Source organism: Kaistella sp. CFF1-2 (assembly GCF_059509915.1).
The window spans coordinates 1-115,343 of record NZ_JCAKLF010000003.1; the positions used below are offsets into that span (position 1 = coordinate 1).

General features: G+C 36.1%; 109 protein-coding genes and 1 tRNA gene (1 of these 110 running past the window's edge). 58 read left to right on the forward strand and 52 right to left on the reverse strand.

What is annotated here, in order from left to right; all coding sequences use genetic code 11:
• Nucleotides 1–218 precede the first annotated feature (218 nt).
• From AC5XHR_RS09265 to AC5XHR_RS09290, 6 genes are all read right to left on the reverse strand, one after another.
• Nucleotides 219–2,657, reverse strand: coding sequence for a T9SS type B sorting domain-containing protein (locus AC5XHR_RS09265; protein ID WP_495950507.1), 2,439 nt, complete (start codon nucleotides 2,655–2,657; stop codon nucleotides 219–221).
• 75 nt (nucleotides 2,658–2,732) lie between these two features.
• Entirely contained in the window at nucleotides 2,733–3,965 is a 1,233-nt protein-coding gene (locus AC5XHR_RS09270) for a DUF4252 domain-containing protein (RefSeq protein ID WP_495950508.1), read from the reverse strand.
• Nucleotides 3,966–3,983: 18 nt separating this feature from the next.
• On the reverse strand, nucleotides 3,984–4,730 hold the full coding sequence (locus AC5XHR_RS09275; protein WP_495950509.1) for a hypothetical protein: 747 nt from the start codon (nucleotides 4,728–4,730) through the stop codon (nucleotides 3,984–3,986).
• Nucleotides 4,711–5,214, reverse strand: a complete 504-nt coding sequence (locus tag AC5XHR_RS09280) for a GFO_1088 family ECF-type sigma factor (RefSeq protein WP_495950510.1) — start codon at nucleotides 5,212–5,214, stop codon at nucleotides 4,711–4,713. Before AC5XHR_RS09280 ends, AC5XHR_RS09275 begins: the two co-directional genes overlap by 20 nt.
• A gap of 111 nt (nucleotides 5,215–5,325) precedes the next feature.
• Entirely contained in the window at nucleotides 5,326–6,486 is a 1,161-nt protein-coding gene (locus AC5XHR_RS09285) for a GlmU family protein (protein WP_495950511.1), read from the reverse strand.
• 90 nt (nucleotides 6,487–6,576) lie between these two features.
• Complete coding sequence (locus tag AC5XHR_RS09290; protein WP_495950512.1) at nucleotides 6,577–6,828, reverse strand: type B 50S ribosomal protein L31; 252 nt, start codon at nucleotides 6,826–6,828, stop codon at nucleotides 6,577–6,579.
• Nucleotides 6,829–7,022: 194 nt separating this feature from the next.
• Between AC5XHR_RS09290 and AC5XHR_RS09295 the strand changes: the two genes are divergently transcribed.
• From AC5XHR_RS09295 to guaB, 7 genes are all read left to right on the forward strand, one after another.
• Nucleotides 7,023–8,423 carry a hypothetical protein gene (locus AC5XHR_RS09295; RefSeq protein WP_495950513.1) on the forward strand — a complete coding sequence of 467 codons (1,401 nt, stop codon included), beginning with the start codon at nucleotides 7,023–7,025 and terminating at the stop codon, nucleotides 8,421–8,423.
• Between the two features lie 27 nt (nucleotides 8,424–8,450).
• A complete protein-coding gene (locus AC5XHR_RS09300) occupies nucleotides 8,451–8,783 on the forward strand; it encodes a nucleotide pyrophosphohydrolase (RefSeq protein ID WP_495950514.1) in 333 nt (110 codons plus the stop codon).
• Nucleotides 8,784–8,803: 20 nt separating this feature from the next.
• Nucleotides 8,804–10,045: a 3-phosphoshikimate 1-carboxyvinyltransferase gene (locus AC5XHR_RS09305; RefSeq protein WP_495950515.1), complete on the forward strand. Its 1,242-nt coding sequence runs from the start codon at nucleotides 8,804–8,806 to the stop codon at nucleotides 10,043–10,045.
• Complete coding sequence (locus tag AC5XHR_RS09310) at nucleotides 10,035–10,832, forward strand: SDR family NAD(P)-dependent oxidoreductase (RefSeq protein ID WP_495950516.1); 798 nt, start codon at nucleotides 10,035–10,037, stop codon at nucleotides 10,830–10,832. The genes AC5XHR_RS09305 and AC5XHR_RS09310 overlap by 11 nt, the downstream gene beginning before the upstream one ends.
• A gap of 4 nt (nucleotides 10,833–10,836) precedes the next feature.
• The gene (locus AC5XHR_RS09315; RefSeq protein WP_495950517.1) at nucleotides 10,837–11,355 is read left to right on the forward strand and encodes a hypothetical protein; all 519 of its coding nucleotides are present in this window, start codon (nucleotides 10,837–10,839) and stop codon (nucleotides 11,353–11,355) included.
• A 107-nt stretch (nucleotides 11,356–11,462) separates the two neighbouring features.
• Nucleotides 11,463–13,037, forward strand: coding sequence for a BamA/TamA family outer membrane protein (locus tag AC5XHR_RS09320; RefSeq protein ID WP_495950518.1), 1,575 nt, complete (start codon nucleotides 11,463–11,465; stop codon nucleotides 13,035–13,037).
• Between the two features lie 142 nt (nucleotides 13,038–13,179).
• A complete protein-coding gene (gene guaB, locus AC5XHR_RS09325) occupies nucleotides 13,180–14,640 on the forward strand; it encodes an IMP dehydrogenase (protein WP_495950519.1) in 1,461 nt (486 codons plus the stop codon).
• A 31-nt stretch (nucleotides 14,641–14,671) separates the two neighbouring features.
• On the opposite strand, the gene AC5XHR_RS09330 is transcribed toward guaB, so the two are convergent.
• Together AC5XHR_RS09330 and AC5XHR_RS09335 are read right to left on the reverse strand one after the other, a co-directional pair.
• Nucleotides 14,672–15,892 (reverse strand): MFS transporter, encoded by a 1,221-nt coding sequence (locus tag AC5XHR_RS09330; RefSeq protein ID WP_495950520.1) that lies wholly within the window; start codon nucleotides 15,890–15,892, stop codon nucleotides 14,672–14,674.
• A 111-nt stretch (nucleotides 15,893–16,003) separates the two neighbouring features.
• Nucleotides 16,004–17,074 carry a DUF4407 domain-containing protein gene (locus AC5XHR_RS09335; protein ID WP_495950521.1) on the reverse strand — a complete coding sequence of 357 codons (1,071 nt, stop codon included), beginning with the start codon at nucleotides 17,072–17,074 and terminating at the stop codon, nucleotides 16,004–16,006.
• 185 nt (nucleotides 17,075–17,259) lie between these two features.
• On the opposite strand from AC5XHR_RS09335, the gene AC5XHR_RS09340 reads away from it, so the two are divergent.
• Nucleotides 17,260–17,670: a DUF8479 domain-containing protein gene (locus AC5XHR_RS09340; protein WP_495950522.1), complete on the forward strand. Its 411-nt coding sequence runs from the start codon at nucleotides 17,260–17,262 to the stop codon at nucleotides 17,668–17,670.
• A gap of 5 nt (nucleotides 17,671–17,675) precedes the next feature.
• Here AC5XHR_RS09340 and ruvC read toward each other — a convergent pair whose 3' ends face one another.
• The gene (gene ruvC / locus AC5XHR_RS09345; RefSeq protein ID WP_495950523.1) at nucleotides 17,676–18,230 is read right to left on the reverse strand and encodes a crossover junction endodeoxyribonuclease RuvC; all 555 of its coding nucleotides are present in this window, start codon (nucleotides 18,228–18,230) and stop codon (nucleotides 17,676–17,678) included.
• 94 nt (nucleotides 18,231–18,324) lie between these two features.
• Between ruvC and AC5XHR_RS09350 the strand changes: the two genes are divergently transcribed.
• The 3 genes from AC5XHR_RS09350 (at nucleotide 18,325) to AC5XHR_RS09360 (ending at nucleotide 20,137) form a co-directional block, all read left to right on the forward strand.
• Nucleotides 18,325–18,651 (forward strand): PadR family transcriptional regulator, encoded by a 327-nt coding sequence (locus AC5XHR_RS09350; RefSeq protein WP_495950524.1) that lies wholly within the window; start codon nucleotides 18,325–18,327, stop codon nucleotides 18,649–18,651.
• A gap of 9 nt (nucleotides 18,652–18,660) precedes the next feature.
• Nucleotides 18,661–19,410, forward strand: coding sequence for a hypothetical protein (locus tag AC5XHR_RS09355; RefSeq protein WP_495950525.1), 750 nt, complete (start codon nucleotides 18,661–18,663; stop codon nucleotides 19,408–19,410).
• Between the two features lie 244 nt (nucleotides 19,411–19,654).
• Nucleotides 19,655–20,137, forward strand: a complete 483-nt coding sequence (locus tag AC5XHR_RS09360) for a hypothetical protein (protein ID WP_495950526.1) — start codon at nucleotides 19,655–19,657, stop codon at nucleotides 20,135–20,137.
• Here AC5XHR_RS09360 and AC5XHR_RS09365 read toward each other — a convergent pair.
• From AC5XHR_RS09365 to AC5XHR_RS09380, 4 genes are all read right to left on the reverse strand, one after another.
• Nucleotides 20,134–21,240 (reverse strand): serine hydrolase domain-containing protein, encoded by a 1,107-nt coding sequence (locus AC5XHR_RS09365; RefSeq protein ID WP_495950527.1) that lies wholly within the window; start codon nucleotides 21,238–21,240, stop codon nucleotides 20,134–20,136. The genes AC5XHR_RS09360 and AC5XHR_RS09365 overlap by 4 nt on opposite strands.
• Nucleotides 21,241–21,290: 50 nt before the next feature.
• Entirely contained in the window at nucleotides 21,291–22,346 is a 1,056-nt protein-coding gene (locus AC5XHR_RS09370; RefSeq protein WP_495950528.1) for a hypothetical protein, read from the reverse strand.
• 64 nt (nucleotides 22,347–22,410) lie between these two features.
• On the reverse strand, nucleotides 22,411–22,875 hold the full coding sequence (locus AC5XHR_RS09375) for a hypothetical protein (RefSeq protein ID WP_495950529.1): 465 nt from the start codon (nucleotides 22,873–22,875) through the stop codon (nucleotides 22,411–22,413).
• A gap of 169 nt (nucleotides 22,876–23,044) precedes the next feature.
• Nucleotides 23,045–26,392 carry a methylmalonyl-CoA mutase family protein gene (locus AC5XHR_RS09380; protein ID WP_495950530.1) on the reverse strand — a complete coding sequence of 1,116 codons (3,348 nt, stop codon included), beginning with the start codon at nucleotides 26,390–26,392 and terminating at the stop codon, nucleotides 23,045–23,047.
• 125 nt (nucleotides 26,393–26,517) lie between these two features.
• On the opposite strand from AC5XHR_RS09380, the gene AC5XHR_RS09385 reads away from it, so the two are divergent.
• Nucleotides 26,518–26,850, forward strand: coding sequence for a hypothetical protein (locus AC5XHR_RS09385; protein WP_495950531.1), 333 nt, complete (start codon nucleotides 26,518–26,520; stop codon nucleotides 26,848–26,850).
• A gap of 59 nt (nucleotides 26,851–26,909) precedes the next feature.
• Here the strand turns inward: AC5XHR_RS09385 and AC5XHR_RS09390 are convergent, their stop codons facing one another.
• The gene (locus AC5XHR_RS09390) at nucleotides 26,910–28,013 is read right to left on the reverse strand and encodes a DUF3667 domain-containing protein (protein WP_495950532.1); all 1,104 of its coding nucleotides are present in this window, start codon (nucleotides 28,011–28,013) and stop codon (nucleotides 26,910–26,912) included.
• Nucleotides 28,014–28,342: 329 nt separating this feature from the next.
• Here AC5XHR_RS09390 and rplM point away from each other — a divergent pair, with 329 nt between their 5' ends.
• From rplM to rpsB, 3 genes are all read left to right on the forward strand, one after another.
• A complete protein-coding gene (gene rplM / locus AC5XHR_RS09395) occupies nucleotides 28,343–28,798 on the forward strand; it encodes a 50S ribosomal protein L13 (RefSeq protein ID WP_495950533.1) in 456 nt (151 codons plus the stop codon).
• Nucleotide 28,799: 1 nt separating this feature from the next.
• Nucleotides 28,800–29,186: a 30S ribosomal protein S9 gene (gene rpsI / locus AC5XHR_RS09400; protein WP_495950534.1), complete on the forward strand. Its 387-nt coding sequence runs from the start codon at nucleotides 28,800–28,802 to the stop codon at nucleotides 29,184–29,186.
• Nucleotides 29,187–29,371: 185 nt separating this feature from the next.
• Nucleotides 29,372–30,133: a 30S ribosomal protein S2 gene (gene rpsB / locus AC5XHR_RS09405; protein WP_495950535.1), complete on the forward strand. Its 762-nt coding sequence runs from the start codon at nucleotides 29,372–29,374 to the stop codon at nucleotides 30,131–30,133.
• An 87-nt stretch (nucleotides 30,134–30,220) separates the two neighbouring features.
• On the opposite strand, the gene AC5XHR_RS09410 is transcribed toward rpsB, so the two are convergent.
• The 6 genes from AC5XHR_RS09410 to tsf all read right to left on the reverse strand — a co-directional run bounded on the left by AC5XHR_RS09410 (nucleotide 30,221) and on the right by tsf (nucleotide 37,839).
• On the reverse strand, nucleotides 30,221–30,985 hold the full coding sequence (locus AC5XHR_RS09410; RefSeq protein ID WP_495950536.1) for a DUF6759 domain-containing protein: 765 nt from the start codon (nucleotides 30,983–30,985) through the stop codon (nucleotides 30,221–30,223).
• A complete protein-coding gene (gene trmB, locus AC5XHR_RS09415) occupies nucleotides 30,985–31,662 on the reverse strand; it encodes a tRNA (guanosine(46)-N7)-methyltransferase TrmB (protein ID WP_495950537.1) in 678 nt (225 codons plus the stop codon). The genes AC5XHR_RS09410 and trmB overlap by 1 nt, the downstream gene beginning before the upstream one ends.
• 63 nt (nucleotides 31,663–31,725) lie before the next feature.
• Nucleotides 31,726–32,547 (reverse strand): DUF6759 domain-containing protein, encoded by an 822-nt coding sequence (locus tag AC5XHR_RS09420; RefSeq protein WP_495950538.1) that lies wholly within the window; start codon nucleotides 32,545–32,547, stop codon nucleotides 31,726–31,728.
• Between the two features lie 106 nt (nucleotides 32,548–32,653).
• Nucleotides 32,654–33,442 (reverse strand): hypothetical protein, encoded by a 789-nt coding sequence (locus AC5XHR_RS09425; RefSeq protein WP_495950539.1) that lies wholly within the window; start codon nucleotides 33,440–33,442, stop codon nucleotides 32,654–32,656.
• Between the two features lie 95 nt (nucleotides 33,443–33,537).
• Nucleotides 33,538–36,900: an FIDD domain-containing protein gene (locus tag AC5XHR_RS09430; protein ID WP_495950540.1), complete on the reverse strand. Its 3,363-nt coding sequence runs from the start codon at nucleotides 36,898–36,900 to the stop codon at nucleotides 33,538–33,540.
• A 114-nt stretch (nucleotides 36,901–37,014) separates the two neighbouring features.
• Nucleotides 37,015–37,839 carry a translation elongation factor Ts gene (gene tsf / locus AC5XHR_RS09435; RefSeq protein WP_495950541.1) on the reverse strand — a complete coding sequence of 275 codons (825 nt, stop codon included), beginning with the start codon at nucleotides 37,837–37,839 and terminating at the stop codon, nucleotides 37,015–37,017.
• Nucleotides 37,840–37,984: 145 nt separating this feature from the next.
• On the opposite strand from tsf, the gene AC5XHR_RS09440 reads away from it, so the two are divergent.
• A complete protein-coding gene (locus AC5XHR_RS09440; protein ID WP_495950542.1) occupies nucleotides 37,985–38,551 on the forward strand; it encodes a DUF6759 domain-containing protein in 567 nt (188 codons plus the stop codon).
• Between the two features lie 53 nt (nucleotides 38,552–38,604).
• On the opposite strand, the gene AC5XHR_RS09445 is transcribed toward AC5XHR_RS09440, so the two are convergent.
• From AC5XHR_RS09445 to pdxA, 8 genes are all read right to left on the reverse strand, one after another.
• Nucleotides 38,605–39,561, reverse strand: a complete 957-nt coding sequence (locus tag AC5XHR_RS09445; RefSeq protein WP_495950543.1) for an acetyl-CoA carboxylase carboxyltransferase subunit alpha — start codon at nucleotides 39,559–39,561, stop codon at nucleotides 38,605–38,607.
• A gap of 49 nt (nucleotides 39,562–39,610) precedes the next feature.
• Nucleotides 39,611–41,122: a glutamate--tRNA ligase gene (gene gltX / locus AC5XHR_RS09450; protein WP_495950544.1), complete on the reverse strand. Its 1,512-nt coding sequence runs from the start codon at nucleotides 41,120–41,122 to the stop codon at nucleotides 39,611–39,613.
• Nucleotides 41,123–41,237: 115 nt separating this feature from the next.
• On the reverse strand, nucleotides 41,238–42,476 hold the full coding sequence (rocD, locus tag AC5XHR_RS09455) for an ornithine--oxo-acid transaminase (RefSeq protein WP_495950545.1): 1,239 nt from the start codon (nucleotides 42,474–42,476) through the stop codon (nucleotides 41,238–41,240).
• 78 nt (nucleotides 42,477–42,554) lie between these two features.
• Entirely contained in the window at nucleotides 42,555–43,910 is a 1,356-nt protein-coding gene (gene accC, locus AC5XHR_RS09460; RefSeq protein WP_495950546.1) for an acetyl-CoA carboxylase biotin carboxylase subunit, read from the reverse strand.
• 96 nt (nucleotides 43,911–44,006) lie between these two features.
• Nucleotides 44,007–44,489: an acetyl-CoA carboxylase biotin carboxyl carrier protein gene (gene accB / locus AC5XHR_RS09465; protein WP_495950547.1), complete on the reverse strand. Its 483-nt coding sequence runs from the start codon at nucleotides 44,487–44,489 to the stop codon at nucleotides 44,007–44,009.
• Between the two features lie 113 nt (nucleotides 44,490–44,602).
• Nucleotides 44,603–44,806, reverse strand: a complete 204-nt coding sequence (gene rpmF, locus AC5XHR_RS09470) for a 50S ribosomal protein L32 (RefSeq protein ID WP_495950548.1) — start codon at nucleotides 44,804–44,806, stop codon at nucleotides 44,603–44,605.
• Nucleotides 44,807–44,871: 65 nt separating this feature from the next.
• Nucleotides 44,872–45,405, reverse strand: a complete 534-nt coding sequence (locus AC5XHR_RS09475) for a YceD family protein (RefSeq protein WP_495950549.1) — start codon at nucleotides 45,403–45,405, stop codon at nucleotides 44,872–44,874.
• A gap of 85 nt (nucleotides 45,406–45,490) precedes the next feature.
• Complete coding sequence (gene pdxA, locus AC5XHR_RS09480; protein WP_495950550.1) at nucleotides 45,491–46,576, reverse strand: 4-hydroxythreonine-4-phosphate dehydrogenase PdxA; 1,086 nt, start codon at nucleotides 46,574–46,576, stop codon at nucleotides 45,491–45,493.
• A gap of 50 nt (nucleotides 46,577–46,626) precedes the next feature.
• On the opposite strand from pdxA, the gene AC5XHR_RS09485 reads away from it, so the two are divergent.
• From AC5XHR_RS09485 to AC5XHR_RS09495, 3 genes are read left to right on the forward strand one after another with little or no spacing between them, the layout of a single operon-like run.
• Nucleotides 46,627–47,226 carry a riboflavin synthase gene (locus AC5XHR_RS09485; RefSeq protein ID WP_495950551.1) on the forward strand — a complete coding sequence of 200 codons (600 nt, stop codon included), beginning with the start codon at nucleotides 46,627–46,629 and terminating at the stop codon, nucleotides 47,224–47,226.
• Nucleotides 47,213–48,667 (forward strand): sensor histidine kinase, encoded by a 1,455-nt coding sequence (locus tag AC5XHR_RS09490; RefSeq protein ID WP_495950552.1) that lies wholly within the window; start codon nucleotides 47,213–47,215, stop codon nucleotides 48,665–48,667. The genes AC5XHR_RS09485 and AC5XHR_RS09490 overlap by 14 nt, the downstream gene beginning before the upstream one ends.
• Nucleotides 48,667–49,359, forward strand: coding sequence for a tRNA1(Val) (adenine(37)-N6)-methyltransferase (locus AC5XHR_RS09495; protein ID WP_495950553.1), 693 nt, complete (start codon nucleotides 48,667–48,669; stop codon nucleotides 49,357–49,359). Before AC5XHR_RS09490 ends, AC5XHR_RS09495 begins: the two co-directional genes overlap by 1 nt.
• Nucleotides 49,360–49,372: 13 nt before the next feature.
• On the opposite strand, the gene AC5XHR_RS09500 is transcribed toward AC5XHR_RS09495, so the two are convergent.
• Nucleotides 49,373–50,083, reverse strand: coding sequence for a cell division ATP-binding protein FtsE (locus AC5XHR_RS09500; RefSeq protein ID WP_495950554.1), 711 nt, complete (start codon nucleotides 50,081–50,083; stop codon nucleotides 49,373–49,375).
• A gap of 149 nt (nucleotides 50,084–50,232) precedes the next feature.
• Nucleotides 50,233–50,391 carry a 50S ribosomal protein L34 gene (rpmH, locus tag AC5XHR_RS09505; protein ID WP_034746626.1) on the reverse strand — a complete coding sequence of 53 codons (159 nt, stop codon included), beginning with the start codon at nucleotides 50,389–50,391 and terminating at the stop codon, nucleotides 50,233–50,235.
• A gap of 275 nt (nucleotides 50,392–50,666) precedes the next feature.
• On the opposite strand from rpmH, the gene AC5XHR_RS09510 reads away from it, so the two are divergent.
• The gene (locus AC5XHR_RS09510) at nucleotides 50,667–51,689 is read left to right on the forward strand and encodes a DHH family phosphoesterase (protein ID WP_495950555.1); all 1,023 of its coding nucleotides are present in this window, start codon (nucleotides 50,667–50,669) and stop codon (nucleotides 51,687–51,689) included.
• Nucleotides 51,690–51,740: 51 nt separating this feature from the next.
• Here the strand turns inward: AC5XHR_RS09510 and AC5XHR_RS09515 are convergent, their stop codons facing one another.
• The 4 genes from AC5XHR_RS09515 to tilS form a co-directional block, all read right to left on the reverse strand.
• On the reverse strand, nucleotides 51,741–52,496 hold the full coding sequence (locus AC5XHR_RS09515) for an alpha/beta fold hydrolase (protein WP_495950556.1): 756 nt from the start codon (nucleotides 52,494–52,496) through the stop codon (nucleotides 51,741–51,743).
• Nucleotides 52,497–52,593: 97 nt separating this feature from the next.
• Nucleotides 52,594–53,112 carry an ExbD/TolR family protein gene (locus AC5XHR_RS09520; protein ID WP_495950557.1) on the reverse strand — a complete coding sequence of 173 codons (519 nt, stop codon included), beginning with the start codon at nucleotides 53,110–53,112 and terminating at the stop codon, nucleotides 52,594–52,596.
• Nucleotides 53,113–53,312: 200 nt separating this feature from the next.
• Nucleotides 53,313–55,385, reverse strand: coding sequence for a protein-disulfide reductase DsbD family protein (locus AC5XHR_RS09525; protein ID WP_495950558.1), 2,073 nt, complete (start codon nucleotides 55,383–55,385; stop codon nucleotides 53,313–53,315).
• 46 nt (nucleotides 55,386–55,431) lie between these two features.
• On the reverse strand, nucleotides 55,432–56,736 hold the full coding sequence (gene tilS, locus AC5XHR_RS09530; protein WP_495950559.1) for a tRNA lysidine(34) synthetase TilS: 1,305 nt from the start codon (nucleotides 56,734–56,736) through the stop codon (nucleotides 55,432–55,434).
• Nucleotides 56,737–56,873: 137 nt separating this feature from the next.
• Here tilS and AC5XHR_RS09535 point away from each other — a divergent pair, with 137 nt between their 5' ends.
• The 4 genes from AC5XHR_RS09535 to AC5XHR_RS09550 all read left to right on the forward strand — a co-directional run bounded on the left by AC5XHR_RS09535 (nucleotide 56,874) and on the right by AC5XHR_RS09550 (nucleotide 60,445).
• On the forward strand, nucleotides 56,874–57,710 hold the full coding sequence (locus AC5XHR_RS09535) for an OmpA family protein (RefSeq protein WP_495950560.1): 837 nt from the start codon (nucleotides 56,874–56,876) through the stop codon (nucleotides 57,708–57,710).
• A gap of 90 nt (nucleotides 57,711–57,800) precedes the next feature.
• Entirely contained in the window at nucleotides 57,801–58,448 is a 648-nt protein-coding gene (locus AC5XHR_RS09540; protein ID WP_495950561.1) for an O-methyltransferase, read from the forward strand.
• Nucleotides 58,449–58,468: 20 nt separating this feature from the next.
• Nucleotides 58,469–59,191: a C40 family peptidase gene (locus AC5XHR_RS09545; protein ID WP_495950562.1), complete on the forward strand. Its 723-nt coding sequence runs from the start codon at nucleotides 58,469–58,471 to the stop codon at nucleotides 59,189–59,191.
• A 9-nt stretch (nucleotides 59,192–59,200) separates the two neighbouring features.
• Nucleotides 59,201–60,445: a 3-deoxy-D-manno-octulosonic acid transferase gene (locus tag AC5XHR_RS09550; protein WP_495950563.1), complete on the forward strand. Its 1,245-nt coding sequence runs from the start codon at nucleotides 59,201–59,203 to the stop codon at nucleotides 60,443–60,445.
• On the opposite strand, the gene AC5XHR_RS09555 is transcribed toward AC5XHR_RS09550, so the two are convergent.
• Together AC5XHR_RS09555 and AC5XHR_RS09560 are read right to left on the reverse strand one after the other, a co-directional pair.
• The gene (locus AC5XHR_RS09555) at nucleotides 60,437–61,063 is read right to left on the reverse strand and encodes a deoxyuridine 5'-triphosphate nucleotidohydrolase (RefSeq protein ID WP_495950564.1); all 627 of its coding nucleotides are present in this window, start codon (nucleotides 61,061–61,063) and stop codon (nucleotides 60,437–60,439) included. The genes AC5XHR_RS09550 and AC5XHR_RS09555 overlap by 9 nt on opposite strands.
• Complete coding sequence (locus AC5XHR_RS09560; protein ID WP_495950565.1) at nucleotides 61,063–61,815, reverse strand: glycosyltransferase family 2 protein; 753 nt, start codon at nucleotides 61,813–61,815, stop codon at nucleotides 61,063–61,065. The genes AC5XHR_RS09555 and AC5XHR_RS09560 overlap by 1 nt, the downstream gene beginning before the upstream one ends.
• 123 nt (nucleotides 61,816–61,938) lie before the next feature.
• Here AC5XHR_RS09560 and leuS point away from each other — a divergent pair, with 123 nt between their 5' ends.
• The 11 genes from leuS to AC5XHR_RS09615 all read left to right on the forward strand — a co-directional run bounded on the left by leuS (nucleotide 61,939) and on the right by AC5XHR_RS09615 (nucleotide 72,594).
• Entirely contained in the window at nucleotides 61,939–64,752 is a 2,814-nt protein-coding gene (gene leuS, locus AC5XHR_RS09565; protein WP_495950566.1) for a leucine--tRNA ligase, read from the forward strand.
• 252 nt (nucleotides 64,753–65,004) lie between these two features.
• Entirely contained in the window at nucleotides 65,005–65,871 is an 867-nt protein-coding gene (locus AC5XHR_RS09570; RefSeq protein WP_495950567.1) for a MotA/TolQ/ExbB proton channel family protein, read from the forward strand.
• Between the two features lie 57 nt (nucleotides 65,872–65,928).
• The gene (locus AC5XHR_RS09575) at nucleotides 65,929–66,534 is read left to right on the forward strand and encodes an ExbD/TolR family protein (RefSeq protein ID WP_495950568.1); all 606 of its coding nucleotides are present in this window, start codon (nucleotides 65,929–65,931) and stop codon (nucleotides 66,532–66,534) included.
• A gap of 5 nt (nucleotides 66,535–66,539) precedes the next feature.
• Entirely contained in the window at nucleotides 66,540–67,109 is a 570-nt protein-coding gene (locus AC5XHR_RS09580) for an ExbD/TolR family protein (protein WP_495950569.1), read from the forward strand.
• 28 nt (nucleotides 67,110–67,137) lie between these two features.
• Nucleotides 67,138–67,980: an energy transducer TonB gene (locus tag AC5XHR_RS09585; protein ID WP_495950570.1), complete on the forward strand. Its 843-nt coding sequence runs from the start codon at nucleotides 67,138–67,140 to the stop codon at nucleotides 67,978–67,980.
• A 65-nt stretch (nucleotides 67,981–68,045) separates the two neighbouring features.
• The gene (locus AC5XHR_RS09590) at nucleotides 68,046–68,249 is read left to right on the forward strand and encodes a C4-dicarboxylate ABC transporter (protein ID WP_495950571.1); all 204 of its coding nucleotides are present in this window, start codon (nucleotides 68,046–68,048) and stop codon (nucleotides 68,247–68,249) included.
• The gene (locus AC5XHR_RS09595; RefSeq protein WP_495950572.1) at nucleotides 68,233–69,108 is read left to right on the forward strand and encodes a PstS family phosphate ABC transporter substrate-binding protein; all 876 of its coding nucleotides are present in this window, start codon (nucleotides 68,233–68,235) and stop codon (nucleotides 69,106–69,108) included. Before AC5XHR_RS09590 ends, AC5XHR_RS09595 begins: the two co-directional genes overlap by 17 nt.
• A gap of 74 nt (nucleotides 69,109–69,182) precedes the next feature.
• Nucleotides 69,183–70,823: a tetratricopeptide repeat protein gene (locus AC5XHR_RS09600; RefSeq protein WP_495950573.1), complete on the forward strand. Its 1,641-nt coding sequence runs from the start codon at nucleotides 69,183–69,185 to the stop codon at nucleotides 70,821–70,823.
• 65 nt (nucleotides 70,824–70,888) lie between these two features.
• Nucleotides 70,889–71,608 (forward strand): bacillithiol biosynthesis deacetylase BshB1, encoded by a 720-nt coding sequence (gene bshB1 / locus AC5XHR_RS09605; protein ID WP_495950574.1) that lies wholly within the window; start codon nucleotides 70,889–70,891, stop codon nucleotides 71,606–71,608.
• Nucleotides 71,609–71,643: 35 nt separating this feature from the next.
• Nucleotides 71,644–71,719 (forward strand) — tRNA-His (locus AC5XHR_RS09610).
• 101 nt (nucleotides 71,720–71,820) lie between these two features.
• Nucleotides 71,821–72,594, forward strand: coding sequence for a copper resistance protein NlpE N-terminal domain-containing protein (locus AC5XHR_RS09615; RefSeq protein ID WP_495950575.1), 774 nt, complete (start codon nucleotides 71,821–71,823; stop codon nucleotides 72,592–72,594).
• Nucleotides 72,595–72,644: 50 nt separating this feature from the next.
• On the opposite strand, the gene yajC is transcribed toward AC5XHR_RS09615, so the two are convergent.
• Genes yajC through nusB form a run of 3 tightly spaced genes read right to left on the reverse strand, consistent with a single transcriptional unit; the run spans nucleotide 72,645 to nucleotide 74,412 of the window.
• Nucleotides 72,645–72,980, reverse strand: a complete 336-nt coding sequence (yajC, locus tag AC5XHR_RS09620) for a preprotein translocase subunit YajC (protein ID WP_495950576.1) — start codon at nucleotides 72,978–72,980, stop codon at nucleotides 72,645–72,647.
• Nucleotides 72,981–72,989: 9 nt separating this feature from the next.
• Nucleotides 72,990–73,505 (reverse strand): DUF1573 domain-containing protein, encoded by a 516-nt coding sequence (locus AC5XHR_RS09625; protein ID WP_495950577.1) that lies wholly within the window; start codon nucleotides 73,503–73,505, stop codon nucleotides 72,990–72,992.
• Nucleotide 73,506: 1 nt separating this feature from the next.
• Nucleotides 73,507–74,412, reverse strand: a complete 906-nt coding sequence (gene nusB, locus AC5XHR_RS09630) for a transcription antitermination factor NusB (protein ID WP_495950578.1) — start codon at nucleotides 74,410–74,412, stop codon at nucleotides 73,507–73,509.
• Between the two features lie 125 nt (nucleotides 74,413–74,537).
• Here nusB and AC5XHR_RS09635 point away from each other — a divergent pair, with 125 nt between their 5' ends.
• The gene (locus AC5XHR_RS09635) at nucleotides 74,538–76,175 is read left to right on the forward strand and encodes an ABC transporter ATP-binding protein (RefSeq protein WP_495950579.1); all 1,638 of its coding nucleotides are present in this window, start codon (nucleotides 74,538–74,540) and stop codon (nucleotides 76,173–76,175) included.
• A gap of 141 nt (nucleotides 76,176–76,316) precedes the next feature.
• Nucleotides 76,317–76,652: a DUF3276 family protein gene (locus AC5XHR_RS09640; RefSeq protein WP_495950580.1), complete on the forward strand. Its 336-nt coding sequence runs from the start codon at nucleotides 76,317–76,319 to the stop codon at nucleotides 76,650–76,652.
• A 53-nt stretch (nucleotides 76,653–76,705) separates the two neighbouring features.
• On the opposite strand, the gene AC5XHR_RS09645 is transcribed toward AC5XHR_RS09640, so the two are convergent.
• A complete protein-coding gene (locus tag AC5XHR_RS09645; RefSeq protein WP_495950581.1) occupies nucleotides 76,706–78,394 on the reverse strand; it encodes a putative transporter in 1,689 nt (562 codons plus the stop codon).
• 132 nt (nucleotides 78,395–78,526) lie between these two features.
• On the opposite strand from AC5XHR_RS09645, the gene AC5XHR_RS09650 reads away from it, so the two are divergent.
• On the forward strand, nucleotides 78,527–79,261 hold the full coding sequence (locus tag AC5XHR_RS09650; RefSeq protein ID WP_495950582.1) for an SDR family NAD(P)-dependent oxidoreductase: 735 nt from the start codon (nucleotides 78,527–78,529) through the stop codon (nucleotides 79,259–79,261).
• 32 nt (nucleotides 79,262–79,293) lie between these two features.
• Nucleotides 79,294–80,868 (forward strand): GMC family oxidoreductase N-terminal domain-containing protein, encoded by a 1,575-nt coding sequence (locus AC5XHR_RS09655; RefSeq protein ID WP_495950583.1) that lies wholly within the window; start codon nucleotides 79,294–79,296, stop codon nucleotides 80,866–80,868.
• A gap of 55 nt (nucleotides 80,869–80,923) precedes the next feature.
• On the opposite strand, the gene aspS is transcribed toward AC5XHR_RS09655, so the two are convergent.
• Both aspS and AC5XHR_RS09665 read right to left on the reverse strand, forming a co-directional pair.
• Complete coding sequence (gene aspS, locus AC5XHR_RS09660) at nucleotides 80,924–82,678, reverse strand: aspartate--tRNA ligase (protein ID WP_495950584.1); 1,755 nt, start codon at nucleotides 82,676–82,678, stop codon at nucleotides 80,924–80,926.
• A gap of 126 nt (nucleotides 82,679–82,804) precedes the next feature.
• A complete protein-coding gene (locus tag AC5XHR_RS09665) occupies nucleotides 82,805–83,155 on the reverse strand; it encodes a DUF8817 family protein (RefSeq protein ID WP_495950585.1) in 351 nt (116 codons plus the stop codon).
• Nucleotides 83,156–83,235: 80 nt separating this feature from the next.
• On the opposite strand from AC5XHR_RS09665, the gene AC5XHR_RS09670 reads away from it, so the two are divergent.
• Together AC5XHR_RS09670 and AC5XHR_RS09675 are read left to right on the forward strand one after the other, a co-directional pair.
• Nucleotides 83,236–84,219, forward strand: coding sequence for a glycosyltransferase family protein (locus tag AC5XHR_RS09670; protein ID WP_495950586.1), 984 nt, complete (start codon nucleotides 83,236–83,238; stop codon nucleotides 84,217–84,219).
• An 81-nt stretch (nucleotides 84,220–84,300) separates the two neighbouring features.
• The gene (locus AC5XHR_RS09675; RefSeq protein ID WP_495950587.1) at nucleotides 84,301–84,543 is read left to right on the forward strand and encodes a 30S ribosomal protein THX; all 243 of its coding nucleotides are present in this window, start codon (nucleotides 84,301–84,303) and stop codon (nucleotides 84,541–84,543) included.
• Between the two features lie 31 nt (nucleotides 84,544–84,574).
• On the opposite strand, the gene AC5XHR_RS09680 is transcribed toward AC5XHR_RS09675, so the two are convergent.
• Together AC5XHR_RS09680 and AC5XHR_RS09685 are read right to left on the reverse strand one after the other, a co-directional pair.
• The gene (locus tag AC5XHR_RS09680) at nucleotides 84,575–85,231 is read right to left on the reverse strand and encodes a DUF937 domain-containing protein (RefSeq protein WP_495950588.1); all 657 of its coding nucleotides are present in this window, start codon (nucleotides 85,229–85,231) and stop codon (nucleotides 84,575–84,577) included.
• A 77-nt stretch (nucleotides 85,232–85,308) separates the two neighbouring features.
• Entirely contained in the window at nucleotides 85,309–85,818 is a 510-nt protein-coding gene (locus tag AC5XHR_RS09685) for a DUF2480 family protein (RefSeq protein ID WP_495950589.1), read from the reverse strand.
• A 79-nt stretch (nucleotides 85,819–85,897) separates the two neighbouring features.
• Here AC5XHR_RS09685 and lpxB point away from each other — a divergent pair, with 79 nt between their 5' ends.
• The 10 genes from lpxB to AC5XHR_RS09735 all read left to right on the forward strand — a co-directional run bounded on the left by lpxB (nucleotide 85,898) and on the right by AC5XHR_RS09735 (nucleotide 99,146).
• Nucleotides 85,898–87,001 carry a lipid-A-disaccharide synthase gene (gene lpxB, locus AC5XHR_RS09690; RefSeq protein WP_495950590.1) on the forward strand — a complete coding sequence of 368 codons (1,104 nt, stop codon included), beginning with the start codon at nucleotides 85,898–85,900 and terminating at the stop codon, nucleotides 86,999–87,001.
• Between the two features lie 52 nt (nucleotides 87,002–87,053).
• Nucleotides 87,054–88,817 (forward strand): ComEC/Rec2 family competence protein, encoded by a 1,764-nt coding sequence (locus AC5XHR_RS09695; RefSeq protein ID WP_495950591.1) that lies wholly within the window; start codon nucleotides 87,054–87,056, stop codon nucleotides 88,815–88,817.
• Nucleotides 88,818–88,960: 143 nt separating this feature from the next.
• A complete protein-coding gene (locus AC5XHR_RS09700; RefSeq protein WP_495950592.1) occupies nucleotides 88,961–89,629 on the forward strand; it encodes a succinate dehydrogenase cytochrome b subunit in 669 nt (222 codons plus the stop codon).
• A 13-nt stretch (nucleotides 89,630–89,642) separates the two neighbouring features.
• Entirely contained in the window at nucleotides 89,643–91,655 is a 2,013-nt protein-coding gene (locus tag AC5XHR_RS09705; RefSeq protein WP_495950593.1) for a fumarate reductase/succinate dehydrogenase flavoprotein subunit, read from the forward strand.
• Between the two features lie 22 nt (nucleotides 91,656–91,677).
• Complete coding sequence (locus AC5XHR_RS09710; RefSeq protein ID WP_495950594.1) at nucleotides 91,678–92,445, forward strand: succinate dehydrogenase/fumarate reductase iron-sulfur subunit; 768 nt, start codon at nucleotides 91,678–91,680, stop codon at nucleotides 92,443–92,445.
• A gap of 132 nt (nucleotides 92,446–92,577) precedes the next feature.
• Nucleotides 92,578–94,086: a TlpA family protein disulfide reductase gene (locus tag AC5XHR_RS09715; RefSeq protein ID WP_495950595.1), complete on the forward strand. Its 1,509-nt coding sequence runs from the start codon at nucleotides 92,578–92,580 to the stop codon at nucleotides 94,084–94,086.
• Nucleotides 94,087–94,147: 61 nt separating this feature from the next.
• On the forward strand, nucleotides 94,148–95,548 hold the full coding sequence (gene rlmD / locus AC5XHR_RS09720) for a 23S rRNA (uracil(1939)-C(5))-methyltransferase RlmD (protein ID WP_495950596.1): 1,401 nt from the start codon (nucleotides 94,148–94,150) through the stop codon (nucleotides 95,546–95,548).
• A 39-nt stretch (nucleotides 95,549–95,587) separates the two neighbouring features.
• Nucleotides 95,588–98,062 carry a zinc-dependent metalloprotease gene (locus AC5XHR_RS09725; protein ID WP_495950597.1) on the forward strand — a complete coding sequence of 825 codons (2,475 nt, stop codon included), beginning with the start codon at nucleotides 95,588–95,590 and terminating at the stop codon, nucleotides 98,060–98,062.
• Nucleotides 98,063–98,068: 6 nt separating this feature from the next.
• On the forward strand, nucleotides 98,069–98,545 hold the full coding sequence (locus AC5XHR_RS09730) for a DUF6452 family protein (RefSeq protein ID WP_495950598.1): 477 nt from the start codon (nucleotides 98,069–98,071) through the stop codon (nucleotides 98,543–98,545).
• Nucleotides 98,502–99,146, forward strand: coding sequence for a DUF6048 family protein (locus tag AC5XHR_RS09735; protein WP_495950599.1), 645 nt, complete (start codon nucleotides 98,502–98,504; stop codon nucleotides 99,144–99,146). Before AC5XHR_RS09730 ends, AC5XHR_RS09735 begins: the two co-directional genes overlap by 44 nt.
• A gap of 73 nt (nucleotides 99,147–99,219) precedes the next feature.
• Here AC5XHR_RS09735 and coaE read toward each other — a convergent pair whose 3' ends face one another.
• From coaE to ruvB, 3 genes are all read right to left on the reverse strand, one after another.
• Nucleotides 99,220–99,846: a dephospho-CoA kinase gene (gene coaE, locus AC5XHR_RS09740; RefSeq protein ID WP_495950600.1), complete on the reverse strand. Its 627-nt coding sequence runs from the start codon at nucleotides 99,844–99,846 to the stop codon at nucleotides 99,220–99,222.
• A 15-nt stretch (nucleotides 99,847–99,861) separates the two neighbouring features.
• The gene (locus tag AC5XHR_RS09745) at nucleotides 99,862–100,728 is read right to left on the reverse strand and encodes an MBL fold metallo-hydrolase (RefSeq protein WP_495950601.1); all 867 of its coding nucleotides are present in this window, start codon (nucleotides 100,726–100,728) and stop codon (nucleotides 99,862–99,864) included.
• Between the two features lie 82 nt (nucleotides 100,729–100,810).
• Nucleotides 100,811–101,833, reverse strand: coding sequence for a Holliday junction branch migration DNA helicase RuvB (gene ruvB / locus AC5XHR_RS09750; protein WP_495950602.1), 1,023 nt, complete (start codon nucleotides 101,831–101,833; stop codon nucleotides 100,811–100,813).
• A gap of 115 nt (nucleotides 101,834–101,948) precedes the next feature.
• On the opposite strand from ruvB, the gene hutI reads away from it, so the two are divergent.
• The 3 genes from hutI (at nucleotide 101,949) to AC5XHR_RS09765 (ending at nucleotide 105,464) form a co-directional block, all read left to right on the forward strand.
• Nucleotides 101,949–103,178, forward strand: coding sequence for an imidazolonepropionase (hutI, locus tag AC5XHR_RS09755; protein ID WP_495950603.1), 1,230 nt, complete (start codon nucleotides 101,949–101,951; stop codon nucleotides 103,176–103,178).
• Complete coding sequence (hutG, locus tag AC5XHR_RS09760; protein ID WP_495950604.1) at nucleotides 103,175–104,083, forward strand: formimidoylglutamase; 909 nt, start codon at nucleotides 103,175–103,177, stop codon at nucleotides 104,081–104,083. The genes hutI and hutG overlap by 4 nt, the downstream gene beginning before the upstream one ends.
• A gap of 85 nt (nucleotides 104,084–104,168) precedes the next feature.
• The gene (locus AC5XHR_RS09765; RefSeq protein WP_495950605.1) at nucleotides 104,169–105,464 is read left to right on the forward strand and encodes an aldehyde dehydrogenase family protein; all 1,296 of its coding nucleotides are present in this window, start codon (nucleotides 104,169–104,171) and stop codon (nucleotides 105,462–105,464) included.
• 37 nt (nucleotides 105,465–105,501) lie between these two features.
• Here the strand turns inward: AC5XHR_RS09765 and pyk are convergent, their stop codons facing one another.
• Genes pyk through AC5XHR_RS09790 form a run of 5 tightly spaced genes read right to left on the reverse strand, consistent with a single transcriptional unit; the run spans nucleotide 105,502 to nucleotide 109,680 of the window.
• Complete coding sequence (pyk, locus tag AC5XHR_RS09770) at nucleotides 105,502–106,947, reverse strand: pyruvate kinase (protein WP_495950606.1); 1,446 nt, start codon at nucleotides 106,945–106,947, stop codon at nucleotides 105,502–105,504.
• The gene (locus AC5XHR_RS09775; protein ID WP_495950607.1) at nucleotides 106,940–107,410 is read right to left on the reverse strand and encodes an IPExxxVDY family protein; all 471 of its coding nucleotides are present in this window, start codon (nucleotides 107,408–107,410) and stop codon (nucleotides 106,940–106,942) included. Before AC5XHR_RS09775 ends, pyk begins: the two co-directional genes overlap by 8 nt.
• Nucleotides 107,385–108,152: a ribonuclease III family protein gene (locus AC5XHR_RS09780; RefSeq protein ID WP_495950608.1), complete on the reverse strand. Its 768-nt coding sequence runs from the start codon at nucleotides 108,150–108,152 to the stop codon at nucleotides 107,385–107,387. Before AC5XHR_RS09780 ends, AC5XHR_RS09775 begins: the two co-directional genes overlap by 26 nt.
• A 16-nt stretch (nucleotides 108,153–108,168) precedes the next feature.
• Nucleotides 108,169–109,416, reverse strand: a complete 1,248-nt coding sequence (fabF, locus tag AC5XHR_RS09785; RefSeq protein WP_495950609.1) for a beta-ketoacyl-ACP synthase II — start codon at nucleotides 109,414–109,416, stop codon at nucleotides 108,169–108,171.
• A 24-nt stretch (nucleotides 109,417–109,440) separates the two neighbouring features.
• The gene (locus tag AC5XHR_RS09790; protein ID WP_002976354.1) at nucleotides 109,441–109,680 is read right to left on the reverse strand and encodes an acyl carrier protein; all 240 of its coding nucleotides are present in this window, start codon (nucleotides 109,678–109,680) and stop codon (nucleotides 109,441–109,443) included.
• A 182-nt stretch (nucleotides 109,681–109,862) separates the two neighbouring features.
• Here AC5XHR_RS09790 and folE point away from each other — a divergent pair, with 182 nt between their 5' ends.
• The 4 genes from folE to AC5XHR_RS09810 form a co-directional block, all read left to right on the forward strand.
• On the forward strand, nucleotides 109,863–110,528 hold the full coding sequence (gene folE / locus AC5XHR_RS09795; protein WP_495950610.1) for a GTP cyclohydrolase I FolE: 666 nt from the start codon (nucleotides 109,863–109,865) through the stop codon (nucleotides 110,526–110,528).
• 149 nt (nucleotides 110,529–110,677) lie between these two features.
• Complete coding sequence (gene cysS / locus AC5XHR_RS09800) at nucleotides 110,678–112,138, forward strand: cysteine--tRNA ligase (protein WP_495950611.1); 1,461 nt, start codon at nucleotides 110,678–110,680, stop codon at nucleotides 112,136–112,138.
• A 283-nt stretch (nucleotides 112,139–112,421) separates the two neighbouring features.
• Nucleotides 112,422–115,073 carry a 4-alpha-glucanotransferase gene (locus AC5XHR_RS09805; RefSeq protein ID WP_495950612.1) on the forward strand — a complete coding sequence of 884 codons (2,652 nt, stop codon included), beginning with the start codon at nucleotides 112,422–112,424 and terminating at the stop codon, nucleotides 115,071–115,073.
• Nucleotides 115,074–115,195: 122 nt separating this feature from the next.
• Nucleotides 115,196–115,343, forward strand: partial view of a hypothetical protein gene (locus tag AC5XHR_RS09810; protein WP_495950613.1) — the beginning only. It continues 854 nt past the right edge of the window; 148 of the gene's 1,002 nt are visible here — the first part of the coding sequence; it begins with the start codon at nucleotides 115,196–115,198; its stop codon lies off the right edge, out of view.

Here is a 115,343-nt window from a genome sequence, read left to right on the forward strand (position 1 = left end):
TATGCACAAAAGTCACGAAAACCAAAGCATGAAAGATTGCTACAACACTACAACAAGTACTAATCAAGAATAAGACAACAAATACACATCCAATAACCAAACGAAGAACCTTCAAGGTTCAACGTTTAACGTTTGGAGTCTGAATATAGTTTAAGGTTAAAACGTTGAATTCTAAGCTTATGTACGCATTAATTCAAGCAATATATTGTTAACATAGATTATCTATTCTTTAGATATATCCACTGTTGTTTTGTAACCTTTACTTCATTTTCTTCATATTCTGCGATAAACCAATAGGTATTTGTCGGCAATGAAGCTCCATTTTTCGTCTTACCATTCCAAAATAATTCCGTGTTTATCTTTGGATAGATATAGATTGGTTTTCCAAAACGATCCAAAATGTAAATTTTTAAATTTTGTTTTTTGGCTAGTATTTGAAAATCTAGAACGTCATTTACACCATCACCATTGGGAGAAAAGAAATTAGGTAGCGTAACACTATGATCTAGTATTGGTTTTATTAATTCAATTTTAGAAATCTTTGAGCAGCCATTTGCTATATTGCTTACTGCATAAATGAATTGTTGGTTAGATTGAAACTTATCTGGATTTTGTATTTTATTAGTTCTATTCTCAGCATTTTCTTGAGTTTGGTAAAACTTTATATATTCATTAGCTGAGTTTTCAATGGAGAAATTCAAATCATAATAATAGTCTCCATTTTCATTAATTGCTTCGATTGATTTTTTAAAGCTTGCTTTAGAATTTGATAATAATTCAAAATTTAGTTTTTGTATCTCATAAAAGCCTGTAGTAGACGTTATTTTTATCACTACTCTATCTACTCCATAATAATCATTGTATGATCCTAACAGTAAATCTTGGCCTATTGCATTCGCTTTTGCGTATTGAGGATTAGTTACAATTTCCCAATTTTTTACTGTCAGATTTTCGTTAGGTGCCGAAAATTTGAGTTGATACTTTAAAGTACTGCATGTTGTTCCCAAATTAAGCTCTGTTACGCTATAAGGGCAGTTAATAATCCTCACTTCCGGTGTTGTATAAAAATATCCACTATAACCTATTTTGCATGTGTAATTACCGCTTAAAATGGGCTGAAATGTAAATTCAGTCGCATTCATGATGTCGACACCATTTAGTTGCCATTGAAAAGTTTCAAAATCGGTATTCGTTAAGGATAAGGTGATGCCCTCTTCGATACAATTTCCATTGATTTTTATTTTGGGATCGTTACTAAAACCCTTATAAAATCCTGCAAACGAACCATTTTTCGAGGATGTCAAATCTTCGGTTCCTCCAATTACTCCAAGTATGATTGAACCATCTGATTGGAGGCTTACATCTTTATTGGTATTGCGTATTTGATATAATTGCCAATTCGTGGTTCCGATTGGTTCTGGACCGTCATTTGAAGGTGTTGTTGAATTGTTTACAAATAATTGATTACCATTCGTTAAAACATGAAGTCGAGTATCCAAAGAATAAGAGTTAATCGAACCCACATCATTAATGAAGTCTATTCCATTCGGTAAATTTGTATCCAGCGGAAGTACAAGTGCCATTGCTGGAGTATTGAAAGCATATATTTCTAGCCGACCACTTCCGTTATTCCCACCAATAAATTGGTTAAAATATACGGGTTTATCAGCTTCGATTAACATTCCATTATTTTCAAAATAGGAATCGGTGAGAAGTTTAAATTCACCTTTTTGTAAGAGAATGCTTTTTTTCCCGTTAACCGTAATCTTCGTATTATTTTCTGTTGCTACTACTAATCCCGCTTCAACTTGTTTATCTAAATCTGTAAACCCTTTTTTTATATAGTAGCTTTTTCCAATATTTTTTACTGGAAGCGTTTGATCTAACATGATTTTACCGTAACCTTCCAAGAAATGATTTCCATTAAAACCACCGTTAGACACAACTATGGGATAATTACTCGTAATTTCGGAGCCAATAAAGGTGTCAAAATATTCGTATTCATATTGTGGTATATCTGCAGGTTTATCATTTTTTCGAGCGACAAAAGCATAAGATTCGCCTTTGTTTAGATTAATTTCAATCCCATTAGGATATTGCTTACCGTCACTAAATATAATTCTTGAATCGTAGCCTGAAATTTTAATTTTTGTATGATCTTTTGTTGCAACAAAGGATGTTTGATGATTAATTAGATTATTTTTTGTATTCGATTGATACGGTGGGTTTGAAGAAAAAAAATGAGTTCCCAATGCAGTTTTTCCTTTTGAAGTTATCAGCTCTGTGTCCCGTCCACGGTTAAAATTAACCCGAAAGCTAGAATAAAAACTATTCTCACCAACAAGATGTAATCCTTTGGTATTGACTTGCATACCTGAATATTTACTTATCAAAATCTCACTTGGTGGAATTGCAACTCTTAATGGTTGCGATTTTGAGAGCATTTCATGGAAGATTTCTTGATGTTGTCCGTTAACTATTTTTACGGCAAAAGGAGTTTCATGAGGTGTGGAGAGATATACATCTAAAGTTGTTATTTCGGCAACCGACTCAACATAAATAGGAGCAAACCAATGTTCCAAATCCAGTTGGGCAGCCGCTTTATTTGGAAAAAGTAACATCAAAATGAGCACACACCAAAATCTCATTAACTTCATCTAATAAAAATACAAAAAAAACTACTCCCAAATGAGAGTAGTTTTCCGTTTTAAAAGTTTGCTATGAATGTTTCTTTATTTCATGTTTTTAACTGATCCACTGCTAGAAACATCGACATTCGTGTTTTTAGGATTTCCAAAATAACGAATCGTTGCACTTGAAGACGCTTTTGCACCTAATGTCTCGCTTACACTTACTTTGGCCGTAGATGCCGAACTTGATTTAATAGTTAGTTTAGCTAAACTCAAGTTCTCAGCGTTTAAACTTGTTGCACTCGAAGTTTCCATGTCTGCGTTGGTTACTTTTCCGATAAGTGTTACGGTTGATGCACTGCTACCATCGTAATTTAAGTATGGACTTTGAACATCAATTTTCGATGTAGAACCTGAAGTAGCTTTTATAGTTACTGATTTTTGTGCTGAAAGTTCAGCAAATAAGGAAGCTCCTGAGGTTACTTCTACATCAATTTTATCGGATGATACTCTATTTAAAGTTGAGAAATTAGAACCCGAAGTTGCTGTTATTGAATTTAATGTGGGTGCATCGACGGTTACTAATATCTTATTTAAATTCAAATTACGTTCGCCTAGATTATCAATGGAAATATTTAAAATTCCGTTTTCAATGTTTGTTTTAATGTGTTTTAGTTTTCCAGGATCTGTTTCTACAGTAATTCTTTGTGTTGGTGTTTGCGTGAAGTTTACTTTGATTCCACTCGCTACTCGAATCCCGCTAAATTTTCCAATTTTTCTTTCCTCCTTGTTTGATCTATTCCCTGGTTCGTATTTTGAACTTTTCGACGAAGAGTTTAGTTGAGCTTCGTTTGCTAGATTATTTACATCTTCCATAGAAAGATTTCCATCAAGCATCATCAAAATACTTCCTCCGGAACTTCCCGTAATATTCATAAGAAGATTGTCAATCATTCCGTCTTTTGCATCTGCTGCAAGAAACTTCATTTTTGCATTTTGATTATTAACAGTCATCAATTCTTGATAGTTCAATTTGTTTACTGCATTTAGGATGCTTGAACTTACTCCTTTTAAACTAGGATTTTTCCCTTCATCCTCGATGATGATAATTTTCAAACTATTTAATTTTGATAAAACAGGTTTAATTTGGCTTATCTCGGAATCTTCTATATCTAAAGCTTTTAAAAAGCCAAACATCGGCTTGGTAATGTTAATCGAAGTGACTCCTTCGGTTTTTTCATATTGCTGGAAGATGTTTTCCAGTTCTTTCTTTTGCGCTTTTAGTCCTAAAATAGGCACAAAAAGTAAGGCGAAAAGTATAATCGTGTTTTTCATTGTTGTTGGTTTCTTAAGTTAGTCTATTGAGTTTTCTTGGATGCGCGCCGTCGCGATGCTTTTTGACATTTTATCTGCTAAAAGCTGCACAGAGTATTTCGTAATGTCAATCGCTTCTTGCTCGTCTTTTATTTTTTGGCCATTTACGGTTACGTAACTTTCTTGATATTGATTTTGTTGCATTTTGTTTGATGTTTTTACAGGTTCATTTTCTGAATAACGCTCACGTGTAATTTTTTTAATTCTTCCCTTTTTAGGTAGGATTTGGTCCATCAATTTCTTTTCATCTATAGAATTAGTTGAAGCAGGATTTTCTGCCTGAACGCTGTCTTTAGAAGCAGTTACGCTATCTGGAGACTTTGTATTCGCAGCAACACTTGTTTCTGCAAGGAAATCATTTTTTTGTTTTTGAACTTCTTGCGCTAATTGAGCATCATCTACTTCTAATCTTGTATTTTGATTGAAAGCGATATACAATCCAACTAAAAGAATAACACTTGCAGCAGCCAGCCAAACGTAATTAGATTTTTTCTTTTGTCCTATTCTTGGTGCTGAAATGGGGATAATCTTTTCATCTTCACTTTCTTGAGCATTCGCTTTTTCTAGGAAGCTATCAAAATCCCAATCCATTTTTTCTTGCTTTTCTTCTTTGAAAAACTCGAAAATAGAATCTGTACTTTCATTTTTCAGAAGTTGTTCTTCTTCAGTCGAAGTTTCTCCTTGAAAGTATTTTTCTTTTAATTTTTTATAATGATCTGCTTTCATAAGCCATCAGTTGCTTTATTTGTTCTTTAACTTTTTGTCTCGCTCGCATGAGGTTGGCTCGCACCGCATTTTCTTCCATCTCCATTACTTCAGCGATTTCCGAGACTTCATATTCTTCAACATCTTTTAAGTGAATTACCATTTTCTGTTTTTCAGGCAAGTGGCTAATAAACTTTAAAATGTGGTCTTTCAAATTGTTGACATCATTCTTATAATAATCAACATTAGATATTTGTACGGATGCAAAATTCATTTTTACTTCATGATGTTTGAGTCGGTTCAAGCATTCGTTTTTTACGCAACGTAAGGCAAATGCTCGCACATTTTCATACTGAGCCAGCTCTTCACGTTTTTGCCAGAACTTCATCATAAGATCTTGTACAACGTCTTCTGCTTCATCTACACTAGACACAAACCGTTTCGCAAAACGATACATTTCATCTTTCAATGAAAATATGTTTTTTTTGAATGTTTCTTGGTCCATGTGCTCGTTTGTAAGTAAGACAACCTTGTCTTCGGTTTTATTACATTAAAAGTAAAAAAACTTCAGCTTTTTTTGCTGAAGTTTTGTAAATTATTGATATTCAAATAAATATTAATATACATTGTAGATGTATTCTAGTATTTTTTTGTCTGCTGATGTTAACTCAATTTTCCGTCTTTCCATTGCTTTTTCGGCAACTTCATACGCTTTTTCGAGTTTAAACTTTTCATCGTCCTTCATTCCGCCCCAAGAGAAATTCGAAATTAAATTTGGAGGAAATCCAGATTTGAAAATATTTGCGGCAACGCCAACAACGGTTCCGGTATTCAATTGGGTGTTGATTGCGGTTTTTGAATGATCGCCCATAATTAAACCCGCAAATTGCAATCCTGAATCTAAGAAACGTTTTTTCTTATAGTTCCAAAGTTTTACAGATGCATAGTTGTTTTTTAGATTGGAAGAATTAGTATCCGCGCCCAGATTACACCATTCGCCAATCACGGAATTTCCTACAAAACCGTCATGTCCTTTATTGGAATATCCGAAAATGATGATGTTATTTACTTCACCACCAACTTTACAATGCGGACCAATGGTCGTTGCACCATAAATTTTTGCTCCCAAATTGAATTTAGAATCTTCACAAAGTGCAATCGGGCCACGAAGATGGCAACCTTCCATGACTTCGGCATTTTTTCCGATATAAATTTTTCCTGTTTTCGTATTTAATGTTGAAAATTCAATCTGTGCACCTTCTTCAATAAATAAGTCGTCCGCGTTCCCCAAAAAACCATTGGTTTCTGATAAAGGTTGAGATGTTCTCCCTTTAGTTAATAAATCAAAATCAAAATCAATTGCTTTTTGATTGTGCGAAAACAAATCTGTCGGTTGTTTGAAAAAGTGTAAATCTTCTTCAATATCCGTCATTTTTTCGATTTGATTCAAGCTAAAATTTTTCATGTTGATTCTCGCTGCGATCAATTCATTTTCATAAACCAAAGCTTCACCAAATTTCAAATCTTGAATTTGTTTCAAAATAGATTCGGATGGGAGAAAGTGAGGTACTAAAAACAAACTTTCCTCTTCTTGTGGTCTTGGGAACTTATCTTCTAAAAATGCTTCCGTGATGTACGCGAAGTTTTCAATATCTAATAATTTCTTCCAACGTTCTGTAAACGTTAGAATTCCGCAACGCATTTCAGCGATTGGACGAGTAAAAGTTAGTGGGAGAAAATCTTCCCAAAATTGGGCATCGGAAAATACTATTTGCATATGATTTTTCTATATTGTCAGAACAAAAATACAATAAAAAAAGTCTTTCAGAATCCTGAAAGACTTTAATTATAATGTAAAATACAAAAATTACTTAGCGAATTTTTTGTATTTATTCATGAACTTGTCAACTCTACCCGCTGTATCTACAAGTTTTACTTTTCCTGTGTAGAATGGGTGAGATGTAGAAGAGATTTCCATTTTGATTAATGGATATTCTTGTCCTTCATACTCAATTGTATCTTTTGTGTCAGCAGTTGATTTGCAAATGAAAACTTCATCGTTACTCATGTCTTTGAAAGCAACTAATCTATAATTTTCAGGGTGAATTCCTTTTTTCATGATATGCTAAAAATTACTTTATTACGTATTTATTTTAAATTGGATAAAAGTAGTAATGGATTTTTTATCCGTTATTTTAGGTGGCAAAAATAGTACTTTTTTTTGAACTTGCAAAACTTATTAAGAATAATATTTTGATGATAAAAGAGTTCAGTAAAAATAAGTACCTTTGAACTACGAATATTCATAGATTGATGAAACTCAGATTTTTATTTATTGCAGCCTTCTGGGCGCTTCTTTTAACAACGGCTTGTAAGAAGGATGAGATTTCATTCGATCAACCATCCAAAGAATTACGATTTTCTAGAGACACGGTTTTTTGCGATACGATTTACAATCAAGTTCGGTCAGAAACCTACGCTTTTAAAGTTTATAACACCGAAAATAATGACGTCATCATTCCAAAAATTTCTTTGAAAGGAGGGACTTCGTCCCCATACCGTATTAATGTGGATGGAAAAGCTGGAACAGATTTTCAAAATATTCCGCTTCGTAAAAAAGACAGTTTATACGTTTTTATCGAAATCGCACCGGTGTCTAATGCTAAAGAAGCGATCGCGGAAGATCAAGTGGTTTTTGAGGGTGGAAGTCTCAATCAACATGTGACGTTATTGTCTGTTGTTCAAGATGCTGAGTTTTTTATTGAAAGCAAGACCAATCCGAATATTCTTTCTCAAAATACGGTTTGGACAAACTCCAAAGCTAAAATCATTTACGGGGATTTGACTGTAGCCGAAGGAAAAGAACTTCAGATACAAAAAGGAACCAAAGTTTATTTCACTAAAAATAGTGGAATGAAAATTTCTAAAAACGCTAAATTGACTATCGAAGGAGCATTGAATGATGAAGTGGTGTTACGTGGTGATCGGAATGACCTTAAATACGATACCATTCCTTTAAATTGGAATGGTATCCGTTTTGAAGAAGGCTCGAAATTATCCATGAACTACGCTCGTGTTTTTGGAGGAACAACAGGTTTTACCTTAAATAAAGCCGAAGCAACAATTCAAAACTCGTTTATTCATACGTTTCAAAATTATGGTATCGAAGCCGTTCAATCTGTTGTTAAAGCGGAAAACTTGGTGATGAACAATTGTGGTAGCGCAAACGTTGGTTTGTTTGCAGGAAGTACAGCCGATTTTACGCATGTGACATTAGCTAATTATTGGCGTTTGAATTCCTCTTTACCGGGACTTTCTTTAGTGGCTTCCAATGAATGGAAAAATACTTCTGGAACAACGTTGAATGGTGATATTAAATTAAATCTTAAGAACTCAATTGTTTATGGAGTTAACTCAAATTCGATTCTTTTTAGTCCAAAATCAGGGCAGAATTTCACTTATACGATCACCAATTCTTTGCTGAAATATACAGATCAAGCAGGATTTGTTTTCGATGGAAATCCGAATGTTATTAATTCCTTGAAAAATGAAGATCCGAAATTCCTTTTTCCGTATATTTCAAAGATGAATATGCGTTTGGGAGAAGATTCTCCGGCTAAGAATAAAGGAAATGTAACAATTGCGAATATTGTTCCGAAAGATTTAGTTGGTGTTTCGAGAACGTCAAATCCTAGTTTAGGCGCTTATCAATAACATATAGTTTTAAAATTCGAAGAGGAAATGGAGATTACAAAGCTTCAACACGAAGTTGATGAATGGATAAAAACGATTGGCGTTCGCTATTTCAATGAGCTAACCAATATGGCGATGCTTACCGAAGAAGTAGGTGAAGTTGCCCGAATTATCGCAAGAAGATACGGCGAACAAAGTGAAAAGGAATCTGATAAAACAAAAGATTTAGGTGAGGAATTAGCCGATGTTTTGTTTGTGACTTTATGTTTGGCGAATCAGACAGGCGTTGATCTTCAAGCAGCTTTTGATGCGAAAATGAAAAAGAAAACCGAACGCGATTCCGACAGACATCAGAACAACGAAAAACTTCATAAAAAATAAAAAACGCAATACTTTTTTAAATGTATTTAAAAAAAGCACTACTCAAAGACCATCAAACCATACAAATTACCGGTTCGAAAAGTATTTCGAATCGTTTGTTGATTTTAAAGGAATTGTTTGGCAACATCTTGATTGGTAACCTTTCGAACTCTCAAGATTCTCAATTAATGCAAAAAGCATTAGCATCCGACGAAACCACGATTGACATTCACCACGCGGGAACCGCGATGCGTTTTTTGACGTCTTTTTTTGCGATTCAAGAAGGGCGAGAAGTTATTCTTACGGGTTCTGATCGTATGAAACAGCGACCAATTCAGTATTTGGTTGACGCATTACGAAAGTTAGGTGCCGATATTGAGTATTTGGAGAACGAAGGTTTTCCACCGTTGAAAATTGCAGGAAAGAAGCTTTCTAAAAGTCTAGTAAAGATTCCAGCCAATATTTCATCGCAATTTATCACGTCCTTATTATTGATTGGTGGGAAACTAGAAAATGGATTGGATCTTCAATTAGAAGGAAAAATCACCTCGCGACCATATTTGGAAATGACATTAAAAATTCTTTCCGAAGTTAGCATTAAAAGTGAATTTGAAGGAAATCGCATTCGTGTATTTCCATTCAAAAAAGAGCATACCATGTCTTCGCTGATTCATTATGAAGTAGAAAGCGATTGGAGTTCGGCGAGTTATTTTTACTCATTGGCTGCAATTGGAAGACAGCCGATTACGTTGAAAAGTTTCAAAACGTATTCATTACAAGGTGATTCGCGTTTGAAAGAAATTTATTGGGATTTCTTTGGTGTGAATTCGGTTACGGATGAAGCAGATTTCTCTTTGAGTTTATTTCCTGAAAATTATTTTCAAATGCCCGAAAAGGTTTCTTTGAATATGAATGACTGTCCCGATATTGCGCAAACGCTTTGTGTAACGGCAGTTGCTTTCAAAGTTCCGTTTGAAATTAATGGTTTAGAAACATTGAAAGTAAAGGAAACCGACCGATTGGTTGCGTTGCAAAATGAGCTTCGGAAACTCGGTTGTGAGACGGAAATAACGGATGCTAGTATTCGCTCTATTTCGTTTAGTAAACCTCAATTTCCGGTGAGTATTGCGACATATAACGATCATAGAATGGCGATGAGTTTTGCACCGATGTGCTTGCAAATTCCATTAACGATTGAGAATGACGATGTTGTAGAAAAATCGTATCCTGATTTTTGGAACAATCTAGAATGTATTATAGAAACGATAGCGGATGGAGAATAAAGTACTTGTGATAACCGGAACTTCCACAGGAATTGGTTTCGTTATGGCGGAATATTTTGGAAAAAAAGGAAATCAAGTTTTTGGTTTGAGCCGAAAAAATGTGGATTCACCATACTTTAAAACGATTCCGACAGATATTACAGATAAAGATCAAATTCAAAAGGCGATTGATGAAATTCTTTCGCAAACAAATCGAATTGATGTTTTGATAAACAACGCCGGAATGGGCATGGTTGGTGCAGTAGAAGATTCTACGAAAGAAGATATTACTAAGCTTTTTAACCTCAATTTGATTGGAGCGGTGCAAACCATGAGCGCGATTATGCCGTCGATGCGAAATCAAAAAAGAGGTCAAATTATCAATGTTTCCAGTATTGGATCGGAAATGGGTTTGCCGTTTCGTGGCTTCTATTCGGCTTCAAAATCGGCTTTAGATAAAGTGGTAGAAGCAATGCGTTACGAGGTTTATCCTTGGAATGTGGATGTTTGTTCCTTGCATTTAGGCGACATCAAAACCAATATTGCGGACCATCGTGTGAAAACTTCGGTTTCGGAGCCATATCAGAAAATATTTTCCAAAGTGCATAACTTGATGAATTCGCATGTGAATGATGGAACAGAACCTTTGGATGTTGCGGTTTATGTTGATAAATTGCTTCAAAAGAAATCTTGGAAAGCCCATTACTATTTTGGGAAAATGGGGCAGAAAATTGGTGTCCCTTTAAAGTGGATTCTTCCGCAAAAGGTGTACGAAAACTTAATGAAAAAATACAATCATCTAGATTAATAGCATGAAAGCACGTTTCTTTTTTATCGCTTTTACTTTTTCAGTTTTTGCATTTGCTCAAACGACAAATGCTAGTTTAAACAAGACGCTAAAGGAATATCGACAGAATTTGTTGGCCGGAAATTATGAGTCTTTGGTAGATTATATGTATCCAAAGGTTTTTGCTATGGTGGGTGGAAAACCCAACGTGGTCAAAATGCTGAAAATAGCAAGTCAGAAGACAAAAGAGGAAGGCGTTTCCATCAAAAGTATTTCGCATAAACACGGTGGGAAAATGGCTAAAAAAGATGACGAGATTCAAATTCCGATAATAGAAACTACGGTTTTGGAAGCTTCGAAAGACAAAAAACGTTTTTCAACGCAATTGATGTTAATTGCGATTTCCGAAGATCAAGGAAAATCGTGGACGTTGATTAACACGATGAATCAAAAGAAGGAACAAATACTAATGTTTTTCCCGAATTTGAGTTCCGATTTAGAAATTAAACAATTCGAAGCGCCTAAAATGAGCCCTTCAAAATAATATTCCGGACGCGATTCAGTTATTGGAATATGACCATCTCAAAGCAAAATAACCAATTCTTCGTTTCTTTTTACAAGGAAACCCGGTTTTGGATTTTTGTTTTTCTAATGGGAAGTTTTTGGTTACAAGCTCAAAAGAAAACCTTTCAACTAATTGATGTCGAGACGAAGATTTCGAAGCCAAAGAAAGATTCGCTTTCGGCGGCTCAGTTTTTAGATTCCCTTTCACAGTCGAATTATTTCTACACGAAAGTGGTTGATGTCAAGGAAACGCCGAATGAAATTCAAATTTTCTATGACAAAGGCGATAATTTTAACGTAGCAGATGTTCAATTGGAAGGAAGTCTAGCTGATGAATTGAAGAAATCAAAAACATTTTCTACGTCGAATTTAGATTCCATTCGCAAAACGATCAACCAGCATTTTGTAGCAAAAGGCTACGCATTTAATCGTGTAAAAACGGAATATCAAGGCTTAAAAAACAACCGTCCGCAAGTCAAACTTTCGGTTGATTTAGGACAAAAGCGTAAAATTGATGGTTTGGTTTTGAAAGGCTATGAAAAAGTTCCGAAGCGATTCAAAAAGAATTTAGAAAAGGATTTTGTAGGAAAAGATTATGAAGTTGGGCAGCTTGCAAAACTTCAACAAAGTCTTCAAAATCATCCCTTTGTTTTGTTGGAGCAACCACCGCAAACGTTGTTTACGAAAGATTCTACACAAGTTTTTTTACAATTCCAGAAAAAAAAGTCCAATACGTTTGATGGAATTATTGGTTTTGGAAACAACGAAAGCGATAAATTTTCCTTTAATGGAACGCTGAATATTGCTTTCCGAAATATGTTCAATGGTTTCGAAGATGTGAGTTTATATTGGCAACGAAATCCCAACAAAGGTCAAACTTTTGATTTGAAAACGAGTATTCCGTATTTGTTTAAATCCAATGTGGGTTTGGATGTTCAGATGAATATTTACCGCCAAGATTCCACGTTTGCTAATGTGAAAATGCATCCTGGACTGTTTTATCAAATGACGCAAAAACAAAGGATCGGTGTTCGCGGGAATTTTGAAGTGTCTTCTGTTTTGGATTCATTGTATACCGCAGCGAAAGAATTTAATCGAAGTGGAGCGGGTATTTGGTACGAGTTTCAAAAGCCAACGGATGTGGAACTTTTTGTTTTTGATTCTAGAATTCGAGCCGAATTGGATTTTCTTTCGACTCGTTATGATGCCGACCAATCCAAAGGCTCAGTGGTTCGCTATTATATTTTAGGGGAGAAGAATTTTCATTTAAAAGGTAGGCATTATCTCAACATCAAAGCGGAATCTGCCTTATTGAATTCTAAAAATGATTTAGCCGAAAATGAATTATTCCGAATTGGAGGCTGGAACTCGCTTCGAGGATTTAATGAAAACGCCATTCTCGCCAATTTTTATGCCTATGGTGGTGCTGAATATCGTTATTTGGTGAATCAACAAGCGTTTTTTGATGTGTTTGCCCAGTTTGGTCAAATTCAAAACAAAACCTTAGGAGCCGATCCTAAATTCTACAGTTTCGGTTTTGGATTCAATTTCTTCCTACCGATTGGACTCATGAGTTTCCAAATTTCAAACGGAAGTCAGGTCGGAAATCCTTTTAATTTCCGCGATACCAAAATCCACTGGGGAATCATTAGTCGTTTTTAGATTTAAGATTTTCTTTGTTTTTGCTGTAATAATTAGATTCATTTCGAGTATTGATATCGTCTATTGCATTAATTTTAATTTACATTCCTAGAAAAATTTTTCATTTTCATTAAAATAGACTAATTTTGCACAGAAAGTAAAGATGTCTATACATAACAAAATTGTAGAAGAAGCGATCACTTTCGACGACGTTCTTTTGATTCCTTCTTACTCGGAAGTTCTACCTTCACAGGTTTCTTTAAAATCAAGATTAACAGATAAAATTACCCTTAACGTTCCTATTGTTTCTGCGGCTATGGACACCGTAACCGAGGCGGATCTGGCTATTGCATTGGCTCGTGTTGGAGGTCTTGGTTTTATCCATAAAAACATGACTATTGCAGAGCAAGCAGCTCAAGTAAATAAAGTAAAACGTTCAGAAAACGGAATGATTTCGGATCCGGTAACACTTTCGAAAGACCATACTTTAGGTGAAGCGAAAGAATTAATGCAACGTTATAAAATCTCAGGTTTGCCAGTTGTTGATGTTGAAAATACATTAATCGGAATCATCACCAATCGTGATGTAAAATATCAAGAAAACCTTGCCATGAAAGTGGAGGAGTTGATGACGAAAGAAAACATCATCACTTCGGATAAAAATACAGACTTGGAGCAAGCGAAGAAAATTTTGCTTCAAAATCGTGTTGAAAAACTTCCTATCGTAGATGCAAACAATAAATTGGTTGGTTTAATTACAATTAAGGATATCGATAATCAAATGGAATATCCAAATGCAAACAAAGACCAAAACGGTAGGTTAATCGTTGGTGCTGGCGTTGGCGTTGGAGTGGATACGATGGAGCGCATTGAAGCATTAGTTGCTGCTGGAGTGGATATTGTAGCTATTGACTCAGCTCACGGACATTCGAAAGGAGTAATTGATAAAATTTCTGAAATTAAAGCAGCATTCCCGAATTTAGATATTGTTGGTGGAAATGTCGTAACGGCAGAAGCTGCGGAAGCATTAATTGATGCAGGAGCAAACGTAATTAAAGTAGGAGTTGGACCAGGTTCTATTTGTACAACGCGAGTTGTTGCGGGTGTTGGTGTTCCTCAACTTTCTGCAATTTACAATGTGTACGAATATGCAAAAACGAGAAATGTAAGTGTTATCGCTGATGGTGGTATTAAACTTTCGGGAGACATCGTTAAAGCTATTGCTTCCGGAGCGAACGCTGTTATGTTAGGATCTTTATTTGCAGGAACGGAAGAAGCGCCAGGTGAGGAAATTATTTTCCAAGGAAGAACTTTCAAATCCTATCAAGGTATGGGGAGTCTTTCAGCAATGAAGCGTGGTGGTAAAGAACGTTATTTCCAAAGTGAAGCGAAAAAATTTGTACCAGAAGGTATTGAAGGTCGTGTACCATACAAAGGAAAATTAGAAGATGTTGTTTTCCAATTGACAGGTGGTTTACGTGCTGGAATGGGATATTGCGGAACAAAAGATATTCCTTCACTTCAAAAAGATAGTAAAATGGTGAAAATTACGGGAAGTGGCTTGAAAGAATCACATCCACATGATGTCATCATTACCCAAGAAGCTCCAAATTATTCTTTGTAATAGGAGAGTTTAATAAATTAAAAGTCGCATTTTATGCGGCTTTTTTTATTTTGATACTTAAAGAAAGGATCAATCCAAGAAGCAACAAGCCTAAACCAATGTAATACGAAAATACACCCGCATTTTCTGGAAAGTGATCACTTAAATACGCGGTAACTTGTGGACCGATAATTCCGCCAAATCCCCAAGCAACCAAAACAATTCCGTAAAGTGAAGCCATAAGTTTTACTCCAAAACGTTCCTTAATTAGGGATGGAATCATTCCAAATCCGCCACCATAACAAAGTAATATCAAACAAACGACTGCAAAAAAGATCGTTGGATTTTGAGTGAAAATTAAAACGACAAAACAGAGGATTTCCAAAATCAGCATCCATCGAAAAGCCGTTATTTTTCCTATTTTATCGGAAAGACTTCCCCAAAAGAATCGTCCAATTCCATTAAATACTGCACTTACGGCAATTAGTGTTGCTCCTTTTTCACTTAATGTTAATGCATCGCTTATTCCATTTTTCATTAAAAGATTCTGTAGTAAAGGCGATTGAAAAGCAATAAAAATCATTCCTGCAACGATGTTAAAGAGAAAGATCAACCAAATAAATTGATAGTTTTTTGATTTTAAAATGGATGATATATTTTCATTTTTTTTCGTTGCCGCATTCACAACTTCAGGACTTGCTTTTAAAAAAGAAGCCGAAATTGGAAGTAAAATGAGTAGAATGCAACCGACGCCAAGAAAAGTATACGCGAGATTTCCATTAAATAAACTAAGTAAAAGTGGTGCTAAGACTTTAGACATAAGAAAAGCTCCCAAACCAAATCCCATAACCACCATTCCTGTTATGAACCCTGATTTTTTAGGAAACCATTCCGAGACAGCTGCAACGGGTGTTACGTATGCTATGCCTAAACCGATGCCACCAATAACTCCAAAACCTAGATAAAGTAAAGGAAGTAGGTGATAATGTAACGCAAAAAAGGAAATAAGGTAGCCCAAGGCATAGAGAAATCCACCGAGAACGGCTAATTTTTTCACTCCAATTTGGTGAATTCTACCTCCACACCAAGCTGCGGTAATTCCCAACATGAAAATCGAAATACTAAAAGCCCAAGCAGTTTCAGATTGAGTCCAACCAAAAGATTCTGTTATCGGTTTTTGGAAGAAACTCCACGCATAAACTGTTCCCAAAAGTAAATGGGTACAAGTAGCCATACTAGCTATAATCCAGCGATTGGTTTTCAACTTCGACATTACTCAAAGCTAGAGACATTCTGTTTGATGCTCAAAAATTTAAGGATGAGAAAATTCAGTTAATGAAAAAAGACCTCAATTGAGGTCTTTTTAAATTCTATTTTGATTGATTTATTCATCTAAATCTTGCTTGAATCGGTCGATTCGATGGTCGGTGAGATAGTTTCCTTTCTCAATTTTTTCTTTGGAATAGAGTCTGAAATCGTTTTCTGTTTTCTCAAGTAAGAAGTCGTATGGTCCGACACTTGAAATCAGTTTCACTAAAACGGGAGATATTTCGAGACAAATGAAAAGTCCCATGATAAATGCGGCTGCAAGAGCAATTATTTCAGAATTTTTACCAAGTTCGTCTAAGGCCTGAAGTCGAGCCGCAAATCCGTTAAATCGATCTTCAATTGTTTCAGTTTTCGTTCGCTCCGTTTGGAGATTGGTATAGACTTTTGAAATTTCTTTATCCAAATACTCCAATCGCGGCGTCATTTGTTTTTGATAATTTTCTAAATCGAGTTTACGTTGTTCCTTAAGTTCAGCTTTACGTTTGGCGTTAGATCCGTAACCTTCTTTACCACTTGTTAAACCTGTTTTTGTTCCTAGAATTTCTCTTTCCAATTCTACGGCTGCAGAGTCATACGAAGCTTGGTAAACAGCGATTTTTTCCGAGATTTGTTTCTTTTCTGTTTCAAATGGCGTTGATTGTTGAAGGATTCTTCCGTTCATTTCCCCTTCCAATTGTTTTTTATTTCGTTGAATGATGGTATTTAATTGCTTGTTAACCTCTTTTTCAAAGATTTTCAATTCTAAAGGTTTTGAAATGATAATTCCTAAAAACGTAGCCAAAATCAAACGTGGAATTACCATTAAAATCTGATTCCAAACTGTTCCTGTTTTTTTCATCGATGAAACGATGTAACGGTCAAGGTTGAAAATCATTAATCCCCAAACGATTCCGAATCCTACCGCAACCCAAATATTATCAAAGACCGTAAATAAAGCATATCCCGCAGAAAGCGTTGCAAAAACAGCGGTAAATAAGACAATACCACCAATTCCTGCAAATTTATTCCATTCACTTGGGGTTTTTTTTAGCAAATGAATATTGGCTCCCGAGCACAGCATCATAAACTTCTGAAAACCATTTATTTCATGATTTACGGGAGTGGGTTGAATTTTATTTGTTTTCATTATTTCTAAAATTAGTTCCTAATTAGTCTGCAATAATTATGACAATGTTACGGATAGTAGTAGGTTTTGCCTAGTAAATCAGTTATAAAATAATTTTACAAATAAAATTACTGAAAATCAACTAGATAAAAATTAAATTATTTTTTCGTATTTTTATTTTACAAACACCTAAAATCAAAATTCCGATGAAAGATGTAGTTTCCATTCTTTCCGTTTCGCTACTTACGCTTTTAGTCTCGTGTAAGAAAACGCCTTCCAATGAGATTGCTAATGAGTTAAAAGAGACGGCAGATTCTATCAATAAGGTTACGCCACAAGAAATTAGTGAAGGTGTGCGTCTGGATTTTGCGAGTGTCGATGACGAAAAAACTATGCATTATCACTACACGTTAACACTTGATGATCCAAAAAATATGGATGAAGCGTATTACGAAAACTCCAAACCTTTGCTAAAAAAGGAAATGATCGAGTTAATTAAAACGTCTCCCGACTTGGAGGATTTAAGAAAACAAAAAGTGACTTTCAAATATTCCTATCAAGATATAAACAAAAAACCTGTTCTGGAATTGGTGATTACACCAAAAGATTATCAATAGATTCATTATTTAATTCGATCTGGGTTTTGCTTTAGAAATGCATCCCAGCCGGAATACGATTTTTCATTGGTGATCCCACCCGAATTAAAATGATGACACACAGCTACTGCCAATCCATCGGATGCATCTAAATATTTGGTGGGGAATTCTTTCAGTTTCAAAAGGTTTTGAAGCATTCCTGCAACTTGTTCTTTACTGGCGTTTCCGTTTCCAGTAATGGCCATTTTTACTTTCTTGGGTGAATATTCGGTAATAGGAATGTTTCGGTATAAACTTGCAGCCATGGCAACGCCTTGTGCACGCCCTAGTTTCAACATGGATTGTACGTTTTTTCCAAAAAATGGTGCTTCTAGTGCAACTTCGTCTGGATGGAACTCGTCAATTAGAGCCAACGTTCGTTCAAAAATACACTTTAGCTTGGTTTCGTGGTTGGGATATTTTCGTAAAATAAGTTCGTGAATGGAAAGCATTTCCATTTTTCCTTTCTTGATTTTGATTAATCCATAACCCATAACCGTCGTTCCAGGGTCGATTCCTAAAATAATTTTTTCTACTTCCACAAAGCAAAGGTAAGGGTATTTCTAAAATATTATACATTTTGTTTGATACATAAGAAAATTATATATAGATTTGTTATGTATAAGAAAATTAGGTATGATAAAGAAGAATAATAAATTATACAAGGGAACCTTACAAAATATTATATTGAAGCTTCTCGCTCAGAATGTGAAAATGTATGGCTATCAAATGACGCAACGTGCGAAAGAACTCACCAAAGGTGAGTTGGAAATGACAGAAGGTGCGCTCTATCCGCTATTGCATAAATTGGAAGCGGATGGGTTGATCGTTTCGGAACTTCAGAATATTAATGGTCGTGACCGAAAATACTACTTACTAACGGAAAAAGGAAAACGGCAACAACTGCTTCATGAAGAGGAAATGAAAACCTTTATTCTGAATCTTAATTCTATTTTTAATTAACTATTTACGATGATTTCAAAAGAAGAAGATAAAATAATTATCAACTATTTGGTGAACAAAAAGCTTTCGTACGATCTGATGTCGGAAGTTTACGATCACATGACCACGCAGATTCATGAGTTGAAAACTAATGAAAATATGAGTTTCGAAGAAGCTTGGCAAAAAGTACAATTTACTTGGATTGACGAGCTTAAAATGACCTATGATGTTCGATTTAGTTTGGATGATATTTCTGTATTAAGTAAAAGAATTATGAGTCAAAGAAATCGACAATTGTGGCCAAAAGCTGTTGGGATCGGGATAAGCTTAGCATTTCTTTTAATGCTTTTATTTTCCTTTTCTTCAAATTCGTGGGTAGTTCCCATTCAAATTACGTTTTGTGTTTCTATGTTAACGATGGTCGTTTTCTTTTTGGTGAGACTAAATCAACTCAAGAGACAAAATGCAAAACTTTCTAAGGATTCCAATTTCTTAACGCAGTTTGAAGGGATTATGGCGATTCCAGCAAGTTTGGGCGGCTTTGTTGGTATTTTTGCTTCATCAGATCGTTGGATTGATATCCATAATCTATTGCAAACTGTCACAAGTAGTTTTTCATCGTTGACAGGCTCTGATTACGGATTGCTAGCACTTAGTTTTGTCGCACTTTCACTTTACTGTACGTTACTTGCGATGTCGTATCTTGGCTTTATCGGACATCGAAAATATTACCAACAAGCGCTTTCGTTCAAAAAGAAAGTAGAAGAAGTTTTAATTTAATTCAAATTCAATGATGATAACACAAGTTCAAAAACAAGAAGTTCACGATTTTTTACATTCAAGAAAAATCCCCGTGGATGTTTTAATTGAAATGGAAGATCATTTTGTTAGTCAAATTATAGACGTTCAAAACGAAAAATATATCGGTTTTAATGAAGCCTTCATCTATGTGAAAGATCTTTGGAAGGACGAGTTGAAAATGAAATACAGTTATTGGCTGAATTTACATGCGCCGAGTTTTCTTATGAAAATTATAAATCGAGAATTTTTTAAAACATTCAGAAAAGCTGCAGCTTTTTCAATATTCATAATCGCATTAACAATAGTATTTGCAAAAACACTATCAAATGAAATATTTGCAGAGGTTTACTTAGGAATTAATGTTGTGTTTTTTGCTATTCCTTTTTTGGTTTTGATTTTCTTTTTGCTTAGGGATTATAAGTATTTTAATACGAATAGGAAATCTTTGCAATATTCAGTTTATCAGAGAAGTGGCATTGTTGTTTTCTTAGCATTCTTTTTTCAATTTGGTAAATTTGGAGAACCAGAAAAATACGCAAATGTATTTTCAAATTATTTTTCTGGTCAAACAACCGCAATTAATTTTTACGTTATGATTTTCGCTGGGACTTTTTTGATGACTTATTCCATTTTTGGATTTTTAAATTTACTTCAACATCAAAAAATTGTGAGTAAACTGAAAAATCAACTTAAAAAAGCGAATTAATTTAAAGTTGCTGTTGGTGAAGCACTTTCAATGGCATCAGCAGCGGTTTTCAAATCTTTATGAGGCTGAAAAATAGCATTCTTTCCAATGCCTTCATTTGCAAAATTAGATAAGATAATTAAGGACGTTTTTGTTTTCGGATAATAGACATTCAACGAAGGTGCTCCTTTAATATACCCAGAATGGAAATAGGATAGAGGCTCCGTTTTACTCATCATAATACCATATCCATAGCCCATTTTCCCTAAAACTTGATGGTTTCGCTCGGCACTTTGAGTTTGAAACTTTTTCAAAAATTCGGCATTGAGAATTTTTCCACCGTACAATTTTTGATTCCATTGATGCAAATCATTTATGGATGAAAGGATACCACCCGCAGGAATAGAAATAGATTCGTCCGCCAAACGTTTAGGCATTCCCGGAACTGCTTGCGCTGTTTTTAATGTTCCGATATGAGCACTTGCAAAATTTGAACCTGTAAATTGATCTGCTGTATACGTAGAATTTAAGCCAAGTTGTTTAAATAATTCTTGAGCGTTTTGCGAGTAACTTTTTCCTGTTGCTTTTTCCAAAACGTCACCCAAATAAAGAAATCCTTTATTTGAATAATTAAATTCGGCTCCCGGTTTTGAAACCAAATTATTCGCAGCATCGCTAATTCCAGAAGTATGATTCATCAAGTGTTCGATGGTAATTTTGGCTTTATCGCCTTGGCTGAAACTTGGAAGATACTTCGCAACCGGATCCTGAACGTTTAACAAGCCTTCTTCCGCTTTTTTTAGAATTAAAACCGCCGTAAACTGCTTGCTAATCGATGCAATCGGAAAAATCGAAGCATCTGAAATTTGAGTTTGAGATTTGAAATTTTCAAATCCTTGATTTTTGCGATAGATTAGAACACTATCTTCAAAAACACCTACTGACGCATTGAAATCATACTTTTTAAAAGCACTATCGACGGCATTTTTATACAAATTGGTTTTGAACTGAAAAACGGCTTCTTGGGCAGTAAGTTCTTTGGCTTTTTCATCCGTTTTTTCTTGCTTGCAAGCTACAAATACGAAAGGTAGAGCTAGGAAAAAGCTCCAAAAGTGTCGTTTCATCAAGTTCATTTTGCGTAAAGGTACAAAAGCCTTTCAAAAAAAGGAAATCGCTATCTTTTTATATGCGAATGTTGGTAGTTTCGAATGACGAAATTAATTCCCGTTTCCAAGACTTCACCCATCGATTCACACTTTTTGAATTGCGAGTTGTATGTTAATTTCTGCAAGCCGCGTTTTAGTTCTTCGACTTTTTCGGGAGTAGAAATGGTATCCAATTTCAAAATATTTATTAGATCATGAAAACGACGGTTACTACTTAAAACACGTTTTGCAATAACAGAACGCACTTCCTTTCGGTATTGCTCGATGGAATTGGGTTTCAATTTGTCATAAACCAAATCAACCATCGCCGCATTTTCTTTAAAATATTGTGGGAGATATATTTTAAGATTCCCTTCAAAACACTGCTGATCAAAATCAATGGCTCGAATTCGATACACAACTTGATCAAAATCGTGCGTTGGAATCACCACGTAATTGTACGAGCGCATATCGCCCAAAAGTCCAATCATACACCGTTCGTTGAATTTGACAAACTCTTTTGCAATCTGAGATTTTTCATGATGGCTACACCCCTCTAAATGTTTATCAATAAAAACATCGCCCGGAATTCCTAAAATATGTTCTTCAATCAATGTGTCTTTATGAACCAAGAAATTCATTCGGTTTTGTGTAAGAATTTCCTCCAATTCCAATCCATAAATACGAGAAGCATCCGCTTTCTTAATGTAGAAATTAGTGTAATTATCGTTCAGAATATTTCGTACGCGAATCCGAAATGGTTTTGAATTTCCAAAGGTGCAAAAATGAATGGAATCTACCGTTAAATAAGGCAAAACGTCCTTGTCGCCATCCGAATGTAAGTAGGTGTAAATCTTATTGAGATTTTCCTCAATTTCCTTATGTTCCGACTCGGAATAATAGACGCTAAGCCACAAAGTGTCTTTTCCTTCCTTGTCTTCCACCGCCGTGTAGCCCGAAAAACGTAGAAGATCATCGTAGAAAAATCGAATTTCGGTCAACCGATTATGCGTGTCCAAATACGCTTCCAACTCTGGAATTACGGGATAAATGGGTTTTCTAAATTCAATTTTTACGTCTTTCATCGTTTAAAGTTACTAAAAAACCTCATCACTTGGATGAGGTTGTGTTATTCTATAACTAGCAAACTTAGTTTTTCGTTCCAACATATTGAACACCGCTAAGCGCTTCTTTTGTATTAACTTTAACCCCGTTTTTTCCAACGGAAACATCGCCATAATCCGACTGTGAAATCCCAAAACAGTTGGATTTATTATTCAAAGCAATGGCAACTTCATTTTCTTCCTTGTCAAAAACAACGCAGCCCAATTTAACCGCATAGCCACCAACGGTCTGTGCAGGAACATTGTAAACAGCCTTTCCCTCGTTGCTTGCATTGGCAATCGCGTAAAAAGTAGACTTTCCAATAAGATTTGAGATCCAAATTTTATTTTTCTGCGTTTTGTCTGGTGTAATTTTGACATTCGTTTGCGCTGCATCTCGAATTTGATCTGGAGCTATTAATGCCGATTGTGTGTATGAACCAATGACACTTTGCGCGAATGCTAACCCAAATGCTCCGAATAACGAAGCTGCTAAAAACACTTTTTTCATCTTTCTATTATTTTTTTGTGATATTAAATAGTACGAGGAAAAACCGTTTTTATTTGAGAACGAAAGTTAATTTTAGGTTAAATAAAAAAAAACCTCGCCGATTACGATGAGGTTTTTAATTATAAATAACTTTTACAGTTAGTAGTATTTATTGTCTGTGCGACACGCACTACATATTTCTTCTGTATTTACCGCCAACTTCGAAAAGTGCGTTGGTAATTTGACCAAGAGAACAGAATTTAACGGCATCCATCATCACTTCGAATAAGTTTTGTTGGTTGATAGCAGCGTACTGAAGCGTTTTAAGCGCTTCTGCAGATTTGTCGTCGTTGGCATTTTGGAAGTTGTGCAAATTCTCGATTTGAGCTTGCTTTTCTTCCTCTGTAGAACGGATAACCTCACCTGGGCGAACCGTTGGCGAACCATCTTTCCCAAGAAACGTATTAACACCGATAATTGGATATTCACCAGTATGTTTTAGCCATTCGTAATGCATCGATTCTTCTTGGATTTTCGAACGTTGATACATGGTTTCCATTGCACCAAGAACGCCACCTCTTTCCGTAATTCTGTCGAATTCTGCATAAACCGCTTCTTCAACCAAATCCGTCAATTCTTCAATAATGAAAGAACCTTGAAGTGGATTTTCGTTTTTCGCCAAACCTAATTCTTTGTTGATAATCAACTGAATCGCCATCGCACGTCTTACAGATTCTTCCGTTGGCGTGGTAATCGCCTCATCATAAGCATTCGTGTGAAGCGAGTTACAGTTATCATAAATCGCATACAAAGCTTGAAGCGTCGTTCTGATATCGTTAAAATCAATTTCTTGCGCGTGAAGCGAACGACCAGAAGTTTGGATGTGGTATTTCAACATCTGAGAACGCTCGTCAGCTCCGTATTTAAACTTCATGGCTTTTGCCCAAAGTCTTCTTGCCACACGACCAATCACCGAATATTCTGGATCGATACCATTGGAAAAGAAGAACGAAAGGTTAGGTGCAAAATCGTTGATGTCCATTCCGCGAGACAAATAATACTCAACATACGTGAAACCATTTGCCAATGTAAATGCCAACTGCGAGATAGGATTTGCGCCAGCTTCCGCAATGTGATAACCTGAAATTGAAACCGAATAGAAGTTTCTAACTTTATTTTTAATAAAATATTCCTGAACGTCGCCCATCAATCTCAAGGCAAATTCCGTTGAGAAAATACACGTATTTTGCGCTTGGTCTTCTTTCAAAATATCCGCTTGAACCGTTCCACGAACTGTAGCAATCGTTTCAGCTTTAATTTTCGCATAAACATCTGCAGGAACCACTTCATCTCCAGTTAAACCTAATAATTTCAGTCCAAGACCGTTGTGAGATGGTGGCAATTCGCCGTTGTATTCTGGACGTTTCAGACCTTTGGCATCGAATTTTGCTTTTAAAGCTTCTTCAATTTTACCTTCAAGACCGTTTTCTTCTAAATATTTTTCAACATTTTGGTCGATTGCAGCATTCATGAAGAACGCCAACAACATTGGTGCAGGACCATTAATCGTCATTGACACCGAAGTCAAAGCATTAATTAAATCAAATCCTGAATATAATTTTTTGGCATCATCCAAAGTTGCAATCGAAACTCCAGCGTTCCCAATTTTACCGTAAATATCTGGTGGTAAAGCAGGATCTTGACCATAAAGTGTCACCGAGTCAAACGCCGTTGACAAACGTTTTGCAGGCATTTCCGCAGAAACATAATGGAAACGTCTGTTGGTTCTTTCGGGGCCACCTTCACCCGCAAACATTCTCGTTGGATCTTCGCCCGTTCTTTTAAAAGGATAAATTCCCGCCGTGTAAGGGAAGCTTCCTGGAAGATTTTCTTGACCTTTCCAAGCAATTAAATCGCCCCAATCATGGTATTTTGGAAGTGCAATTTTCGGGATTTTAAGATGTGATAAAGATTCTGTTGAAGTTTCAACTTTAATTTCTTTTCCTCTTACGAAATACGAATAAAATTCCTCGTGGAAAGCTTTTTTAGTGTCATCCCAAGTTTTTAGAAAGTCGATATTTTCTTGTTGAAGTTCCTTTTCCGCTTTTACATATTCAGCATCTAAAACTTCATTTTGAATTAAATTTTTAACACCATCAATGTGGTACATTTTACGAGCCAAATCCGCTTGTTTCAAAACTTGTTGGTCGTATTGGGTGTTGTTTTCAACGATTTCAGAAAGATAACGAACTCTTTTTCCAGGAATAATCGTGGTATCGCTCGTAATCTCTTGTTCTAAAAACTCTTGAAGACCTGTTGAACTAAATTTTTCGTTTACTTTTTTAACTAAAGTATTGAATAATTCTGTTGTTCCATGATCGTTGAACTGAGATGCTTTTGTAGCAAAAACTGGCATTTCGTCCAATTGATTTTCCCAAAGCAAATGATTTCTTTGGAACTGCTTTCTCACCGCTTGCAAAGCATCCAAAGCGCCACGTTTATCGGATTTGTTTAAAGCAATTAAATCAGCATAATCCAACATGTCGATTTTTTCTAATTGCGTTGAAGCGCCATATTCAGGGGTCATCACGTACATAGAAACATCCGCAATATCCGAAACTTCAGAACCTGATTGGCCAATTCCCGAAGTTTCCAAAATAATAACATCAGGATGAGCTAATTTTAAAACATTCAAAGCGGTATGAACGAAAGGAGAAACCGAAACGTTGTTCTCACGCGTCGCCATCGAACGCATAAAAACGCGCGGATCGTTGATAGAATTCATACGAATTCTGTCGCCCAAAAGTGCTCCACCTGTTTTCTTTTTAGAAGGGTCGATTGAGATAATTGCAATTTTTTTATCAGGATTCGAACGCAAGAAACGTCTCACCAATTCGTCTGTTAATGAAGATTTACCAGCACCGCCAGTACCTGTAATCCCAACAATTGGAATATTTAAATCTTTTGCTTTTTCATTGATTGCGGCAACCAATTCTGGCTTTTCATCAGAGAAGTTTTCAACAGCAGAGATGATTTGCGCCAACTTTGCAGAATCTTCAAATTTTAAATCATTAACATCAGCAGCCGTAATTTTTTCACCTGTTGCGAAGTCTGATCTTTTCACCAAATCATCGATCATCCCTTGAAGTCCAAGCTCGCGACCATCGTCTGGAGAATAAATTCTGTCCACACCATAATCCATTAAATTCTTGATTTCTTCAGGCAGAATTACACCGCCACCACCACCAAAAATTTTGATTTGTGGTGAGTTTTTCTCTCTCAAAAGATCATAAATGTACTTGAAATACTCGTTGTGACCACCTTGATACGACGTCAATGCAATGGCGTTAGCATCTTCCTGAATCGCAGTGTTTACCACTTCCTCAGCAGATTTGTCGTGTCCGAGGTGGATCACTTCGCATCCCGAACCTTGGATCACACGACGCATAATATTAATTGCTGCGTCGTGCCCGTCGAAAAGAGCCGCCGCAGTTACAATTCTAACCTTATTGTTAGGGGTATATTTTTGGTTTTCCATATCTTAATAAGCAATCCTCCAAATATAAGGATATCCATGTAAATTTTAAAATCCCGATGTACAGGTTTTGTCGTGTTATTTTAGGGTGATTTTCTTTATCTTTGCAGCTTCAATTATTTGCAATTATGGGAAGAGCGTTGATGTATTTTGCGATAGGAACCCTGGCTAGTTTTCTTGGGAATTATTATTTTTTTGGAACAGGACAATGGAAATTAGATTTGTTTTATTCTGCTGCTTTTGGGCTAGGCTGGGGATTGGCCTATTTTGTTGATCATCCAGAATGGCCGCTGGCGAAGAAAATGATGATTTCCTTTATCGGTGTTGCAGTCATTTTAGCATTAGGATTTTTATTTTTCGACTTCATTATTGTGATTCCATCGATTATCCGCTTTTCAACAGTTTTTGTAGCCTATTATTTAATTGCAAGTTTTAAAGAAAGTAAATCACTTCGCTATTAAGATTTATAAGTTTAAATAAAAAAGAAGTCCACTCTGATTCGAGTGGACTTCTTTTTTATTTAATGCATCATTAATGCACTTATTAATATTAAAAATATTAGTAAAAATTCAAAAGTAATAAAGTTTATAACGAAAATGATACTTCCAATGACTACGCTATAAATTCGACTTGTTTTATAGACGCGATGGTGAGCCAAGTAAAAATAAAGGACGCTATAGCATAAAATGGCCAAATAAACTAAGTAGGATAGGACTTTGAAAAATATGTTTTCAGGTAAAAGATGAAACAGCTTATAACTAATCATGGTAAAGAAAACCATTAATAGTAGAAAGGAAAAATAGTGTAATGTGAATACACCATGATCAAAATACCACCATTTCTTTTTACTGTGGAATAACCATAAAATGAAAGCAAACAAAGGCATATAAATAAATAGTGCTTTCGGGATGGTGTGAAAAAAGGTCATCGTGAAATTATTGAGAATATCTGCTTTTGATATGCCTTGTTCTCTATATTCAAAATACTTTTTAGCAAATGGTCTTTCAATATTTCTTTGCAAAAACGAGTTGCTTTTGTAGATGGAATCGTACTCTTTCATGTTATCTGCACCTTTATACTTTGCGTCTTTGTCAAGCGGTTTTTTCATATCAAACATGCTAGGAATTTGGTCTTTAGAATTCTCATCTACTTTAAGTGTAGAAAATGTATTCATTATTAAAAGTGAATCCTCTTTAGACACAGGGCCTTTCTTCTTTTCTTCTTCAAGAATTTTGACTGGATCAAGTCGTTCAACGACTGCCGCAGTTTTGCTGTCTTTCTTGTATTTTAATAAATTATCTGCACGTAAATCACTAAACGCAATTACTAGGAAAGTGACAAAACTAATGAAGATATAGAGTTTTACAGGCGGTACATAAACCTGTCTTTTCCCTTTCAAATAGACGTTGGTTAATTTTCCTGGTTTGAAAAGTAAATTTTTAATTGTTCCCCAAAACTGTCCGTCGTAGTGCGTTAAGTCTTCAAAAAAGTGGGTAAATAAATAATGGAACGGCTTTCTCGGTTCGGTATTTTCTTGTCCGCAATGTGGGCAAAAGCGTTCTTCAACATGATGGCCGCAGTTTAAGCAGGTTTTGTTCGTTCTTAATTTTCCGTGATGACTCATTTAATCGTTTGCTTTGAGTTTTTTAATAATGCAAAATACTAAAAGAATGAGTACGATTACTATTTGGAATAAAAAAAAGAGACGAAATAAAATTTCGCCTCCCAAGTTAAAGTACTATTTCAACTTTGTGTTTTAGTACTCGTCCGAAATCAACAACTATGCCATGACAAAGAGTTTGTTTTTTCGCTTTTTAAATAAAGAAGATTTAGATACGGCTATTAAAAGGAAAATTCAGGATATTCCTAAAAATATTTTTTCCTTCCAAAAAAAATCTATACCTTTGCACACCCTTATTGGGAAAATTATGTTTAATCGTTAAACTTATAAGTGTGAATACATTAAGTTACAAAACTGTATCAGCGAACAAAGCTACTGCAAATAAAGAATGGGTTGTGGTAGACGCTGAAGGACAGCCGTTAGGAAGACTAGCTTCTGCGGTTGCAAAGATTTTGAGAGGTAAGCACAAAACAAACTTTACGCCTCACGTAGATTGTGGTGATAACGTTATTGTTTTGAATGCAGGAAAGATTAGTCTTTCAGGAAACAAGTGGGCAGACAAAACCTACATTTGGCATACAGGATATCCAGGTGGGCAAAAGTCTATTACTGCTGAAGATCTTGCTAAGAAGAATCCAATGAGACTTTTAGAAAAGTCTGTAAAAGGGATGCTTCCTAAAAACAAATTAGGATCTCAGTTGTATAAAAACCTTTATTTATATGAAGGGACTGAGCACAAACAAGAAGCTCAACAGCCTAAAGTTATTAACCTAAACGAATTTAAATAGTATGTCTACAGTTCACAAAATCGGAAGAAGAAAAACTTCTGTAGCGAGAGTGTACGTTAAACCAGGTAGCGGAAACGTTACTATTAACGGGAAAGATTCTAAAGTATACTTTTCTACAGACGTGTTAAACTACAAGGTTAACCAACCTTTTTTACTTACTGAAACAGCTGGACAGTACGATGTTACTGTAAATGTTTTCGGTGGAGGGATTACTGGTCAAGCAGAAGCTATCAGACTGGGTATTTCTAGAGCACTTTGCGATATTAACGCAGAGTTCCGTTTGGCACTTAAGCCAGAAGGTCTATTGACTAGAGATGCTAGAATGGTAGAAAGAAAGAAGCCAGGACAGAAAAAAGCGAGAAAAAAATTCCAATTCTCAAAACGTTAATTATCAAGATTCAAGCTATCAGATACAAGATTCAAGACCATTTTGGTTTTTCTTCAATCTCGATACTTGGTTCTATTTTGTAACAAAAATATTGCCCGTTACGTTTAGCATCCAAACGCTTCTCCCATCTAAAGAAGTTGTTGATTGTTTAAAAGACGGAAAGTAAACTAACAAAACAGGAAAACATGGCAAAAGTAAATGTAAAAGACCTTTTAGAGGCAGGTGTACACTTCGGTCACATGACTAGAAAGTGGAATCCGAATATGGCTCCATACATTTTCATGGAGAAAAATGGTATTCACATTATCGACCTACATAAAACAGCTGTAAAATTAGAAGATGCTTGTAGTGCATTAGAAAAAATTACTTCTGCAGGTAAAAAAGTTCTTTTCGTAGCAACTAAAAAGCAAGCGAAAGAAGTAGTTGCAAAGCACGCTGCTGAACTTAACATGCCTTATATTACAGAAAGATGGCCAGGAGGTATGCTTACTAACTTCGTAACGATCAGAAAAGCGGTTAAGAAAATGAACGCTATTGATAAAATGAAGAAGGACGGTACTTTCGAAACGCTTTCTAAGAAAGAAAGATTACAAGTTGACAGACAAAGAGCTAACCTTGAGAAGAACTTAGGTTCTATCGCTGACATGGTGCGTCTTCCATCTGCAATCTTCGTAGTTGATATCATGAGAGAGCACATCGCAGTTACGGAAGCTAAAAAATTGGGTATTCCAGTTTTCGCTATCGTAGATACCAACTCTGATCCTAGAAAAGTAGATTACGTAATTCCAGGAAACGACGATGCTTCTAAATCTGTAGATATGATCTTAACTATTGTAGCTGATGCTATCAAAGAAGGACAATCTCAAAGAAAAGCAGACAAAGAAAAGTCTAAAGAAGAAGGAGAAAAAGTAACTGCTGATGCAGATAAAGATTTTGAAGATCAATAAGATTTCAAAAACGCTAAAATAAAAAAGGTCTGAATTTATTCAGACCTTTTTTTTGTGCTTTATTTTTTAAGTGAAATGATATATATCTTAATTAGAAGCTCCTTTGCCATTCGGTTTTGATAATGTATTAACGGTTGTTGTCGTAGGTTGTGTTCTGTGATTTAAAGCAATAATAACGCTTTTGTTGAGGTTTTTTGTTGAAGTGTAGGGTACGTTACAAACAGAACTTTGAATGGTGTAATTGGCTTTCTTAACAACCACAAAGTTTTTAGCTCTACTAGGCACGGCAAGACTGTATTTTTCTGGGCCATTAATTCGCATAACCAAATTACAATCCGAATTATTTTCTACTAAAATTATCGCTTCTTTGGAGTTTTTCTTATCGCTGTCAAACATGGAGTTCAGTAATTGAACCGTTTTTGCTTGATGCTCTTTCGGTGTTAAAGACATGAGCCTTTCAAACTCTGCTTCCTCCGGATTTTTTATTAAAACGGTAATTTCTTTTTCGGGTTTAATGCCATTTGGAATCGATATCTCTGCTGTTTTCTCAACTGCAAAACTCGCTTTCATTGGGTTGACAGGAACTAAATTAGCAACCGTTTTAGGTGTGCTTACTTTCGTTGGTGTTTTTACTAGATGACCTTTAGACCACGTTTCATTCTTGATACGAACTAGTTTTTTTCGTAATAAATTTCTTCTTGGATCGTCAGGATGAGCACTCGCTAAGAACGTTTCAATTTCTTTAACGTTCGTCGAATTCATGATTTTGTCATTACCATTTTTTTGCCCATAAACATTCGTAGAAACACCTAAACCTAAAGCGAATACACCGCACAAAAACACTTTTCTCATTAATGTACGCGGAATTTGATATAGGTAATCGTTTTTCCTTTTGCCGAAAATAGCTCTTCGTAATAGGTTCTTACATCGCGCAATAGTGGAGTCCCTGGTTCGTATTCTGGAGCTCCGTAAATATCGTGGTGTGCCGTTAGGATTTCGTAACCTAAACCTTGCAAAAGTCCCAATGTATAGCCGTGCAAGAACTCGGAATCTGTTTTCAAATGGATGACACCACCAGGTTTTAGAATCTTTTTATACCGATCCAAGAAATCAGGATGGGTTAAACGATGTTTTGTACGCTTGTATTTGATTTGAGGATCGGGGAAAGTAATCCAAATTTCGTCAACTTCATTTTCACCAAAAAAGCAATCAACCAATTCAATTTGGGTTCGTAGAAAAGCAACATTGTTCATATTATCAACTGTGGCCTCTTTAGCACCAAACCAAAATCGAGCTCCTTTAATGTCAATTCCGACAAAGTTTTTCTCAGGAAATTTTTTAGCAAGACCAACGGTATATTCACCTTTTCCACAGCCTAATTCTAAAACAATAGGATTTTCGTTCTTAAAAAAATCACTTCTCCATTTTCCTTGCAAATGAAATCCAGCAAGTGCTTCGTCGCGAGTAGGCTGGATGACATTTTCCAAACGCTTGTTTTCTTCAAAACGAGCAATTTTATTCTTTCCCATGTATTATTCTTACATGCAATATTACAGAATTTCTGCGGATTATTACAGAATTTGCTTGAATTTTTACTTCGCTTTTTGGGCTAAAGCGGCAGGATTTCCTAAGGCAACCATTAATGCTTTTTGTACGGTTTTTTGAGAGGCATATTGTGCACCGCAAACGAGACTCGTAAATAAATAATCTCCTTTCGGAATTACAATGGAGTTTTCGGTATGCATGGGAATTGCTAAACGAAAATTCGAGGTTCCACGCCCTTCCATACGAACGATAATGTTGCAATCGGATTTGTTTTCGATCATCACAATAACGTCTTTGGCATTCGGGTCATTATCAAAAAGTGAATTCAGGAGTTGAACGGTTTTGTTTTTATGCTCAACAGGATTTACTTGCATCAGCATTTTAAACTCGTCTTCTTCGGTATTTACGAAAGCTGTTGGTGTTCCCGTGCTCGGTTCTTGATAGGTTGACGGCGAAGCTTTGTATGTGTAGCCATAGGGCGCAATAGGCGTGGCTTGTTGGGTGTTGATTTTCCCCATACGAGCTAGCTCGGCTTGCATTTTTTGAATTTGTTTTCGTTTGATGATTGCGTTCATTTCATCAAACGATATTTTTGTGGAAGGCCTACTTCTCAACAACGCAAGCATTTCCTGCATTTGCTTCACCTTTTGGTCGCCTTCTTTTGCCTCGCGAATGTATTCTTTCATCATTTTCATCACTTTCGGCTTCAGAACAGATCTTCTGGGATCGTCCGGATGCGCATCGCGTAAAAATGCGTTGATTTCGTAAATGTTGGTACTTCTAAGTATGTTAGAATAATCTTTCGTCTTCTTCTGGGAAAAGCTAAAACAGCTTACCAATAGGAATAAAAAGAGTATACATTTTTTCATCACAATTTGATTTTTGAATTCCTTTTTTGTGGAATGTTTCGGTATTTCTACTTAACAACGCAAAATACCAAAATTAATTGTAATTAGATTAGGAGAAAACCCCTTTCTAATCTTGTATTGACATCTTTTTAGAGGACTCTAATCGTTTAAGATAAATAGGTAGGTATTTTTCAATTGAAGTTCGAGTTCCTTCTAAATTTCCAGCGTCAAAATAATGCGAAATGTTATCTGAAGTGTAAACAAATTCTAAAAAATTATCAATAAGATTATTCGGGATTCGTAATTTTTGGAAATATTCCGCACCAAAATAGGCCTTCATGGCTGATACATTTTTAGCCATTTTTTCGTATTGATACAATCTGATTTTCTTTTTATGTTCTCCTGAAACCAAATCAAAAATCGTATCCACGCTAAATGTAAGACCTCCTCCAGCTAATGCCACTGGTGGGTTAACAGGAGATGTACCATCGCCTTTTGGCTCTGGTAAGCCAACAATTTTTGCAATTTCAAAAGACTTTTCACTTGATTTCAAAGCCATGACATCTTTTTTAAGATTTCCCGAAGGCTTAAAACGGATAACAACTTCCTGAATCTCATGGTACATCGGACTTAGCTGAATAAAATTATTGGAATTATTCAATAAATCTTGATTCAACGTATATTCTTTACGGTCGGTTAAAATGGATGTAAAACGCACAATGTCCCCCGGTTTTGCTTCAATGATAAAATGACCATTGTTTTTTGTAAGCACTGTTTTATGCGTCGTAATGTTCGTAACGTAAATATGATTTAGGAAAACGTACGAGTCTTCTTTCATATAAACTTGCCCCCGAAATTCTTGGGCTTGAAACCAACTGTAAATAAAAAGTAAACACCCGATAAATAGATTCTTCATTATGCTGCAAAAATATCGATAATCTTATGATTAGTCTTCTCTTTAGATGCTTTTTAAGGGTTAAAGTTATATTAAAGTTCTTCGAAAACTGTTAATTAATCGCGATTTTTCACCAAAATCCAATTGGAATAGGTTACTGGGAGGTTGGTATCTGGTTCTATCCATTGAATCGTGTACCAATAGGTTCCTGTTGCCAATGGTCGCCCATTTCTTTTTCCATCCCATATATAACTATCAGCTGGCGAATCATATTGAATCACTCCATAACGGTCAAAAACTCTGATATGAACATCTTTTTTAATCCTCAAATCGGAATAATCTAATACGTCATTTTTGCCGTCATCATTGGGTGTAATGATGTTGATTAGATTAATTATTAAAAATTCTTTACTTATTGGGCTACAATTGTCTTTCGATTTTACGTAAACAGTATGTATGCCTCTTTCAAGATTTGTAAAAGTAGGAGAAGTAAACCATTCTACTTTATCTAGTGAATATTGCAATGAAGGAGTGGCACCTTTAGTCACAATAGTTGCTGTATTGCCTTTTATTTCGATAGATTCTATGGTTGGAAGTTCAGCGGCAAATACACGAACTTCTTGTCTGTAAACACATCCATTTGCTGTCAAATCAACCCAATAATTTCCTGGAGCAACTTGAATTTGAGATAATGATGTTCCTTCTTCTCCCGTACTCCAATGATAATAATCGTAACCTGATCCTGCATCTAATACCGTTTTTGATTCTGGACAAATGGTTTGATCAACCAAAGTTTCTGATTTTCTCGAAGATTTCATCTGAATTTTAACGGCTGCAATATTTGCACAATTTATACCATCGGATACTCTTAGATAGTAGATTTCACCATCTTTAACCGTTGGATTTGAAATCGGATTTGTACTTTTCTGAGCTTCTAATTCTGTTTTAAAAATTGAAGAGCTAAGCGTAGGACTTGTCGTTAATAATGAAAGAGCAGATTTAAAATCGTAGGTTTCAGAACCATTTAGGTCAGAGTCACATACGGGTTGAATAATGGAATTTGATACTAACGACGTTCTCGACTTAAAATCAAAGTGAATTTCGCCAAAAGCAGGAGTACAATTTGCTCCCTTAGAATCAACGCGAACGTAAACCGTTGTAGGAGCTGTATAACTCCAATTTGTTGGAAGTGTTGAAGTATTTCCATTTTGCGCATCCGAACTACTTAAATAGTACTGAACATTAAAATAGTCCGATTGATTAACAATTTGTGAAGTAACCAAATTGAAATCAATATGTACTTTTTCATCAAAATCATCATCGCAATTTACAGGATTTAGTTTTGATGTATCTATATTCGGAGACGGAACTACCTCAAGATCAATTTTACTTGTTGCACTACATCCATAAATGGACGTTATTTTTGCATAAACGGTTGTTGTCAGGGAAGAATAAGCAGTGGGATTTGTTATTGGTAAATTAAAATCAGAATCTTGGAAATACGCAATTTTTGTATCTACTTCTTGAGTAACAACTGCTGATTCAAGATTAAAAATGCCTTTTCCTGTTGCGTCGGAACATGATTTTAAAGTTGCATTTTGAACTTTTAGAAAATTAATTTTTACATTGACTCTAAAATATTCAAAATCTGCCGGGTCTCCATTTCCTTCCACATAAAATACAAACATATCTTCTTCATCTTGAGTAAGATTAGAATTTACTTTATAGTTTACTAAACCAGTTGTGGGGTCAATTGTTACAGTTCCGAAAACTGGATTTACGATTATTCTCGAATTATTTGGAACCAAAGTCTGCGTAGAAGTTGTGAATTTTGGTTGTATGTTGATTTCTTCGCAACTACCAATCGAAAATGGAATGTTGGCTATGGGGGGACAAAGTGTATAGTCGTAGGGTTTTGTCGTTTCGGAACCGCATAAATTTTTTGAAATTTGACACGTATAAGCTCCTGAACCTAAAACTTCAGGATTGATAAAATAAGTTGTTGCACCTGGAATGGGAGCTCCATTAAAATACCATTGATACGTGTCGTAAGAATCATCAACTTGGAGGAGTGTTCCAGAAAAACAATCGCCTGTTTTTGTAATTGAAGGGATCGAAGAAAATCCTGCAAAATAACCACCATAGCCCACGGCGCCGTTTCCAGCAGCAATTCCAGCAGTAACTGATTTTGTTGAGTTTACGGTAATATTTCCTGATACATTAGGGACTGAATAAGTTTCCCAATCGGGATTTCCCGCTACTGGGAATGGTCCATTACTTGAATTTAATGAGCTACCATTAACGGTAATAACTCCGCCCTTTTGAGATAGAATATTTAGTTTAGTATTATAATATTCGTATCCTATTTCATTAATATAGCCTATTTCATCAACCTTACTTGGAAGGAAACAATTTAGAGGAGGAATATAATTGAATCCTCCAGTTGCATAGATGGAGCCGGAGCTCGTTCCACCAAGTAATTGATAAACATATAGGTTTTTACTCGTCTTTATACCAATATTATAGTTTCCCATACCATGAGATACATATTCAGTACTTTGGATTGTATAGTTTTCTCCTTTGTTTATTGTAATAATGGGAGTGGTAGCTCCATTTACAAAAACATCTGTATTGTCTTCAGTCGCAACGAGTAATACAGCTTCCATTCCAGAGGTTATATCTCCATTTCCTTTAATAATGGCAAAATCATTTCCTAATCGATTAACAGGAACTGCTTGGTCCATTAAAATGTCATTATTAGTGAAATTATTCCATGTATAAATTCCATTAAAATTACCATTCGTTACGGAAATAGGGTGATTTGAAACGATATGAGCTCCTATTAATCCAGCTTGATTTGCTTGTTCTCTTACAGAGTTAGCATCAATAATGTAAGATTGCCCCTTATTTAAAATGACTTTTAAGTCGTCATCGGTATTGCCGTTGGAAAAAACGACATCAGAGTCATAATTTGAAATGGAAACTTCAGTATTGTCCTCAGTTGCTAAAATTCCAATAGTTGCATTAACGTATTCTGCAGTTCCAGAAATGGGAGCCATCGCCGCATAAAATTCTGTCCCTATTCCTGCTAAGCCTTTGGACGTAATGATTTCCGCATGATTTAATACGGAAAATCGATAATTAGCAAAAAACTTTTTAGTTCCTTTTACGTATAGTCCTTTGGATGTAGGAGTTAGTATTTCAATTGGATTTACGGTGACCATAAATTCTTCAGGGATTTGTATTTTTTGGGGATTCCCTTTTACAAGCTGTACATTGGTGAAAAGTTTATTGCTATTGTAAACGTCCACTCGAAATGGAGTGGTTTCATTGGTAGATAAATATAGATAGGAGTTGAAATTCGTTAATGTTCGAGAATTGGCAGCGGCCATCGGTGCAAACCAATGGTCCGTGTCTAATTGAGCTTTTAAGGAAACGGCAGTAAATACAAATACTAAAAGGAATAGAAATTTCTTCATTCACGAAATGAGTTAAGAAATCAAAGTTACTACTAAATTGCTTTTATTGATTGACTTAAATAAAAAAAACTCTTCCTTTTGGAAGAGTTTTGATATTGTTTTGTGAGATTTTACTTATGATAAAGCAACTCTTACAAATCCTACAACTTTAAGATCAGCACCACCTGTTTTTACATACTCAGCAACAGAAACGTTTCCGTCTTTGATGAATGCTTGGTGTACCAATGTATTGTCTTTGTAGAATCTTTGCATTTTACCTTTCAAGATATTCTCGATGATGTTTTCAGGCTTACCTTCTTTAAGCAACAATTCTTTTTCAATTTCCAATTCTTTGTTGATGATCTCTTGAGAAACTTGAGTTTCATCTAAAGCGATTGGGTTCATAGCCGCAACTTGCATAGAAACAGCGTGAGCGATTTCAGAAGCGTTGTCTACTTTTGAAGAAAGAGCAGTAATTGCAGCAATCTTGTTACCCGCGTGGATGTATTCTTTCAAATAAGCACCTTGGATAGATTCGAAAGCACCGATTTCAATTTTTTCACCGATAACTCCAGTTTGCTCGATTAATTTATCAGCAACCGTAATTCCGTGGAAATCGGTAGCCAATAATTCTTCTTTAGATCCAGCAGTAAGAGCCATTTCTGCCAATTCGTAAGCTAATTCTACGAAAGCCTCATTTTTAGCAACGAAGTCAGTTTCACAGTTTAATGAAATGATTGCACCTAATGTGTTATCTTCATTAACTCTTGCGATTACAGCTCCTTCAGTAGATTCTCTATCGGCTCTGTTAGCAGCAACTTTTTGTCCTTTTTTTCTAAGGATTTCGATTGCTTTTTCAAAGTCTCCTTCAGCTTCTACTAATGCTTTTTTGCAGTCCATCATCCCTGCACCTGTCGTGTTTCTTAATTTAGCTACGTCTGCTGCTACTGGTGTATACATAATTATTGTTTATTTTTATTAAAATTTAGTTATCTTATGATTCCTTTTTTTGCCCTGCAAAGATAATGATTTTCAAATAAACTAAAAACAGACTTTTAACGTTATACTATTTTATTTATCTAAACTTTACAAAAATACAAATGCAATGAAAAGAGGTTTATTTCTTTTGTTTTTCTCATTCACTTTATTGGCGTTTTCACAGCAAGTTCAACGTATTGATGTTGTAGAAAAATCCAATGATGTAACGGTTATTGCAGCTTTTGTAAAAGCGAACCCAACGCATCCCAAAGTTCCGATGTTGAAGCGTAGAATGGCTACTTTAATGTCTCCAACCGGAGCAGGTGAGGCGAGTGCAAAGCCAATAGTGAAACCATTGAACACGGATAAAATGGCGAAAACAGTGAATAAAAATTCTGGAAGTGGACAGCCAAGTGCTCAAAATCAAAAAACAGCAGAGCTGCTGACGCATATTTTCAATAACGACCCGAATCGAAAAGAAGCCTATGTTCGAATTATTAATAAATCGAAATGCCGATTGGTGGTGAAATTAAGTGGTAAAAAGTTTTACAATCTCGATGTTCCTGCTAATAATGATAATTACATTTTGGTTCCCAAAGGAAAGTATGTAATTACAACTTCCGTTTGTGATGCCAAATACTCGTCATCGAAAGATATTAGTCAAGATGTGGAAATCACATTGAAAGGCAAATAAATAAAAACTCCACTTGAAAAAGTGGAGTTTTTATTTATTGTTTATGTTCACATTTAGCCTTTAAAACGACCCATTGCAATGAATTTTTCTTGTCTTTGAGTCATAATTTCCTCTTTAGAAAACTTCTTGAATGCATTAATGTTTTGTAGGATTGAAGCTTTTAAATTTTGATAAGCAACGCTAGGGTCGTAATGAGCGCCACCAAGAGGTTCCTCAATAATCCCGTCAATTAATTCGTTTTGCAACATATCATTTGGCGTTAGTTTTAACGCGTTTGCCGCATCTTCTTTGTGATCCCAGTTTCTCCACAAAATTGAAGAGCAACTTTCAGGAGCAATTACCGAATACCACGTGTATTGCAACATATAAACTTTGTTACCTACACCAATTCCTAAAGCACCACCACTAGCTCCTTCACCAATTACGTACGTTAAAATTGGAGTTTTTAGTTGTACCATTTCGAAAATATTTCTCGCAATAGCTTCGCCCTGTCCTCTTTCTTCCGCTTCAAGCCCTGGATAAGCTCCTGGTGTATCTAAAAATGTAATGACAGGAATATCAAATTTTTCCGCCAACTTCATTAATCGAAGCGCTTTTCTATACCCTTCAGGATTCGGCATTCCGAATCTTCTTTTTTGTCTTTCTTTTGTTGTACGACCTTTCTGCGTTCCGATAATCATTACTTTTTGACCGTCAATTGTTGCCATTCCACCAACCATCGCTGGGTCATCTGCAAAATTTCTGTCTCCATGCAATTCTAAAAAGCTTCCTTCATCAACAATTCCGTTGATGTAATCTAAGGTATAAGGACGATCTGGATGTCTTGAAAGTTGTACCGTTTGCCAAGGTGTCAGATTTCCGTAGATTTCTTTTTTAGCTGCGATAATTTTATCTTCGATTTGGCTGCACGCTAATTTCATGTCGATACCCGCGTCTTCACCAACGATAGAGCAGGTTCCTAATTGCTCAACTAAATCTTTTATAGGAAGTTCAAATTCTAAATATTCCATAGGGATACAATGATCTTTAAAAAATCAAATTTAAGAAATAATTAATAGACTAGGATAATTTGCTTAATGCATTTTGAATTCGGGCGATGGTTTCGTCTTTTCCAATGACCTCCATTATATCTGGTACGTCCGGTCCTTTTAGCTCTCCAACTAAAGCCAGACGTAACGGCATCATGATTTTACCCATTCCAACACCTTTATCTTCTGCAATTTGATGCATGGTTTCTTTCAAAGAAGCTGCTTCAAATGGGGTGTTTTCAATTTTTGAAATCAATTCAGTAAGCAATTCTCCCGCTTGATCATGCCACGCTTTTTTCGCTGCTTTATCTTCGTAAGAATTTGGTGCTTCAAAGAAGAATTTTCCATTTTCGTAAATGTCTTTCACGAAAGTGGCTCTTTCCTTCATCAACTCAACAATTTTTTCTAGCTTATCATTTGGAATTGATATATTTTGAAGCTCTGGAAGCGCTTTCAAAAGACTTGTCAATTCGGGAACGGATTTCATTTGCAAATACTGGTGATTAAACCATTCTGCTTTTTCTTTTGAAAACCGAGCTCCTGCTTTGTGAACTTTATGCAAATCAAATTCTTTTGCCATTTCATCTAAACTGATGATTTCTTTATCGTCCGCAGGACTCCATCCTAACAACGCAAGGAAGTTGATAAACGCTTCTGGGAAATATCCGTCTTCACGATAGCCTTTTGAAACAATTCCGGTTGCTGGATCTTTAAAATCAAGTGGGAAAACTGGAAATCCAAATTTATCACCATCTCTTTTGCTTAATTTTCCTTTGCCCTCTGGCTTCAAAATCAAAGATAAATGAGCGAATTCTGGAGCTTCCCAACCCATTGCTTCATACAAAAGAACGTGCAGTCCCATTGAAGGAAGCCATTCTTCCCCACGAATAACGTGCGAAATTTTCATTTCGTGGTCATCAATGATATTGGCAAAATGGTAGGTTGGCATGCCGTCATTTTTCACCAAAACTTTATCGTCTTGTATATTGGTGTTCACCGAGAATTTTCCTCTGATGATGTCTTCTAAATTCAAAACACGATCAAACGGCATTTTGAAACGAACGACATACGGAACATTTTGGCTTTTTAATGCATCAACTTCTTCTTTTGAAAGCGTTAAGCTATTTCTAAGACGTTCTCTCGTTTGATAATTGTACGCGAAAACGTCTCCTTTTTCTTCAAATTCTTTACGAATCGCATCCAATTCTTCGGGCGTGTCAAAAGCGATATATGCGTAATCTGTTTTTAAAATTTCTTCCGTGTATTTATCATAGATATCACGTCTTTCCGATTGTCTATAAGGTCCGTAAGGCCCACCATGTTTCGGACTTTCATCTGGAATAATACCGCACCATTCTAGGGCTTCCATAATATAATCTTCTGCACCTTCTACAAATCGAGTAGAGTCGGTATCTTCAATTCGAAGAACGAAGTCGCCGCCTTGGTTTTTTGCAAATAAATAATCATATAAAGCGGTTCTAGCTCCACCTAAATGCAACGCACCGGTTGGGCTGGGCGCAAAACGTACACGTACCTTTTCCATTTTGAAATTTTAGACTGCAAAATTAAGCATTTGTAAAGTTTTAGTTTTCATCAAAATGATAATTTTTCGATGGAAAACAAAAAACTTCAGCGGAATGCTGAAGTTTTGTATGATTTTAAGCTTGATATTTTAAAAATGTTTTTTCAATAATCGCTAAACATTCTTGAACTTGATCTTCTGTAATAACCAATGGTGGCGCCAATCGGATGATGTTTCCGTGCGTTGGTTTTGCAAGAAGTCCGTTTTCTTTTAGATTTAAACATAAATTCCAAGCTGTTGAGCTTTCTGGTGTATCGTTAATGATAATTGCATTTAACAAACCTTTTCCACGAACGTTTTTAATTAAATCCGTTTTCTCCATGATTCTTTGAACGCCTTCACGGAATTGTTGACCAAGAATTTCTGCTTTATTCGCTAAATCATCATCTAAAACGACATCCAATGCGGCAATCGCAACTGCACAAGCCAATGGATTTCCCCCGTAAGTAGAGCCATGTTGACCTGGTTTAATAACATTCATAATTTCATTGTTTGCTAAAACAGCCGAAACAGGATACATTCCCCCTGACAGTGCTTTTCCTAAAATTAGAACATCTGGCTGAACGTTTTCGTGATCGCAAGCCAGCATTTTTCCTGTTCTCGCAATTCCCGTTTGAACTTCATCTGCAACAAATAAAACATTTTTCGCAGCACATAATTCTTTTGCTTTCGCTAAATAGCCGTTATCAGGAACATAAACGCCTGCTTCTCCTTGAATTGGTTCAACAAGAAATGCACAAATATCTCCAGAGTTTTCTAAAACTTGCTCTAACGCGGCAATATCATTGTAGGGAATTCGGATAAATCCAGGTGTGAAAGGGCCATAATTGAAATTGGCATCGGGATCATTCGAAAATGATACGATAGTTGTGGTACGACCGTGGAAATTGTTTTCGCATACGATAATTTTTCCTTGGTTATTTTCAATTCCTTTGACTTCGTATCCCCATTTTCTAGCGATTTTCACAGCTGTTTCTACCGCTTCGGCACCAGAATTCATGGGAAGAACTTTATCAAAACCAAAAATAGAGGTTATTTTCTTCTCATAAATTCCCAAATTCGAATTGTAAAATGCTCTCGACGTTAATGCCAATTTTTGAGCTTGCTCCGTTAAAGCTTGAACAATCTTCGGATTCGAGTGTCCTTGGTTCACCGCTGAATAGGCGGAAAGAAAATCGTAATAACGCATGCCTTCAACATCCCAAACAAAAACACCTTCACCACGATCCAATACTACAGGAAGTGGATGATAATTGTGCGCTCCGTATTCGTTTTCTAAATCGATGTAAAATTGTGCGTTCTGATTTTCTGACATGTCAATTATATTAAGGTTTCCTACAAAATTAACTTATTTTGGGCGAAAAAAAAACTGCTTCCGAAGAAGCAGCTTATCTTAATTATAATCGTAATCTTTATTAAGTTCGAAGGTTTCCATAAACTTCGTTGTGTAGTTTCCAGCTAAGAAATCTGGATCTTCCATCAACTGTCTGTGGAAAGGAATGGTTGTTTTCACGCCTTCAATATAGAATTCGTCTAAAGCACGTTTCATTTTTGCAATAGCTTCTTCACGAGTTTGAGCCGTGGTAATCAACTTTGCAATCATAGAATCGTAATTAGATGGAATAGTATAACCGGAATAAACGTGTGTGTCTACACGGATACCATGTCCACCAGGAATATTTAAACTTGTAATTTTCCCTGGAGAAGGACGGAAATCATTGTATGGATCTTCCGCATTGATACGGCATTCAATCGAATGTAATTTCGGATAATGGTTTACCCCAGAAATTCGTTCACCAGCAGCTAAAAGAATTTGCTCTCTGATTAAGTCGTAATCAATTACTTGTTCCGTGATTGGATGTTCTACTTGGATACGAGTGTTCATTTCCATAAAGTAGAAGTTACGATGCTTATCTACCAAGAATTCAATCGTTCCTACACCTTCGTAACCGATGAATTCAGCAGCTTTTACTGCAGCATCACCCATTTTTTCACGAAGCTCAGGCGTCATAAATGGAGAAGGTGTTTCTTCTACCAATTTTTGATTTCTTCTTTGGATAGAACAATCTCTTTCCGAAAGGTGACATGCTTTTCCATATTGATCGCCCGCAATCTGAATTTCGATATGACGAGGTTCTTCAATAAGTTTTTCCATGTACATACCGCCGTTTCCAAAAGCAGCAATCGCTTCTTGAATTGCAGATTCCCAATGTTCTTTAAGATCTTCCGCTTTCCAAACAGCACGCATTCCTTTTCCACCACCACCGGCAGTTGCTTTAATCATTACTGGGTAACCAGTTTCTTCCGCAATACGAGCCGCATCTTCATACGATTCGATAAGACCGTCAGAACCTGGAACACAAGGAACACCAGCAGCTTTCATTGTTGCTTTAGCATTCGCTTTGTCACCCATTTTTTCAATTTGCTCAGGAGTTGCACCGATAAATTTGATTCCGTTCTTTGCACAAATTCTAGAGAAGTTGGCATTTTCAGAAAGGAAACCGTATCCAGGGTGGATCGCATCGGCATTCGTGATTTCTGCTGCTGAAATAATATTTGGGATTCTTAAGTAGGAATCCTTACTCGCTGCAGGGCCAATACAAACGGCTTCGTCTGCAAATCGTACATGTAAGCTATCTTTGTCAGCAGTTGAGTAAACAGCTACTGTTTTGATTCCCATCTCTTTGCAAGTTCGTAGGATTCGCATAGCGATCTCCCCACGGTTTGCGATTAATATTTTTTTGAACATCTTTATTAATTTGAAAATTAGATAATTTGAGAATTTAATAATGTCATTAAAATGTAGAATTTAATCTAACATCTAATGTCTAACATCTAATTTCTATTAAGATGGATCTACTAAGAATAATGGTTGATCGTATTCTACCGGTGTAGCGTCGTCTACCAATACTTTAACGATTTTACCGCTAACTTCAGATTCAATTTGGTTGAAAAGCTTCATAGCTTCGATTACACAAACTACTTTTCCAGCGCTTACTTCGTCACCAACGTTGATGAACGCGTCTTTATCTGGAGATGGTTTTCTGTAGAAGGTACCAATCATTGGCGCTTTGATAACGATGAATTTGCTGTCATCAGAAGCTGCTTCTGTTTTCTCACCGCTTGCAACTGCTGGTGCAGCAGCTACTGCTTGAGGAGCCATTGCTTGTGGTGCTTGGTAAACTGCCGGCTGTGGCATATAGCTTACTTCTGAACCTGCAAGTGGAGTCTTAATCGTGATTTCGAAATCTTTTGTTTTGTATTTTACTTCAGATACTTCTGCTTTCGATACAAATTTTATCAAATTTTGGATGTCTTTAATGTCCATTTCGTAGTTGTTTAATTTTGGTCAAATATAGTAAAAAGCAACAAAAAACCACTCGTTTTTATCAATTTCGAGTGGTTTTTGTATCAAAACGTGTAAAAAACACGATTTATGTCTTAGTTTTCTTCAGAAGTTTCTACTTCTTTTTCCAATACTACTTTACCTCTGTAGTATAATTTTCCTTCATGCCAGTGAGCTCTGTGGAAAAGGTGTAATTCACCAGTTGTAGCATCTTTAGCTAATTGAGGAGCAACAGCTTTATAATGTGTTCTTCTCTTATCTCTTCTTGTTGACGATTGTCTTCTCTTTGGATGTGCCATCTCTAATAATTTTTTTAATTTGATGAGCGATGAGAAGATTTTCACCGTCTCATCATATTGTTAAACTATTTATTTTTCAATTTTTTTAATGCGTCCCATCTTGGGTCTATTTCTTCGGAAGCGTTGTCTTCTGTTTCTTCTTCCACAATTTTGGGACTGAATTGATCTAAAAGATCCAAATCTTTTTCTGAAACATTAGGCGATAGCTTCTTCATCGGAACCGAAAGCATTACATCTTCATATATTAATTGTGCTACATTAAAAGCGTAATCTTGCATGGGGATGGTAATAACATTTTCGTCAGAATCATCATATTCTTCACCAAATTTTACTAAAACTTGAATGCTATTCTCAAAAGGGTGATCAAAATGTTCGCCCGTAATGTCACATTCTAGCCCGAGAGTACCATTGGTGGTAATAACAAACTCTAAAAATGTACTGTGTTTCTCCAAAAGCACGTGTGCCGTGATTTTAGCATCAGTAAATTCTTTTTCCGTATCAAATAGATCAAAGAACGCTTGAGTGATTTCAAAATCAAACTCATGTTTCCCATTTTTAAGACCGCTGAACGCAATGTCGTAGTTTTTAAACTTGTCCATAAAATGAGTGTGCAAAACTATGCATTTTTTTTAATATTACAAATTATATTTCCTCTTTTTTTTAGAAGAATTTCATTCTGAAAAATTAATTTTCCGAATATTCTGGAAGATCTTCATCTACGCCGTGATCGGTAACCGCTTTCCTTAGTTTGTTTGCAACCAATTCACGGTATTCACTTCTATTTTTGAAAATTTTAATTCCGCTAAAAATAGCTTCGGTAAAACTCTGTTCATTCGCTACGTTTTGTCCTGCAATATCATAAGCAACGCCATGATCGGGCGAAGTTCTAATAAATGGAAGTCCCGCTGTGTAATTCACGCCTTCTTCGTAGGCAATTGTTTTGAATGGTGCTAAACCTTGGTCATGATACATTGCTAAAACCGCATCGTAGTTCTTGTACTTTTCAGGCTGGAAGAAGCTATCTGCAGGGAATGGCCCAAATGACATGGTTCCTTGGTTGAATAGTTGATTCAAAGCAGGTTCGATAATTTCAATTTCTTCTTTACCAATAACACCACCATCGCCAGCATGTGGATTCAGTCCTAAAACTGCGATTTTTGGTTTTTGAATGCAGAAATCTTCTTTTAAACATTGCGCAAGCATACGAACTTGAGAAACAATTTTCTCTTTACTAATATTGTTTGCAATGTCTGCAACAGGAATATGATGTGTGGAAACGGCAACTTTTAAGTCTTCTGTAATTAAAAACATCAATCCCTTTTTGTTCATTTTTTCTTCAAAATAACCTGTGTGTCCCGCATGTTTGAATCCATACTTCATCATTTCGTCCTTATTAATAGGAGCGGTAACCAAAATGTCAATTTCTTTATTCAATAAAGCTTCGGTTGCGGCTTCCAAAGAATCAATCGCCATTTTCGTAGACTCTTCCGTTGGTTTCCCGAAATCAACATTTACATTGTCTTTCCAAAGATTCACCATGTTTAGTTTTCCTGGTTGCGCTTGCGAAGCCGAATTGATGTAATTGAAATTTACATTCAACTTGAAAATGTTCTTTTGATACGTGAACAGCTTTCCAGAGCCAAAAATCACAGGGGTGAAAAAATCGGTAATGTTCTTGTCGCTCAAGCTTTTCATGATGATTTCTGGACCAATTCCATTGAAATCTCCTACAGAAATTCCGACTTTTACTTTATGATGTTTTGAACTCATTTGATTATATTTGAAGAATTATAACATACAAAGTTAGCAATTTTAAAAATATGTTTACGGGAATTATTGAAGGAATAGGGGAGGTTGAAAAAATGGAACGTGAAGGTTCTAATCTCAATTTTACGATAAAAAGTTCATTTACAAACGAATTGAAAATAGATCAGAGCGTTGCTCATAGTGGATGTTGCCTTACTGTGGTGGAGATTTTAGGCGATTCGTATGTGGTTAATGCAATTGATGAAACGCTTGAAAAAACCAATCTAGGAACTTGGCAAGTGGGAAGTTTTGTGAATTTGGAACGTTGCACAAAAGTTGGCGATCGTCTTGATGGGCATATTGTGCAAGGTCATGTGGATCAAACTGGAAAAATTGAGTCGATTGAAAATTTAGACGGAAGTTATTTGATTACCGTTGGTTTTCAGGAGTCTACGGATTTTACAACTGTTCCTCAAGGTTCAATTACGGTTAATGGAATAAGTTTAACAGTAGCAAAAAGTGAAATTGGCAAGTTTTCTGTAGCTATCATTCCGTATACCTGGGAGCATACCAATTTGCAATATCTAAAAATCGGAGACCAAGTTAATTTGGAATTTGATATTGTCGGAAAGTATGTTTCCAAACTAATGAAAAAACAGAATGCCGCTTCGTAAATACAAGGGATTAAGTCTAAGAAATAAGATTTTCTGGGGGTTTTTAGTCATCTGTGGGCTCAGTGTGGGCGCTTCGGCGGTATTGTCGTATTTTATTTTACGAGATAATGCATTGCAGCAAAGTAGCACGGAGCAACAAAATAAAGCCGATGTGGTGATGGCCTCTTTGGATTATGCTGTAAGTCATTCCGAAGTTGAAACCGGAGATCTTCCTCAGATTTTAGGGAATAAAATCTATGAAATAGCGGATATTAGCAAGCACGATTTGGTGATTTATGATCTCAACGGAAACTTCATCATGTCCAATAAAGATCCGAATTTAATTGCGCAGAAGAAAATTGATCTTCCGATTCTTAATCGGGTTTTGGCGGGTGAACAACGCGTTGATGTTCCCACGTTTGATTCTAGTTTAGACGCAAATGTTATCTCATCGTATATTTTGTTGAAAAATAATATGCTGGAGCCTATCGCGGTCGTCTATTTTCCGTATTATCATTCGGATTCAGCGTATTTGGATGTGTTTAATCGCTATTTAAAATACATCATTCTCATCAATCTATTTATTGTTGGATTCAGTGTTTTGTTAAGTTGGATTATTTCTAACAATGTAACTAACGCGTTACGTAAGTTTTCAGAACTTATTGCCCGAATGTCTTTATTTGACACAGGAATGCGTCCAATTAAATATTATCATAACGACGAATTGTCGTCCTTAGTGAAGTCATATAATAATTTGATTCTCAAGATTCAAGATCAAAAAGAACGCTTGTCTTTTACCGAAAAAGAACATGCGTGGCGTGAAATGGCAAAACAGGTAGCTCATGAAGTGAAGAATCCGTTGACCCCAATGAAATTGACGATTCAAAATTTTGAACGCCGATTTGACCCGGAAGATCCGAATATCAGAAACAAAGTGAAAGCGATGAGTGCTACGGTAATTGATCAAATTGATTTAATTGCTTCGGTGGCAAGTGCGTTTTCTCAGTTTGCACAACTTCCTGAAAAGAATAACGAAACCTTCGATTTGAAGGTAGAAATGGAAAATATTATTCAGCTGTTCAGTGGTGACCGTATTTTTTTGCATTCAAATAAAGGAACTATTCAGGTGAATATGGATAAAATCTACCTGAATAGAATTATTACCAACCTAATTACCAATGCGAAACAAGCGGAAAGTCCAGATCGCCCATTGATTATCAATGTGGATATGGAGCAAATTCAAAAAAAGGTAAAAATCTCTGTTGAAGATAATGGTGTAGGAATCCCAAATGAAATGTGGGAACGCATTTTCGAGCCCAATTTCACATCTAAAAATTCGGGAATGGGACTTGGTTTGTCCATGGTTCGTAAAATGGTGGAAGACTATAAAGGAACGATCGTTGTGGATTCCGAAGTTGGAAAGGGAACTACATTTACGATTCTTATTCCGACCAATATGTAATGAAAGCTTTTCGATTTCAACAATTTGATATTCAGCAATCCAAAGATGTTTTTCGGGTTGGGACGGACGGTGTTTTACTGGGTGTTTTAGCTTCGGTTTCGGATGCGAAATCAGCTCTTGAAATCGGTGTTGGTTCGGGCTTGATTTCATTAATGCTTGCCCAACGAAATTTAGAACTTCAAATTGATGGAATTGATGTCAATCCACAATCGGTTGAATTAACTCAACAAAATTTCAAAGAAAGTCCATTTTCAGAACGATTGCATGTTTTTTTGTCGGATTTCAATAAATGGAAACCGAATCGAAAATACGATTTGATTTTTTCTAATCCTCCGTATTTTGAAATCAATGATTCTGAAAAAGACGTTTTAGCAAGACAGCAAAAAGAATTAAGTTTTAGTCAATTGGTTTCAAATGCATCCAATTTGTTATCAGAAAATGGTTTGTTTTCGGTGATTATTCCTGCAGAATCTTCTTCAGAATTCGAGAATTTAGCGATTGAAAATGAACTTTATTTAAATCGAAAAGTGTCCATCTTTGGAATTGAAAATGGTCCTTTAAAACGAGTTGTTTTAGAGTTTTCTAAGAATAAAAAATCGATGATAGAACAAGATTTTATTATAGAAAAAAGTCCGAGAAAATACTCGGACCATTATCTTGAACTCACCAAAGAGTTTCATATTTTTTCGTAAACTCGAATAGGAATTATTCGAATAATTCAGTGGTTTCCAAAACCGTAACTTTTCCATCTTCGCAACGAATGGCTTCTCCAGGAAAGTTTTGAATCATGTGATAATCGTGCGTTGCCATAATTACGGCAGCTTCATTTTCTAAAGCGACACGTTTTAGTAATGACATAATTTCGTTAGATGTTTCAGGGTCTAAGTTTCCAGTAGGCTCATCAGCAAGAATCAATTGCGGATGATTCAAAAGTGCTCTTGCAATGGCAACACGTTGCTGCTCGCCACCAGATAATTCATGCGGCATTTTGTGCTTCTTACTTTTCATGCCAACGCTTCCAAGAACTTCGTTAATACGATCGTCCATCTGCGTTTTGTTGTTCCAACCTGTTGCTTCAAGGACGAACATAAGATTTTTTTCAACTGTTCTATCGGATAGCAATTGGAAATCTTGGAAAACAATTCCAAGTTTTCTTCTCAAATTCGGAATGTCAGAAGGACGCAATCCTGCCAAATCAAAACCAGCAATTTGTCCAACACCTCCCGCTAAAGGAATATGCCCGTAAAGTGTTTTTAGTAAAGAACTTTTTCCTGAACCGGTTTTCCCGATTAGGTAGCAGAATTTACCTTTTTTAATGTGTAAATCTACATTGTTCAGTACGGTAAAGCTTTTTTGAGCGATTTTAGCGTTCGAAAGTTGAATAATATTTTCTCCTGATTCGTTTCTGTGCGGCATTGGATCTTGATTTAATTAATTACAAGGAAGTAATTCTCAAAAATACGTATAACTTTTATGAGTACGAAAAGTTTTAGCAATTTTTAACAACAAAAAATGCCTGAAAAATTGACTTTTCCAAGCATGTTTTGTATATGATAACCCAGAAATTATCTCTTAGCGCGTACTGCACTTACAGTTAAACTCTTTCTGCCTTTTGCTCTTCTAGCTGCCAACACTCTTCTTCCGTTAGGTGTAGACATTCTTTCTCTGAAACCGTGTTTGTTTCTTTTCTTTCTCTCTGATGGTTGGAATGTTCTTTTGCTCATTACTTTAGTATATTATAAAGTGTCCGTAATTTTTCTAAATTCAGGTTGCAAAGATAGTGGTTTTTTTTAATTTCGCAAACAATTGTTCAAAAATCAACGCTTTTTTTCGGAACAAGTTTCAAATTTCTAAATCTTTAGCTTTTAGCAAGGTTGTTCACTTGGTTTTCACCATTTATTTACCCGCAATTTGATCGTAATTGTAGCAAAAGTGCAACTTTCTGCGGAAGATATTTTAGTATCTTTGACCTCTTTTTAAAAATCAAATATACAACTTCATGTTTACAAATACCGAGCTGGAAGAAATTAAAGGAATGTTGGTTCCGGGTAAGAAAATTGTGATTACAACGCATTATAATCCTGATGGCGACGCGATTGGAAGTAGTCTTGGATTAAAACATTTTCTGAAAGCGAAAGGTGTTGATGCTGAAGTATTGGTGCCGAATGATTATCCAAAATTTTTAAAGTGGATGCCCGATGCGAAGCAAATTACCATTGCAGATTATAAACGCAAAAAAGCTTGGGACTTGTTTACGGAAGCGGATGTTATTTTCATTTTAGATTTCAATGCCGCGCATCGTTCTGGTGATTTGGTTTCGCAAATGTTGCAAAAATCAAAAGCAACAAAAATATTGATTGATCATCATCAGATGCCAGATCAGTTTGATTATGTGTATTCGGATACTTCGGTTCCGGCAACGTGTCAGATGGTGTATCATTTTATTTCGGCTTTAGGCGAAACGGATTTGGTTAATCGTGACGTTGCAGAATGTTTGTATACGGGAATTATGACCGATACAGGCGGTTTTCGTTTTCGTTCAACAAGCGCAACAACGCACCGAATTGTAGCTGATTTAATGGATAAAGGTGTTGATCCATCGATTATTTCTTCCAACGTTTTAGATACCAATACCGTTTCACGTTTGCATTTGCTTTCGTTGATTTTGGGTCGAATTGAAGTTGTTGACGAAGGTCGTGTGGCGATTTTATCATTAACAAGAGAGGAATTAAAGCAATACGGTTTTGAAAAAGGAGATACCGAAGGTTTTGTGAATTATGGTTTGAGCATTGCAGGAACCAAAGTTGCTGCCTTCTTTATGGAAGATCTTTTTGATAATTTTATTAAAATATCGTTCCGTAGTAAAGGTTTGGTTGATGTAAATCAGTTTTCAAGAACCTATTTTAGTGGCGGTGGACATATTAACGCTTCTGGAGGGAAATCGTATCTTTCTTTAGAAAAAACGATCGAAGAATTTAAAAATAAAGTTGAAGAATCTGGACTTGCTTTGGATGGAGAATAGTAGATTCTGAAGTAATAAGTAAACAAAAAAGCACCTTCAAAGGTGCTTTTTTTATGTTAATTCGGTGTTAATAATCGCGGCGCAAATTTCGGGTTTTTCCCAATGCCCGTTATGTCCACAGTCCAAAATATACGTTTTGATATTTTTTTGATTCGGAATCTTTTCAAAAAACAAATCTGTTTTCACGGCGTTGTCATGTTTTCCAGCAATAACAACGATTTTTCCTTTGAAGTTTTCTAAAACGGAAGTTCGATCTGGTCGTTCAGCCATACCGAGTTGCGACGCTTTTACACCTTCAATTGGAGTTTGCAATGCAATATCTTTCGCGACTTGAATTTCGTTTTTCAGTTCATCCAAATCATATTCAGAAAAAAGATTCGGAATGCTATTGTTTACAAATAGCGAGTAACTTTTATCAATCACATCAATACTTCGACGACGGATATCTTTCTTTTCTTCATTATCAGCCAATGTGGTAGAGAAAAATAGAGTCAACGATTTTAATTTTTCGGGATAGCGTTCTGCAAATGCCAATCCAGCATATCCACCCATGGAATGTCCTAAAAGGTGAACTTGAGAAAGTTGTAAATCGTCAAGAACTTTATTTACTTCTTCTGCCATTAAATCCATATCCTGAATTGGAGCCAAAACATCTGATTTTCCATGTCCTGGAAGGTCGATTTTAATTAATGTGAAGTTTTTAGAAAGATCTTTCTCCATTTGATTCCAAATGCTTAAATCCTCCATAAAACCGTGAAGTAGAACCAAGTTTTCTTTTCCGTTATGCGTTATTTCAAAATTCAACATAGTTTTCCGTTTTCGTTATTTAGAACTTATTTTTGTAACAAGTTTCCTCTTCAAAAATAACAAAATGGGCAGAAACTGCCCATCATGTTTAGATTAATTAATGTAGTTTTTTCAAATACGCTGTTTTTTCGGTGTCTTTAAGATCGGTAATGCCATAACGTTCGTTTTGTGTGATGGCGATTTGATCTAGCATATCAACAAAGTTTTTATAATTCGCATCCGTTGCTGGTTTCACAATGATGGTGAATAAATCCTTTTTCGGCGCTGCTTGCTTGTACGAATTGATGATTTTAGAAATTTCAATTCCTTCCGCACTTACTTCCTGTAAATCGCTAGATTGTACTGCTTGCGCTTCTTTTTGATAATAAAAAACTCGATTGTCAGCTCCTAAAATAAATGTAATTTGATTTTTAATGTCAATTACATTTCCAATAGGAGTGGATTCTTTCGCAGGTAGACCAAGATCCATAACGTTGGGTTTAGAAAAGTTGCTAATCAGCATAAAAAAAGTGATTAGCAGAAAGCCCAAATCAACCATAGGAGTCATGTCTACATGAATGTTCTTTCTAGGAGAAGCTCTGCCCTTGCTTCTGTCTTGAATAAGTACTTCAGCCATTTTTTAATTTTTTAAGGTTAAACTTGTAGAATTTTGAAACAATCGATTGTGTTCTGAGTTGTGAATTACAAATTATATACCTAAAATCGTATAATTGTTAAATTATTGATAATTTGAATGTTTAAATGGTATGCGTGTCGTAATAAAATAAAAAAAGCCTTGCGAATATTCACAAGGCTTTGTATTGTTTGTTGAGTTTTTTATTTTTTCGATTTGAAATAATTAACCCCACATTCCAAGAATTTTTTGAAATCTTCTTTAGGCATGTATCCCGAAACAGGATCGTTAATTACTTTTCCATCCGGCGTTATTAAAACGTAGTGCGGTTGCGAATTGTTATTGAAATTCACTTGCTGGAACATACTCCAACGGTCACCGATTGTTTTGATACGTTTCATTTGTCCACCACCCATATCAATTCTAGTTTGTTGATCTTCTGGTAATTCTTCCTTATCATCAACATAAAGCGAAGCTAAAACAACGTCGTTCTGAAGTATTGGAAGAATATCCGGTTCACTCCAAACGAATTCCTCCATTTTACGGCAGTTTTCACAACCATAACCGGTGAAATCTACAAGAATCGGTTTATTTTCTTTTTGAGCCAATTCTATGGCATTGAAATAGTCATGTTCAGGATGCATTCCTAAAATTCCATCTTTTTCATCGTGGAAATAACTCACGTTGATTGGAGGCAAAATTCCACTTAATAATTGAAGTTTTGGTCGATCACTTGGGAATAAACCTTGAATTAGATACACCAAGAAAGCAACACCGGCAACACCGAAAAGTTTTCTTCCTAAAGATATTTTTGGTTTTTTATCGTCGTGTGGGAATCGAATTAATCCGAATAGATACAATACCAATCCAAGAGTGATGATGATCCAAAGTACGATGAATAGTTCTCTTTTTAATAAGAATGTCTTAGAAACTAAATCGGCTTTTGATAAGAATTTTAATGCTAAACCTAATTCAATAAATCCTAAAACGACTTTCACGGTATTCATCCAACCTCCCGATTTTGGTAAGCTCTGCAATGCTTGAGGAAATAATGCTAATAACCCGAAAACAATAGCCCAAGCCAATCCAAATCCTGCTAACGCAAATGTTAGTAGCATTGGTACGTCGGTAGATCCTGTTACAGCACTTCCTAATAAACTTCCTAAAATTGGTCCAGTACATGAGAATGATACAATTACTAAAGTAAGAGCCATGAAGAAAATCCCGATCAAGCCGCCTGCTTCTTCTGCTTTTGAAGATTTGTTTGCAATGGCACTTGGTAACGTAATATCGTAGTATCCGAAGAAACTTCCCGCGAAGAAAATGAAGATTACAAAGAAGAAAATGTTTAACCAAACACTTGTCGAAATTTGATTAAAAATATTTCCAGCAATTCCATCAATAATATGGAATGGTACACTTAATAGGACGAAAATGATAAAGATGAAAAATCCATAAATAAGGGCATTTCTTCTTCCTTTTGCTTTGTCTTTACTTCCTTTTGTAAAGAAAGAAACCGTAAGCGGAATCATTGGGAAAACGCATGGCGTAAGCAAAGCGATCATCCCTCCGATAAATCCTAGGAAAAGATACGTCCAGTAATTTTCACTTGTTTTTTGCTTTTCGGTTCCACAATCGGTTAAAGGATTTTGGAAATCTAAACTAGCAACCTTTAAGTTTTTAGGATCTAATTTCTGCGTTATTGTTGCACCTGCTTTAGCAGAATCTGCTCCAGCAACGGGAACAACTTCAGTTATTGTTGTTGCAACAGAATCGGATTTTGTTTCTTCCGTTTTTGTATCGGCTGCGGCTACTTTTCCAGCAACATCTTTGGTGAATTCTAACGTATTTGGAGCCAAACAAATTCGGTCATTACACGTTTGGTACGTGATTTCCGCAATGACTTCAGCAGCTTTTGTAGGATCTTTTAATTTGAATTTTTGCTTGAATTGTGCTGTGTTTGCATAATACGCAATATCGCCCATAAAGGCTTCTGAATATTCTTGAATTTTCTTTCCATGCTCGGTGAACTTACCAACAGGAACGATATTCGCACCACTTACTTTGAATTCAGTTGGGATGGCGCCCACTTCAGGATCGATGTCTTTTGAGTTTACGTGCCATCCGCTTTCAAGCGTGGCTACAAGAACGGCTTCGTATTGATCGTTGCCTATTTCTTTTATATCAAATTTAAATTTTACTGGGTTTTTTATTTGCGCATTCGCCAAACTCCCAATCATTACTAGGAGGAAGAATATCCAATTTCTAAATTTCATTTTACTTTTTTACTGATTTATTCTGCAATTTTTCATTGCACTGATTCTAAAAACGTAGCTGTAACGTGTTGTTTCCGACTTCATTTTGAGCAAAACGCCCATCTTGTCGTTGTGGGATAATCCCTAAAACTCGATCTTCGCCATCACACAAGAGCCATGTTTTTTGCTTCGCTAAAATAGAAAATTTTTCATCTTTAAAAAACTTAGAGACCTTCTTTTTTCCATCCATTCCAATTGGGTAGAAGTAATCTGCGGTCTTCCATTTTCTAATTTTTATAGGAAATACGAGCTTTTCAAGGTCATAAAGCCAAATGTTATTCACTTGTTTTTCTAAACCTAAAATTTCTGCCGAAACGAAAAATTTTAACGAAAAATCCAAGTCGTTTTTAGTTGGAATGAGAATGACTTCTTGTTCTCCTTCTAGGTTGGTTTCTAATGGTGTAAATAGTAATTGATCTCGATTAATAAAGATTTTATGACTTTTAGACTGAAAATATTTTCCTGTTTCGGATGTGAATAGTTTTTGATTTTCTTCTGGATTTTTAAATCCAAATTTCTTTAAAATTTCATATTGCAAATACGAATTCGCTGCTTCCAATTTTGATTTTTCAACTTCAAATCGGTTTTCAATTTTTGAAAATTCTGATTTGAAAAAGAGTTCCACTTGTTCTTGGGCAAATTTTTCGACAGATCGCAAATGCGAAATACTTGTTTCAAAGTTTTCTAAAAACTGAGAATTCGTCTCTTTTAAATTCGGAATGATTTGATTTCGAAGCTTATTTCGTAGATAATCGTCTTTTTTATTGGTGTAATCTTCTCGGAAATCGATTTTTTCTACTTCAGCAAAATCATAAATTTCTTGCTTCGAAAGCTTGGAAAGCGGGCGATACACTTTTTCGTTGGAAGGAATTCCGGTTAAACCTTTAATTCCGCTTCCTCTTCCTAAATTAATTAAAAATGTTTCCAATTGATCATCCAGATGATGGGCGGTAACCAAAATATCAAAATCATGTTCTTTTTGAATTTTTTCAAAAAAAGCGTAACGTAAGTCGCGAGCCCAAATCTGAATAGAACCTTCTGGCTTTTCATCTTTTTCGGTTACGGTATAACTGAAAAACGGAATTTGATTAAGCTCAGCGAAATTTTTAACAAGTTCTTCGTCCAAATTAGAATCTTCATCCCGAAGATGGTAATTAACATGAGCAATTCCGAACGGAATTTGTAACGAATTGAAAAGGTGAGCAAGAACCATAGAATCAGCACCACCGCTCACGGCTAAAAGAAAACGATGCCCTAGAAAATTAGGAAAATCAAGCTCTATTTGTTGCTGAAATTGCGCTACGGTAATCATGTTTTGAAGTATTAAAATTTGGTTAAAACACACAAATATAGGCATCTTTTAAAAACTTATTTGTATTTTTGGCTTATCTGAAACCTTTTATGAGAGGCTTTTTCAGATTCAAATACAAAAATTTTAAAATAAAGTATATGAGATTAGGAAAACTTTTCGTCATTGGAGCGGCCGCTCTTACCTTGACGAGTTGCGTAAGCAAAAAGCAGTACGATGCGCTCAACCAAAACTACAAGCAGAGTATTGAAAATCTTGCGGAAAGACAAAGGGAAATTCAAGACTTAAAGTCGGCGAATTCTGGTTTGACGAGCGAGAACAATTTGCTTAAAAATCAAAATGACGCTTTAAAATCATCCCTAGACGCTTGTTTGTCTAACACGGGGAAATCTTCGGCTAATATTGATAAATTGGTTGGAGAAATCAATGCTTCGAATTCGTACATTAAGCAGTTAATTGCTTCAAATTCTAGAAACGATAGTTTGAATGTGGCTTTGTCTAACAAATTAAAAAGATCATTGGACAACATTGCAGATCAAGATGTTGATGTAAAAGTATTAAAAGGAGTGGTGATGATTTCACTTTCGGATAAAATGCTTTACAATGTTGGTAAATTCGACGTTTTACCTGCTGCGCAAGACGTGTTAGGAAAAGTAGCGAAAGTAATCAACGATTACGATACGTATAGCGTTTTAATCGAAGGTAACACGGATAACACACCATTAAGTTCTGGAAATGTTCCTAGAGATAACTGGGATTTATCAGCGCTTAGAGCAACAGCGATTGCAAAAGTTCTACAAACGCAGTTTGGGGTAAATCCACAAAGGATTACCGCTGGTGGTCGTTCAGAATACAATCCGAAGACAACCAACGCTTCAATTTCTGGTAGAGCAGAAAACAGAAGAACGGAGATTATCATTATGCCGAAGCTTGATGAATTCATGAAGTTGATGGATATTGCTCCCGTAAAAAAATAAACGAAACCTAGATCGTTAAAGAAACCTTGCTAATTTTTTGGCAAGGTTTTTTGTTGATTTTACCTATTTTTGACAATTAAATAGAACTTCATGAGTTTTTTTGAAGAAATAAGTCCAGAAATGGATCGGTATCTTGAAAATCACGCTTCCCAAGAGTCGGATATTTTGCGACGTTTGAGAAGAGAAACGTTTCAGAAAACCACACAACCGCATATGATTTCGGGCTATCAGCAAGGACGTTTGTTGAGCATTATTGCAAAAATGAATGCACCCAAATTGATTTTAGAAATCGGGACTTTTACGGGTTACGCGACACTTTGTTTAGCAGAAGGCCTTCCCGAAGATGGAAAAATCATTACACTCGATGTTAATGAAGATTTGGCGTATATTCCAAGAAAATATTTTGCTGAAAGCGATTACCGTAATCAAATTGACTTTCGATTACAAGACGCTAAAGAATTTCTGAAAACGACCGATTTGGTTTTTGATTTGGTGTTTATTGATGCGGATAAAGAAAATTATATCGAATATTTGGAGCTTTTAAAACCGCATTTGAAATCGGGTTCGGTTCTTATGTTTGATAACGTTTTGTGGTACGGAAAGGTTTTGGAAGAAAATCCGAAGTTGAAATCAACACAGATTATACAGGAATTAAATGATCGTATTGCGAAAGATGAAGATTTTGATAATCTAATTTTACCTTTGCGTGATGGGGTTAATTTTTTAAGAAAAATTTGAATTTTAAATAGTTGGAATTGATGAAAAAAGGAATTTGCGTTGTTACCGTTGCTCCTGTGAGAGCAACTCCTTCTGAAAAAGTAGAAATGGTTACTCAAATGTTGTTTGGGGAATCGTGTGATATTTTGGAAGAGCAAAAGCATTGGACGAAAATTAAAATTCATTACGATAATTACGAAGGTTGGATTGATGCGAAACAAGTTTCCTCCATTACGGACGAATTTTTGGAGAATCGAAAAGTCTCGGTTGTTACTGAATGTTTTTCTTCAGTAATAATGAAGGATGGTCGAACGTTGCTTTCCATGGGTTCTGAAGTAGAATTCCAGATTGTTACTTCGCAAAGAAGTCATAATCTTCGAGAAAGTATTGCACTTACGGCTCGCGAGTTTTTGAACATCCCGTATTTATGGGCAGGAAAAAGCTTTTTCGGGGTTGATTGCAGTGGTTTGGTTCAGTTGGTTTATAAAATTCATAATGTAAAACTTCCTAGAGATGCGTATCAGCAGGCAGAAGTTGGCGAATTGTTGACTTTTGTTGAAGAAAGTTTGCCAGGTGATTTAGCGTTTTTCGAAGATAGTGATGGTGATATTGTTCACGTTGGAATTATGTTGGAAAATCAAAAAATCATTCATGCTTCTGGAAAGGTAAGAATTGATGTTTTAGATAGCACAGGAATTTACAATCACGAAAGAAAACAACATTCGCATAAGTTACGATTCATAAGACGCGTTCTCAATTCTTAAATCAAAACCTTGCATTTTTTTTACAACATATTTGTTAGCTTGTTGATTTTCGGAATGAAAATCGGTGCACCGTTCAATTACAAGCTGAAGCGAGGTTTGGCGGGCCGTAGACAAAGTTGTAATCGCGTGAAATCTGCCTTTTCTAAGGATGATAAAGTTATTTGGATGCATGCGGCAAGTTTGGGCGAATATCTTCAAGGTTTACCGGTTTTAATTCGATTGAAAGAAGAGCTTCAGAATCATAAAATTTTAATTACTTTTTTCTCGCCGTCTGGTTATGAAAATGTGATTAAAAAAGAAACTATTGCTGATGTGATTTGCTATTTGCCTTTTGATCGTGAAAAGTGGATTGAGGAATTTACATCGCATTTCAAAACCGATATTTTCTTCACCGTTAAATACGATTATTGGTACAATTTATTGGCGCATCTTAAGAAAAGCGGAGCGAAAATGTATGTGATTTCAGCCTATTTTTATGAAACGCAAGTTTTCTTTAAACCCTACGGAAATTGGTTTGTCTCAAGTTTAAAAAACTCAATAGATTGGTTTTTTCACCAAACAAAACATTCTACGGCGTTGGCAAAAAGTGTTGGACTTACCAATTCATCAACGTCTGGTGATACGCGTTTCGATCAAGTAAAACATAATTTAACTCGAAATAACGAAGTGGCAGGTTTGTTTCGTTTTGTGAATGGAAAAAAAGTAGTTGTTTTCGGAAGTTCGTGGCAAGCGGAAGAACGTATTGCTGAAATTGTTTCCAAGAAAAATTCGAATGTAAAAATCATTATCGCTCCGCACAATCTAAAACGTGTTGAATCGTTGATTTCGCAATTTCCAAAAGTCATTTTATACAGCGATTATCTAAAATCTCAAGAAACTTCTCAATTTTTTGAATGGGATGCTCCCGTTTTAATCATCGATTCTATCGGGCTTTTATCCAAATTGTATTCGTACGCAGACATTGCCATTGTTGGTGGTGGATTTCATTCGGCAGGATTGCATAATATTTTGGAAGCTGCCGTTTTTGGCGTTCCGGTTTTTTTCGGTGATCAGTATCAGAAAAATCCTGAAGCCGATGAATTGATCGCAGAAAATGGAGGTCGCGCCATGGAAGATGAGTTTTTTGCGGCTCAATTTATTTTAGAACTGCTTGCAAACGAACCTTTGAGAAAAGAAATGGGCGACAATGCGGGACGATTTATTTCTTCCCAGCCCAACGCAACAGAATATGTCGTGAAAAAAATTCTAGCGTAAAAATCCTTGACTTTTAATGTCTTTTACGATGGCGTCCAAATTGTCTGGAATGTTTTCCGATTGCAACCAATTGAAATCAAAACTATTATTCACGCAAAGCTTTTCTAAGAACAAGATTTGGTGAATTTGTAAATCGATATCACGAAGTAGTTCATCAAATTCCATCCAATAATCTTCGTCCAATTTCTTTATCAGAATTAAGGCTTTCAATAATTTATTGATGAGGTACATGTGAAGTTTGTACACCATGTCAAAACGTTCTCTGTTGAGTTTTTCGTGATATTCCAAAACTTGACTTACAAGAAGTAAATTCAAACTTACGTCACCAAATTTATCCGTTGTAATTTTTACATGTTCGGTGATTTCTGCACTTAGTTTTCGGATAAGCGTGAGAAAATATTTCGGATTGGAAATGTATTTCGAAGCGGATGAAATTCGTTCCTTGATCAATTCTTCCATCGCATTTCTTTTATCATCCGTCGTTTCTTGATCGATAAGTTCGAAATACAATTTTTTAGAAAGTAGTTTGTCTTTCTTCAACAATCGAAAAATCAATCGATCTTTTTCAATCGACGAAAATTCGCTCAATGCTTGTTTAAATTCTTTAGAATACTCCATTAATTAAAGAGTTTGGAATATTTTTTAAAACCATTAAAAGCCCAATTAGCCGTGTAATACATCGATTTTAAGGTCGAGTAGTGCATGTAATCTTTGTAAACCAAATACTGATCGAGCATAATGTTGGTTTTCTTACGAGAAATACTTTGTGGATGCATTCTGTACTTGGCCATAGTTTTGGGAAGTGGCTTTCCAATAGGGATTTTCTTCAGCAAATTCAACCACATGACATGATCTTCACGTTTTGTTCCTTCTGGAAAATATTCTTTACCAACACGGCTGCTATCATACATTGTCGAAAGCAAAGAAAGTCGGCATGTTTTTAATAAATTGGAAAAAGTAACATCTTTATCAGCAATAAAATCTGCAATTTGAGGATTCAAATTTTCGTCGCAACGAGCGTAATTAGAATAGGCAAGTTCTGCATTTTCACGCTTCATGAAAGTCACCATTTCTTCAAGAAAATTGGGTTCCCAAAAATCATCTGCATCTAGAAATGTAATGTATTTTCCAGTGGCTTCTTGTAAGGATAAATTTCGTGCATGTCCCGCTCCGCCGTTCTTTTCAGCAATGACGAGTTTTATTCTCGGATCCGGAAATCGCTGAATAATTTCTACTGAATTATCCGTGGACTTGTCGTCTGTAAGAATCCATTCCCAATCTTGAAAAGTCTGATTAAGCACACAATTTATCGTGTCCTCCAAAAATGGTGACGAGTTGTAAACAGGTGTGATAATAGATATTTCCGCCATTGTATGCTATTTGTGCACCGCAAAAATAGGATATTTCTTCAAATGCCGTTTTTTCTTACCTCAAAAGTGCGTAAATTTGTGTCTTTGTAAAGAATCAAGTAATTAACTATAAAGAAATTCGAAGTGTTTTACGATCATCAGAAGATAGAAAAAAAGTGGCAAGAATACTGGGAGAAAAACCAAACGTATAAAACTAACAATCAATCGGGCAAACCGAAATTTTATGTTTTAGACATGTTTCCGTATCCATCTGGGGCGGGATTGCATGTTGGACATCCGCTCGGATATATTGCAAGTGATATTTATTCAAGGTTTAAAAGACACCAAGGATTCAATGTATTGCATCCCATAGGTTACGATAGTTTTGGTTTGCCTGCGGAGCAATATGCCATTCAAACGGGTCAACATCCTGCGGTAACAACAGAAGAAAATATCAATCGTTACGAAGAGCAAATGCGTCGTATTGGTTTTTCATTTGATTGGAGTCGCGAAATCAGAACGTCAGATGCATCGTATTACCAATGGACGCAATGGATTTTTATTCAATTTTTCCATTCTTGGTATAATAAAGCAACCGATAAAGCAGAATCTATTGATTCGTTAATTGCTCATTTTGAAGCAAACGGAACAGAAGGTTTACAAGCTTCGCAAACGGAAGAACTTTCTTTTTCAGCAGATGACTGGAAAAATGCTTCTGAACTAGATAAGCAAGATATTTTGTTAAACTACCGTTTAGCTTTCCGTGCAGAAACGACAGTGAATTGGTGTCCAGCTTTAGGAACGGTATTGGCGAATGATGAAGTGAAAGACGGTAAGTCGGAAAGAGGCGGATTCCCCGTTTTCCAAAAGAAAATGATGCAGTGGAGTATGCGTATTACAGCATATTCTGAAAGATTGCTTTCTGGATTGCAAAATATAGATTGGCCACAACCGCTGAAAGATGCTCAAGAATATTGGATTGGAAAATCGCAAGGTGCTTCTGTGGAGTTCAAATTGGATGGTCATGATGAGGTTATTGAAGTTTTTACAACGCGTCCTGATACCATTTTTGGTTCTACTTTTATGGTTTTGGCGCCAGAACACGGCTTGGTAGAAGGAATTACAACGCCTGAGCAGAAAACTGAAGTTGAAAACTACATCGAAGAAACTTCGAAAAAAACAGAACGTGATCGTTTAGCTGATGTGAAATCTGTTTCGGGAGCGTTCACAGGTTCGTATGCGATCAATCCATTTACTGGGAAAAGGATTCCAGTTTATATTTCAGATTATGTTTTAATGGGATACGGTACGGGTGCTGTAATGGCGGTTCCGGCTCATGACGAACGTGATCACCGTTTTGCGAAGAAATTCGGTTTGGAAATCGTGAAAGTCGTAAACACAGATGTTGATATCCAAGAAGAATCATTTGATTCCAAAGATAGTACGTGTGTAAATTCGGATTTTCTTGATGGTTTAAACTATAATGAAGCGAAGTCTAAAATTATTTCAGAAATCGAAGCTCGCAAAATTGGAAACGGAACGGTTAATTTTAGACAACGTGATGCGATTTTCAGCAGACAACGGTATTGGGGCGAACCCGTTCCTATTTATTATAAGGACGAGATGCCGTATACGTTACCGGCTTCGGCTTTGCCATTAGAATTACCAGAAGTTGAAAAATATCTTCCAACGGAAGATGGTGATCCGCCATTAGGAAATGCAAAAGATTTCGCTTGGGATGAGGCGAATCAAAAAGTGGTTTCTGTTGATTTAATTAATAATGAAACGGTTTTTCCTTTGGAATTATCAACGATGCCAGGGTGGGCGGGAAGCTCTTGGTATTTCCTAAGATATATGGATCCACATGATAATCAAACGTTTTGCGAAAAATCGATTTCCGATTATTGGGGACAAGTTGATTTATATATCGGAGGAAGCGAACACGCAACTGGTCACTTATTATATTCGCGTTTTTGGAATATGTTCTTGAAAGATCGTGGGTGGATTTCGCAAGAAGAACCATTCAAAAAGTTGATTAATCAAGGGATGATTCTAGGAATGAGTGCCTATGTTTTCCGAATTGATGGAACGAATACATTTGTTTCTAAAAGTCTAGCCAAAGATCATCAAACGCAAAAAATCCACGTCGATGTTTCTTTATTAAAAGGAGCAACAGACGAATTGGATACGGAGAAATTCAAAAATTGGCGTCCAGAATTTGCTGATGCTGAGTTTGTTTTGGAAGACGGAAAATACATGACCGAAAGGGAAGTAGAGAAAATGTCGAAATCCAAATTCAACGTGGTAAATCCAGATGATATTTGTGAAGAATATGGGGCAGACTGTCTTCGTCTTTACGAAATGTTTTTAGGTCCATTAGAACAATCAAAACCATGGAATACGCAAGGGTTAAGTGGTGTTTATGGATTCTTGAAGAAATTCTACAATCTTTATTACGATGGCGATGTGCTTTCGATTTCAGAGGAACAACCAACGAAAGAAGAATATAAAGTATTACATACCCTAATTAAGAAGGTGATTTACGATATTGAGCATTTCTCATTTAACACGTCGGTTTCACAATTTATGATTGCCACAAACGAACTTCAGAAGTTGAAAACGAACAAAAGAGCCATTTTGGAACCTTTAGCAATTTTGGTTTCACCGTATGCTCCACATCTTTGTGAAGAAGTTTGGGCAGCGTTGGGGCATGAGCAAAGTATTGAGTTTGAAAGCTTTCCTCAATTAAACGAGGCGTATTTGGTAGAGGATGAAATTCAGTATCCAGTGAGTTTTAACGGGAAAATGAAGTTTAAACTAGCTCTAGCGGCAGATTTGGAAATCAAACAAATTGAAGAAGCGGTGATGGCTGACGAAAGAACAATTCAGCAATTAAATGGAAATAACCCAAAAAAAATCATCGTTGTACCTAAAAAAATTATTAATATTGTGATGTAAAAAAAAATAAGAGGGAAAAACTATTACTGATTTCATAAAATCTAGCGAGTATTTTTCAAAATTATCAACGTAAATGAAATTTTAGGAAAATAGAATTAAAAATTAGATAAAAAAATGAGAATTCTGTAATTTTTCCGCAAGGCTTTTGCTAACATGGAAACATGAAGTTTTGGTAAAATACTTGCAACTTAATTTTTTTTGACTTTAATTTACACGCTGTAAAAATATATAACAAGTATAATTTAGTTTAATATGGAAATGAATGTTTCAAACACAGAAGAGCAAGTAGTTGCTAGAAAAACGGGTGGTCTTAATCCATTTTTAATTATCCCAATCATATTTCTTGTTGGGGTTTCAATTTATTGGTTTATTTTAGGTAGTCCAGGTAATTTTAAGCCAGATGACAGAATCAAAGATGCGTTATCAGTTGCTTTCACAGATGTAGAAAGATCCGAATTTCAACCAGAAGGTTTTATGGGAATTATCTACATGGGAGGTATTATCGTACCTATCCTAATCTCTTTCATGATTATCGTAATCGTGTTCTCTATCGAGCGTTTCTTCGTTTTGAGCAAGGCTCAAGGTAAAGGTAATGTTGATAACTTCGTACTTACAGTAAGAAAGTTAGTAAACGAAAACAAAATCGACGAAGCTCTTGAAGAGTGCGACAGACAACAAGGTTCTGTTGGTAACGTAGTGAAAGAAGGACTTATCTCTTACAAAGCTTTAGCAAAAGATGGTACTTTAAATAAAGAGCAAAAAATTATTGCACTTAACAAGTCTATCGAAGAAGCTACAACGCTTGAGATGCCAATGCTTGAGAAAAACATGATGATCTTATCCACATTAGGTACAGTTGCAACATTAGTAGCATTATTAGGTACGGTAATCGGGATGATCAACGCGTTCCACGCATTAGGTTCAGGTGGTGGTACACCAGATTCAGCTAAACTATCAGTAGGTATCTCTGAAGCACTTGTAAATACAGCTTTAGGTATTGGTACTTCTGCAGTAGCTATTATCCTTTACAACTATTTTACTTCTAAAATTGATGGTTTGACATTCAAAATCGACGAGATCGCAATGTCTATTCAGCAGTCTTTCGCTGAGCATAACTAAGAATAATGGGGCAACCCATTTTCGAAAATTAGAAGTTTAATAAAAAAGATTTAAATAATGGCGAGAGTCAAACCAAAAAGACATAATATTCGAGTAGATATGACGGCGATGACCGATGTGTCATTCCTTCTACTTACGTTCTTTATCTTGACGGCTCAGTTTGCTAAGCCGGATGTGGAGACAATCACGACGCCATCTTCAATTTCTGAGACGCTTTTAGGAGAAGGAAGTGTCATGACAATTCTTAGTACTACAGATGGTAGATTTTACTTTACACCTGTAGATAATGGAACTGAAAGAATTAGGCTATTAGATAATATGGCCAAGAAGTATGGACTAACGTTTACACCAGAAGAGAAATCTGCTTTTGCAAAAATCAAATCAGTAGGAGTTCCTATGAACCAATTAAATGGTTTCTTGAAACTATCTGAAGATGATCAAAAAGCATATAAAGTTCCTGGGGTTCCAATGGATAGTACAAAAAAGGAATTAATAGATTGGGTACAACAAAGTTTAGCTGTTAATGCCGATGCAAAACTTGCATTGAAAGGTGATACGCAAACCAAATACCCAAGAGTAAAATCCTTGTTTGAAGGACTTAGAGATATCGATTTTCTTAAGTTTCAGTTGATTACAAATCAGGAAGTTAATACTAATAAATAATAGAAATGGCAGAAGTACAAGTAAAAGACTCAAGCGCCAAAGGTGGTAAGGTTCGCTCCAAGAAGCTTAACCCTAGCGTTGACTTGACACCGATGGTGGATTTGGCATTTCTTTTGATTACATTCTTCATGTTGGTAACGACATTTTCCAAACCGAATGTAATGGATTTAGGACTTCCAGCGAAACCTAAAAATGATGCACCTCCTCCAAAAACGGAGATTGACCTTACTAATTCATTAAGTGTAATAATTGGTAAAAACAATAGAATTTTCTATCATCAACAAGACCAAACAGGTTTAACAGAACAAAACCTTCAGGAAACTAATTTTGATAGAGAAGGAATTACAAAAGTAATTGAGCAAGCAAAAGCTAGAGCAAAGGATCCAAGTAAATTTACTGTGATCATTAAGCCTACAGACGATGCAGTATATAAAAATTTTGTCGACATTTTAGATGAAATGGCAATCACCAAAAACGAAATCTACGGGGTAACCGATATTAAACCTTACGAAAAGGCGATATATGATAAGAAAGTTGGAGGAGCAGCGCCAGTAACACCTACGCCGGCAAATTAATACTAACTCTTAATATATTTTAATTAAGATGGCAAACGAAATAGAGTACGATAAAAATCTAACTTTAGATGAAATCGTATTTGAGAATAGAAACAAAGAATATGGAGCTTACGATTTGCGTTCATCGTATCGCAAAGTTTTAACAAAGTCTTTTGTTTTAGGAACAATCCTTTTCTGTGTGGTTGCAATTACTCCATTTGTTGTAATGAAAATTAAGCAAATGAATGCAGCTGATAAAACAGAGGTAAAATCAAATCTTATTGATATTTTACCAGAAGAGGAACCTATCTTAGATCAACCAGAAGATACGCCACCTCCGCCACCTCCGCCACCAGTGGAGCCACCGAAGATCGAGGTTATTCAAAACGTTGTTCCTGAACCAGTGAAAGCGCCTAAGGTGGAAACTCCACCGCCGCCAATCTCGGATCAGATGAAGACACAAACCGGTTTACAAAACCAAGAAGGTGTAAAAACTCCCGCTTATACACCTCCACCACCACCACCATCTACAGGTACTTCAACAAGTACAGTAGAAGTTAAGCCACAAGTTTCAACAACGGAAGTTTATGAGACGGTGGATCAAGGTGCAGATTTTGGTTCTGGAGGAATTGCAGGATTCAGAAAAAAATTCCAAGAAGGATTTGATAACGAATCTATGGAAGGTGAAGGTTCTGTAAAAACAGAGATTACTTTCGTTGTAGAACGTGACGGGTCTATTTCTAATGTAAAAGCTACAGGGTCTAACTCTGGGTTCAACAAGGAAGCAGAAAGAACGATTAAAGCTATTAAAGGAAAGTGGTCTCCTGGAAAAGTTAACGGACAACCTGTTCGTTCTCGATTCAGATTCCCAATTACAATGCAATTTGAATAATTTTAGAATTATTTAACATAAAAAGAGAAGCTTAGGCTTCTCTTTTTTTATTACATTTGTAACATATGGCGTTTAATTGGCTATCAATGATTACGGGCGTTTTCTATGTTGTCTTAGGAATCGTAGTTATTGTATTTAAATTTTTTGTAATTCAGTTAGATCCTGGTGTGGCATATTCACTTGGAGCTTTACTTGTGGTGTATGGGCTTTTCCGTGTTGGTCGTGCTATTCACCGAATCAGGATGTCCAATCATGAGAAAAATTCTTAGTTATTTTATCGTTTCTATTTTCGTAGTTGCAAGCTGTTCTAAAAAGAAGGAAGAGCCTAAATCTGCTGAATTTAATCAAGGTGAATTAGTTGTTCTTGCGGATGACTCGTTCAAAAGTGTTGTCGAAGGATTGGCGCAAGCCTACATGATTAACTATCCCTCAACAAAAGTGGAAGTTAAAGTTCAAAAAGAAGATTTGGCTTTTTTGGACATGCTTAACAATCATGCGAAAATGATTGCGATTTCGAAACCTTTGAATCAAGAAGAAATTCAGGAATACGAAAAAGCAACGAATACCAAGTTTCACCAAGATTTTTTTGCTATTGATGCTGTATTGTTCGTAGTAAGCAAAAACTCGACTCGTACTTCATTAAGTATAGAAGATATTAAGAAAGAATTGCTTTCGGGCGAAAAGAACCTTATATTCGACGGGAATAATTCAAGTAATTTGAATTTCGTAGCCAATAAAATTGGGAAAAAACCATCCGAACTTAAATACGCGACTATTGTTGGTAATGATGAAGTTGTGAAAGAGCTAGATCGGTATCCGAATAAAATTGGAGTGATTAGTTTAAATACAATTAGTCGTCCCTATGCAAATGAAGCTACTAAATTGCGGGAAATGATTAACGTTTTACCAATTGAAGAAAAAGGTAAGGTTATATCATATGAAGGCGAAGGATTAACCAAAATGAAATATCCATTCGTAAGAACAATTTATTTCTTAACCAATGAAAATGGATTTGGTATAGCGAAAGGTTTTTTACGATTTTCATGTACCCAATTAGGACAAATCGTAGTGAGCAAAGAAGGCTTGCAGCCGTACTTTTTGTTCAATCGTGAAGTGCAAATGAGATAAACCCAAAATTATGGAACGATAATTGTGTTATCTTCAATAAATTAGTATTAATATAATTAAATAAGATAGATAAAATGAACTTAACTAAGAAAATTGTTTTGACTGCTGCAGTGGGCTTCTTCGCTAACGCTGCATTTGCACAATCTGTACAAGATGGAATCCAGTATGTAGATAGTCACAAATTTGCAAAAGCAAGAGATAATTTTAATCAATTAATTACAGCAAATCCTAAAGAAGCAGATAACTACTTTTATCTTGGGAATACTTATATAACTCAGTTTGAACCGAACTTCGAAAAAGCAGAAGAGTATTTCAAACAAGGTCTTGGGATTGAATCTAAAAGTTATTTAAATAAAATCGGTTTAGCGAGTATTAAATTAGGTAAAGGCGATCGTTCAGGAATTGTAGAAATCCAGAATATCGTAAAAGATTCTAGAGAGAAAGATCCAGAAGTTCTTTACCGTGCTGCCGAAGCATTAACCTTGTTCGAAAAAACAAGTGCACCCGATACGGCTATCGATTATTTAACTAAAGCAATCGAGAGAGGTCAAAAAGGTGGAGTTCCAGCAAATTATTATTATGCGCTTGGTGATGCGTACCGTTTGAAAAAAGATCCAGGAAAAGCCATGTCAGAATATGATAAAGCTTCGGCTGTAGCTCGTAACAAAGCGTCTGTTTTCACAAGAATGGGAACACTTTGGATGGCTGCACAACAATGGAAACTTGCAAAAGAAAATATTGACAAAGCAATCGCTGTAGATCAATCATATGCTCCAGCATACAAAGCAAAAGCAGCTTACGATATCAAATATCAGCAGAACGCAATGGCAACTCAAGATTTATTGAATTATGCTAAATATGCAGATGAGGATCCGTATACGCAATTAGAAATTTCTAAATTGTTCTTCACAAACGAAGATTATGCAAATTCAAAAGCGACTTTAGATAAAGTATTTGACAAAGTTGATGATCCTATTAAATACAAATTGAGAGGGTATCTTTCTTTCTCTGATGGAAATTATACGGAAGCAAAACAAAATATGGATAACTTCTTATCTAAAGTAGATAAATCTAGAGTTTATCCAGGTGATGAAGGTTTGCAAGGGCTTATCGCAGCTGGTTTGGCTAAAGATGAAGCAGATGCAACTAAAAAAGCTCAATTACTTGCAGATTCTAAAACCAAAATCGCTATTGCTAAAACAGCAAAAGATGAAACAATGAAGTGGGATCAAGAATTAGCTAAAATCAATGGTGCAAGTGGACCTTCTGAGTCTGAAGTGAATGCGGGACCAACATCTCCAGAAATCGATGCTTTGAAGAAGAAAGTAGCGGCTAATCCTCAAGATTCTGATGCTTTGTTCCAATTGGCAACAAAATATCAAGACGTTAAAAACTGGGCTGGTGCGGTACTTACATGGCAGAAAATGATCAACTTGTTACCAGATTGGGCTCCGGCTTATTACAGTCAAGGATATTCGTATCAGCAAGCTCAAAATAATGAGATGGCGAAATTAGCTTACGAAAACTTTATTTCTAAAGTAAAGCCAGCTGATGAGCAAGCGAACAAAGAAACGTTATCGTATGCATTATTTGCAGTAGCGTACTTGGTAAAAGAATCAGATCCTGCAAAAGCGAAAGCATATGTTGCTAAGTCTGTTCTACTAAATCCAGGGTATGAAGACGCTGCAAAATTGAATAAAGAATTAAACCCATAATTGGTTTTTATATATTCTATAAATCTCCCTTCCAAGAAGGGAGATTTTTTTTGTAATTTTGATTTATGAAAGTTGATTTTTTAGCCATAGGAGCACATCCTGACGATGTTGAATTGGGTTGTGGTGGTACAATTGCAAAATTGGTTTCGGAAGGGAAATCAGTAGCGATCGTTGATCTTACTCAAGGTGAGTTAGGTACTAGAGGAAGCGCCGAAACTCGTGCACAAGAAGCCAAAAAGGCGGGCGAAATATTAGGAGTTTCGGCTCGTGAAAATTTGAAGTTGAAAGATGGATTTTTGGTGAACTCGGAAGAGTATCAAATGGAAATCGTCAAAATGATCAGAAAATACCAACCCGATGTGGTTTTAGCGAACGCGATTGATGATAGACATCCTGATCATGCTAAAGGAGCGAAACTTGCATCAGATGCATGTTTTTTGGCTGGATTACGACGAATTGAAACAACATTGGATGGCGAAGTTCAAAATGCATGGCGACCAAAACATGTTTTTCATTACATTCAATGGAAAGAAGTGGAGCCGGATTTCGTTATTGACATCAGCGATTTTCTTACTCAAAAGATTGATTCTTGTATGGCGTATTCATCTCAATTCTATGATCCTACGTCTAAAGAGCCCGAAACGCCAATCTCCAATCGTGATTTTTTCGAAAGTTTAACGTATCGTGCTCAGAATTTGGGAAGATTATCGGGAGTTGCTTATGCTGAGGGATTTACCTACGAAAGGCTGATTGCTTTGAAAAATTTTGAAGGAATAGTTTTGTAGTAACAAATAAATTTCTATATTTGCACCCACGAAACGGTGATTGTAGCTCAGTTGGTTAGAGCGCCGGATTGTGGTTCCGGAGGTCGTGGGTTCGAGACCCATCATTCACCCTAGATAAAGAGAAGTATAATACTTCTCTTTTTTTATTTCTTTCCTTAAAAACTAGAGATTGGTATCATTTTTTCTTAGTATGTTGTATAAAATTTTTTATTATGACTAAAAAAAGTATTATCTCGGTTTTGGGATTAGCAACAATTATGGCAACATCTGCATTTACGGTACAGTCATGTACAACACAGAATACAGTTGGAGACACAACTCAAGTGTCTGTAGATTATAACGGGACTTACCGTGGTACTTTACCTTGTGCAGATTGTCAAGGAATCAAAACGACAGTTTACTTAAGTAAAGATAATACCTTTAGAACCATTACTCAATATATCGGTTCTGAAACGGAAGATGTAGATACAGGAAAATTTACTTGGGATAAAACAGGAAGTATTATTACCCTGAACGGTAAAGAAAAGGCTAAATATTTCGTTGGTGAAAACACACTTACCAAATTAAATTTGGATGGTAAAAAAGTAGAAGGTTCTTTGGCTAAATTCTATATGTTAACGAAAGACAACTACGCTGTTCTAAATAAAAAGTGGGATTTGGTAGAATTGAACGGGAAAAAATTTGATGCAAGTCAAACGACAAAGAAAGAAGCATTCATTATGTTCAATGATGCAGAGAATAGATATGTTGCTTCTGCAGGTTGTAATACAATCTCAGGATCGTTCATGGTGAATTCGTACAACCATTTGGAACTTGGTGAAGGAATGTCAACAATGATGGCATGCCCGAATTTAGAATGGGAACAGCAATTAATGGAAGTATTAAAAACTGCAGATACGTTTTCTATCTCAGGTGATGAACTTCACTTATTCAAGGGTAGAATGAGAGCGATGGCTGTTTTCAAAGCAGGAATGCAACCAAGATAATTAATCGTGATACTATAAATAAAAAAGACCAGCATTGCTGGTCTTTTTTATTATTTTGCTTTTTCTTCTTTTGGATCTACGTCTGGAAATCTTGCCAGAGTAAATTCTTTAGAAATCGCTGCTTTTTCAAATTTCAATTTTCCTGAAAGTGTTTCGATAATAACACCATCTTCTTGGATCTGAGAAATTCTACCGTGCATTCCTGAAGTTGTTACAATTCGACTTCCGATTTTCAAAGATTCTTGGAAGTTCTTTTCTTGCTTTTGTTTCTTCATTTGCGGACGAATCATCACAAAATACATAAATGCGATAAAAACACCGAATAAAAGAATCATTTGCATTCCACCTCCTCCAGTTGGAGCAGCTTGTAAAAATATTGAGATCATTAAACTAAATTATTTAGGTTGAACATTCGCCGAAAAAGTAATCACCATAGGTCCTTTTTCAACGTTTGCATAAACTTCTGCTTGTTTATGTTGCGCACCATCAAAACTTGACGAGTCAAATTTCAATGTGATTTTTCCTTTCTTACCAGGTAAGATAGGCTCTTTTGTAAAATCTGGAGCTGTACATCCACATCCTGGAACCACTTTAGAAATAATCAAAGGATTGGTTCCTGTGTTTGTAATTTCATAATCGTGTTGTACACTCTCACCTTTCTTAACATTTCCAAAATCAAAATGACTTTGCGCTAAAACAACCGAAGTTAAAGGTTGATTAGATGCAACTTCTTCCGCTTGAGTTTGCCCTACTGCTGAAGCAGTGTTTGTCATAGCTGCTTCATCAATAGCTGGATCTGTTGTTGTAACTTCTGATGCAGCAGTTAATTCTGATGCGTTATTTTCTTTTTTACATGATTGGGTAGCTAATAACCCGGCTGCAAGAAAGCTTGCAAATACTAACTTTTTCATATTAATTGCGATTTAAATCTTTAACATATTTGTCTAGAATACCATTGATAAAGATATTAGACTTATCTGTTGAATACACTTTTGAGATTTCAATATACTCATTAATAATCACTCTTGAAGGTGTTAATGGAAAATAATCCAATTCTGAAATAGCAGTAATCAAAATGATTTTATCCATTAAAGAAACACGTTCGATTTCCCAGTTTACCAATCTTTCAATAAGTTTTTTTTCCGTTTCTTCCCAATGATTTAGGGTCTCACGAAGAAGTTTGCTTGCAAAAGAACGATCTTCATCATCTTTAATCATGCGGATAAGCGTGTTGTACGTTTCGCCATCCTTCATGAATCCAATTGTTTTTTGGATCATTGAGTTTGAAATATGGTAATCATCTGCCCAACTCATTTCTTTATCCTCAAGGTGATCATGAAAATCATCATTTTCCGCGATATAACGAAGGAAAAGTTTTCCCATGAATTTCTGATCTTCCTCGAACGAGTTTTCACCAGAACTCATATAATCCGTGTAACGCTTTCCACCAACAATTTTCTGAAAGGTTTTCACCAAAAGATCATCGTGTAGATCCCAGTTGAGTTCCTTATGTTTTGCTGAAAATGCAATACGTTCAGAATTATTCTCAATAAGTTCTAAAACACGGTTTTCAATGAATTTTCTATTGGGATTGATGTCAGACTCCGTCTTGAAATACTTTTTACTGTTGATTTCCATTTGGTCTTCGGCTAATTCTTTTAGCGCGACAAAGAAGTTCAACTGATAAATATATAGATTGAAAATTCTATCAATCTCCGAAAACATGTTTTTCTCTAAAACATCGATCTTAATTGGGTTTTGGCTGTAAGAGTAGATAGATTCTACCACTTTTTCCCGTATTTGTCTTCTGCCTAACATTCAAAGAGCTTTTATGGGTGCAAAGATAGGTTTTTTTTGAGAAATAGAGAATGTCCATAAAAAGGATATTAGGTAGAAAGAGTATTTTTTTCACTATTTTTGTAGGTATTTTCTAAACGAACCGAATGAAAGCATTAAAAACACTTAACCCCTATTTTTGGAAACATAAAACACTACTTTTATGGGGTTTTCTGTTTATAGTAGCGAGTAATTTCTTCCTTATTTATAAGGTTCAATTCGTAGGGAAGTCGGTGGATCAACTCGCTGATTCTGGGAAACTTGGATTCAATAAAGAAATTCTTATTTATGTTTTAATTTATGTTGGTTCTTCTCTTTTAACGGGTTTTTTCACCTTTATGATGCGTCAAACAATCATCGTCGCATCACGTAGAATTGAATACGAATTGAAAAACAAAATCTACAGACATTATCAAGAAATGTCACTTACGGATTTCAAAAAAACTACGATTGGAGATTTGATGAATCGTTTAAGTGAAGATGTTGTTGCAATCCGAATGTACTTAGGACCAGGCGTGATGTATGTGGTTAATACATTGGTTTTGCTTGTGATTACGAGTATTTACATGTTGAAAACGGATTTTTCGATGACATTGTGGTCGTTAATTCCACTTCCGATTTTATCTTTTGTTATTTATAAAGTTAGTTCGATTATTAATCGAAAATCCAAAGTAATGCAGAAAAGCCAATCGGCGATTTCGACATTTGTTACAGATAGTTTTTCGGGAATTCGAGTGATTAAATTCTTTGCGAAAGAGATTTATATTAATCAAAATTATAAAGAGAAAGTTACCGATTATCAAGATCGAGCGTTGGACTTAGCAAAAACGGAAGCCTACTTTTTTACCATTATCCTTTTTGTGATTGGACTTTTAAATGTCGTGATTTTGTATGTTGGTGGACAAAAATATATTGCTGGAGAATTGAGTGTAGGAAAAATTGCTGACTTTTTCATGTACGTCAATATTCTAATTTGGCCCTTTTCAATGGTTGGTTGGGTAACGTCGGTCAATCAACGTGCAGAAGCTTCCATGCAACGTGTGAACGAATTTATGGATATGAAATCCGAAATTATCAACACCAATCATTCGCAATACGAAATTAGAGGTGATATTGAATTTAAAAATGTCACTTACGTGTATCCTAATACGGGAATTAAAGCTTTGGATAACGTCAGTTTTCATATAAACGCAGGCGAAAGTCTTGCTGTTATGGGGAAGACGGGCAGTGGGAAAACAACAATTGCTCTTTTACTTGCTCGTTTAATTGACCCAACTTCTGGTGAAATCTTATTGGATGGCAAGAATCTAAAAGAGCATAATTTGACTTTAGTTCGTGAATATTTAGGCTACATTCCACAAGAAAGTTACTTGTTTTCGGATACCATTGAGAATAATATTGGCTTTGCTTTAGATCAACCAAATCATGATCAGGTTGTTCGTTTTGCAAAGATTGCCGATGTTGATAAAAACATTGTCAAATTCAAAGATCAATACCAAACGATGGTGGGTGAACGAGGCGTGATGCTGTCGGGTGGACAAAAACAACGAATTTGCATTGCTCGTGCTTTAATAAAAGAACCTAAAATTCTCATTTTTGATGATTCGTTATCAGCTTTGGATACCGAAACGGAAGAGAATATTTTGCAGAATATTGATACAGAAATTGAAAATGCAACGTCAATTATCATCACTCATAGGGAGTCTAGTGCAAAAAGAGCAGACCGAATTTTAATACTTCCTTAACATTTTTAATGATAATTTAACACTCTAGTTGTGTAATTATCACATAGTTATCCATAATTTTTAGCTCAAAATAAAAAAAATTTTGCAGTTCCGATAATTCTTTTAAATTTGTTTACAACAGATTACTAAAATTATCGTACAATGAGTGATTATAAGGAACGCCACGAAAATGAGATTTTTACGAAGGTGTTAAAAGCAGGAAGGAGAACCTATTTCTTTGATGTGCGCGAGACGAAAGCGGGCGATTATTATCTTACCATTACCGAAAGCAAAAAGAACTTTGGAGAAAATGGAGAGGCGTCTTTTGAGAAACACAAAATCTACCTTTACAAAGAAGATTTCAAGAGTTTCCAAGACTTGTTCAAAGAATCTACAGATTTTATCGTGAATGAAAAAGGAGAGGACGTAATTTCTGAAAAACACGACAAAGATTTCAAAGCACGTTCGTTTACTATTGATAGTGACGACGAGGTTTAATCAAGACACACCAAATTTTATATAGAAGGTATCTCATTTTTGAGATGCCTTTTTTATGTTACTAACAGAATCAATAAACTTGCTGTAAATATTCGGAATATCGTTACCAACGGATACACTTGCGCATACGTCTGAATTGGAACATCACTATCCAAATAATTCGTACTGAAAGACAACGCGGCTGGATCGGTATAACTTCCGCTTAAAAGCCCAGCTAATTGAAGGAAATTCATTTTCAACCACCATTTTCCAAGGACTATCATAAAAAGCAATGGTATAAAGGTGATTGCACATCCATAAAGAAGGAACGTCCAACCATTATATTTCACAAAATTTTCATAGAAACCATCCCCAGCATGAATTCCTACCGCTGCGAAGAATAAGCAAATTCCGAAATCTTTCATAAAGTGAATAGCACCCGTATTTAAGTAGGAGTGAATGAAAGAAATGCTACCAAATCTTGAAATAATTAAGGCAACTAAAAGCGGTCCCGCTGCAAATCCAAGTTTAAGAGGAATCGGAAGTCCCGGAATTAAAATTGGAATGGAACCGACGATAACACCAATTAAAAGCCCACCAAATAAGGAAAGGAAATCAGATTCGATAATTTTCTTTTCTTGATTTCCGATAATTTTTTCAGCATCTTCAATAGCTTCTCTCGAACCAATAACCCGTAAAACATCACCATAAAATAACTCCAAAGAGGGACGTGGAATCATTTCTTTTCCAGCACGGAAAACACGAGTTACCTTCAAATCATAAATATTGAAAAGCTCCAAATCATTCATGTTTTTATGTACAGCCGAAGATTTGGTTACATAAATATTCTTCTTGTCCAAATCAGAATCGGACTCGATAAACAAATCAGTTGAAGGTCTTCCAAGTAATTCTGTGATTATTTGAATGTCTTTTTCTAGCCCAACCATCATCAAAACATCTCTTTCTTGAAGTTGCATATCTACCGTAGGTGAAGTAACAACTTCACTTCCGCTATGTTTTAGTCTCGAAAAAATTAGATGTTTTCCCGTTTCGTTAAGTATTTCTTGAAATGATTTTCCAAAATATTCTGGGTTGGTAACTCGTATTTTTTGATGGATTAAAGGTTCTTCACGATTAATTTTTTTCAACCGAAACTTTTTCATTTCGTCTTGGTTGTTTACTTTTAGAAGCACTTTTGCGATAATAATTGTCGCAATAATTCCAAAAACACCCAATGGATACGTAATCGCATAACCAATTGCTGGGTCGTCAAAAGTCCTATTGGGCATAGTTACCGCCAGTTCCTCAATCGTATTTTTTGCAGCTCCCAATCCAGGTGTATTGGTTACCGAACCGCTCATGATTCCAACTAAATTTTCAATGCTTAAACCCGTAAAATTGAAAAGAAGATAAGTAATCACACCACTTAAAATCACACCGGAAACTGCGAGAATGTTGAATTTCAAACCTTCGTTTTTAAACGATGAAAAAAATGAAGGTCCCACTTGCAATCCAATTCCGTAAACAAATAAAATAAGTCCAAAATCTCTGATGAAATCAAGGATTTGTATATTGATTCGATAGCCTAAGTGACCTAGAATTAACCCCATAAACATCACTCCCGAGACGCCAAAACTAATTTTTCCGAGTTTCAATCGTCCGAGAAAAACTCCCGTTCCTATGGCCAACATGACTGTGATTAAAGATTGAACGACGGTTGGAGTTGCAGAAGGTAACAAGAGGGTTTGAAGCCAATCGAACATAGTTTAGTTTTTTTTGAAATACACTCAAAGATAGGAAGATAAAAGAGCTTAATGAAATTAGTAAAGCTGAAATATATCAAGGACTAAAAACATAGTTTATGGAATTTTGAAATTAACAAATATCTTTGCACTATGATGAAGCCAAATTCTAAATCCGTTCTTATTCTTGGAGCTAATTCCGATGTTGCTAAACAAGCGATGAAACTTTATTTGCAAAAAGGTTTTGAGGTGATGGCGGCTTCACGGGATTTGACTTCACTTGAAAAATTTTCTATAGAAACTCATTTAGATTTATTGAAAACTCAGTTGTTGTATTTTGATGCTGCCGACTTTTCTTCGCATCAAGACTTTTATAATCAGCTTCCGACAAAACCGAATATTGTCGTTTATGCTGCTGGTTTTTTAGTTCAAAATGAAACAGCATTTCATGATTTTAATGCAACTTTTCAAATGATGAAAGTGAACTATGCGGGAGCCGTTTCAATCTTAAATATTATTGCTTTTGATCATTCAAATAAAAATTTAGAACGAATAATTGGTTTGTCTTCGCTTTCAGGCGTTCGTGGTCGTAAATCAAATTTCGTATATGGAAGTACAAAATCTGCTTTTACCCAATATTTAGCGGGACTTCGTCAAGAACTTAATTCTCGTAATATTAAAGTGAATGCGCTGGTAATCGGCTATATCAATACAAAAATCAATGAAGGCTTAGAGTTGAATAAAAACTTAATTATGGAACCTGAATATGTGGCAAAACATATTGTAGAAGCAGGGAATACATTCACCATCGTCCCAAATTGGAAATGGAAACTTATTTATAGCATTCTAAAAGTCCTTCCAGAAGGACTTGTTTCAAAACTCCCATAGCTTTATAGCACGCAATTTGCAAGTTTCTTTGCATGGATAGAGGAACTTTCATTAAAACCACAGCTCTAGGAATTGGAGCTTTGTTCTTTTTAGGAACTCAAAATATTTTAGCCAACTCATTTTCAAATATTGAAACTACAGAAGAAAACCAGCCAATTATTATCATTGGTTCGGGTTATGGTGGCGCAGTTGCGGCTTTGCGTTTATGCGAAGCTGGGAAGAAAGTGTGTATGCTGGAAATGGGCTTGAATTGGGAAAAATCTGGAATTCCTTTTTCTAAAATGCAAAAACCAGGGAAAAGTGCAGCTTGGTTAAAAAAGCAATCTATTGCGCCTTTTTTCAATTTATTTTCATTGAAACCTTTTACCGGTGCCTTGGATCGATTGGATTTTAAAGATATTAAAATATGGGTTGGACGTGGCGTTGGTGGTGGTTCTTTGGTCAATGGTGGAATGGCAGTTCTTCCCAAACGAGATTATTTCGAAGAAGTTTTTCCAAATTTGGATAGTAAATTATTTTTTGAAAAATATTTCCCGAAAGCACAACAAGAATTGAAAGTAAATGTTGCCCGCGAAGATTTTCTTAATGATTGTAAGTTTTATAAATTCAATAAAGTTGGCGAAGCAGAAGCGCATAAAGCAGGTTTTAAAACTATTCGAGTTCCTAATGTCTATGATTTTGACTACATGGAAAAAGAATATCGAAATGAAGTTCCAAGATCTGCATTGGATGGGGAAGTGATTTACGGGAATAATCACGGAAAAAATTCTTTGGATAAAACCTATCTGAAAAAGGCTTTGGCAACTGGAAACTTAGAAATTTTGGATTTACATTCAGTTCAAAATATCAAAAGTGAAAACGAAGGTTATCGTTTAGAAATTCATCAAATTGATACTTCTGGACAAATCGTTGCTAAAAAATTGCTGAATTGTCAACAACTTATTTTGGCTGCTGGAACGATGGGAACATTAGAATTGCTTTTAAAATCTCATGCTGAAAACGGTTTGCAACTCAATGACGAAGTTGGAAAACATTGGGGAAACAATGGGAATTTTATGACAGGACGAAACTGGGTAAAGGCGTTTTCTGGAGGTTTGGGATTTCAACATTCGACGATTCCAGTTGGCGGAATTGATAATTGGGATGATCCTAAACATACCTTTTTCGCCGAATTGGCGCCACTTCCTATGGGAATGAATGTTGCGACCGCTTTGTATTTGATGATTAACAAAGTTGATCAACCAGGAAGTGTGAGTTTTGATGCTTCAACGAAAAAGCTCGTTTTAGATTGGTCAAGGAAAAATACATCTAAAATGGAAGAAAATGCTAAGTTTTTCCTTCGCAAAATGAATAAGATAAATGGTGGAACTAGAAGTCACATGCTTTTTCATAACGGTTTAGGTTACGATGTTTGTTATCATCCTTTGGGTGGCGCCGTTTTAGGTAAAGCAACCACAGAGTTCGGACAATTAAAAAATCACAAAAATCTTTTTGTTTTGGATGGTTCGTTAATTCCAGCGAGTATTGGTGTTAATCCATTTCTTACAATTACAGCTTTGGTAGAATATTGTATGGAAAATTTGCTTAAGCAGAAAGCATTTGGATAAAAAAAGCGAGGCTCAAAAAACCTCGCTCTAATTTATAAATATTTTTGAATTTAAACTAAGCTTTCAAATCCAATTTCAATTCTAATTCGTCTAATTGAGCATCAGCAACTGGAGCTGGAGCGTCGATCATCACGTCGCGACCAGAATTGTTTTTCGGGAATGCAATGTAATCTCTAATCACTTCATTTCCATCCAAAATCGCAACTAATCTATCAAATCCGAATGCTAAACCTCCGTGTGGCGGCGCTCCGTATTTGAACGCGTTCATTAAGAATCCGAATTGCGCTTCCGCTTCTTCCTTCGTGAATCCTAATAAATCAAACATTTTGGATTGCAATTCTTTATCGAAAATTCGGATAGAACCACCACCTATTTCGTTTCCATTAAGAACTAAATCGTAAGCGTTGGCTCTTGCTTTTCCTGGATCGGCTTCTAATAAACTAAAATCTTCGGTTTTCGGAGACGTGAATGGATGGTGCATTGCGTGGTATCTTCCAGTTTCTTCGTCCCATTCCAAAAGAGGAAAGTCAATTACCCAAAGTGGTGCAAATTCATCGCCTTTTCTTAAACCTAAACGATTTCCAAGTTCCATTCTCAACGCAGAAAGTTGTGCTCTTACTTTGTTTTCAGAACCGGAAAGAATTAATATCAAATCTCCAGCTTTCGCTCCAAATTCCTCAACAATTGCTTTCAAAGCTGTTTCGTCGTAGAATTTGTTTACGGATGAAGTAATCGTTCCGTCAGCTTGATACTTAACCCAAACCATGCCTAAAGCTCCAATTTGTGGGCGTTTTACCCAATCTGTAAGCTCGTCGATTTGCTTTCTTGTATATTCTGCAGCACCTTCAACATTAATTCCAACAACCAATTCGGCATCATCAAAGATTTTAAAATCTTTTCCTTTTGTTAAATCATTTAATTCATGAAACACCATTCCAAAACGAATATCAGGCTTGTCGTTACCGTATTTTTTCATGGCATCAGCAAACGTCATTCTTGGGAAATCATGGAAATCTTTTCCTGTAATGTCTTTCAATAAGGTTTTTGTCATGCCTTCGAAAACATTTATAATGTCTTCTTGCTCCACAAACGCCATTTCGCAATCGATTTGCGTAAATTCTGGCTGTCTGTCGGCTCTTAAATCCTCGTCACGGAAGCATTTCACAATTTGGAAATATTTGTCCATTCCGCCAACCATTAACAATTGTTTGAAAGTTTGAGGCGACTGTGGAAGTGCATAAAACTGTCCCGGATTCATTCTACTTGGAACCACGAAATCTCTTGCACCTTCTGGCGTCGATTTAATTAAAACGGGTGTTTCAACTTCGATAAAACCTTCATCAGAGAGATAATTTCTAACTTTTTGCGCCATTTTGTGACGGAAAATCAATTTGTCCTTCACTGGATTTCTGCGGATATCCAAATAGCGGTATTTCATTCTCAATTCTTCACCACCATCGGTTTCGTCCTCAATAGTGAATGGTGGCAACTGAGATTCATTTAAAATCGTTAATTTTTCAACCAAAATTTCAATATCACCAGTTGGGATTTTTGGATTTTTAGAAGCTCTTTCAATCACTTTTCCTTGAACTTGAATCACAAATTCACGGCCTAATTTCTTTGCTTCTTCCATCAAAGCCGCTGTTGAACGCTCTTGATCGAAAACCAATTGTGTAATTCCGTAACGATCTCGCAAATCGATCCAAATCATAAAACCTTTGTCACGAATGGTTTGTACCCATCCTGAAAGTGTAACTTCTTCATTTAGATTTTTCAGCGTCAATTCGCCATTGGTGTGTGTACGGAACATTTTTTATTTAGATGTTAGATATTAGACTTTAGATATTAGACTGATAAGCCGTCTAAAAACTCGTTCGCAAAGATACTGAATTGCAATAAGAATTTATACGGCGACGATTATTAATTGACGTTTAATTTAATTCGCAGATTCCCCAAAAGTAAGTAATGTTCCGTTTGGGTCTATGAGTGAAAATTCTTTTTGTCCCCAAGATTTTACTTGTAATGGTCCATTTGGATGGATTTCAACTTCATTATCCTGCAAGTTTTGATATAGATTTTCAATTTCTACACATCGAATATACAGCATGAAATCTGATTTTTCTTTTTCTAAACTTGGATAATGAAAGAAATGAATTTCCAACTGATTGTTTTCTAAAATGAGATAATCCCCATAATCCGCAATAAGCTTAAAACCTAAATTTTTATAGTAATTCAGTGTTTTTTCCTTATCAGTAAAAGGAATTTTGGGCATGATGGTTTGTAGCATTTTCTTTGTGTTGGTTGATTCATAACAAATTTAGTATTCTGTTAAAATATATTCCACAAAAAAAGTATAATTTCGAAAGAATGAAGATTTTGTATTCCATACAAGGGACGGGGAACGGCCATCTGAGCCGAGCACGAGAGATTATTCCGCATTTGAAAAAGCATGGCGATTTGGATTTGTTGGTGAGCGGAACACATGCTGAGGTTGGTTTGGATGATGAAATTAAATATCGTTTTAATGGATTTGGATTCGTTTTCGGTAGCAAAGGGGGAATTGATTTTAAAGAAACATGGCGAAAGTTTAATTTTCAACAATTTTTAAAAGATTGTAAACAAATTCCTATAAAGGAATATGATGTGGTCATCAATGATTTTGAACCCGTTACAGCTTGGGCATGTCGTTTTCGTGGAAAAAAAAGTATTGGTTTGAGTCATCAAGCGGCTTTTTTATCACCGAAAACACCTCAATTAAAAGGATTTCATTGGGGAAAGCAAATTATGAATCATTATGCGCCTTCAAATTCGCAGATCGCTTTTCATTTTGAAAAATACGACGACTTTATTCATACCCCCGTTATTCGAAGTGAAATTCGAAATTTAAATCCTCAAAATTTAGGACATTATACGGTGTATCTTCCTGCCTATTCGGATGCTTTTATTCTGAAAATGGTTCAAAATTTTCCTAAAATTCAATGGAATATTTTTTCAAAACATTCAAAATCGAAGTATGAAAAAGGAAATGCGTTGGTTTCGCCCATCAACAATGCGGAATTCCAGACATCCTTGAAAAATTGTTTTGGATTTTTAACAGGTGGTGGTTTTGAAGGTCCAGCCGAAGCCTTGTATTTAGGGAAAAAACTTTTGGTTGTTCCCATGCATAAACAATATGAACAACAATGTAATGCCTTGGCTCTAGAAAAAATAGGATTTCCTGTGATTTGGAAAGAAGCTGAGTTTTTAGAAAAACTGAAAATTTGGGTACACGATGATCGACAAAAAGCTTTTGATTATCCGAATGAAACCGAGACAATTATTGAATCTATATTTAAAAATCCTTTGTTTTAAAGGTTTTCTTTGATTGATGTTTTGAAGTTTTTTTGTTTTCAAAAAATTTGTAACTTCGTATAAATCATCAAAATATCATTTATGGGAAAAGGAGATCAAAAATCAAGAAGAGGTAAAATTAACGCAGGTAGTTATGGGAAGAAAAGACCTCGTAAAACAGCAAAAGCAGCTCCAGTAAAGGTTGAAAAGGTTGCAAAAGCGCCGAAAGTGGAAGCTGAAAAAAAAGAAACCAAGCCGAAAACAACCAAACCAAAAACGGTAAAAGCCGAAACTGCAGAAGAAAAGCCAAAAGCAAAAAAGACAACAAAAAAGACCGAAGAATAATCTTCGGTCTTTTTATATCTCGTGTCTGAAATTATTTTCCTCCTAAGATGCTTCCTAGCAAACCGCCAAGACCACCTTGTTGAGCTTGTTGTTGGTTTCCGCTACCCAAAACGCTTCCTAAGATATCGTTTAATGGATTTCCTGAAGATTGCGCTTGGCCACCACCAAGAACACTTCCTAGAATATCGTTCAAAGGATTAGAATCTTGAGCTTGCGCTTGTTGAGAAGCTCCACCTAAAATTCCACCCAACAAATCACCTAAACCACCTGCGTTTACATTGTTTTGTTGTTTTTCTTTACCGATATATCCCATGATTACAGGCGCTAACATCGCTAAAATTGGACCAATTTTGTCCATAGAAATTCCCGTGTCTTGCGAAAGCTGATTTTCAACATTCACTTTATTACCACCGAAAATGTGGTCCAAGATAGAACCTCCTTCTGCTTGTCTTGCATCCGCTTGAGAAATATCGTTTAAGATACTTCCGTCGTGGTCTCTATCTAGAGCATTGTTCAAAGATTCTGCTTCTTTTTGATCTTGAGATTTATTTCTTAAATACGAAATAATCAACGGCGCAGCAACAGCTAATAAAGCAATTACTTGGTTTTTTTGAATTCCGAATTTGTTCTCTGCTTGGCTTGCAACTTGACTTCCAGCTGCTCCACCGATAAGGTCTAATAGGCTCATAATTTTTTTGTGTTACTTGTTTGTTTGATTGTTATTTTTTTTCGTGCGTTTTGATTAGCAAATTACATTCCGAAAATTTAATTTTTAAAAATCGGAACATTGGAACAGGCTTCACCAAACATTAGCGTTTTTACAACGGGTCGCAAAGCTTCCACCAATTCAACATAGGCGTTTTCAGGAATGGTGTTGTCGGAACAGCCTTTTACCAAGACACGTTTGTCTTTCAAGGTTTCAAAATCATATTCTAAAATAGCGTCGTGCATTAGTAAAACTTCCAACTGATCGCGATCTCCATAAACTACTTTTTTGGCAACTTCAGCAACTTTGGACGTTATTAAAAAGTACGCCCACAAAGGAACAATAGCATCTGCAGAATTGTAAATGTATACAAATTGACCTTCAAAAGGGGTGATGTCTAAATTTTTTATTTTTTCGCGGAAATCTTTTTCCTTTAAAATAAGTCCTTCAAATAAGAAATCTTTCAAATCAATTCCTATTCTATTTCCTTTTGGAAGAAGGCTTGTTATATCGAAATTCACCAATCCACTATCGGCAACTCGGTTTTTTATTTCGTATTCTTCGTTCATCTTTTTCTAACTTTAAACAAATTTACGCTTATTTTTGCATACCATTAGGTGAGTGCCTATTGTTTTATCTATTATCATTATGAAGTATTACATCATCGCTGGTGAAGCATCTGGAGATTTGCATGGAAGCAATTTGATGAAGTCTATTCTGAAAGAAGATTCTCAAGCAGAATTTCGTTTTTGGGGTGGTGATTTGATGCAAAACGTTGGCGGAAAACTTGTAAAGCATTACCGAGATCTTGCGTTTATGGGTTTTGTTGAAGTGGCGATGAATCTAAGAACCATTTTGAAAAATATTGATGTTTGTAAAGCAGATTTGAAGGCTTATCAACCCGATGTTTTAATATTGATAGATTATCCAGGATTTAATTTACGTATTGCAGAATATGCGAAAAGTCTTGGGATTAAAGTCGTGTATTATATTTCGCCTCAACTTTGGGCTTGGAAGGAAGGTCGAGTAAAAACGATTCGCAAATTTGTAGATGAGATGCTCGTAATTCTCCCTTTTGAAAAGGATTTTTATAAGAAACATCAGGTAGAAGTCGAGTTTGTTGGTCATCCTTTATTAGATGCGATTTCGGATTTGCCGGATATTAATGTTGATGATTTTAAAACTCAAAATGGATTGAACGATAAAGAAATTATCGCTTTGCTTCCTGGTTCTCGAAAGCAAGAAGTCGAGAAAATGCTAGAGTTGATGTTATCCGTACAATCGTCTTTTCCCGAATATCAATTTGTGATTGCCGGCGCGCCAAGTTTGCCGAAAGAGTTTTATCAAAAATATGTGGATGATTCGGTTCATTTTGTATCCAACAAAACCTACGATCTATTGCGTTGTTCCAAAGCGGCTTTGGTGACGTCGGGAACGGCAACTTTAGAAACAGCTTTGCTGAATATTCCTGAAGTGGTTTGCTACCGCGGAAATTTCATTTCGTATCAAATCGGAAAACGTTTAGTCGGAAAAAACATTAAGTATATTTCGTTAGTGAATTTGATTATGGATCGCGAAGTGGTTACGGAATTGATTCAAAATGAGCTTACAACCGATAATTTGATAAAAGAATTGAACCTTATTCTTGGTCAAAATCGCAGCAAAATGCTTTCTGATTACGCCGAATTACGTGCAAAACTAGGTGGTAGCGGAGCAAGTGATGTTGCTGCAAAAATAATTGTAAAAGGTTAGGTTTTTCATTCTGTTTTTTTATGTAAATTCACTTTGACAAACAGTGTGTTGCATGAAAAAAAAACCTATTTTCTTTGTTTGCATCGCTTTTATTTTAGGTATTGTTTTTCAAGACACGTACCCGCAAAAGTTTTGGGTTCTTTTTAGCGCATTTTTACTGATTTTTTCAGTATCTATTTTCATTTATTTCTTCAAAAATCGATTTGTAGAATACTCATTGCTGATTCTTTTTTTCTGTTTTGGAACGCTTCTGCATCAAATTCAGGAGCCGAAATCTCCGAATGTAGAAATCAATGCTAAAGATGTTGTTCAATTTCAATTAGTGAAAAAGTTGAATTCTAATGCTTTTAATAGAAGATACATCGTTGAGGTTTTTTCAAAATCAAATGCTTTTTTGGCTGTGGTTTCCATCCCAAAAGAGCAAAAGTCCTTGGATTTTGAACATCAATATCAAGGTTCGGGCTTTATTCGCTTGGTTGAACCTCCGAAAAACGATTATCAATTTAACTATCAAAAGTATTTGAAGAGACAAGGTGTTTTCTATCAAATGTATTTTCGTAAAGAGATTCAATCAGCCAATGTTTCCTCGATTTCTTTTTCAACGAAAATCAAGCAATGGCGGTTGAATATTCTTAATTCAATTTCCGATTTGCCAGAAGTTTCCAGTTCAAATAAAGAACTTTTAAAAGGAATTATTTTGGCTGATCGAACTGAAATGGATGCTATGGTGGTTTCGGATTTCAACAAAACGGGTTTGGTGCATATTCTCTCGATTTCGGGTTCCCACATGGTGGTTATTTTTGCGCTGATTTATTTTATCTTTTCAAAGATCAGGCTTCCTAGAAAAGTGGTTATCATCATTTCAGTAGTTTGCATTTGGTTGTTTTCTATCCTTATTGATTACGGAAATTCGGTTGTTCGCTCGTCTTTAATGCTAACTATTTATTACGTCTATGTTATTTTAGAGCGAAAACCTGATTTGATTCATTCCTTGAGTTTGTCGGCGATGCTTATTTTACTTTGGGACACGAATCAGATTTTTGATGTAGGATTTCAACTAAGTTTTGTTGCGGTTTTAGGAATTTTTTGGTTAAATAAACCTATTTCGAATCTTTTTCCAGAAACAAAGAATGTTTTTCTAAACTATGCGAAAGCGGTTTTTAGTTTGACCTTAAGTGCACAATTGGCGACACTTCCTTTAATTATCTATTATTTTCATCAATTTCCGTTGATTTCTATTTTGGCGAATCTGGTTATGGTTTTTGTTGCTCAACTTTTTATCGTTTTCTCGTTTTGCTATGTTTTATTGATCGGTTTTGGACTTCAATTTTCAATTTTGAATTGGTTTTATGACCATTTTGCAACACTATTTCTTCGATTAGTTCACCTTTTTGGAAGTTTTGATGGACAATTGGTTGAGAATATTTCAATGAATTGGGTTGAGGTTGTATTGCTTTTTGTTTTGTGCTATTTGTTGAGAAGTGTTTTGGTTAAACGTTCGATGAAAGATATTTTGCGATTTTCATATTTACTATTGTTGTTCTACTCAGTTCGACTTTTTTCAGATCATATTGCTTTTCAAAAGTCAGAATCTATTGTACATTCTACATATAAAACATCTTTATTCTCTGTAAAACAAGGCGATCATGTTGATTTTTACATTCCAGAAGATGCTAAAATAAGTGATGTTGAAAAGTATTCCATTCAGCCGTATATCGTTAATCGACGGGTGAAAACGTATTCTGTCACGATGTTTCCGAGCTCTACTTCTCAGGTTTCATTCCAAGGAAAAGACTATAATTTGAAGCCTAAATGAAACTAAATATTATGATAAATTGGAATGACGCCTATCTTCCTTATTTAGAAAAGTTATAAACTAGCAAATTGTGAGGATTCTCATTTTTAAGAGTCTTTAACATTGTCTAACTTTGTGCGAAATCAATTTTTTAAAGAAAAATTATGTCAGGATTCTTTAGTTCTACAATCGGTAGAAAATATGCAATGGCATTATCAGCAATGTTCCTGCTGATATTTTTGGTTATGCACCTATCAGTAAACATGATATCGGTATTTAGCCAAAGCGCCTTCAATGATGCGTCGTACTTCATGGGGTACAACCCGTTGGTACAGTTTCTAATGCAGCCTATCCTCATTTTTGCAGTGTTTTTTCACTTCATTATGGGTTTTATTTTGGAAGCAAAAAACAACAAAGCGAGGCCAGTAAAGTACGCGGCAAATGGTGCTGCATCTAATTCGAGCTGGGTTTCTCGTAACATGATCATCTCTGGATTGGTTATTTTGGCGTTTTTAGGATTGCACATGTATGATTTTTGGGTACATGAAATGCAATATAAATATGTTCCAGGATTAGGAGATTCCACAGACACAACACGTTTCTGGGGAGAACTTCACGATAAATTTGCAGATCTTTGGAGAGTTATTTTCTATGTGATTTCTTTCGTATTGCTAGGGTTACACTTAGCGCACGGATTTCAATCCTCTTTCCAATCGATCGGAGCAAGACATCCTAAATATACACCTGTAATTATGGCTTTAGGAAGATGGTATTCTATCTTAATTCCTGCAGGATTTATTTTTATAGCAATTTTTCATTTTGTAACTCAATAATATCAAAAGTACGATGAGTAAGTTAGATAATAAAATTCCTGCTGGACCTCTTAAGGACAAATGGAATAATCATAAAGATCATATGAACCTTGTTGCACCAAACAACAGAGATAAGATTGATATTATTGTTGTAGGTACAGGATTAGCTGGTGGTTCAGCTGCAGCTACTTTAGCAGAGCAAGGATATAATGTTAAGGCATTTTGCTACCAAGATTCTCCAAGAAGAGCGCACTCTATTGCGGCTCAAGGAGGTATCAACGCTGCGAAAAATTATCAAGGAGACGGTGACTCCATTTATAGATTGTTTTACGATACTATTAAAGGAGGAGATTACCGTGCAAGAGAAGCAAACGTATATCGTTTAGCTGAAGTTTCAGGAAATATTATTGACCAATGTGTGTCTCAAGGGGTTCCTTTCGGACGTGATTACGGCGGTCAGTTAGATAACAGATCATTTGGTGGGGTTCAGGTAAAAAGAACATTCTACGCAAAAGGTCAAACAGGACAACAGTTATTATTAGGAGCGTACTCAGCAATGAGTCGTCAGATCGGGAAAGGGCGTATCAAAATGTACAACCGTCACGAAATGATGGATATCGTTCTTGTAGATGGAAAAGCGAGAGGTATTATCGCTAGAAACCTTGTAACAGGTGAAGTTGAAAGACATTCGGCTCACGCAGTTGTTATTGCATCTGGAGGTTACGGTAACGTTTATTTCTTATCGACAAACGCGATGGGATCAAACGTTTCTGCAGCTTGGAAGATTCATAAAAAAGGAGCGTATTTCGCAAACCCTTGTTATGTGCAGATTCACCCAACGTGTATTCCGGTTCACGGAACACAGCAGTCAAAATTGACGTTAATGTCAGAATCTTTAAGAAACTCGGGTAGAATTTGGGTTCCTAAAAATATTGAAGATGCAGTAGCTGTTCGTGAAGGAAAGTTGAAGCCTGAAAACATCAAAGAAGAAGATAGAGATTACTATTTGGAGAGAAGATATCCAGCTTTCGGTAACTTAGTGCCACGTGACGTAGCTTCTAGAGCTGCTAAAGAAAGATGTGATGCTGGTTTCGGAATTGAAAACAACTTAACAAAAGAAGGTGTTTTCCTAGATTTCTCTACAGAAATTATGAAAAAAGGGCGTGAAGCTGCGATTGAAAAGCATATTCACAATCCTTCAGATAAACAACTTTACGATCTTGGAAAAGCGTGGGTTGAAGAAAAGTATGGTAACTTATTCCAAATGTATGAGAAGATTACGGCGGATGACCCATACAAGACACCAATGAAAATTTATCCAGCAGTTCACTACACAATGGGAGGTGTTTGGGTTGATTATAACTTGCAGTCTACAATTCCTGGATGTTTCGTAATCGGTGAGGCTAACTTCTCAGATCACGGTGCAAACAGATTGGGAGCTTCTGCATTAATGCAAGGTTTGGCAGACGGATACTTCGTACTTCCTTATACAATTGCAGATTATCTTTCAGCTGATATTAGAACGGGAGCAATCCCAACGGATTCGGAAGCGTTCAACCAAGCTGAAGCTGGAATTCAAGAAAAAATCAAATTCTTCCTGAATAATAACGGAACACATTCAGTGGATCATTTCCATAAAGAATTGGGTCACATTATGTGGAACAAAGTTGGTATGGGAAGAACGCCTGAAGGTCTTCGTGAAGCTATTAAGGAAATTGAAGAATTACGTGCAGAATTCTGGAAGAACGTTAAAGTTCCTGGTGATGCAGATGGAATGAATACCGAATTGGAAAAAGCCTTCCGTGTTGCCGATTTTATGGAGCTAGGTCAGTTAATGGCTATGGATGCATTACACAGAAATGAATCTTGTGGAGGTCACTTCCGTGAAGATCACTCAACTCCAGATGGAGAAGCAGAAAGAGATGACGTAAACTATAAATATGTTGCAGCTTGGCAGTATGAAGGGGCGGATATCAACAAAGAAGTTCTTCATAAAGAAGACTTGGTTTATGACAACATCGAAGTGAAAACAAGAAGTTATAAGTAATCTCCAAAAACAGTAAAGAAAAATGAGTACAAAAAAAGGACTTAATCTGACTCTGAAAATTTGGAGACAGAAAAATAATAAATCAAAAGGTCAATTTGAAGTTTATAAAATTTCCGATGTTTCTACAGACTCTTCATTCTTAGAAATGTTGGATATTCTAAACGAAAATTTGATTAACGAAGGAAAAGAGCCAGTAGCTTTTGATCACGACTGTCGTGAAGGTATCTGCGGTATGTGTTCTCTTTACATCAATGGTAGAGCCCACGGTCCAGATACAGGAATCACAACGTGTCAGTTGCACATGAGAATGTTCAAAGATGGAGAAACCATTACGATTGAACCATGGAGATCAGCAGCTTTCCCAGTTATTAAAGACTTAGTGGTAGATAGAAGTGCGTTCGACAGAATTATGGCTGCGGGAGGATTTATTTCCGTAAACACATCTGGTAGAACAACGGATGCCAACACGATTCTTGTTCCTAAAGAAGATGCCGACCGTGCGATGGATGCTGCAGCTTGTATCGGATGTGGAGCGTGTGTAGCGACTTGTAAAAACGGATCAGCAATGCTTTTCGTTGGTGCTAAAGTTTCTCAATACGCATTATTACCACAAGGGCAAGTTGAAGCAAAACGTCGAGTTCTGAACATGGTTGAGGCTATGGATGAAGAAGGATTCGGTAACTGTTCGAATACGGGAGCTTGTGAAATTGAGTGTCCGAAAGGAATTTCTCTAGAAAACATCGCTCGTATGAATCGTGAGTTTCTTACAGCTTCATTAGATAAAAAATAGTAGAAATACATACTGATACTTCGTCTTCCAACTTGGGAGACGAAGTTTTTTATAAAAAATCATAAATAACAATAAAAAATCGCTTTCAATTGGTTGAAAGCCTTATTTTTGCTCAAATTTTAAAATCATAAAATGAAAAAGTTTTTTTTAATGCTTTTATTCGCTGTTTTAGCGGTTTCATGTACGAAGAACATTGAAGTAAAAGGAAAAATAGCTAATGCAAATCCACTGGCTCGTGTTGAGTTTATCGAGGCTTCAGGTGTTGCGACATTGCCATTAGCAAATTTAGGTGTTAACGATAAAGGAGAGTTTCAAGGTTCTTTCGAGTCGCCAAAAACAGGAATGTATTTAATTACATACGGAAACAATATGGCGATGATTTTTCTTAAGAAAGGACAATCATTAAATATTTCGGGTGACGCAGCTACGTTCCCATCTGAATATGTGATTACAGGGGATGGAAAGGCAAATAACGACTTTTTGAAAGCGGCAGACAAAGGATTTGAAGACTATGCGAAGAAAATTCAAATGGAAGCTTTGTTGAATAAAAAGGAGCCTGAATTTATTAAGGATTTCCAAAAAGTTGAAGCAGATTTACTGAAAGAAGTAGATAAGCAAGCAGCAAAATTTAGCGCTGATTCTGAAGCGGTGAATTTCAAGAAATTGGATATGAGAGCGAAGTTACTAGGACTTTTGGATGCGTATGAGCAAAACCACGGAATGATGACGGGGAATGCTAGCTTCAAAGTTTCAGAAAACTTCAACAAAGTGAAGAAAGAATTGGTTAAGGATGAAAACGAAATGATTCGTGAGATTCCTGTGTACAGAGAGTATATCTTAGGAAAATTGAATGGTGAATTCCAACAATTTGCAACGCCGAAAATGCAAGATCCAGCCAAAAGACCATTAATGTCAGAGATTTTTGCAGAGTTTCTTAAAACAAAGAAAGACCTTTCGCCATTAGCTAAAGATTATTTGTATGCGTACGTTGTTGCTCAGTCGGATATCAACTACAATAACGTAAAAGATTACGATAAAATTACGAAATTAATTGAGCAGAATATCTCGGATGCAAACGTTAAAAAAGACGTTTTGAATCTTCAAAAAGTATTGATGGGTCACAAAGAAGGAACAATTCCTAATTTGAGATTAGAAGATGCAACAGGGAAAAAAACCAACCTTTCTGAATTGAAAGGAAAGCCAACATTGGTGATGTTCTACGCTTCTTACAGCCCAAATATTTCCATGTCAACAGTTCCTGTGGTTAACGAAATTGCGAATTTTTACAAGTCAAAAATGAACTTTGCTTTGGTGAATATTGATGATACGCAAGAACAATTCAAGAAAACAAGCAGCACGATGTTCAAAGGATTTCCAGGAAGCAACTATTGGATTCAGGGAGGGATTAATTCGGAAGATGCTAAAAACTTCGGATTATACGCATTTAAAGTTCCAAGTTTTATTATTTTAGATAAAGATGGTAAAATGGTCGGAAGACAATTCTACAATCTTGGAGAAGAAGAATTTGTAAACACAATGGACAAGGTAAGCGGATTGAAAGCGCCACAAGTGCAAACGCAAATGCCTCCACAAATGCAAATGCCCGTAGAAACGCCTGCTGATTCTGCTCACGCAAAATAATTTTAAGACAAATATAAACTACTGAAACGGGCGAAAGCCCGTTTTTTATCATAGATAGGAAATGAAGAAAAACAAAATACTACAAAATATACGCTTGTTTGCAGCGGGTGCCAAAGGGGTAGCAATTGGGAAAACTGAGGAAGGGAAAACCGTTTTGGTTACCGGAGCAATTCCAGGAGATTTGGTAAACGTTCGTGTGAAGAAGTCCAAATCCAAATATGTTGAAGGTGATGTTGCCGAACTTTTAGAACCTTCTGAAGATCGAGTAGAGCCAAAATGTATTCATTTTGGGGTTTGTGGAGGTTGCAAATGGCAAAGTATGAGTTATGACAAACAGCTTTTCTTCAAACAAGATGAGGTGGTGAATAACATCAAACGAATTGGCGGAGTTGATTCTTTTGAGTTGATGCCCATTTTAGGTGCCAAGCAGCAGTATTTCTATCGTAATAAAATGGAATTTTCGTTTTCGGATTCTCGTTGGTTAACGCAAGATGAGATTGATTCGGCTTCGGATTTTACAGACCGCAACGCGCTTGGATTCCATATTCCAGGAATGTGGAGCAAGATTCTTGATCTTAAAGAATGCCACTTGCAAGAAGATCCTTCGAATGCTATTCGATTGGCAGTGAAGAAATTCGCAAGTGAAAATAAAATGGCATTTTTTGATGTTCGTAACCAAGATGGTTTTTTAAGAACGTTGATGATGCGTCAAAATTCCAAAGGAGAATGGATGGTGCTTTTCCAACTTTTCCGTGAAGAGCCAGAAAATCAAAAATTATTGTTTGATTTCTTGTTGAATGAGTTCCCGCAAATCAAAACGTTGGTATACGCAATCAACCCAAAACCGAACGATTCTATTTATGATTTGGATATTCAAGTGTATTTTGGAGATGGATTCTTAATGGAAGAAATGGATGGGCTTCAATTTAAAATTGGTCCAAAATCTTTCTTTCAAACCAATTACGATCAAGCATTAGAATTGTATCGTAAAACGTTAGAATTCGCTGATTTAAAGGGGGACGAAGTTGTTTACGATTTATATACGGGAACCGGAACAATCGCACAATACGTGGCTCGAAATGCAAAACACGTTATCGGAATTGAATCGGTTCAAGAGGCGATTGATGCTGCGATTGCGCATGCTAATTTGAACGGCTTAGAGAATACAACGTTCTACTGCGGAGATATGAAAGAAGTTTTCACCGAAGAATTCCTTCAAAATCATCCAAAAGCAGATGTTTTAATCACTGATCCACCTCGTGATGGAATGCATCAGAAAGTCGTCGAGCAGATTTTAAAATTGGCTCCAGAGCGTATCGTTTACGTAAGTTGTAACTCGGCTACCCAAGCTCGTGACATCGCTTTGATGAAAGATGTCTATGAAGTGGTAAAAATTCTGCCTGTAGATATGTTTCCGCAGACACATCATGTGGAAAATATTGCGTTATTAAAAAAGAAATAGATAAATTTGGGAGAATAATCAAATTAAACAGAATAAGAAATGAAGAAATTCTCCGTAGCGCTCTTGGTAGCCGTTATTTTTTACAATCAGCCAAACTTGTATGGGCAGGTTAAAGATTCAACAGCGGTAACGAAAGAGGCCGAAGTTGCTAAAAAAGACGAACCCGCAAAGAAACCGGCTGGTGGTGTAAAACCTTTTAAAGATGTAATCACTGCCAAAGCAGTGTCTGATGATGGGGTTTTTACGGTTCATAAAGTAGACGATAAATACTATTTTGAAATTCCAGATCAAATGTTGAAAAAGGAATTCTTGATGGTAACACGTCTTACCAAAGCAGCAGCGGGAATGAGAACAGGAACTACGGGCTACGCTGGGGATCAAATCGGGCAGAATGTAATCGCTTTTGAGAAAGGTCCAAAAGATAAAATCTTAATGCGATCAATTTCGTTTGTAGATTATGCCAAAGATTCGACGTCGGATATGTATAATTCGGTAACTCGTAATAATGTTCAGCCAATTTTAATGTCGTTTGATGTTAAAGCCTATGGCGACAAAAAGAAATCATCCGTTATTGATATTACTGAGATGATTAATGGTGATAGCGAATTGGTTTCGTTTTCTACTCAAGTGAAAGATAATTTTAAGGTTGGAAATTTCCAGAAAGACAAATCATTTGTTAATTATGTAAAATCCTTCCCAACAAATATTGAAATTAACACAACAAAAACGTTTGCTAGAACGTTGGGGACGCCTACAACGCCAGCAATTCCTGGTCGTCCAACTCCAAAAGTGAGTGGAAATCATACGGTAGAAATTAATTCATCGTTTGTGATGCTTCCAGACAACAAAATGCAACCTCGTTTTTACGATCCGCGAGTTGGGTATTTCACAGTTGGTTATACCGATTTTGATGCTGATCCTCAAGGTGTAAAACGTGTTTCTTTAGTGAAACGTTGGAGATTGGAGCCAAAACCTCAAGATGCTGAAAAGTATAAAAAAGGAGAATTGGTAGAGCCTGCGAAACCTATTGTTTTCTATATTGATCCAGCAACACCTAAGAAGTGGGTTCCGTATTTAATTCAAGGGGTTAATGATTGGCAACAAGCGTTTGAAAAGGCTGGATTCAAAAATGCTATTTATGCAAAACTTCCAGATCCAAAAGTAGATAAAGAGTGGAGCTTAGAAGACGCACGTTATTCAGCGATTGTTTATAAGCCATCGGATGTTCCAAACGCTTCAGGACCGTCAATTTCGGATCCAAGAACAGGTGAGATTATGGAAAGTCATATTAACTGGTATCACAATGTGATGCAATTGTTGAGAAACTGGTATTTCGTTCAAGCGTCACCAAACGATCCTAAAGCTCGTAAAATGGAGTTTGATGATAAGTTGATGGGGGAATTGATTCGTTTCGTGTCTTCGCATGAAGTAGGGCATACTTTAGGACTTCGACATAACTTTATTTCAAGTGCAACGGTTCCTGTAGAAAAACTTCGTGACCGTAAATGGTTAGAGCAAAACGGACATACGCCTTCAATTATGGATTATGCGCGTTTCAATTATGTGGCGCAACCTGAGGATAAAGTGACTGAAAAAGGAATCATGCCGAGAATTGGTGATTATGATGATTGGGCAATTGAATGGGGTTACAGAAGATTTCCGGAATTCAAAACACCTGAATCAGAGAAAGCGCACTTAAATAAATGGGTAATCAATAAAACGAAAAATCCTAGATTGTTATTTGGAACAGAATCCAATCCTCTAGATCCTCGTTTGCAAAGTGAAGCCGTTGGTGATAATGCTATGGTAGCAAGTACGTATGGTGTGAAAAATCTTCAACGAATTGTCGATAATTTAGAAGATTGGACGGCGACGCCAAACGAAGATTATAGAAATTTGGAGACCATGTATGATCAAGTTGTTGGTCAGTTCAAACGCTATTTGGGTCACGTTTCCAAGTATATTGGTGGACAAACGGAAAGTCCAAAAACGGCAGAACAATCGGGTGCTGTTTATGAAGCGGTAGCTAAAAAAGATCAAAAAGAAGCCTTGAAATTCTTACAAGATCAGGTTTTCACAACGCCTAAATGGTTGTTAAAAGATTCTATTTTTGAGAAAACTGGGAAAACTCCGGTAAAAACAGTTGAAGATTTACAATCAGGTGTTTTAATGCGAATTTTAAACCCAATGGTTCTTCAAAGTTTATATGAAATGGAATCTATCGACAAAAAGGCTTACGGTTTAATTGAATATATGCAGGATTTGAATGGGGCAATATTTACCAACTCAAATGCCGATGTATATTCTCGAAACTTACAACGTAATTATGTTGATACCCAAATTAAACTTTTAGGAAATAAAACCGATAAATCTGACGTTACTGCTTTTGTAAGAGGAAACTTAAATCAAATTAAAAAGAATTTGGATTCCAAATCCAATTCGGGTGATATAGCAACGAGATATCATAATGAAGATTTAGTTTTCCGTATTAATCAAGCTTTAGACCCTAAATAATAATTCATGAAAAGAATTGGTTTATTTTTCATTCTTGGTTTATTTGCTATTTCTTGTACAAGTGACGATGATATTTGTATGAGTGGTGAAGCAACGCCGAGAATGAAAATTAAATTCAGAGATACTCAAAATCGAGCATATCGAATTCCACATATCAGTATTAAAGTTGATTATGGGGATGGTAAATACGGTCTTTTGGAAGCTGCAAATGTAGACTCTGTACTTGTTCCGCTTCGTATTGACGAATCTACGTTCACCAATTTTAGTGTGAGCAAATCCGAGCAAGTTGCCCCTTCGAATGTCCTAGTGAGTTACACCACAAAAACCGAATATGTAACGCCAGCCTGCGGAATGAAACGTGTTTATGAAGGTGTTTCCACGAGTTTGCAATCTACGACTACCGTAAAAGAAATTCAATCGGTACAAAACGAAATCAAGAATGAAGAACAAACGCATTTTTATTTTATTTTCGATCCTTCTTAGTGCCAGTTTTTTTGGTCAAGATAGTTTAAAAGTAAAGCCTCAGCGACATCTTTCGTTGGGAGTAGATATTCTGAATGCAGGATTGTCCTTCTTTTCGGATCAGAAAACGTATCAAGCTTTTGCTTCCTACAATATCAATAAGAAGATTCATGTTGTTGCTGATGCTGGATTTGGCAAAAACACCTACGAAAAGAATGGTTATGATGCCGAAGCTTCAGGCGTTTTTGTAAAGGCTGGAGCAATTTATATGATGGTTCGTGATCCTAAAAATGACTATGACGGTTTCTATGCTGGACCTAAATTAGGCGCTTCATTTTACAAGCAAGAGTATCATAAAGTTCCGGTTCGTGGTTTTGAAGCAGGTGATTATTTTGTGAGTTTTCCAGCTAGCAATCAAACTGCTGTTTGGTTAGAAGCAAGTTTGGGAGGTCGCGTTCAGTTGTTTAAATCCAATTTTTTTGTGGATGTCCAATTGCAACCGAGATACCTACTTTTTTCAACGAAACAAGAGGATATTAAACCAATGATTGTTCCTGGTTTTGGGAAATCATCTACAGGGTTTAATTTAGGTTTCGCTTGGAATATTGCGTATCGATTTTAAAAACCAATTTTTGTAAAAATAAATTACGCCCCGGCCAAAGGATGGGGCGTAATTCGTTATATGTTCAATCAAATTAACCTAAAAATTTATCTTTGATAGCTTCAACGATACTTTTAGTTTCAGATTCTAATTCTTCTAGATTTCCGTTGTTGTAGATAATGAAATCTGCTTTACGGCATTTTTCTCGCTCCGACATTTGTTTGTCCATCACATTTTCAACTTCACGGTAGGTTTTCCCGTCGCGGTCCATAACGCGCTTCATACGAATGTTATCGTCTGCGGTTACAAGCAAAGATGCATCGGTCTTTTCGTGAAGTCTCAATTCAAACAATAAAGCGGTTTCTTTGAAGAGTAGCGGTGCCGTTTGAGAGTGAACCCAATGTGCAAAATCCAATGCCACAGCGGGATGAATTAAAGAATTTAGTTTTTCTAGTAAATCCTTATTGTTGAAAACCAAATCGCCTACATATTTGCGATCATATTTTCCTTCGTTATCGTAGGCTTTTTCCCCTAAAAGCGAAACGATTTTAGATTTTAAATCATCATTTTCGTTCACCAGTTCTTTCGCTCTGGTGTCCGAGTTGTATACAGGAAAGCCCATTTCCAGTAGGAATTTGGCAACTGTACTTTTTCCGGATCCTATTCCTCCTGTTAGTCCAATGACTTTCGGTTCGGGTTCGGGTTCTGTTTGATTTTCCATTTATATTTTTAAAAATTAATATCCAAAAACTTCATTAAAACTATACGTTTGATCGAGTCGAACGCCTTTTTCTGTCATTTTTACACTCGCTAATTCATTGTGCGCATCATGTTCAAAAAACAATAAATAATCGTTATCAACACATTGTTTCAAGAATTTTTCCTTTTCAGCAACCGTTAAAAGTGGACGCGTATCGTATCCCATTACATAAACCAATGGTAAATGTCCTGCGGTCGGAATTAAATCTGCGGCAAAAACAATCGTTTTTTCTTGATATTGAATCACCGGAAGCATCTGCTTTTCCGTATGTCCATCCACAAAGATAACATCCATTTTAAGATCGGGAGCAAATCCATAATTTCCCGTTGTTGGAAGTGGTAAAAAATTCAATTGACCACTTTCTTGAATAGGCAGAATATTTTCCTTTAGAAAACTGGCTTTTTCTCTCGGATTTGGATCAACAGCCCAATCCCAATGATTTTCGTTACTCCAATAGTGTGCGTTTTTAAAAGCAGGACGATAGCCGTTTCGTTCATCATTCCATTCAATAGCGCCACCACAATGGTCGAAATGCAAATGCGTTAAAAATACATCTGTAATATCTTCACGGACAAAGCCGTATTTCTGTAAATTTTTATCTAAAGATTCGTCTCCATACAAGGAATAGTGACCGAAGAATTTGTCATCTTGCTTGTTTCCTAAACCACAATCCACCAAAACGAGTTTTTTTCCATCTTCAATAAGGAGCGAACGCATCCCAAGATCGATTAAATTGTTCGAATCGGCTGGGTTTGTTTTTTGCCAAAGTGTTTTAGGAACAACACCGAACATCGCACCACCATCAAGTTTAAAATTTCCGCATTGTATGGGATATAGTTTCATAGAGATTATCTTTTTTACTAAAGTAAAAATTTTTTCAGGAGGAAAAAAACTTTGTCTTCAGTTCTTTTGGGTTTTTACTGATTTAAAACAATTCTCCGGGACGAGTAGGTCGTTCAATATTGAGGTGCTTATACGCTTTTTCGGTAACTTCTCTTCCTCTCGGACCACGAATAATAAACCCTTCTTGAATTAAATACGGTTCGTAAACTTCTTCAAGGGTTTCAGGATTTTCTCCAATGGAAGTTGCTAATGATGAAATCCCTACAGGTTTTCCGCGAAAGTTTTCAATCATCACTGTCATGATTTTGTTATCCATATCGTCCAATCCAAATTCATCAACATTTAATGAATTTAAAGCGAACTTAGTGATTCCTATTTCGATTTCACCATTACCTTTAATTTCAGCAAAATCTCGAACTCTTCTCAATAAAGCATTGGCAATACGAGGCGTTCCACGACTTCTTCTTGCGATTTCTAATGCCGCATCTTCGTAGATTTTAATGCCTAACACACGAGCACTTCGTTCGATAATCATTCCGAGAAGTTCTACATTGTAATATTCCAATCGGCATTGAATTCCAAATCGAGCTAACATCGGTTTGGTGAGCATTCCGCTTCGCGTTGTTGCGCCAATTAACGTAAATGGATTTAAAGCAATTTGCACGCTGCGCGCATTCGGACCCGTTTCCAGCATGATATCGATTTTGTAATCTTCCATGGCAGAATACAGATACTCCTCTACAATTGGGGACAAACGATGGATTTCGTCGATAAACAAAACATCATTTTCTTCCAAATTGGTAAGTAATCCGGCAAGGCTTCCAGGTTTATCCAAAACCGGTCCTGAAGTAACTTTGCAACCAACGCCCAATTCATTAGCAATAATATGAGAAAGTGTCGTTTTTCCCAGTCCTGGCGGGCCATGCAAAAGAACATGGTCTAACGCATTGCCTCTGTTTTTAGCAGCTGCAACGAAAACTTCAAGGTTGTCCATTGTCTTCCGTTGTCCAGCAAAATCACTGAAACTCTGGGGACGAATTTTTTCCTCTTGTTGCAAATCTTCGTGGGAATAATTTTCTTTATCGGGATGCAGAAAATCCGGCATGTATTCTCTATTTTGATGTAAAGATAACGCATTTTGAGCAATGTGTTTATTTCTTAACAGCTTTCATTTTTCTAAAGTTTTAGAATTGACTAATTTTACACAAAACAGATTTTTTATGGTATTAATTGGCCCATTCAAACAAATTGTAACGATGCGTAATCTCCCAATGAAAGGAGCTTTGACAGATGAACAATTGGAAGTGATTACCAACGGAGCGGTGTTTATTGAAGAAGATGAAATTCTTGATGTTGGCGATTTTGAGTATTTGCAGCGAATTTATCCAAATGCCAAATTAGATAAAATAGAAGGAGATCAAGTGTTGCTTCCAGGTTTTGTAGATTCCCATACGCATATTTGTTTTGCAGGAAATCGTGCTAATGATTTTGCCATGCGTAATGCTGGGAAATCGTATTTGGATATTGCTCAAAGTGGTGGCGGAATTTGGAGTTCCGTACAACATACACGTCAAGCCTCGCAAGAAGAATTGGAAGCAAAAATGTTGGAGCGAATTTCATTTTTAGCTAGCCAAGGAATTACGACAATCGAAGTGAAAAGCGGTTATGGGTTGAATGTTGAAAGTGAATTGAAAATGCTTCGTGCCATCAAAAATGCAGCAGAAAAAACATCGGTTACCTTGGTTCCAACGTGTTTGTCAGCACATCTAAAACCAAAAGATTTTGATGGTTCGGATGAAGCGTATTTAAATTACATTTTGACCGAAATTCTTCCTGAAGTTAAAGAAGAAGGATTAGCAAATCGTGTCGATATTTTTATTGAGAAATCGGCATTTCAGCCAGAAGATAGTAAAGCTTTTTTGTTGAAAGCAAAAGAATTAGGATTTGAAGTTACGGTTCATGCAGATCAGTTTACACCAGGAAGTTCTCGAATTGCGGTTGAAGTTGGCGCTTTTTCTGCGGATCATTTGGAAGCAACTTCGGATGACGATATTGATTTTCTTGCAAAGTCAGAAACGGTCGCCACGGCTCTTCCGGGAGCAAGTTTAGGACTTGGCGAACCTTTTACTCCAGCTCGTAAATTATTGAATGCAGGAGCTTGTTTAGCAATTGCAACGGATTGGAATCCTGGTTCGGCACCCATGGGGAATTTGTTGACGCAAGCGAGTGTTTTAGCAACTTTTCAGAAATTAACAACCGCTGAGGTTTTGGCTGGAATTACGTTTAGAGCAGCAAAAGCGTTGAATCTTTCGGATCGTGGAAGTATCGATTCAGGGAAAAAAGCAGATTTGGTGGTGTTTAAAACGGATAATTTTCAAAATATTTTATACCAACAAGGAAGTTTAATGCCTAGCGCAGTTTATGTTAACGGTCAAAAGTTGAAATCATGATTTGGGATGGGCGAAATGATGGCGAAAGCCCATTGCATCATCGGATTTTCCAACGAGTAGAACTGCTTTCGGAGTATACTCAAGTTCAAGAAACGGATTTTGTGCTTCACGGATTTGCGGTTGATGAAGGTGTTCGAAGAAATAAAGGTCGAGTAGGAGCGAAAGCCGCACCAGATATTATTCGTGCTCAAATGGTGAATTTTCCAGTTGTGAATTCACAATTTAAACTTTGGGATGCTGGAAATATTGAATGTGCTGGAAATCAACTTGAAATAGCTCAAAATGAATTAGCAGAGCGTGTTTCTAAGGTTTTGAAAGCAAAAGCAAAATCTGTTATTTTGGGGGGTGGGCATGAAGTTACGTTTGCCCATTATTCCGGAATTAGAAAAGCTTTTCCAAATTCTAAAATTGGAATTATCAATATCGATGCGCATTTTGATAATCGAAAACCGGAACACGGTGCAAGTTCGGGAACGGGTTTCTGGCAAATAGCGGTAGAAGGTGACATTCATTCGTTGCACATTGGGATTCAACGAAATTCAAATACGTTACAGCTATTCGATACAGCGCATCAGATGGGAATGAAATACATTCTTGCTGATGAACTTTTTTACGAGAATTTGGTTTCCATTTATGAACGAATTAACGTTTTGGTACAAGAAGTAGATGTCGTTTATGTAACGATTTGCATGGATGTTTTTAATGCGTCAATTGCGCCAGGAGTTTCGGCTTTGGCGTATAATGGAATTTTTGCCGATGCGACGTTTATGACGTTTTTTAGGCATATTTTAAAGCAGCCCAAATTAGTTGCGTTAGATGTTGCGGAAGTCAATCCAGAGTTTGATATTCAGAACAGAACAGCAAGATTAGCCGCAGCTTTGATGAACGAATGGTTTATGATTTAAATTTTCATCTTATAGAATTTACAAAACCAATCATAATTCAAAAGTCTAGGAATACAAATTGCTTTCAAAAAGTCAAAATTAAAAAATGAACAAGCACTTACAAGATAAAGTTGAGTTAGCACACGACGCGTTTTTAGAATGGCGAAAAGTACCATTTGAAGTGCGTCAAAAGTTAATTGCAAAAGCCGCAATGTTAATAAAAGAACGAGCGGAAGACTATGGTAAAATGATTACAACCGAAATGCATAAACCGATTTCGCAATCCATTGCAGAAGTTGAAAAATGCGGTTTGATGATGGAATATTATGCAAAGGCAGAAAACGTTTTACAAGTCGAAAAAATCGATTCTGAACTAACTATTTCTGAAGTTCATTTTGTTCCGAAAGGTGTTATTCTTGGTGTAATGCCGTGGAATTTCCCGTTTTGGCAAGTCTTACGTTTTGCAATTCCAGCGATTTTAGCTGGAAATACAACACTTTTAAAACACGCTTCTATTTGTTTCGGAAGCGGAAATGCGATCGAGCATCTATTTTTAGATGCGGGTTTTCCAAAAGGGATTTTCCAGAATTTGGAAATCGGACATGACGAAGTGAAAGAAGTTTTGGCTCACAAAGCCGTTCAAGCTGTTTCGTTGACTGGAAGTGAAAAAGCAGGTGCTGATGTCGCTAGCCAAGCCGGTAAATTGATTAAAAAATCTCTTTTGGAATTGGGCGGAAGCGATGCTTTTATTGTTTTGGATGATGCCGATTTGGATAAAGCTGCGAATGTAGGAGCTTTGGCTCGACTTCAAAATTGTGGTCAGACTTGTGTTGCTGCCAAACGTTTTATTATTGAAAAGTCTGTTGAAGCAACGTTTCTTCCAAAATTTATTGAAGAATATCAGAAATTCTTACTTGGTGATCCATTTGATAAAACGACGAAACTTTCTGGAATGTCTAGAGCTGATTTAGCAGACGAATTGGAAGTTCAGTATACAAAGGCTTTGGATCATGGAGCTGAAGTTATTTTGCCTTTAAAACGGGTTTCTAAAACGGGTTTTGAACCGGGATTAATCAAAGTTCAAGAAGGGAATCCAATTTTGCAAGAAGAATTATTTGGTCCGCTAGGAATGATCATGATTGCGAACGACGATCAACATGCTTTGGAATTGGCGAATGATATTCCTTTTGGATTGTCAAATGCGGTTTGGACAAGTTCAAAATCCCGTCAACAGTTTTTTATTGAAGATTTAGATTCAGGAACAGTCAATATTAATCGAATGACGAGTTCGGATCCTCGTTTTCCTTTTGGTGGAACGAAAACTTCGGGGTATGGTACCGAACTTTCACTTCATGCTTTGAAAGAATTTGTTACGGCAAAAACCATTGTCGGAAATTCATAAAACGAAAAAGCTCCTCAATTTGAGGAGCTTTTTTTATTTAGATAAACGTTAATCGTAACGTATTTGTTTTGGCATCGTCGTGAGCTGGCATCGCGTTGATGTTTACCACCATGTCGCCTTCTTCAACAAATCCACTGTTGTATGTTAACGCGTTTACTTGGATAATTGTTTCGTCCGTTGATTTCTTCATGTCGTAAAAGAAAGCACGTACGCCCCAAAGTAAATTCAACATATTGATAACTCGTCTGTTTGAGCTATAAACAATGATATGAGAGTCTGGTCTGTGGGATGAAATTTGGAACGCCGTATATCCTGAATAGGTAAGCGTGATAATCGCTTGTACATCGGTACTTTTTGCGATTCTTACCGCTGCTAAACAGACACGGTCTGTAATAAAACGTTCATCAATACAGTTGAACTCTTTTTCGATAATCGTATTCTTAGACTTATAAAATTCGGTTTGTTCAATGTTTTTAATAATTTTCGTCATGTTGCTTACCACTTCAACCGGGTATTTACCCACCGAAGTTTCGCCAGAAAGCATTACTGCATCGGCACCATCCAATACAGAATTTGCCACGTCATTAACCTCTGCTCTTGTAGGCGTAAGGCTGTTGATCATGGTTTCCATCATCTGCGTTGCAATAATTACGGGCTTCGCATGCGCTCTTGCTCTTTCTACCAAGTTTTTCTGAATTGCAGGAACTTCCTCCATTGGAACTTCAACACCTAAATCTCCTCTAGCAACCATTAAACCATCACATTCCATTAAGATTTCGTCGATGTTTTTCACACCTTCTGGTTTCTCAATTTTAGCGATGATTGGCGTTTTGAATTTATTGGTTGGGTGCTTGCTGATCAATTCTTTAAGATCAATAATATCTTGTGCATGTCTTACAAAAGAAAGGGCAATCCAGTCCAATTCTAAGTCCAACATGAAATTAGCATCCTGAATATCTTTTTCAGTTAAAGCAGGAAGTGATACATTGGTATTAGGCAGGTTTACCCCTTTTTTAGAACTTAAAGGTCCCCCTTGGATGGTTTTCGCTTTTACAGTATCAACACCGTTTGTCTCTAGAACTTCCAAAACCAATTTGCCATCATCAATCAAGATTCGCTCACCCACTTTTACATCTTGTGGGAATTGCTGGTAGGTCATGAATACTCGAGTAGAGTCACCTTCAATTTTTTCATTGGTGAATGTTAATACATCACCAGGATTCAGGTAAGAACCCTCCTTCACCACGCCAACTCGAAGTTTCGGACCTTGTAAGTCTCCTAAGATTCCTACGGAGTAGCCAAAGTCTGCATTGATTTCTCGAATGGTTTCAACATTTTTTCTAACCAGATCATAATCTGCATGAGAAAAGTTGATTCTGAAGATATCTACACCTGCCTTGATTAAATCAATAATCACCTCTTTGCTTGAAGAAGCTGGCCCCAACGTTGCAACAACCTTAGTCTTCTTTAATCTTTTACTCATAATATTGTATTAAATGATAGAACTCTTCTTCCGAAGTCAGTTCATATTCTTGTATTTGAAACATCATATTTTCGGGCAACAAAATTACGGAAAATTCATCAATATTGTCAGATGTTTTAATAATGTAGTCTACATCTTGAAAATTTGGTAATAAATAGTTAACATCCTCTTCATCTGTAAAGAGCTCAACGATCTCTTTTTTTTTGGTGTGGACGATGGATTTATTACTGATGAACTGAATGCAATTCTGTACCCCTTGATGGAATGCCGTGAAAACGGAATGCGAATACGAGTGGTATTCTTTTTCTATAGGGAAGTCATCAATTCGTTGAAAACAAAGGTCATTAATCTGATTGATATGAAAGAATAGTTCATGATCCTGAACGGGCTTTATAAGTCGTACTAAGCCTAAAATGATGCTAGCATCATCTTCATAATCAAGAGTTAATCTTTGGTTTTTCAAGAATGTTTTGTTTTTTATTTAAAATATAAAAAGCGCGTTGCGCTGCTTTTTCTTCTGCTTTTTTCTTGGAAGCCGCTGTTGCATTAGAAATTTTCACATCACCCAACCAAACAAAACTTCGGAAGGAAGGTGTGTTGTTCGGAAGAATTTCTTCTAAGGTTTCATAACGTAAAATGTTCTTTTTCTTTTGCGACCATTCCAAAAGTAAGCTCTTATAACTTACAATTTTATTCTCTAATTTAAGAATTTCATTTGGAGTAAGCAGTTTTTTCATGACCACTTTTCGGCATGTTTCGTAATCAACATCCAAAAAGACGGCGCCAATTAGGGCTTCAAGAAGATTTCCCGAAAGATTTTCACTCAAAGTACTGCTTCCATCATTTCGCAACATTTCGGCTAAACCAAGTTCGTCTCCTTGCTTGTTTAGATTTTTACGATTAACGATCTTCGATTTCATTTGGGTCATATACCCTTCGTTCGCTTTTGGGTAATTCTCGTATAAATAACAAGAAATTATGGATCCCAAAACGGCATCACCTAGAAACTCTAATCGTTCGTAATTTTTTCGGCTTCTGTCTGAGGAACCTTTTAAAGAAAAAGCTTCGATAAAAAGATGAGGTTTATGAACAGTATAGCCCACAATTCGGCTTACTTTCTCAATAAACTTTTGGTCATCTTTAGAAAGTGGAGTGGTTTTTCTCTTTTTATGTAGAAATTTGGGAATGTATTTCCGAAACCTCATTGATTAATGGAATTAATCAGACTTTTTTGAAAAGGACACAAGCGTTATGACCTCCAAAACCAAACGTGTTACTCATCGCAACGTTTACCTCTTTTTTCACCGGCTCGTTGAAAGTGAAGTTCAATCTATTATCAATTCTCTCATCATCTGTGAAATGATTGATAGTAGGTGGAACAATACCTTCTACAATAGTGTGAAGAGCTGCAATTGCTTCAATAACTCCGGCTGCACCTAGTAAGTGACCTGTCATTGATTTCGTTGAGTTAATTTGAATATTAAAGGCATTTTCTCCAAAAAGTTTTGCAATAGCATTTGCTTCTGCAATATCACCTAATGGAGTAGAGGTACCATGCATGTTGATGTGATCTACATCAGCAGCTGTTAATCCTGCGTCATCAAGACAGTTTCTCATAACCATATACGCTCCAAGTCCTTCTGGATGTGGTGCAGTCATATGGTAAGCATCAGCGCTCATTCCACCTCCTGCAAGTTCTGCGTAAATGGTTGCGCCTCTTTTTACAGCGTGTTCGTATTCCTCAAGAATGATGCTTCCTGCTCCTTCTCCTAATACAAAACCATCTCGGTCTTTATCAAAAGGTCTAGAAGCGGTTTTAGGATCGTCATTTCTTGTAGAAAGTGCCATCATGGAATTGAAACCTCCAACACCACTTGCTGTTACAGCAGCTTCAGAACCACCACAGACGATAACGTCTGCTTTTCCTAGTTGGATAAGCATTTTAGAATCGATAAGGGCGTTTGCAGATGATGCACAAGCAGATACAGTTGTGTAGTTTGGTCCATGAAAACCGTATTCCATAGAAATGTGTCCTGGAGTAATATCCGCAATCATTTTCGGAATAAAGAATGGGTTAAATCTTGGGATGCCATTTGAAGCAGCATAACCTAAAACTTCCGTTTCGAAAGTTTCAAGACCACCAATTCCTGAACCCCAAATAACGCCAACTCTGTTTTTATCGACGTTGTCCTCAATAAGACGTGCATGAGCAACGGCTTCACGAGCAGCAACTAAACCTAGCTGTGTATTACGGTCCATTTTTTTTGCCTCTTTCTTGTCGAAATACTGCAAAGGATCGAAATCCTTTACCTCGCAGGCAAATTTTGTTTTGAAATTTTCGGAATCGAAAAGCGTAATTGGAGCAGCACCGCTCACCCCTTTAATAAGGTTTTCCCAGTATTCTTTTGCATTTTTACCAATTGGCGTGATCGCACCAAATCCTGTGACAACTACTCTTTTCAATTCCATAAAATTATTCTATCTTCTTTAGTATTATTTGTTTACTACTTCTTCGATGTAAGCAATAGCGTGACCTACAGTAGTAATTTTTTCTGCTTGATCATCAGGGATTTGAATGTTGAATTCCTTTTCAAATTCCATGATTAATTCTACAGTATCCAAAGAATCAGCTCCTAGATCGTTTGTGAAGCTAGCTTCTGGAGTTACTTCTGTTTCCTCAACGTCTAGCTTATCAGCGATGATAGCTTTTACTCTTGATGCAATGTCTGACATAATATATGATTTTATTAGTTGTTAGATAGGTGCAAATATATAAAATTCTTTAACATTTAAAATTCTTTTCGCCATCAGAATGATTTTTTTTCCATCTTTTTTTCCAATTAACTGATATCAACAAGAATTCTTTTTCCCTTCTCTCCTAAAATACGTAATTTTGTATTCTTAAATGCTAAATTATGGATCATAATTTTGATAATGATGACGATCTTTTTACAGGAAAAGAGCATACTCCTATTCGTGAGGATGCGTTTAAACTAACTCCTGCGGAAAAGATTGATAAAATACAACGACTATTCGGAGAAATTATGCAAACGTTAGGTTTGGATATGACGGATGATTCATTGAAAGACTCACCTAGACGCGTGGCAAAAATGTATGTGAATGAAATTTTTGGTGGTTTACTTCCTGAAAACAAACCAGGTATTTCTACGTTTTCGAATAAGTATAAGTACAGACAAATGCTAGTGGAAAAAGATATTACCGTATATTCCTTCTGTGAACATCATTTTTTACCAATAATTGGGAAGGCTCATGTAGCGTATATATCAAATGGCGAGGTGATTGGTTTATCAAAAATCAATCGTATTGTTGATTATTATGCGAAACGCCCTCAAGTTCAAGAGCGTTTGACGATGCAAATTGTGGATGCTTTAAAAGAAGCTTTAGGAACAAAGGATGTGGCTTGTATTATTGATGCAAAACATCTTTGCGTGAACTGTCGTGGAATTAAAGACACCGCAAGTTCTACGATTACAGCTGAATTAAGCGGAATTTTCCGTACCAATCCAATTACAAGGCAAGAATTCCTTCATTATGTAGGAAGTCATGCAACGATTAATTAAATGGATTTTTTTGTCTAGAAAAATATACGATGACCAAGTTTAAGAAAATATCGAATACCATTTATATCACAACGATTATTTGTTGTGGATAGTTCCTTATTTTAGATTTTACATCAAGTATTTTTTCAATCATTTAATATAGAAGTATAATGCAACTTAATATATACAATTCACTTTCGGGTGAAAAAGAAGTTTTCAAACCAATTTTAGAAGGAAACATCGGGATGTACGTTTGTGGCCCAACGGTTTATTCTAATGTTCACATGGGGAACGTGAGGACGTTTATGTCTTTCGATTTCATTTATAGAACGTTGATGCATTTAGGGTATAAAGTACGTTATGTGCGTAATATCACGGATGCAGGGCATCTTACGGATGATGGTTCTGTTGAAAACGATCGTTTTGTGAAGCAATCGCGTTTGGAAAAATTGGAACCCATGGAAATTGTTCAGAAATATACGATTGATTTTCACCAAGTTCTAAAAATGTTTAACAATCTTCCGCCCAATATTGAACCGACCGCAACGGGACATATTATTGAGCAGTTGGAGTTAACAAGACTTTTAATAGACAAAGGCTTTGCTTACGAAAGCAATGGTTCAGTATATTTTGATGTCCATGAATACAATGCTCGTGGCGGAAATTATGGTGAATTAAGCAAGCGAAATATCGAAGAACTTTTTGCAAATACCCGTGATTTGGATGGGCAAGGTGAAAAGAAAAATCCACAGGATTTCGCTTTGTGGAAGAAAGCTTCACCAGAACATATTATGAAGTGGCCTTCGCCTTGGGGGGAAGGGTTTCCGGGATGGCATTTGGAGTGTACAGCGATGAGTACGAAATATCTTGGTGATCGATTTGATATTCACGGTGGTGGCATGGATTTGAAATTTCCGCATCACGAATGTGAGATCGCGCAAGGAAAAGCCTGCAATGATACGCCTCCAGTAAATTATTGGATGCACGCAAACATGCTTACGATGAATGGTCAAAAAATGAGTAAGTCAACGGGAAATACCATTCTTCCAATGGAATTGGTTACCGGTGATAATAGCTTTTTTGAAAAAGCATTTCATCCTTCTGTCGTTCGATTTTTCTTTTTGCAAGCGCATTACAGAAGTGTGGTCGATCTTTCTAACGACGCTTTGGTGGCGAGCGAAAAAGGTTTCAATCGTTTAATGGAAGCAGTGAAATTGTTAGATAATTTACCAACTTCAACACAATCGTCGATCAATGTAGCCGAGTGGAAGCAAAAAGCTTACGAAGCTTTAACCGATGATTTTAATTCACCTATTTTAATTGCGCATTTATTTGAAGCTGTAAAATGGATTTTTGCGATTCAAGATGGTAAGGAAACAATTACATCGGAGGATTTAGCAGAGTTGAAGTCGCTAATTCATGGTTTTGTTTTCGATGTATTAGGTTTGCAAAATGTAGAAGAAAGCAATCATCAAAAATTAGATCAAACATTGCAAGTTTTGATTGATTTGAGAAACCAAGCGCGTAAAGCGAAGAATTTTGAACTTTCAGACCAAATTAGAGATCGATTGCTAGAAGAAGGTATCGAATTGAAGGACGGTCGTGACGGAACTTCGTATCAAATTAGCTAATCAAACGATTTAAAAAAATAAAAGAAACTCCTTTGAAATTTTCAAAGGAGTTTTTCTTTATTCCCTCATTTTGAGGGAATGAAGTTTGTGAGGTCTTGAAAGCGGGTTATTTTGCTTTTTGACTCAGTTTCATCAAGTTGATTTGTGTCATGTTTCTCCGTAAGCTTTGTAAATTATTGTAAATCAACAAATAAACATAAAATTAATTTTTGTTTTTTTTCACTGTAAATAGATGGGATTCTAGAGAATTTCTATAAATTGCAATTCGTAAAATTCCCCTACTATGAAGTTATTCTTTCACATTAATTTCAATACGCAATTCGGAGAAAAGCTCCAATTGATTATGATTGAGAATCATCAAGCGGTTAAAACCTATGATTTAAAATACGAAAACCACGGTTGGTGGACAGCTGAGATTGATTATTTCTCAAAAACGTTAAGCTACAAATATCAAGTAGTTACAGACCAAGGTGAGATTTTGCATGAAGAATATTCATTGCACGAACTTGCTTTGGCTCATTCGTATGATGAATTTGAAATCTATGATGTTTGGAATAACAAAAATTATCCAGAGAACTATCTTAACAACAAAATTCTAAAGAATAAGTTAGGAAATTTCAAAGCGGAAAAAGTTTCGCTTTTGAAAAAACATACCCATCATTTCAGGATTGAAGCACCTTTGTATCATCCAAATTGGAGAGTGGTATTGCTTGGAAGCTCTGAATCACTTGGAAATTGGGAATATTTGAAAACGGTTCCCATGTATCAAACGGATTACGGAGTTTGGGAAGCGGGTGTAACGATTCCTGATCAAAATCTGATCTACTACAAATACGGAATCATGGATACCGTTTCGGGTGATGTAATCGATGTTGAATACGGTGATAATCGTTGGGTGTATCCAAATTCGGAAGATGAAATTTTGATGGTGAAATCCGATCATTATTTTAGATTCAAATCGTGGGAATTGTATCATGCAGCGGGTGTTGCTGTCCCGGTTTTTGCCTTACGGTCTCAAAGTGGATTTGGTGTTGGTGAGTTTCAAGACATGAAATTATTGGCAGATTGGTCGCACCAAACGAATTTAGGAATCATGCAGATTCTTCCAATTAATGATACAACGGCAAATTATTCTTGGACAGATTCATATCCGTATGCGGCGATTTCGGTTTATGCGCTTCATCCACAATATATTTCGCTAGAAAAATTGGATTTTGAGATTCCAAAAGCGAATATTGAAGCTTATCAGAAAGAAAAAGAGGAGTTGAATAGCTTAGAAGTCATCGATTACGAAAAGATGATTTCTGGAAAATGGAAGTTTATTCAAGCTGTTTTTGAAGCGAATAAAGTTCAGATTTTAAAAGATAAAAATTTCAAAAAATTTCAAAAAGAACAGGAAGCGTGGCTGATGCCGTATTCCGCTTTTTGTGTTTTGAGAGATAAATATAACACACCGAATTTCAACGACTGGAAAACGCATAAGAAATATATTGCAGGAAAAGTTTCTGCGATTTTTGCTCCAAAAAGTAAGGATTATGAAACGGCGATGATGCATTCTTGGGTGCAGTATCAACTTCATTTGCAATTGAAAGAGGCGATTGACTACGCTCATGGATTGGGAGTTTCTGTAAAAGGCGATTTACCGATTGGTATTTACCGCTATTCTGTGGAAGCATGGACGGAACCTGAATTATTCGGAATGGATTTCCAAGCTGGAGCACCACCGGATCAGTTTACCGATTTAGGTCAAAATTGGGGATTCCCAACCTATAATTGGGAAGCAATGAAGCAAGACGGTTACCAATGGTGGAAAAATCGTTTCAAAGCATTGGAACAGTATTTTGATGCGATGCGAATTGATCATATTCTTGGGTTTTTCAGAATTTGGAGAATGCCATTTTCGGCAACTCAAGGTATTTTGGGATATTTCTATCCTGCAATTCCAGTAACGATAAACGAGTTTAAACAAAAAGGGATTTCTTTTGATTACGATCGTTTTTGTACGCCTTTTATTAACGATCAAATTTTATGGAATCTTTTCGGCGAAGAGAAAAATCCAATTGCCGAGTATTATTTGAATGCAAAAGGAGATGGAACGTATTCATTTAAAGAAGATTTTAATACGCAACGAAAGCTTTCAGAACATTTTGAAGAGAATCCACATTGGGCTTCTGAAAAGTTGATTTCATTAGCAGCAAACATACTGTTTCTTACTGAAGATCGTGATGGCGAACAAGTGTATCACCCGCGATTTAACATCAATAAAACGGAATCGTATAAGTTTTTACCGATATCAGTTCAAAATGAATTGTACGCTATTTATTTAGATTATTTCTTTAAGCGCCAAGATGAAATGTGGGCGAAAAGTGCCATGGAAAAGCTTCCGATGATTCTTAACGCGACGGATATGCTTATTTGTGGGGAAGATTTGGGCTTGGTTCCAGATTGCGTTCCTGTAGTAATGGATCAACTGGCGATTACGGCACTGAAAGTTCAGCGTATGCCTTCGGAAAATATCCTTTGGTACGATCCAAAAAACGCGAGCTATATGAATGTTGTTACGGCTTCGTCACACGATAGTTCTACGTTAAGACAATGGTGGCAAGAAGACCGAGATCTTTCGGTGAAATATTTTAAAGATCAACTTCATCAGCATGGAACGGCGCCTTGGAGTTTAGAACCTCAGTTGGCGGAAGTGATTATGAAACAGCATTTGTTCAACGATGCAATGTTGGCGATTTTTCCAATTCAGGAGTTTTTGGCGACAGAATCGTATTTGACGCATCCAAAACAAGATTTAGAGAGAATTAATAATCCAGCGGTTTTCCCGCATTATTGGAGATACCGTATGCATCTGAATTTGGAAGATTTGGTTAATCAAAAAGAATTCAATACCAAAATCGGACAATGGGTTTCCGATAGTGGAAGAAAATAAAATATTTCTGAATATCAGAAAGTTAAAGGAAGTTTTATCGAGAAGATTTAACTTCCTTTTTGTTTTTACATCATACTAATAGAATTCGATGGAATTCTTTAACCAAATTAATGTGAAAAAAAATGAAAAAAATAGTTTTACTCTTAGCGTTAGGAAGTTTAGGCTTAGCTAATGCTCAATATTATCCAAACTCTGGATATCAGGATTCCTGGTATGATACGTATGATGAAGGAAATTATTTCTCCGACGATTACTATTACGAATATCCAC

Coding starts and splice junctions, on each gene's coding strand:
- AC5XHR_RS09445 (WP_495950543.1), bottom strand. CDS start 39,561: ATGGAATATTTAGAATTTGAACTTCCTATAAAAGATTTAGTTGAGCAA.
- AC5XHR_RS09410 (WP_495950536.1), bottom strand. CDS start 30,985: ATGAGAAAAGTGTTTTTGTGCGGTGTATTCGCTTTAGGTTTAGGTGTT.
- AC5XHR_RS09790 (WP_002976354.1), bottom strand. CDS start 109,680: ATGTCAGACATTGCATCAAGAGTAAAAGCTATCATCGCTGATAAGCTA.
- AC5XHR_RS09735 (WP_495950599.1), top strand. CDS start 98,502: ATGAAGAACAAACGCATTTTTATTTTATTTTCGATCCTTCTTAGTGCC.
- AC5XHR_RS09805 (WP_495950612.1), top strand. CDS start 112,422: ATGAAGTTATTCTTTCACATTAATTTCAATACGCAATTCGGAGAAAAG.
- trmB (WP_495950537.1), bottom strand. CDS start 31,662: ATGGGAAAGAATAAAATTGCTCGTTTTGAAGAAAACAAGCGTTTGGAA.
- AC5XHR_RS09495 (WP_495950553.1), top strand. CDS start 48,667: ATGAAAGCTTTTCGATTTCAACAATTTGATATTCAGCAATCCAAAGAT.
- AC5XHR_RS09695 (WP_495950591.1), top strand. CDS start 87,054: ATGAAAAAAAAACCTATTTTCTTTGTTTGCATCGCTTTTATTTTAGGT.
- coaE (WP_495950600.1), bottom strand. CDS start 99,846: ATGGAAAATCAAACAGAACCCGAACCCGAACCGAAAGTCATTGGACTA.
- aspS (WP_495950584.1), bottom strand. CDS start 82,678: ATGTTCCGTACACACACCAATGGCGAATTGACGCTGAAAAATCTAAAT.
- AC5XHR_RS09745 (WP_495950601.1), bottom strand. CDS start 100,728: ATGAAACTATATCCCATACAATGCGGAAATTTTAAACTTGATGGTGGT.
- AC5XHR_RS09685 (WP_495950589.1), bottom strand. CDS start 85,818: ATGAACGAAGAATACGAAATAAAAAACCGAGTTGCCGATAGTGGATTG.
- AC5XHR_RS09675 (WP_495950587.1), top strand. CDS start 84,301: ATGGGAAAAGGAGATCAAAAATCAAGAAGAGGTAAAATTAACGCAGGT.
- bshB1 (WP_495950574.1), top strand. CDS start 70,889: ATGAAAGTTGATTTTTTAGCCATAGGAGCACATCCTGACGATGTTGAA.
- fabF (WP_495950609.1), bottom strand. CDS start 109,416: ATGGAATTGAAAAGAGTAGTTGTCACAGGATTTGGTGCGATCACGCCA.
- AC5XHR_RS09520 (WP_495950557.1), bottom strand. CDS start 53,112: ATGGCTGAAGTACTTATTCAAGACAGAAGCAAGGGCAGAGCTTCTCCT.
- AC5XHR_RS09600 (WP_495950573.1), top strand. CDS start 69,183: ATGAACTTAACTAAGAAAATTGTTTTGACTGCTGCAGTGGGCTTCTTC.
- AC5XHR_RS09275 (WP_495950509.1), bottom strand. CDS start 4,730: ATGAAAGCAGATCATTATAAAAAATTAAAAGAAAAATACTTTCAAGGA.
- AC5XHR_RS09425 (WP_495950539.1), bottom strand. CDS start 33,442: ATGAAGAATCTATTTATCGGGTGTTTACTTTTTATTTACAGTTGGTTT.
- nusB (WP_495950578.1), bottom strand. CDS start 74,412: ATGTTAGGCAGAAGACAAATACGGGAAAAAGTGGTAGAATCTATCTAC.
- AC5XHR_RS09525 (WP_495950558.1), bottom strand. CDS start 55,385: ATGAAATTTAGAAATTGGATATTCTTCCTCCTAGTAATGATTGGGAGT.
- AC5XHR_RS09670 (WP_495950586.1), top strand. CDS start 83,236: ATGAAGATTTTGTATTCCATACAAGGGACGGGGAACGGCCATCTGAGC.
- AC5XHR_RS09485 (WP_495950551.1), top strand. CDS start 46,627: ATGTTTACGGGAATTATTGAAGGAATAGGGGAGGTTGAAAAAATGGAA.
- rpsI (WP_495950534.1), top strand. CDS start 28,800: ATGTCTACAGTTCACAAAATCGGAAGAAGAAAAACTTCTGTAGCGAGA.
- AC5XHR_RS09575 (WP_495950568.1), top strand. CDS start 65,929: ATGGCGAGAGTCAAACCAAAAAGACATAATATTCGAGTAGATATGACG.
- AC5XHR_RS09595 (WP_495950572.1), top strand. CDS start 68,233: ATGAGAAAAATTCTTAGTTATTTTATCGTTTCTATTTTCGTAGTTGCA.
- AC5XHR_RS09765 (WP_495950605.1), top strand. CDS start 104,169: ATGAACAAGCACTTACAAGATAAAGTTGAGTTAGCACACGACGCGTTT.
- rpmH (WP_034746626.1), bottom strand. CDS start 50,391: ATGAGCAAAAGAACATTCCAACCATCAGAGAGAAAGAAAAGAAACAAA.
- AC5XHR_RS09310 (WP_495950516.1), top strand. CDS start 10,035: ATGGAGAATAAAGTACTTGTGATAACCGGAACTTCCACAGGAATTGGT.
- AC5XHR_RS09655 (WP_495950583.1), top strand. CDS start 79,294: ATGGATAGAGGAACTTTCATTAAAACCACAGCTCTAGGAATTGGAGCT.
- hutG (WP_495950604.1), top strand. CDS start 103,175: ATGATTTGGGATGGGCGAAATGATGGCGAAAGCCCATTGCATCATCGG.
- AC5XHR_RS09615 (WP_495950575.1), top strand. CDS start 71,821: ATGACTAAAAAAAGTATTATCTCGGTTTTGGGATTAGCAACAATTATG.
- AC5XHR_RS09365 (WP_495950527.1), bottom strand. CDS start 21,240: ATGAAACGACACTTTTGGAGCTTTTTCCTAGCTCTACCTTTCGTATTT.
- tsf (WP_495950541.1), bottom strand. CDS start 37,839: ATGTATACACCAGTAGCAGCAGACGTAGCTAAATTAAGAAACACGACA.
- AC5XHR_RS09440 (WP_495950542.1), top strand. CDS start 37,985: ATGAAAAGAGGTTTATTTCTTTTGTTTTTCTCATTCACTTTATTGGCG.
- AC5XHR_RS09535 (WP_495950560.1), top strand. CDS start 56,874: ATGAGATTAGGAAAACTTTTCGTCATTGGAGCGGCCGCTCTTACCTTG.
- AC5XHR_RS09680 (WP_495950588.1), bottom strand. CDS start 85,231: ATGAGCCTATTAGACCTTATCGGTGGAGCAGCTGGAAGTCAAGTTGCA.
- rocD (WP_495950545.1), bottom strand. CDS start 42,476: ATGTCAGAAAATCAGAACGCACAATTTTACATCGATTTAGAAAACGAA.
- ruvB (WP_495950602.1), bottom strand. CDS start 101,833: ATGCCGGATTTTCTGCATCCCGATAAAGAAAATTATTCCCACGAAGAT.
- AC5XHR_RS09370 (WP_495950528.1), bottom strand. CDS start 22,346: ATGAAAGACGTAAAAATTGAATTTAGAAAACCCATTTATCCCGTAATT.
- AC5XHR_RS09285 (WP_495950511.1), bottom strand. CDS start 6,486: ATGCAAATAGTATTTTCCGATGCCCAATTTTGGGAAGATTTTCTCCCA.
- cysS (WP_495950611.1), top strand. CDS start 110,678: ATGCAACTTAATATATACAATTCACTTTCGGGTGAAAAAGAAGTTTTC.
- AC5XHR_RS09665 (WP_495950585.1), bottom strand. CDS start 83,155: ATGCTACAAACCATCATGCCCAAAATTCCTTTTACTGATAAGGAAAAA.
- rpsB (WP_495950535.1), top strand. CDS start 29,372: ATGGCAAAAGTAAATGTAAAAGACCTTTTAGAGGCAGGTGTACACTTC.
- AC5XHR_RS09300 (WP_495950514.1), top strand. CDS start 8,451: ATGGAGATTACAAAGCTTCAACACGAAGTTGATGAATGGATAAAAACG.
- AC5XHR_RS09650 (WP_495950582.1), top strand. CDS start 78,527: ATGATGAAGCCAAATTCTAAATCCGTTCTTATTCTTGGAGCTAATTCC.
- hutI (WP_495950603.1), top strand. CDS start 101,949: ATGGTATTAATTGGCCCATTCAAACAAATTGTAACGATGCGTAATCTC.
- AC5XHR_RS09430 (WP_495950540.1), bottom strand. CDS start 36,900: ATGAAGAAATTTCTATTCCTTTTAGTATTTGTATTTACTGCCGTTTCC.
- AC5XHR_RS09340 (WP_495950522.1), top strand. CDS start 17,260: ATGAAAGATGTAGTTTCCATTCTTTCCGTTTCGCTACTTACGCTTTTA.
- AC5XHR_RS09590 (WP_495950571.1), top strand. CDS start 68,046: ATGGCGTTTAATTGGCTATCAATGATTACGGGCGTTTTCTATGTTGTC.
- folE (WP_495950610.1), top strand. CDS start 109,863: ATGGATCATAATTTTGATAATGATGACGATCTTTTTACAGGAAAAGAG.
- AC5XHR_RS09320 (WP_495950518.1), top strand. CDS start 11,463: ATGGGAAGTTTTTGGTTACAAGCTCAAAAGAAAACCTTTCAACTAATT.
- AC5XHR_RS09540 (WP_495950561.1), top strand. CDS start 57,801: ATGAGTTTTTTTGAAGAAATAAGTCCAGAAATGGATCGGTATCTTGAA.
- pdxA (WP_495950550.1), bottom strand. CDS start 46,576: ATGAGTTCAAAACATCATAAAGTAAAAGTCGGAATTTCTGTAGGAGAT.
- AC5XHR_RS09360 (WP_495950526.1), top strand. CDS start 19,655: ATGAAAATTATAAATCGAGAATTTTTTAAAACATTCAGAAAAGCTGCA.
- AC5XHR_RS09715 (WP_495950595.1), top strand. CDS start 92,578: ATGAAAAAGTTTTTTTTAATGCTTTTATTCGCTGTTTTAGCGGTTTCA.
- AC5XHR_RS09700 (WP_495950592.1), top strand. CDS start 88,961: ATGTCAGGATTCTTTAGTTCTACAATCGGTAGAAAATATGCAATGGCA.
- gltX (WP_495950544.1), bottom strand. CDS start 41,122: ATGGAAAAGGTACGTGTACGTTTTGCGCCCAGCCCAACCGGTGCGTTG.
- AC5XHR_RS09560 (WP_495950565.1), bottom strand. CDS start 61,815: ATGGCGGAAATATCTATTATCACACCTGTTTACAACTCGTCACCATTT.
- AC5XHR_RS09420 (WP_495950538.1), bottom strand. CDS start 32,547: ATGAAAAAATGTATACTCTTTTTATTCCTATTGGTAAGCTGTTTTAGC.
- AC5XHR_RS09330 (WP_495950520.1), bottom strand. CDS start 15,892: ATGTCGAAGTTGAAAACCAATCGCTGGATTATAGCTAGTATGGCTACT.
- AC5XHR_RS09280 (WP_495950510.1), bottom strand. CDS start 5,214: ATGGACCAAGAAACATTCAAAAAAAACATATTTTCATTGAAAGATGAA.
- AC5XHR_RS09380 (WP_495950530.1), bottom strand. CDS start 26,392: ATGGAAAACCAAAAATATACCCCTAACAATAAGGTTAGAATTGTAACT.
- AC5XHR_RS09545 (WP_495950562.1), top strand. CDS start 58,469: ATGAAAAAAGGAATTTGCGTTGTTACCGTTGCTCCTGTGAGAGCAACT.
- AC5XHR_RS09580 (WP_495950569.1), top strand. CDS start 66,540: ATGGCAGAAGTACAAGTAAAAGACTCAAGCGCCAAAGGTGGTAAGGTT.
- guaB (WP_495950519.1), top strand. CDS start 13,180: ATGTCTATACATAACAAAATTGTAGAAGAAGCGATCACTTTCGACGAC.
- accB (WP_495950547.1), bottom strand. CDS start 44,489: ATGGACATTAAAGACATCCAAAATTTGATAAAATTTGTATCGAAAGCA.
- AC5XHR_RS09510 (WP_495950555.1), top strand. CDS start 50,667: ATGTTTACAAATACCGAGCTGGAAGAAATTAAAGGAATGTTGGTTCCG.
- AC5XHR_RS09725 (WP_495950597.1), top strand. CDS start 95,588: ATGAAGAAATTCTCCGTAGCGCTCTTGGTAGCCGTTATTTTTTACAAT.
- yajC (WP_495950576.1), bottom strand. CDS start 72,980: ATGATCTCAATATTTTTACAAGCTGCTCCAACTGGAGGAGGTGGAATG.
- AC5XHR_RS09645 (WP_495950581.1), bottom strand. CDS start 78,394: ATGTTCGATTGGCTTCAAACCCTCTTGTTACCTTCTGCAACTCCAACC.
- AC5XHR_RS09780 (WP_495950608.1), bottom strand. CDS start 108,152: ATGAGGTTTCGGAAATACATTCCCAAATTTCTACATAAAAAGAGAAAA.
- AC5XHR_RS09270 (WP_495950508.1), bottom strand. CDS start 3,965: ATGAAAAACACGATTATACTTTTCGCCTTACTTTTTGTGCCTATTTTA.
- AC5XHR_RS09290 (WP_495950512.1), bottom strand. CDS start 6,828: ATGAAAAAAGGAATTCACCCTGAAAATTATAGATTAGTTGCTTTCAAA.
- AC5XHR_RS09350 (WP_495950524.1), top strand. CDS start 18,325: ATGATAAAGAAGAATAATAAATTATACAAGGGAACCTTACAAAATATT.
- AC5XHR_RS09355 (WP_495950525.1), top strand. CDS start 18,661: ATGATTTCAAAAGAAGAAGATAAAATAATTATCAACTATTTGGTGAAC.
- AC5XHR_RS09710 (WP_495950594.1), top strand. CDS start 91,678: ATGAGTACAAAAAAAGGACTTAATCTGACTCTGAAAATTTGGAGACAG.
- AC5XHR_RS09555 (WP_495950564.1), bottom strand. CDS start 61,063: ATGGAGTATTCTAAAGAATTTAAACAAGCATTGAGCGAATTTTCGTCG.
- AC5XHR_RS09475 (WP_495950549.1), bottom strand. CDS start 45,405: ATGGACAAGTTTAAAAACTACGACATTGCGTTCAGCGGTCTTAAAAAT.
- AC5XHR_RS09490 (WP_495950552.1), top strand. CDS start 47,213: ATGCCGCTTCGTAAATACAAGGGATTAAGTCTAAGAAATAAGATTTTC.
- AC5XHR_RS09375 (WP_495950529.1), bottom strand. CDS start 22,875: ATGAAAAAAGTGTTTTTAGCAGCTTCGTTATTCGGAGCATTTGGGTTA.
- AC5XHR_RS09640 (WP_495950580.1), top strand. CDS start 76,317: ATGAGTGATTATAAGGAACGCCACGAAAATGAGATTTTTACGAAGGTG.
- AC5XHR_RS09635 (WP_495950579.1), top strand. CDS start 74,538: ATGAAAGCATTAAAAACACTTAACCCCTATTTTTGGAAACATAAAACA.
- AC5XHR_RS09265 (WP_495950507.1), bottom strand. CDS start 2,657: ATGAAGTTAATGAGATTTTGGTGTGTGCTCATTTTGATGTTACTTTTT.
- tilS (WP_495950559.1), bottom strand. CDS start 56,736: ATGATTACCGTAGCGCAATTTCAGCAACAAATAGAGCTTGATTTTCCT.
- AC5XHR_RS09335 (WP_495950521.1), bottom strand. CDS start 17,074: ATGAAAACAAATAAAATTCAACCCACTCCCGTAAATCATGAAATAAAT.
- AC5XHR_RS09625 (WP_495950577.1), bottom strand. CDS start 73,505: ATGAAAAAGTTAGTATTTGCAAGCTTTCTTGCAGCCGGGTTATTAGCT.
- accC (WP_495950546.1), bottom strand. CDS start 43,910: ATGTTCAAAAAAATATTAATCGCAAACCGTGGGGAGATCGCTATGCGA.
- AC5XHR_RS09500 (WP_495950554.1), bottom strand. CDS start 50,083: ATGCCGCACAGAAACGAATCAGGAGAAAATATTATTCAACTTTCGAAC.
- AC5XHR_RS09515 (WP_495950556.1), bottom strand. CDS start 52,496: ATGTTGAATTTTGAAATAACGCATAACGGAAAAGAAAACTTGGTTCTA.
- AC5XHR_RS09295 (WP_495950513.1), top strand. CDS start 7,023: ATGAAACTCAGATTTTTATTTATTGCAGCCTTCTGGGCGCTTCTTTTA.
- AC5XHR_RS09570 (WP_495950567.1), top strand. CDS start 65,005: ATGGAAATGAATGTTTCAAACACAGAAGAGCAAGTAGTTGCTAGAAAA.
- AC5XHR_RS09390 (WP_495950532.1), bottom strand. CDS start 28,013: ATGAGTCATCACGGAAAATTAAGAACGAACAAAACCTGCTTAAACTGC.
- AC5XHR_RS09305 (WP_495950515.1), top strand. CDS start 8,804: ATGTATTTAAAAAAAGCACTACTCAAAGACCATCAAACCATACAAATT.
- AC5XHR_RS09705 (WP_495950593.1), top strand. CDS start 89,643: ATGAGTAAGTTAGATAATAAAATTCCTGCTGGACCTCTTAAGGACAAA.
- AC5XHR_RS09315 (WP_495950517.1), top strand. CDS start 10,837: ATGAAAGCACGTTTCTTTTTTATCGCTTTTACTTTTTCAGTTTTTGCA.
- rlmD (WP_495950596.1), top strand. CDS start 94,148: ATGAAGAAAAACAAAATACTACAAAATATACGCTTGTTTGCAGCGGGT.
- AC5XHR_RS09585 (WP_495950570.1), top strand. CDS start 67,138: ATGGCAAACGAAATAGAGTACGATAAAAATCTAACTTTAGATGAAATC.
- AC5XHR_RS09730 (WP_495950598.1), top strand. CDS start 98,069: ATGAAAAGAATTGGTTTATTTTTCATTCTTGGTTTATTTGCTATTTCT.
- pyk (WP_495950606.1), bottom strand. CDS start 106,947: ATGAGTAAAAGATTAAAGAAGACTAAGGTTGTTGCAACGTTGGGGCCA.
- AC5XHR_RS09385 (WP_495950531.1), top strand. CDS start 26,518: ATGGGAAGAGCGTTGATGTATTTTGCGATAGGAACCCTGGCTAGTTTT.
- rpmF (WP_495950548.1), bottom strand. CDS start 44,806: ATGGCACATCCAAAGAGAAGACAATCGTCAACAAGAAGAGATAAGAGA.
- lpxB (WP_495950590.1), top strand. CDS start 85,898: ATGAAGTATTACATCATCGCTGGTGAAGCATCTGGAGATTTGCATGGA.